This is a genomic window from Actinoplanes campanulatus (genome assembly GCF_014647795.1).
Classification (GTDB): Bacteria; Actinomycetota; Actinomycetes; order Mycobacteriales; family Micromonosporaceae; genus Actinoplanes; species Actinoplanes campanulatus.
The window spans coordinates 566,953-681,223 of record NZ_BMPW01000001.1 but is presented as its reverse complement, the minus strand read 5'-3'; the positions used below and the strand labels follow the sequence as shown (position 1 = coordinate 681,223).

102 protein-coding genes and 1 riboswitch (2 of these 103 running past the window's edge) are annotated in these 114,271 nt (G+C 71.4%); of the genes, 68 read left to right on the top strand and 34 right to left on the bottom strand.

Going from position 1 to position 114,271, the window contains the following annotated elements; genetic code table 11:
* The 3 genes from IEZ13_RS03005 to dapB all read left to right on the top strand — a co-directional run.
* Nucleotides 1-183, top strand: the final stretch of a protein-coding gene (locus IEZ13_RS03005) for a M16 family metallopeptidase (protein ID WP_183216387.1). The gene continues 1,152 nt to the left of window position 1, outside the view; only the last 183 of its 1,335 coding nucleotides appear in the window; its start codon lies off the left edge, out of view; the stop codon is at nt 181-183.
* Between the two features lie 102 nt (nt 184-285).
* Nucleotides 286-1,164, top strand: coding sequence for a phosphatase PAP2 family protein (locus IEZ13_RS03000; protein WP_183217198.1), 879 nt, complete (start codon nt 286-288; stop codon nt 1,162-1,164).
* 4 nt (nt 1,165-1,168) lie between these two features.
* Nucleotides 1,169-1,930, top strand: a complete 762-nt coding sequence (gene dapB, locus IEZ13_RS02995; protein WP_183216386.1) for a 4-hydroxy-tetrahydrodipicolinate reductase — start codon at nt 1,169-1,171, stop codon at nt 1,928-1,930.
* A 6-nt stretch (nt 1,931-1,936) separates the two neighbouring features.
* Here dapB and IEZ13_RS02990 read toward each other — a convergent pair whose 3' ends face one another.
* Nucleotides 1,937-2,500 (bottom strand): GNAT family N-acetyltransferase, encoded by a 564-nt coding sequence (locus IEZ13_RS02990; RefSeq protein ID WP_183216384.1) that lies wholly within the window; start codon nt 2,498-2,500, stop codon nt 1,937-1,939.
* 42 nt (nt 2,501-2,542) lie between these two features.
* Here IEZ13_RS02990 and IEZ13_RS02985 point away from each other — a divergent pair, with 42 nt between their 5' ends.
* The 5 genes from IEZ13_RS02985 to IEZ13_RS02965 all read left to right on the top strand — a co-directional run bounded on the left by IEZ13_RS02985 (nt 2,543) and on the right by IEZ13_RS02965 (nt 8,609).
* Nucleotides 2,543-3,772 (top strand): winged helix-turn-helix domain-containing protein, encoded by a 1,230-nt coding sequence (locus IEZ13_RS02985; protein WP_183216382.1) that lies wholly within the window; start codon nt 2,543-2,545, stop codon nt 3,770-3,772.
* Between the two features lie 5 nt (nt 3,773-3,777).
* Nucleotides 3,778-4,320, top strand: a complete 543-nt coding sequence (locus IEZ13_RS02980) for a DUF2752 domain-containing protein (RefSeq protein WP_183216380.1) — start codon at nt 3,778-3,780, stop codon at nt 4,318-4,320.
* A gap of 26 nt (nt 4,321-4,346) precedes the next feature.
* The gene (gene dapA / locus IEZ13_RS02975) at nt 4,347-5,240 is read left to right on the top strand and encodes a 4-hydroxy-tetrahydrodipicolinate synthase (protein ID WP_183216378.1); all 894 of its coding nucleotides are present in this window, start codon (nt 4,347-4,349) and stop codon (nt 5,238-5,240) included.
* Between the two features lie 13 nt (nt 5,241-5,253).
* Nucleotides 5,254-6,942 carry a ribonuclease J gene (locus IEZ13_RS02970; RefSeq protein ID WP_183216376.1) on the top strand — a complete coding sequence of 563 codons (1,689 nt, stop codon included), beginning with the start codon at nt 5,254-5,256 and terminating at the stop codon, nt 6,940-6,942.
* 116 nt (nt 6,943-7,058) lie between these two features.
* On the top strand, nt 7,059-8,609 hold the full coding sequence (locus tag IEZ13_RS02965) for a S1 family peptidase (protein ID WP_183216374.1): 1,551 nt from the start codon (nt 7,059-7,061) through the stop codon (nt 8,607-8,609).
* 112 nt (nt 8,610-8,721) lie between these two features.
* Here IEZ13_RS02965 and IEZ13_RS02960 read toward each other — a convergent pair whose 3' ends face one another.
* Complete coding sequence (locus tag IEZ13_RS02960; RefSeq protein WP_229794415.1) at nt 8,722-9,141, bottom strand: YbjN domain-containing protein; 420 nt, start codon at nt 9,139-9,141, stop codon at nt 8,722-8,724.
* Nucleotides 9,142-9,227: 86 nt separating this feature from the next.
* Between IEZ13_RS02960 and IEZ13_RS02955 the strand changes: the two genes are divergently transcribed.
* Nucleotides 9,228-11,744, top strand: a complete 2,517-nt coding sequence (locus tag IEZ13_RS02955) for a DNA translocase FtsK (protein WP_183216372.1) — start codon at nt 9,228-9,230, stop codon at nt 11,742-11,744.
* Here IEZ13_RS02955 and IEZ13_RS02950 read toward each other — a convergent pair.
* Both IEZ13_RS02950 and IEZ13_RS02945 read right to left on the bottom strand, forming a co-directional pair.
* The gene (locus IEZ13_RS02950; protein WP_183216370.1) at nt 11,689-12,174 is read right to left on the bottom strand and encodes a DUF3291 domain-containing protein; all 486 of its coding nucleotides are present in this window, start codon (nt 12,172-12,174) and stop codon (nt 11,689-11,691) included. The two genes, IEZ13_RS02955 and IEZ13_RS02950, sit on opposite strands and share 56 nt — an antisense overlap.
* A gap of 31 nt (nt 12,175-12,205) precedes the next feature.
* Complete coding sequence (locus tag IEZ13_RS02945) at nt 12,206-12,847, bottom strand: helix-turn-helix transcriptional regulator (protein WP_183216368.1); 642 nt, start codon at nt 12,845-12,847, stop codon at nt 12,206-12,208.
* Between the two features lie 88 nt (nt 12,848-12,935).
* On the opposite strand from IEZ13_RS02945, the gene rimO reads away from it, so the two are divergent.
* From rimO to pspM, 6 genes are all read left to right on the top strand, one after another.
* Nucleotides 12,936-14,393: a 30S ribosomal protein S12 methylthiotransferase RimO gene (rimO, locus tag IEZ13_RS02940; RefSeq protein ID WP_183216366.1), complete on the top strand. Its 1,458-nt coding sequence runs from the start codon at nt 12,936-12,938 to the stop codon at nt 14,391-14,393.
* On the top strand, nt 14,390-14,980 hold the full coding sequence (gene pgsA / locus IEZ13_RS02935) for a CDP-diacylglycerol--glycerol-3-phosphate 3-phosphatidyltransferase (RefSeq protein ID WP_183216364.1): 591 nt from the start codon (nt 14,390-14,392) through the stop codon (nt 14,978-14,980). Before rimO ends, pgsA begins: the two co-directional genes overlap by 4 nt.
* 16 nt (nt 14,981-14,996) lie before the next feature.
* Nucleotides 14,997-15,488 (top strand): CinA family protein, encoded by a 492-nt coding sequence (locus tag IEZ13_RS02930; protein WP_183216362.1) that lies wholly within the window; start codon nt 14,997-14,999, stop codon nt 15,486-15,488.
* A gap of 159 nt (nt 15,489-15,647) precedes the next feature.
* The gene (locus tag IEZ13_RS02925; protein ID WP_183216360.1) at nt 15,648-16,022 is read left to right on the top strand and encodes a helix-turn-helix domain-containing protein; all 375 of its coding nucleotides are present in this window, start codon (nt 15,648-15,650) and stop codon (nt 16,020-16,022) included.
* Nucleotides 16,023-16,259: 237 nt separating this feature from the next.
* Nucleotides 16,260-17,120 carry a PspA/IM30 family protein gene (locus IEZ13_RS02920; protein WP_183216358.1) on the top strand — a complete coding sequence of 287 codons (861 nt, stop codon included), beginning with the start codon at nt 16,260-16,262 and terminating at the stop codon, nt 17,118-17,120.
* A gap of 27 nt (nt 17,121-17,147) precedes the next feature.
* Nucleotides 17,148-17,918 (top strand): phage shock envelope stress response protein PspM, encoded by a 771-nt coding sequence (pspM, locus tag IEZ13_RS02915; RefSeq protein ID WP_183216356.1) that lies wholly within the window; start codon nt 17,148-17,150, stop codon nt 17,916-17,918.
* Nucleotides 17,919-17,922: 4 nt separating this feature from the next.
* On the opposite strand, the gene IEZ13_RS02910 is transcribed toward pspM, so the two are convergent.
* Nucleotides 17,923-18,711 carry an Fpg/Nei family DNA glycosylase gene (locus IEZ13_RS02910; protein ID WP_183216354.1) on the bottom strand — a complete coding sequence of 263 codons (789 nt, stop codon included), beginning with the start codon at nt 18,709-18,711 and terminating at the stop codon, nt 17,923-17,925.
* A gap of 60 nt (nt 18,712-18,771) precedes the next feature.
* On the opposite strand from IEZ13_RS02910, the gene IEZ13_RS02905 reads away from it, so the two are divergent.
* Nucleotides 18,772-19,509: an N-acetyltransferase gene (locus IEZ13_RS02905; RefSeq protein WP_183216352.1), complete on the top strand. Its 738-nt coding sequence runs from the start codon at nt 18,772-18,774 to the stop codon at nt 19,507-19,509.
* A 136-nt stretch (nt 19,510-19,645) separates the two neighbouring features.
* On the opposite strand, the gene IEZ13_RS02900 is transcribed toward IEZ13_RS02905, so the two are convergent.
* Nucleotides 19,646-20,434, bottom strand: a complete 789-nt coding sequence (locus IEZ13_RS02900; RefSeq protein ID WP_183216350.1) for an SAM hydrolase/SAM-dependent halogenase family protein — start codon at nt 20,432-20,434, stop codon at nt 19,646-19,648.
* A gap of 73 nt (nt 20,435-20,507) precedes the next feature.
* On the opposite strand from IEZ13_RS02900, the gene IEZ13_RS02895 reads away from it, so the two are divergent.
* Nucleotides 20,508-21,437, top strand: coding sequence for an LLM class F420-dependent oxidoreductase (locus IEZ13_RS02895; protein ID WP_183216348.1), 930 nt, complete (start codon nt 20,508-20,510; stop codon nt 21,435-21,437).
* A 184-nt stretch (nt 21,438-21,621) separates the two neighbouring features.
* Here IEZ13_RS02895 and IEZ13_RS02890 read toward each other — a convergent pair whose 3' ends face one another.
* Complete coding sequence (locus tag IEZ13_RS02890; protein ID WP_423243931.1) at nt 21,622-26,172, bottom strand: ATP-dependent helicase; 4,551 nt, start codon at nt 26,170-26,172, stop codon at nt 21,622-21,624.
* Between the two features lie 142 nt (nt 26,173-26,314).
* On the opposite strand from IEZ13_RS02890, the gene IEZ13_RS47820 reads away from it, so the two are divergent.
* Nucleotides 26,315-29,386, top strand: a complete 3,072-nt coding sequence (locus IEZ13_RS47820) for a serine/threonine-protein kinase (protein WP_372441806.1) — start codon at nt 26,315-26,317, stop codon at nt 29,384-29,386.
* Nucleotides 29,387-29,398: 12 nt separating this feature from the next.
* On the opposite strand, the gene leuE is transcribed toward IEZ13_RS47820, so the two are convergent.
* Together leuE and IEZ13_RS02875 are read right to left on the bottom strand one after the other, a co-directional pair.
* Nucleotides 29,399-30,052 carry a leucine efflux protein LeuE gene (gene leuE / locus IEZ13_RS02880; protein WP_183216346.1) on the bottom strand — a complete coding sequence of 218 codons (654 nt, stop codon included), beginning with the start codon at nt 30,050-30,052 and terminating at the stop codon, nt 29,399-29,401.
* Between the two features lie 47 nt (nt 30,053-30,099).
* Nucleotides 30,100-31,338, bottom strand: coding sequence for a bifunctional pyridoxamine 5'-phosphate oxidase family protein/GNAT family N-acetyltransferase (locus IEZ13_RS02875; RefSeq protein WP_183216344.1), 1,239 nt, complete (start codon nt 31,336-31,338; stop codon nt 30,100-30,102).
* Between the two features lie 59 nt (nt 31,339-31,397).
* Here IEZ13_RS02875 and IEZ13_RS02870 point away from each other — a divergent pair, with 59 nt between their 5' ends.
* The 6 genes from IEZ13_RS02870 (at nt 31,398) to rny (ending at nt 39,839) form a co-directional block, all read left to right on the top strand.
* Nucleotides 31,398-32,744, top strand: coding sequence for an aminotransferase class I/II-fold pyridoxal phosphate-dependent enzyme (locus IEZ13_RS02870; RefSeq protein ID WP_183216342.1), 1,347 nt, complete (start codon nt 31,398-31,400; stop codon nt 32,742-32,744).
* Between the two features lie 85 nt (nt 32,745-32,829).
* Entirely contained in the window at nt 32,830-33,492 is a 663-nt protein-coding gene (locus tag IEZ13_RS02865) for a UdgX family uracil-DNA binding protein (RefSeq protein WP_183216340.1), read from the top strand.
* 35 nt (nt 33,493-33,527) lie between these two features.
* Nucleotides 33,528-33,728, top strand: coding sequence for a DUF3046 domain-containing protein (locus IEZ13_RS02860; protein WP_183216339.1), 201 nt, complete (start codon nt 33,528-33,530; stop codon nt 33,726-33,728).
* Nucleotides 33,729-33,922: 194 nt separating this feature from the next.
* On the top strand, nt 33,923-34,972 hold the full coding sequence (gene recA, locus IEZ13_RS02855) for a recombinase RecA (protein ID WP_183216337.1): 1,050 nt from the start codon (nt 33,923-33,925) through the stop codon (nt 34,970-34,972).
* 14 nt (nt 34,973-34,986) lie between these two features.
* Nucleotides 34,987-35,715: a regulatory protein RecX gene (locus IEZ13_RS02850; RefSeq protein WP_183216335.1), complete on the top strand. Its 729-nt coding sequence runs from the start codon at nt 34,987-34,989 to the stop codon at nt 35,713-35,715.
* A 2,399-nt stretch (nt 35,716-38,114) separates the two neighbouring features.
* A complete protein-coding gene (gene rny / locus IEZ13_RS02845) occupies nt 38,115-39,839 on the top strand; it encodes a ribonuclease Y (RefSeq protein ID WP_183217192.1) in 1,725 nt (574 codons plus the stop codon).
* 576 nt (nt 39,840-40,415) lie between these two features.
* Here rny and IEZ13_RS02840 read toward each other — a convergent pair.
* The 4 genes from IEZ13_RS02840 to IEZ13_RS02825 are packed head-to-tail and all read right to left on the bottom strand — an operon-like array spanning nt 40,416 to nt 43,796.
* Nucleotides 40,416-41,375 (bottom strand): amino acid ABC transporter permease, encoded by a 960-nt coding sequence (locus IEZ13_RS02840; RefSeq protein ID WP_183216333.1) that lies wholly within the window; start codon nt 41,373-41,375, stop codon nt 40,416-40,418.
* Nucleotides 41,372-42,082, bottom strand: coding sequence for an amino acid ABC transporter permease (locus IEZ13_RS02835; RefSeq protein WP_183216331.1), 711 nt, complete (start codon nt 42,080-42,082; stop codon nt 41,372-41,374). The genes IEZ13_RS02840 and IEZ13_RS02835 overlap by 4 nt, the downstream gene beginning before the upstream one ends.
* Nucleotides 42,083-42,112: 30 nt before the next feature.
* Nucleotides 42,113-42,997: a glutamate ABC transporter substrate-binding protein gene (locus tag IEZ13_RS02830; RefSeq protein WP_183216329.1), complete on the bottom strand. Its 885-nt coding sequence runs from the start codon at nt 42,995-42,997 to the stop codon at nt 42,113-42,115.
* Between the two features lie 55 nt (nt 42,998-43,052).
* Nucleotides 43,053-43,796, bottom strand: a complete 744-nt coding sequence (locus IEZ13_RS02825) for an amino acid ABC transporter ATP-binding protein (protein ID WP_183216327.1) — start codon at nt 43,794-43,796, stop codon at nt 43,053-43,055.
* 129 nt (nt 43,797-43,925) lie between these two features.
* Here IEZ13_RS02825 and IEZ13_RS02820 point away from each other — a divergent pair, with 129 nt between their 5' ends.
* The 4 genes from IEZ13_RS02820 to IEZ13_RS02805 are packed head-to-tail and all read left to right on the top strand — an operon-like array spanning nt 43,926 to nt 48,234.
* Nucleotides 43,926-44,399: a hypothetical protein gene (locus tag IEZ13_RS02820; RefSeq protein ID WP_183216325.1), complete on the top strand. Its 474-nt coding sequence runs from the start codon at nt 43,926-43,928 to the stop codon at nt 44,397-44,399.
* Nucleotides 44,400-44,414: 15 nt separating this feature from the next.
* Nucleotides 44,415-45,908 (top strand): tRNA (N6-isopentenyl adenosine(37)-C2)-methylthiotransferase MiaB, encoded by a 1,494-nt coding sequence (miaB, locus tag IEZ13_RS02815; RefSeq protein WP_372441814.1) that lies wholly within the window; start codon nt 44,415-44,417, stop codon nt 45,906-45,908.
* Nucleotides 45,909-45,952: 44 nt separating this feature from the next.
* The gene (locus IEZ13_RS02810) at nt 45,953-47,740 is read left to right on the top strand and encodes an NAD-binding protein (protein WP_183216321.1); all 1,788 of its coding nucleotides are present in this window, start codon (nt 45,953-45,955) and stop codon (nt 47,738-47,740) included.
* 17 nt (nt 47,741-47,757) lie between these two features.
* On the top strand, nt 47,758-48,234 hold the full coding sequence (locus IEZ13_RS02805) for a hypothetical protein (protein WP_183216320.1): 477 nt from the start codon (nt 47,758-47,760) through the stop codon (nt 48,232-48,234).
* Here the strand turns inward: IEZ13_RS02805 and IEZ13_RS02800 are convergent.
* Nucleotides 48,215-49,156 (bottom strand): SCO2521 family protein, encoded by a 942-nt coding sequence (locus IEZ13_RS02800; RefSeq protein ID WP_183216318.1) that lies wholly within the window; start codon nt 49,154-49,156, stop codon nt 48,215-48,217. The genes IEZ13_RS02805 and IEZ13_RS02800 overlap by 20 nt on opposite strands.
* A 170-nt stretch (nt 49,157-49,326) precedes the next feature.
* Here IEZ13_RS02800 and IEZ13_RS02795 point away from each other — a divergent pair, with 170 nt between their 5' ends.
* Complete coding sequence (locus IEZ13_RS02795; RefSeq protein ID WP_183216316.1) at nt 49,327-50,292, top strand: FAD-dependent oxidoreductase; 966 nt, start codon at nt 49,327-49,329, stop codon at nt 50,290-50,292.
* A 20-nt stretch (nt 50,293-50,312) separates the two neighbouring features.
* A complete protein-coding gene (locus IEZ13_RS02790) occupies nt 50,313-54,503 on the top strand; it encodes a HEAT repeat domain-containing protein (RefSeq protein ID WP_183216314.1) in 4,191 nt (1,396 codons plus the stop codon).
* On the opposite strand, the gene IEZ13_RS02785 is transcribed toward IEZ13_RS02790, so the two are convergent.
* The 4 genes from IEZ13_RS02785 to IEZ13_RS02770 all read right to left on the bottom strand — a co-directional run bounded on the left by IEZ13_RS02785 (nt 54,472) and on the right by IEZ13_RS02770 (nt 59,680).
* Nucleotides 54,472-55,446 (bottom strand): SCO2522 family protein, encoded by a 975-nt coding sequence (locus tag IEZ13_RS02785; RefSeq protein WP_183216312.1) that lies wholly within the window; start codon nt 55,444-55,446, stop codon nt 54,472-54,474. The genes IEZ13_RS02790 and IEZ13_RS02785 overlap by 32 nt on opposite strands.
* A complete protein-coding gene (locus tag IEZ13_RS02780; RefSeq protein WP_183216310.1) occupies nt 55,443-56,360 on the bottom strand; it encodes an SCO2523 family variant P-loop protein in 918 nt (305 codons plus the stop codon). The genes IEZ13_RS02785 and IEZ13_RS02780 overlap by 4 nt, the downstream gene beginning before the upstream one ends.
* Nucleotides 56,360-58,261 (bottom strand): SCO2524 family protein, encoded by a 1,902-nt coding sequence (locus IEZ13_RS02775; RefSeq protein ID WP_183216308.1) that lies wholly within the window; start codon nt 58,259-58,261, stop codon nt 56,360-56,362. Before IEZ13_RS02775 ends, IEZ13_RS02780 begins: the two co-directional genes overlap by 1 nt.
* A gap of 210 nt (nt 58,262-58,471) precedes the next feature.
* A complete protein-coding gene (locus IEZ13_RS02770) occupies nt 58,472-59,680 on the bottom strand; it encodes a DUF349 domain-containing protein (protein ID WP_183216306.1) in 1,209 nt (402 codons plus the stop codon).
* A gap of 180 nt (nt 59,681-59,860) precedes the next feature.
* Here IEZ13_RS02770 and miaA point away from each other — a divergent pair, with 180 nt between their 5' ends.
* Genes miaA through IEZ13_RS02755 form a run of 3 tightly spaced genes read left to right on the top strand, consistent with a single transcriptional unit; the run spans nt 59,861 to nt 62,360 of the window.
* Nucleotides 59,861-60,766 carry a tRNA (adenosine(37)-N6)-dimethylallyltransferase MiaA gene (miaA, locus tag IEZ13_RS02765; protein WP_229794414.1) on the top strand — a complete coding sequence of 302 codons (906 nt, stop codon included), beginning with the start codon at nt 59,861-59,863 and terminating at the stop codon, nt 60,764-60,766.
* Nucleotides 60,767-60,774: 8 nt separating this feature from the next.
* On the top strand, nt 60,775-61,620 hold the full coding sequence (gene dapF / locus IEZ13_RS02760; protein WP_183216302.1) for a diaminopimelate epimerase: 846 nt from the start codon (nt 60,775-60,777) through the stop codon (nt 61,618-61,620).
* Nucleotides 61,620-62,360, top strand: a complete 741-nt coding sequence (locus tag IEZ13_RS02755; RefSeq protein WP_183216300.1) for a glycerophosphodiester phosphodiesterase — start codon at nt 61,620-61,622, stop codon at nt 62,358-62,360. Before dapF ends, IEZ13_RS02755 begins: the two co-directional genes overlap by 1 nt.
* Nucleotides 62,361-62,407: 47 nt before the next feature.
* On the opposite strand, the gene IEZ13_RS02750 is transcribed toward IEZ13_RS02755, so the two are convergent.
* Complete coding sequence (locus IEZ13_RS02750; protein WP_183216298.1) at nt 62,408-63,868, bottom strand: NAD-dependent malic enzyme; 1,461 nt, start codon at nt 63,866-63,868, stop codon at nt 62,408-62,410.
* A 153-nt stretch (nt 63,869-64,021) separates the two neighbouring features.
* On the opposite strand from IEZ13_RS02750, the gene hflX reads away from it, so the two are divergent.
* Nucleotides 64,022-65,434, top strand: a complete 1,413-nt coding sequence (gene hflX / locus IEZ13_RS02745) for a GTPase HflX (protein ID WP_372441808.1) — start codon at nt 64,022-64,024, stop codon at nt 65,432-65,434.
* A gap of 216 nt (nt 65,435-65,650) precedes the next feature.
* Nucleotides 65,651-67,369 (top strand): hypothetical protein, encoded by a 1,719-nt coding sequence (locus IEZ13_RS02740; RefSeq protein WP_183216294.1) that lies wholly within the window; start codon nt 65,651-65,653, stop codon nt 67,367-67,369.
* Between the two features lie 95 nt (nt 67,370-67,464).
* Here IEZ13_RS02740 and lexA read toward each other — a convergent pair whose 3' ends face one another.
* Nucleotides 67,465-68,238 carry a transcriptional repressor LexA gene (gene lexA, locus IEZ13_RS02735; RefSeq protein ID WP_183216292.1) on the bottom strand — a complete coding sequence of 258 codons (774 nt, stop codon included), beginning with the start codon at nt 68,236-68,238 and terminating at the stop codon, nt 67,465-67,467.
* Nucleotides 68,239-68,491: 253 nt separating this feature from the next.
* Here lexA and IEZ13_RS02730 point away from each other — a divergent pair, with 253 nt between their 5' ends.
* The 4 genes from IEZ13_RS02730 (at nt 68,492) to IEZ13_RS02715 (ending at nt 73,197) form a co-directional block, all read left to right on the top strand.
* The gene (locus IEZ13_RS02730; protein ID WP_183216290.1) at nt 68,492-68,629 is read left to right on the top strand and encodes a hypothetical protein; all 138 of its coding nucleotides are present in this window, start codon (nt 68,492-68,494) and stop codon (nt 68,627-68,629) included.
* Nucleotides 68,630-68,979: 350 nt separating this feature from the next.
* Nucleotides 68,980-69,498, top strand: coding sequence for a transcriptional regulator NrdR (gene nrdR / locus IEZ13_RS02725; RefSeq protein WP_183216288.1), 519 nt, complete (start codon nt 68,980-68,982; stop codon nt 69,496-69,498).
* 86 nt (nt 69,499-69,584) lie between these two features.
* Nucleotides 69,585-72,488: a vitamin B12-dependent ribonucleotide reductase gene (locus tag IEZ13_RS02720; protein ID WP_183216285.1), complete on the top strand. Its 2,904-nt coding sequence runs from the start codon at nt 69,585-69,587 to the stop codon at nt 72,486-72,488.
* Nucleotides 72,489-72,648: 160 nt separating this feature from the next.
* Nucleotides 72,649-73,197, top strand: coding sequence for a hypothetical protein (locus IEZ13_RS02715; protein WP_183216283.1), 549 nt, complete (start codon nt 72,649-72,651; stop codon nt 73,195-73,197).
* A gap of 19 nt (nt 73,198-73,216) precedes the next feature.
* Here the strand turns inward: IEZ13_RS02715 and IEZ13_RS02710 are convergent, their stop codons facing one another.
* Complete coding sequence (locus IEZ13_RS02710) at nt 73,217-74,116, bottom strand: alpha/beta fold hydrolase (RefSeq protein WP_183216282.1); 900 nt, start codon at nt 74,114-74,116, stop codon at nt 73,217-73,219.
* Nucleotides 74,113-74,571, bottom strand: a complete 459-nt coding sequence (locus IEZ13_RS02705) for a hypothetical protein (protein ID WP_183216280.1) — start codon at nt 74,569-74,571, stop codon at nt 74,113-74,115. Before IEZ13_RS02705 ends, IEZ13_RS02710 begins: the two co-directional genes overlap by 4 nt.
* Nucleotides 74,572-74,600: 29 nt before the next feature.
* Here IEZ13_RS02705 and IEZ13_RS02700 point away from each other — a divergent pair, with 29 nt between their 5' ends.
* On the top strand, nt 74,601-74,855 hold the full coding sequence (locus IEZ13_RS02700; RefSeq protein WP_373292950.1) for a DUF5522 domain-containing protein: 255 nt from the start codon (nt 74,601-74,603) through the stop codon (nt 74,853-74,855).
* A 72-nt stretch (nt 74,856-74,927) separates the two neighbouring features.
* The gene (locus IEZ13_RS02695; RefSeq protein WP_183216275.1) at nt 74,928-75,488 is read left to right on the top strand and encodes a hypothetical protein; all 561 of its coding nucleotides are present in this window, start codon (nt 74,928-74,930) and stop codon (nt 75,486-75,488) included.
* On the opposite strand, the gene IEZ13_RS02690 is transcribed toward IEZ13_RS02695, so the two are convergent.
* A complete protein-coding gene (locus tag IEZ13_RS02690; RefSeq protein ID WP_275408348.1) occupies nt 75,485-76,171 on the bottom strand; it encodes an iron-dependent transcriptional repressor DtxR in 687 nt (228 codons plus the stop codon). The genes IEZ13_RS02695 and IEZ13_RS02690 overlap by 4 nt on opposite strands.
* Nucleotides 76,172-76,322: 151 nt before the next feature.
* On the opposite strand from IEZ13_RS02690, the gene IEZ13_RS02685 reads away from it, so the two are divergent.
* Complete coding sequence (locus IEZ13_RS02685; protein WP_183216271.1) at nt 76,323-77,504, top strand: acetoin utilization protein AcuC; 1,182 nt, start codon at nt 76,323-76,325, stop codon at nt 77,502-77,504.
* A gap of 2 nt (nt 77,505-77,506) precedes the next feature.
* On the top strand, nt 77,507-80,053 hold the full coding sequence (locus IEZ13_RS02680; protein ID WP_183216269.1) for a bifunctional acetate--CoA ligase family protein/GNAT family N-acetyltransferase: 2,547 nt from the start codon (nt 77,507-77,509) through the stop codon (nt 80,051-80,053).
* A gap of 3 nt (nt 80,054-80,056) precedes the next feature.
* Here the strand turns inward: IEZ13_RS02680 and sigB are convergent, their stop codons facing one another.
* A complete protein-coding gene (sigB, locus tag IEZ13_RS02675; RefSeq protein WP_183217190.1) occupies nt 80,057-81,046 on the bottom strand; it encodes an RNA polymerase sigma factor SigB in 990 nt (329 codons plus the stop codon).
* 249 nt (nt 81,047-81,295) lie between these two features.
* Here sigB and IEZ13_RS02670 point away from each other — a divergent pair, with 249 nt between their 5' ends.
* Nucleotides 81,296-82,069 carry a sporulation protein gene (locus IEZ13_RS02670; RefSeq protein ID WP_221245045.1) on the top strand — a complete coding sequence of 258 codons (774 nt, stop codon included), beginning with the start codon at nt 81,296-81,298 and terminating at the stop codon, nt 82,067-82,069.
* On the opposite strand, the gene dtd is transcribed toward IEZ13_RS02670, so the two are convergent.
* Nucleotides 82,066-82,485, bottom strand: a complete 420-nt coding sequence (dtd, locus tag IEZ13_RS02665; RefSeq protein WP_183216265.1) for a D-aminoacyl-tRNA deacylase — start codon at nt 82,483-82,485, stop codon at nt 82,066-82,068. The genes IEZ13_RS02670 and dtd overlap by 4 nt on opposite strands.
* 34 nt (nt 82,486-82,519) lie before the next feature.
* Between dtd and IEZ13_RS02660 the strand changes: the two genes are divergently transcribed.
* On the top strand, nt 82,520-83,107 hold the full coding sequence (locus IEZ13_RS02660; RefSeq protein ID WP_183216263.1) for an HhH-GPD-type base excision DNA repair protein: 588 nt from the start codon (nt 82,520-82,522) through the stop codon (nt 83,105-83,107).
* A gap of 67 nt (nt 83,108-83,174) precedes the next feature.
* Entirely contained in the window at nt 83,175-83,555 is a 381-nt protein-coding gene (locus IEZ13_RS02655) for a DUF3099 domain-containing protein (RefSeq protein ID WP_183216261.1), read from the top strand.
* A gap of 148 nt (nt 83,556-83,703) precedes the next feature.
* Here IEZ13_RS02655 and IEZ13_RS02650 read toward each other — a convergent pair whose 3' ends face one another.
* The gene (locus IEZ13_RS02650) at nt 83,704-84,582 is read right to left on the bottom strand and encodes a carbohydrate kinase family protein (RefSeq protein WP_372441817.1); all 879 of its coding nucleotides are present in this window, start codon (nt 84,580-84,582) and stop codon (nt 83,704-83,706) included.
* A 5-nt stretch (nt 84,583-84,587) separates the two neighbouring features.
* The gene (locus tag IEZ13_RS02645; RefSeq protein WP_183216257.1) at nt 84,588-85,541 is read right to left on the bottom strand and encodes a pseudouridine-5'-phosphate glycosidase; all 954 of its coding nucleotides are present in this window, start codon (nt 85,539-85,541) and stop codon (nt 84,588-84,590) included.
* Between the two features lie 103 nt (nt 85,542-85,644).
* On the opposite strand from IEZ13_RS02645, the gene IEZ13_RS02640 reads away from it, so the two are divergent.
* The 5 genes from IEZ13_RS02640 to IEZ13_RS02620 all read left to right on the top strand — a co-directional run bounded on the left by IEZ13_RS02640 (nt 85,645) and on the right by IEZ13_RS02620 (nt 89,082).
* Entirely contained in the window at nt 85,645-85,869 is a 225-nt protein-coding gene (locus tag IEZ13_RS02640; protein WP_183217188.1) for a DUF3039 domain-containing protein, read from the top strand.
* A gap of 7 nt (nt 85,870-85,876) precedes the next feature.
* Nucleotides 85,877-86,491 carry a trimeric intracellular cation channel family protein gene (locus tag IEZ13_RS02635; protein WP_183216255.1) on the top strand — a complete coding sequence of 205 codons (615 nt, stop codon included), beginning with the start codon at nt 85,877-85,879 and terminating at the stop codon, nt 86,489-86,491.
* Between the two features lie 91 nt (nt 86,492-86,582).
* The gene (locus tag IEZ13_RS02630) at nt 86,583-88,313 is read left to right on the top strand and encodes a DEAD/DEAH box helicase (protein WP_183216253.1); all 1,731 of its coding nucleotides are present in this window, start codon (nt 86,583-86,585) and stop codon (nt 88,311-88,313) included.
* 47 nt (nt 88,314-88,360) lie between these two features.
* Nucleotides 88,361-88,858 (top strand): hypothetical protein, encoded by a 498-nt coding sequence (locus IEZ13_RS02625; RefSeq protein ID WP_183216251.1) that lies wholly within the window; start codon nt 88,361-88,363, stop codon nt 88,856-88,858.
* On the top strand, nt 88,858-89,082 hold the full coding sequence (locus IEZ13_RS02620) for a helix-turn-helix transcriptional regulator (RefSeq protein WP_183216249.1): 225 nt from the start codon (nt 88,858-88,860) through the stop codon (nt 89,080-89,082). Before IEZ13_RS02625 ends, IEZ13_RS02620 begins: the two co-directional genes overlap by 1 nt.
* A gap of 78 nt (nt 89,083-89,160) precedes the next feature.
* Here IEZ13_RS02620 and IEZ13_RS02615 read toward each other — a convergent pair whose 3' ends face one another.
* Nucleotides 89,161-89,403 (bottom strand): DUF7455 domain-containing protein, encoded by a 243-nt coding sequence (locus IEZ13_RS02615; RefSeq protein WP_183216247.1) that lies wholly within the window; start codon nt 89,401-89,403, stop codon nt 89,161-89,163.
* 246 nt (nt 89,404-89,649) lie between these two features.
* Entirely contained in the window at nt 89,650-91,215 is a 1,566-nt protein-coding gene (locus IEZ13_RS02610; protein WP_183216246.1) for an RNA polymerase sigma factor, read from the bottom strand.
* Nucleotides 91,216-91,468: 253 nt separating this feature from the next.
* On the opposite strand from IEZ13_RS02610, the gene IEZ13_RS02605 reads away from it, so the two are divergent.
* Nucleotides 91,469-92,290: an inositol monophosphatase family protein gene (locus tag IEZ13_RS02605; protein WP_183216244.1), complete on the top strand. Its 822-nt coding sequence runs from the start codon at nt 91,469-91,471 to the stop codon at nt 92,288-92,290.
* Nucleotides 92,291-92,294: 4 nt separating this feature from the next.
* Here IEZ13_RS02605 and IEZ13_RS02600 read toward each other — a convergent pair whose 3' ends face one another.
* Entirely contained in the window at nt 92,295-92,843 is a 549-nt protein-coding gene (locus tag IEZ13_RS02600) for a LytR C-terminal domain-containing protein (protein ID WP_183216242.1), read from the bottom strand.
* A gap of 335 nt (nt 92,844-93,178) precedes the next feature.
* On the opposite strand from IEZ13_RS02600, the gene IEZ13_RS02595 reads away from it, so the two are divergent.
* Both IEZ13_RS02595 and IEZ13_RS02590 read left to right on the top strand, forming a co-directional pair.
* The gene (locus IEZ13_RS02595; protein WP_014446959.1) at nt 93,179-93,475 is read left to right on the top strand and encodes a DUF4193 domain-containing protein; all 297 of its coding nucleotides are present in this window, start codon (nt 93,179-93,181) and stop codon (nt 93,473-93,475) included.
* 144 nt (nt 93,476-93,619) lie between these two features.
* On the top strand, nt 93,620-94,432 hold the full coding sequence (locus IEZ13_RS02590; protein WP_183216240.1) for a hypothetical protein: 813 nt from the start codon (nt 93,620-93,622) through the stop codon (nt 94,430-94,432).
* Here IEZ13_RS02590 and IEZ13_RS02585 read toward each other — a convergent pair.
* A complete protein-coding gene (locus IEZ13_RS02585) occupies nt 94,395-94,895 on the bottom strand; it encodes a DUF3093 domain-containing protein (RefSeq protein WP_183216238.1) in 501 nt (166 codons plus the stop codon). The two genes, IEZ13_RS02590 and IEZ13_RS02585, sit on opposite strands and share 38 nt — an antisense overlap.
* A 93-nt stretch (nt 94,896-94,988) precedes the next feature.
* Between IEZ13_RS02585 and dut the strand changes: the two genes are divergently transcribed.
* The 4 genes from dut (at nt 94,989) to IEZ13_RS02565 (ending at nt 97,426) form a co-directional block, all read left to right on the top strand.
* A complete protein-coding gene (dut, locus tag IEZ13_RS02580; RefSeq protein ID WP_183216236.1) occupies nt 94,989-95,441 on the top strand; it encodes a dUTP diphosphatase in 453 nt (150 codons plus the stop codon).
* 29 nt (nt 95,442-95,470) lie between these two features.
* Entirely contained in the window at nt 95,471-96,145 is a 675-nt protein-coding gene (locus tag IEZ13_RS02575) for a DUF3710 domain-containing protein (RefSeq protein ID WP_183216234.1), read from the top strand.
* 88 nt (nt 96,146-96,233) lie between these two features.
* Nucleotides 96,234-96,611 carry an OB-fold nucleic acid binding domain-containing protein gene (locus IEZ13_RS02570; protein ID WP_183216232.1) on the top strand — a complete coding sequence of 126 codons (378 nt, stop codon included), beginning with the start codon at nt 96,234-96,236 and terminating at the stop codon, nt 96,609-96,611.
* A 122-nt stretch (nt 96,612-96,733) separates the two neighbouring features.
* Nucleotides 96,734-97,426, top strand: coding sequence for a DUF3159 domain-containing protein (locus IEZ13_RS02565; protein WP_372441818.1), 693 nt, complete (start codon nt 96,734-96,736; stop codon nt 97,424-97,426).
* Here IEZ13_RS02565 and IEZ13_RS02560 read toward each other — a convergent pair.
* Both IEZ13_RS02560 and IEZ13_RS02555 read right to left on the bottom strand, forming a co-directional pair.
* On the bottom strand, nt 97,423-98,085 hold the full coding sequence (locus IEZ13_RS02560) for a potassium channel family protein (protein WP_183216229.1): 663 nt from the start codon (nt 98,083-98,085) through the stop codon (nt 97,423-97,425). The genes IEZ13_RS02565 and IEZ13_RS02560 overlap by 4 nt on opposite strands.
* A gap of 2 nt (nt 98,086-98,087) precedes the next feature.
* Entirely contained in the window at nt 98,088-98,753 is a 666-nt protein-coding gene (locus IEZ13_RS02555; protein WP_183216227.1) for a potassium channel family protein, read from the bottom strand.
* A 112-nt stretch (nt 98,754-98,865) separates the two neighbouring features.
* Between IEZ13_RS02555 and IEZ13_RS02550 the strand changes: the two genes are divergently transcribed.
* Nucleotides 98,866-100,887: an APC family permease gene (locus IEZ13_RS02550; protein ID WP_183216225.1), complete on the top strand. Its 2,022-nt coding sequence runs from the start codon at nt 98,866-98,868 to the stop codon at nt 100,885-100,887.
* The gene (locus tag IEZ13_RS02545; RefSeq protein WP_183216223.1) at nt 100,884-102,173 is read left to right on the top strand and encodes a class I SAM-dependent RNA methyltransferase; all 1,290 of its coding nucleotides are present in this window, start codon (nt 100,884-100,886) and stop codon (nt 102,171-102,173) included. The genes IEZ13_RS02550 and IEZ13_RS02545 overlap by 4 nt, the downstream gene beginning before the upstream one ends.
* Nucleotides 102,174-102,348: 175 nt before the next feature.
* Here the strand turns inward: IEZ13_RS02545 and IEZ13_RS02540 are convergent, their stop codons facing one another.
* On the bottom strand, nt 102,349-103,209 hold the full coding sequence (locus IEZ13_RS02540; protein WP_183216221.1) for a bifunctional 5,10-methylenetetrahydrofolate dehydrogenase/5,10-methenyltetrahydrofolate cyclohydrolase: 861 nt from the start codon (nt 103,207-103,209) through the stop codon (nt 102,349-102,351).
* Nucleotides 103,210-103,222: 13 nt separating this feature from the next.
* A riboswitch (ZMP/ZTP riboswitch) is annotated at nt 103,223-103,305 on the bottom strand.
* A gap of 143 nt (nt 103,306-103,448) precedes the next feature.
* On the opposite strand from IEZ13_RS02540, the gene dxs reads away from it, so the two are divergent.
* From dxs to IEZ13_RS02500, 8 genes are all read left to right on the top strand, one after another.
* Entirely contained in the window at nt 103,449-105,362 is a 1,914-nt protein-coding gene (gene dxs, locus IEZ13_RS02535) for a 1-deoxy-D-xylulose-5-phosphate synthase (protein ID WP_183216219.1), read from the top strand.
* Between the two features lie 16 nt (nt 105,363-105,378).
* Nucleotides 105,379-106,695, top strand: coding sequence for an outer membrane protein assembly factor BamB family protein (locus tag IEZ13_RS02530; protein ID WP_183216216.1), 1,317 nt, complete (start codon nt 105,379-105,381; stop codon nt 106,693-106,695).
* Nucleotides 106,696-106,711: 16 nt separating this feature from the next.
* On the top strand, nt 106,712-108,064 hold the full coding sequence (locus tag IEZ13_RS02525; RefSeq protein WP_183216214.1) for an outer membrane protein assembly factor BamB family protein: 1,353 nt from the start codon (nt 106,712-106,714) through the stop codon (nt 108,062-108,064).
* Between the two features lie 24 nt (nt 108,065-108,088).
* The gene (locus IEZ13_RS02520) at nt 108,089-109,393 is read left to right on the top strand and encodes a PQQ-binding-like beta-propeller repeat protein (protein WP_183216212.1); all 1,305 of its coding nucleotides are present in this window, start codon (nt 108,089-108,091) and stop codon (nt 109,391-109,393) included.
* Between the two features lie 60 nt (nt 109,394-109,453).
* Nucleotides 109,454-110,128: a response regulator transcription factor gene (locus IEZ13_RS02515; protein WP_183216210.1), complete on the top strand. Its 675-nt coding sequence runs from the start codon at nt 109,454-109,456 to the stop codon at nt 110,126-110,128.
* Nucleotides 110,125-111,327, top strand: coding sequence for a sensor histidine kinase (locus IEZ13_RS02510; RefSeq protein ID WP_372441809.1), 1,203 nt, complete (start codon nt 110,125-110,127; stop codon nt 111,325-111,327). Before IEZ13_RS02515 ends, IEZ13_RS02510 begins: the two co-directional genes overlap by 4 nt.
* Nucleotides 111,328-111,442: 115 nt before the next feature.
* Nucleotides 111,443-112,639 (top strand): thiolase family protein, encoded by a 1,197-nt coding sequence (locus tag IEZ13_RS02505; protein WP_183216208.1) that lies wholly within the window; start codon nt 111,443-111,445, stop codon nt 112,637-112,639.
* Nucleotides 112,636-114,271: the 5' portion of a 3-hydroxyacyl-CoA dehydrogenase NAD-binding domain-containing protein gene (locus tag IEZ13_RS02500; protein WP_183216207.1), read on the top strand. Its footprint extends 425 nt past the window's final position; 1,636 of the gene's 2,061 nt are visible here — the first part of the coding sequence; the start codon lies at nt 112,636-112,638; the stop codon falls past the right edge of the window. The genes IEZ13_RS02505 and IEZ13_RS02500 overlap by 4 nt, the downstream gene beginning before the upstream one ends.

Here is a 114,271-nt window from a genome sequence, read left to right as displayed (position 1 = left end):
ATGAGCCGGCTGGCCAAGTCGGAGCTGCTGCACGGCGACCTGATGGGCGTCGACGAGATGCTGGCCCGGGTGGACGGGGTCACCGTCGGCGAGGTCGGCGCGGTCGCCACCGACCTGCTCGCCCAGCCGTTGTCGCTGGCCGTCGTGGGTCCCTTCGATGAGGATGAATTACCCGGCTGGTAACCCTCCGTTCTACCCTTGGTCCCCGTGACGACGTTGGAGACCCCACCCGATACCCCCACCACCCCGCCGCCACCGGATCTCCGGAGGCGGCGGGCCCTGGGGATGCTGATCTGGGCGGTGGTGTTCTCCGTCGGGGTGTATTTCGTCGGTGTCCCGACCAGTGACCCGCTGATCGCGTTCGGCTGGCTGTGGCTGGCCACCATCGCCTGGCGCAACCACGAGCCGTGGCGCACCCACCTGCGGTTCCTGCGCGACTGGCTGCCGATCTGCCTGCTCCTGGTGATCTACAACGTGTCGCGGGGCTACGCCGACCGGCTGTTCGAGCCGCACGTGACCGAGCTGATCGGGTTCGACCGGTGGCTGTTCGGCGGTGTCGTGCCGACCGAGTGGCTCCAGGAGCACCTCTGGCAGCCGGGCGTGGTCCAGTGGTGGGAGGTGGCCGTCTCCCTGGTCTACTTCTCGCACTTCCTGGCCATGCCGACCATCGCCGTGGTGCTGTGGATGCGGTCCCGCCTCCAGTGGGCCCGGTTCATGCGCCGCTGGTTCCTGCTGTGCGTGTTCGGCCTGATCACCTATTTCCTCTACCCGGCCGCGCCGCCCTGGTGGGCCGCGCAGCCCGAGCACGGCGCGCTGATCGACGCGCAGCGGATCTCCACCCACGGGTGGGACGCCATCGGCCTGCACGGCGCCGGCAACACCCTCAACGCGTTGCAGGTGGAGGCGTCCAACCCGGTGGCCGCGATGCCGTCGCTGCACACCGCGTTCGCCTTCATGTCGGTGGTGTTCTTCCTGCCGATGGTGCGGCGGTACTGGTGGCCGCTGCTGCTCGCGTACCCGCTCTCGATGACCTTCACCCTGGTCTACACGGCCGAGCACTGGGTGATCGATGTGCTGGTCGGATGGGCGTACGTCGGGCTGGTGTTCCTCGTGGTGGGGCTCGGCGAGCGATGGTGGGACGCCCGGCGCCGTACGTTAGGTTGACGGGGTGACAGACGTTCCTGAAACCATCCGTGTCGGTGTCCTCGGCGCCCGGGGCCGGATGGGCCTCGAGGTGTGCAAGGCGGTCGACGCCGCCGAGGATCTCGCTCTGGTCTCCATGATCGACCAGGGTGAGGAGCTGTTCCAGGCATCCGACGCCGGCGCCCAGGTTCTCGTCGACTTCACCAACCCCGACGTGGTGATGGACAACCTGCGCTGGGCCGTCGACCAGGGCATCAGCGTGGTGGTGGGCACCTCCGGCTTCACCGAGGACCGTCTGGAGCAGGTGCGCGGCTGGCTGGCCGCCAAGCCCGGCGCCGGCGTGCTGATCGCGCCGAACTTCGGCATCGGCGCCATCCTGATGATGCAGTTCGCGGCCCGCGCGGCCCGCTACTTCGACTCCGTGGAGATCATCGAGCAGCACCACCCGCGCAAGCTGGACGCGCCCAGCGGCACGTCGATGCACACCGCCAAGGTGATCGCGGCGGCCCGTGCCGCCGCCGGCTGCCCCCCGATGCCGGACGCCACCAAGGAGGAGATGGCCGGCGCCCGCGGCACCGAGATCGACGGGGTCCGGGTCCACTCGATCCGGGCGGCCGGCCTGGTCGCCCACCAGGAGGTGCTGTTCGGCACCTCCGGCGAGACCCTGACCATCCGGCACGACTCGCTGGACCGGTCCTCGTTCATGCCGGGCGTGCTGCTCGCCGTCCGCCACGTGCTGCGGCGCCCGGGCCTCACCATCGGCCTGGACCCGCTGCTCGAGGACTAGGCGGGACTAGGCGTCCGAAACCGCCACGTGTAGCCGGATCTGGGGTACGAGCAGGTCGTCCACGTCGAGGGCGCGGCTCGCCCCGTCCGGCTCCCAGCCGGTCGAGCCGAGGAACTTCCGCATCACGCTGTCGGCGTCGTAGACCCAGGCCACCGCGGTCCGGAAGCCGTCGTCGCGCCAGTTGTCGACCGCGGCGGCCAGCAGCCGGCTGCCGTGGCCGCGCCGGCCCCAGCGCGGCTCGATCAGCAGGTCGGTGACGGCCGCGACGTCCTCCGGCAGGGGCTCCTCCTCCGGTGCCAGGGCCTGCTCGTCGGCCGGGCCGGAGGCGGCGAAGCCCACCACGTGCGCCGAGTTCTCAGCCTGCTCGACGGCGATCAGCACCCGGTGCCGCGCGGACGGCGTAGCGGTGATCGCCTCGGTCCACCCGCGGGCCAGGTAGTCCTCGTCCAGGCCGGCCAGCACGTGTGGCGGGAACATCCGCCGGTACGCGGAACGCCAGGTGGACAGCTGGATGCGCGCGATCTCTCCCGCGTCCTCGGGACGAGCGGGACGGACGAAGCCGAGTGCCATGGCGGCAACTCTGTCATACCCCGCGTCTAGTCTCTCTCCACGATGGCCGTGTCCGAATCACTCTCGCTCTCCCAGGCCCGCCGGATCACGCTGGCGGCCCAGGGCTTCGCCGACCCACGACCGGGTGGCGCCACCGACCTGCGCCACCTGCGCCGGGTGCTGCGCCGCCTGCACCTGATCCAGATGGACTCGGTGAACGTGTTGCAGCGCGCCCACTTCATGCCGCTCTACAGCCGCCTCGGGCCGTATTCGCCCGGCCTGCTGGAGCGGGCCGCCTACCGCGGGCCCCGCGAGCTGTTCGAGTTCTGGGGGCACGAGGCGTCGCTGATCCGCGCCGACCTGCAGCCGCTGTTCCGCTGGCGGATGGCGCGGGCGCACGAGTTCGCCTGGGGCAACATGCGGCGCATCGCCGTGGAGCAGCCCGATCTGGTCGCCTGGGTGCTCGACGAGGTGCGCGACCGCGGCCCGATCACGGCCGCCGAGATCGAGCACGACACACCCCGCGACAAGGAGCACTGGGGGTGGAACTGGTCGGTCGTCAAGCAGGCTCTCGAGTGGCTCTTCTACACCGGTCAGGTGACCGCCGCCGAGCGGACCACGTCCTTCGCCCGCCGCTACGACCTGCCCGAGCGGGTGCTGCCGGCCGAGGTGCTGGCCGCGCCCACCCCGGCGCCGGAGGAGGCGTTCCGGGCCCTGGTCGAGCTCTCCGCCCGGGCGCTCGGGGTGGCCGCCGAGGCCGAGCTGCGTGACTATTTCCGGCTTCCGGTGCAGCCGTGCCGGCAGGCGATCGCCGAGCTGGCCGAGGCCGGGGTGCTGCGCCCGGTCACCGTCCCGGGGTGGAGGTCGGCGTGGCTGCACCACGAGGCGAGACTGCCCCGCCGGGTCGGCGCCGCCACCCTGGTGAGCCCGTTCGATCCGCTGATCTGGGAGCGCGGCCGGACCGAGCGGCTGTTCGGCATGACCTACCGGATCGAGATCTACGTGCCTCGGCCCCAGCGGCTGTACGGCTACTACGTGCTGCCGTTCCTGATGGGCGAGCGGTTCGCGGCCCGGCTCGACCTGAAGGCCGACCGTAAGGCCGGTGAGTTGCGGATCCCGGCCGCCTGGCTGGAACCGGGGGCGGACCCGGAGGAGACCGCTCCCGCGCTCGCCGCCGAGCTGCGCCGCCTGGCCGGCTGGCTGGGCCTCACCACGGTGGCGGCGCCCGAGCGGGGCGATTTCGCGGGCCCGCTGGCGAGCGCTCTGCGGGCCGGCGTCACGGGTGTAGCGTGACGGCCATGAGTGCCGCCGCCCAGTCGCCTCCGTGGCTGGCCGATCAGCCGGTCCAGGGCCCTCCGGTGCCGCCCGAGTGGTTCGGCTACCGGCCTGTCCGAGAGGATCGGCTGACCCGCCTCGTCAACCGGGTCTCGGCCCGCTCGCCGATCTGGCTGGCCCCGCTCGCGATCCTCGCCTGCACCGGTGGCGCGGTCGGCTACACCCTGCTCACCGACCCGACCACGGCACAGGCCGGTGACCCGCCTTCCTGCCTGCTCAAATACCTGACCGGATTCGTCTGCCCGGGGTGCGGCGGCACCCGGGCGGCGTGGTTGCTGCTGCACGGCGACCTGCCCGCCGCGGCCCGGCACCACCTGGTGTTCGTCTTCGCGGTGCCGTTCCTGATCTATCTGTACGTGGCCTGGGCCGGCCGCCGGCTCTTCCGCCTGCGGCTGCCGGAGTTCTCGATCAGTCCGGCCGCCATGATCACATTCATGGTGGTCTGGGGTGTGTGGAGCATCTTGCGTAACCTCCCCTGGGCCCCGTTCACCGCTTTCTACGTGTGACCGGGGCGTCCGATAGGTTGTCAGGTATGACGCACGACCCGCGGCCCTTCGGACGGCTGCTGACCGCCATGGTGACCCCGTTCACCCCGGACGGTTCCCTGGACATCGAGGGTGCGGCGCGCCTCGCCGCGTACCTCGTCGACGAGCAGCGCAACGACGCGCTCGTCATCAGCGGCACCACCGGCGAGTCCCCCACCACCACCGACGCGGAGAAGGACGCGCTGCTCCGTGCCGTGATCGAGGCCGTCGGGGACCGGGCACGGGTGCTGGCGGGCGTCGGCACCAACAACACCGCCCACACCATCGAGCTGGCGCAGGCCGCGGAGAAGGCGGGGGCGCACGGCCTGCTGGTCGTCACCCCGTACTACAGCAAGCCGCCGCAGGCGGGCGTCGAGCGCCACTTCCGTGCCGTCGCCGACGCCACCGGCCTGCCGATCATGGTCTACGACATCCCGCACCGGGCCGGCACCGCGATCGCCACCGAGACCATGTGCCGCCTCGCCGGGCACGAGCGGATCGTCGCCGTCAAGGACGCCAAGGGAGACCTGGCCGCCAGCTCGCACGTGCTGGCCCGGACCGGCCTGGCCTACTACTCCGGCGACGACGCCGCCACCCTGCCGCTGCTCTCGATCGGCGGGGTCGGACTGGTCGGCACCTCGACCCACTTCACCGGCCGGCTGGCCAAGGACATGATCGAGGCCTGGGACCGGGGTGACACGGCCGCCGCGCTGGCCCTGCACCGCACGGCTCTGCCCCTGTTCACGGGCATCTTCCGTACGCAGGGGGTCATGCTGGTGAAGGCCGGGCTGAACGCTCTGGGCCGGCCCGCCGGGGTGGTCCGTTCGCCGCTGGTCGACGCGACCGATGAGGAATTGAACCAACTGCGCCAGGACGCCGCCGCGGCCGGCATCGTGCTCTGACAGGAAGAGGCGAATGAGTCAAGCTCACGTGGAGTTGGGTTCGCCGCCGCCGCTGCCGGAGGGCGCCCTGCGCGTCATCCCGCTCGGTGGGCTCGGCGCCATCGGCCGCAACATGACGGTGTTCGAGTTCGACGGGAAGATCCTGGTCGTCGACTGCGGGGTGCTCTTCCCGGATGTGGAGCAGCCGGGTGTCGACCTGATCCTCCCCGACTTCGCGCCCATTCTGGACCGTCTGGACGACATTCAGGCGATCGTGCTGACCCACGGGCACGAGGACCACATCGGCGCGGTTCCGTACCTGCTGGCCCACAAGCCGGACATCCCGCTGGTCGGCTCGGAGTTCACCCTGGCCCTGGTCGAGGCGAAACTGGCCGAGCGGCGGCTGGACCCGTACACGCTGACCGTCCGCGAGGGCGGAGTGGAGCGGCTCGGGCCGTTCGAGTGCGAGTTCTTCGCGGTCAACCACTCCATTCCGGACGCGCTGGCGGTCGCCGTCCGTACCCCGGCCGGTCTGATCCTGCACACCGGCGACTTCAAGATGGACCAGGTGCCGCTGGACGGGCGGATCACCGACCTGGCCGGGTTCGCCCGGCTCGGCGCCGAGGGCGTCGACCTGCTGCTCTCCGACTCGACCAACGCCGAGGTGCCCGGCTTCGTCACCCCGGAGCGCGACATCGGCCCGGTGCTCAGCTCGATCTTCGGCAAGGCCCGCGGCCGGATCATCGTGGCCAGCTTCGCCTCCCACGTGCACCGGGTGCAGCAGGTGATGGACGCAGCCTGGGAGTACGACCGCAAGGTCGCCCTGATCGGCCGGTCCATGGTGAGGAACATGGGCATCGCCCGCGACCTGGGCCTGCTGCGCATCCCGGACGGCCTGCTGGTCGGCCTGGACGAGGCCACCCACCTGCCGCCCGACGAGATCGTGTTCATGTCGACCGGGTCGCAGGGCGAGCCGATGAGCGCCCTCGGCCGGATGTCGACCGGTGACCACCGGCACATCACCATCGCCCCCGGCGACACGGTGGTGCTGGCCAGTTCGCTGGTGCCGGGCAACGAGACCTCGGTCTACCGGGTGATCAACCAGCTCTCCCGGGCCGGCGCCACGGTGATCCACAAGGAGACCGCGAAGGTGCACGTCTCCGGCCACGCCCCGGCCGGCGAGCTGCGCTACCTGCTCAACGTCACCCGGCCCAGCAACCTCATGCCGGTGCACGGCGAGTGGCGTCACCTGCGCGCCCACGCGCAGCTCGGCATCGAGACCGGGGTCGCCCCGGACCGGGTCGTGCTCTGCGAGGACGGCGACGTGGTCGACCTGGTCGAGGGCCATGCCCGGGTGGTCGGCCGGGTCCGCAGCCGGTATGTGTATGTCGACGGTCTGGCGGTCGGCGACGTCAGCGAATCGTTGCTCACCGAGCGCCGCATCCTCGGCGACGGCGGGTTCATCGCGGCCACCGTGGTGATCGACTCGGTCACCGGCAAGGTGGTCGGCGAACCGGTCATCTCGGCGAAGGGCTTCTCCGAGGACCCGGAGGCGTTCAGCCCGGTGGTCCCGCTGCTCACCGCGGCGCTGCACCGCTCCGCCGAGGACGGGATCACCGACACCCACCAGCTGCAACAGGTTGTCCGGCGGACCGTGGGCCGATGGGTGAACGACGCCTATCGGCGACGGCCGATGATCGTACCGACGGTCGTCGAAGTCTGAGAAGTCTGTGAATCCATAAGGATCACGCGGGACTTTTCAACCATCTTCGTACGGGCTGCGTACTCCCAGGCACCGGTGCCGCCCCCACGGCACCCGTGGCGGAGGGAGTCTTCCAGATGCAGCGCAGACCGATCGCCGTGGCAGCGGTGGTGGCGGTGGCGGGCGCGGCAGCAGTCGCGTTCACCCTGCCGTCGCTGGCCGGCACCGACGAGGACGGCCGGTCGACGGCCGCGACCGGAACTCCGGGGGGTCTCTCCCCGGAGTTGCTCGCGGCGATGAAACGCGACCTCGGCCTCGACGGCGAGCAGGCGGCCACGCGGTTGGCCCGTTCGGAATGGGCCGGAGGCGTCTCCGCGACGCTGGCCGCCCAGACCGGCGAGGACTTCGGCGGCGCCTGGCTCGCGTCCGACGGCACCACGCTCAAGGTCGCCGTGACCGACGCCGGGGCGGTGTCCGTGGTGAAGGCCGCCGGTGCCGTCCCGGTGCTGGTCAAGCGGAGTGAGGCCGAGCTGGACGCGGCGAAGACCAAGCTGGACGCGGCCGCCGCCGACACCGACGGCCTGACCGGCTGGTACGTCGACGTGACCACCAACAAGGTGGTCGTGGTCGCGCAGCCGGCCGCGAAGTCGGCGGCGCTCGCGGCCGCGAGGTCGGCCGGCGTCTCGTCCGACGCGGTGACCGTGAAGGTCAGCAAGGCTCAGCCGAAGCCGCTGTTCGACGTGCGTGGCGCCGACCCGTACTTCATCAACGTCGATGGCGGGCAGGCGCGCTGCTCGATCGGCTTCTCGGTGACGACCGGCTTCGTCACGGCCGGCCACTGTGGCGAGGAGGGCACCACCACCATCGGCTTCAACAACCAGGCCCAGGGCACCGTGGAGTTCTCGGTCTTCCCGGGCGATGCCGACATGGGCTTCGTCGCGGTGAACGACGACTGGACGCCGCGCCCGGTGGTCAACGACTTCCAGGGCAACGAGCTGCCGGTGGCCGGCAACACCGAGGCCCCGGTCGGCGCGGCGGTCTGCCGCTCCGGTTCCACCACCGGCACGTTCTGCGGCACGATCCTGGCCAAGAACCAGACCGTCCGCTACCCGGAGGGCGCCGTCACCGGCCTGACCCGGACCGACGTCTGCGCCGAGGGCGGCGACTCCGGCGGCCCGTGGCTCTCCGGCGACCAGGCCCAGGGCGTCACCTCGGGTGGTTCCGGCGACTGCACGGTGGGCGGCGAGACCTTCTTCCAGCCGGTCAACGAGATCCTGGCGGCGCAGAACCTGACCCTGGTCACCAGCGAGGGCGACGGTGGCGGGGCCGCTACGCCGACCACCGCCCCGCCCGCTGAGGAGGGTGGGGAGGCGTCCGCGTGTGACGCCCTCCCGGTGCAGCGGAGCGGCACGATCAACCGGACCGGTCAGGCCCAGGCACAGCCGAACGGCGGCGCCTACCGGGCCCGGGCCGGCACGCACACCGCCTGCCTGGACGCTCCGGACGGCGCCGACTTCGACCTGGTCCTGCAGCGGCTCAACAACCGTGGCGACTTCCGCACGGTGGCCCGGGCCACCGGTGACGGCGACAAGACCCTGAGCTTCACCGGCCGCTCCGGCACCTACCGGTACGTGGTCGTGGCGTCCGCCGGCACCGGCGGGTACAGCCTCGGGTTCAACGTGCAGTAGTCCTGACGACTCGGTGGGCCGGGCGTGGAAGCCGCCCGGCTCCGCCGCCGGGTCCGGTCACCTCAGCCCGGCCGGGAATCCGTGACCCGGCATCCGATCGGGGTCCTCGTGCTCAGCGCGGGGACCCCGATTTCAGTTCGCCCAGCGCCTCGCCGAGACGGCACCCGGTCGCGATGCCGCAGAGCAGCACCTGATCGAGTTGCTCGACGGTGGCGCCGTGTTCCCAGTCGCTGGTCACCTCGCCCACCACGATGGCCTGGCCGTCGTCGGTGACCTGCACGTACGCCTTCGGCCAGAGCTGGTCGCGGTTCCAGGTGTTGCAGAACTCGTACAGCTTCGGGACCTCACCGACCGGGAAGACGTGCTGCATCATGGCCCGCACCTGGAGGATCTCCTTCCGCTCACCGAGGCGGAAGAAGTAGATGAGGTTGTTCTGGAAGTTGCCGGCGATGTCACCGTCGGCATCGACGAAGTAGGAGAAGCCTCGTTTGTCCAACGCGGCTTTGATCATGTCGTTGCTGAGAGGTTGCACCTTGCGATGGTAAATGCCGGGAAAGTGAAAAGCAGTCACGGTGCGCCTTCTCGAAGGATCGCCCGGCCACCGCTACGGTGACATCCATGGCGGGCCGAACTCCTCCGGCGGGCCGGAGCCGCGCCGCGTCCACAACCCGGGGCGCGGCGGTCAACCGTGCCCGTCAGCCGGCGCGCAAAGCCACCGGCAAGACGACCGCGCGTAAGACTCCCACACGGCGCCCCGCGGTCCGGAAGCAACCACCGGCCGTCGGGCCCGGCCTGGCCCGTGGCCTCGGCGCCCTCTGGATGGGCCTGGCCGGCGGGGTGGGCTGGCTGGCCCGTGGCGCCGGACGGCAGGCCGCCACCGCCCGGAGCATCGCGCCCGAGCACCGCCGGGACGGCGCGGGCCTCTTCATGCTCGGCGCCGCCATCCTGATCGCGGTCGCGGTCTGGGCGGGCAGCGCCGGGCCGGTCGGGGTCTGGGTGGCCGACATGGTGCGGCTCTTCCTGGGCAGCCTGGCCGTGCTGCTGCCGCTGCTGCTCCTCTTCGGCGCGATCCGGCTGATGCGGGAGCCGGCCGACCCGGAGCATCGCGGCCGGACCCTGGTCGGCTGGACGGCGATCATTGTGGCCACCGCGGCGCTGCTGCACATCTCCGGACCCGAGGTCGAAAAACCCGAGGTGGGGCAGGCCGGCGGACTGCTCGGCTTCGGCATCGGCGGCCTGCTGGAGCGGGCCGTCACGGCGTGGGTGGCCGTCCCCCTGCTGTTGCTGCTCTTCGTCTTCGGCCTGCTGGTCATCACCGCGACGCCGATCGCCAAGGTCCCGGAGCGGGTGGTGCTCCTGCTCGACCTGGTCTCCGGGCGCTCCGGCAAGCACACGCCGCGCCCGTCGCTGGACCTGGACGACGACCCGGACGACGAGGAGGAGCCGCCCGCGAAGCCGCGCCGCCCCGCCCGGCGCCGCCAGGCCACGATGGCCGAGCCTCCGCCGCCCCTCGATCAGGAACCGCCGGACGACTTCGACGAGGAACTCATCCTGCACGACACGGTGGCCCTGCCGAAGCTGCCGAAGACCCGGAAGAAGCCGCCGCCCGAGCACTCGCCGGCGCCCACCCGGGCCGAGCAGTTGGAGATCTCGGCGGTCAAGGGCGACTACCGGCTGCCGCCGCCGAACCTGCTCGCCACCGGCGCCCCGCCGAAGGCCCGCAGCCGCGCCAACGACGAGATCATGGCCGCGCTGACCGGTGTCTTCGACCAGTTCAACGTGGACGCCGTGGTCACCGGCTTCACCCGCGGCCCGACCGTCACCCGGTACGAGGTGGAGATCGGCCCCGGCACCAAGGTCGAGCGGATCACCCAGCTCTCCCGCAACATCGCCTACGCCGTGAAGTCGCCGGACGTGCGGATCCTCAGCCCGATCCCGGGCAAGAGCGCGGTCGGCGTGGAGATCCCGAACACCGACCCGGAGAACGTCTCGCTCGGCGACGTGCTGCGCTCCCGGGCGGCCACCGGCGACCACCACCCGATGCTGGTGGCGCTCGGCAAGGACATCGAGGGCGGGTTCGTCACGGCGAACCTCGCCAAGATGCCGCACATCCTGATCGCGGGCGCCACCGGCGCCGGTAAGAGCTCCTGCCTCAACTCGCTGCTGGTCTCGCTCCTGACCCGGGCGACGCCGGACGAGGTCCGCCTGCTGCTGGTCGACCCCAAGCGGGTGGAGATGACCGCCTACGAGGGCATCCCGCACCTCGTCACGCCGATCATCACCAACCCGAAGAAGGCCGCGGACGCCCTGGAGTGGGTGGTCCGCGAGATGGACATGCGCTACGACGACCTCGCCGCGAACGGGGTCCGCCACATCGACGACTTCAACCGCAAGCTCCGCAGCGGCGAGATCAAGCCGCCGCCGGGCAGCGAGCGGGAGATGAAGCCCTACCCCTACCTCCTGGTGATCATCGACGAGCTGGCCGACCTGATGATGGTCGCCCCGCGCGACGTGGAGGACTCGGTCGTCCGGATCACCCAGCTGGCCCGGGCCGCCGGCATCCACCTGGTGCTGGCCACCCAGCGCCCGTCGGTCGATGTGGTCACCGGCCTGATCAAGGCGAACGTGCCGTCCCGCCTGGCCTTCGCCACCTCCTCGCTCGCCGACAGCCGGGTCATCCTGGACCAGCCCGGCGCCGAGAAGCTGCTCGGCCGCGGTGACGGCCTCTTCCTGCCGATGGGCGCCTCGAAGCCGGTCCGCATTCAGGGCGCCTGGGTCGACGAGAAGGAGATCGCGGCGGTCGTCGAGTTCTGCCGGAACCAGCGCGAGCCGGAGTTCCGTGAGGGCGTCACCGACGCGCCGCCCAGCAAGAAGAAGGAGATCGACGAGGAGATCGGCGACGACCTCCAGTTGCTGATCCAGGCGATCGAGCTGGTGGTGACCAGTCAGTTCGGCTCGACCTCGATGCTCCAGCGCAAGCTGCGCGTCGGTTTCGCCAAGGCGGGCCGGCTCATGGACCTGATGGAGACCCGCGGGATCGTCGGCCCCTCCGAGGGCTCGAAGGCACGCGATGTGCTGGTCAAGCCGGACGAGCTGGAAGAAGCTCTGGCCGCTCTGCGGGTGGGCGGGGACTGAACGTCTGCCGGAAGGTGAACGCCTCCGGCCCGGGCCCTTCCGTGGACAGCCGGTGGATGCGCTTCAGGCCCTCCTGGAGGCTCGGGATGTGGCCGGCCTCCACCCACCACAGCACCAGCGCCGAGCCGCCGGGCACGAACCAGTCGCGGCGCTGGCGCAGGTAGTCGAGGTGGGCCGACTGGTACACGTACGCCCGGAGATGCTCCAGCGACTCCCACACCGACATCGTGGCGATCACGGCGGGATCGCGTGGGCCCGGCAGGGTGGCCTCGTCGACGTCCTCCTCCTTGAGCCGCCAGACGAAGCCTGGCGAGCGGTCGGCCAGCTCGTTCATCAGATCGAGGCCGGCCACGAACTCGGCGACGGACGGGTCTTCCAGCGGGGCTCTCAAGCGGGCGACATTCATCTGGGCCAGGTGGAAGTCGGTCATGCGTCCACCTCACCAGTCCCACCATCTAATGTCAATCAGATTTGTTTTTACAGAGGGTCACGCAGCACCGGCCGGGCGCCGGGTCCATCCGCGCGGTCCACCCGGAGCCCGCCACCATGCCGTCGATGAGCGCCAGGTTCATCCCGCAGATCAGGGGTGGGAACTCCTCGGCGAGCCGGTGGAAGGGGCAGTTCCGCAGCTCGATCCGGTCCGGCCCGGCGACCGGGGAGTAGCCCCGCACGGCGAGGGCCGCGGCCGGGTCGCTCGCCGGCTCCCGCCGGCCCTGCTCCCGGGCCACCTCGTAGAGGGCCTGATCGGCGCCGCTGCGGTCCACCGCCTCGGCGAGCATCTCCGCGGCGTCGCGATAGGCGCGCGGCGGCACACTGACCGAGTGCTCCCAGGGCACCACCCGGTACAGCTTGGCGGGCCGCCCGGCGCCCGGCCCGCTGCGGCCGGTCCGGCGGGCGTAGGAGACCTCGAGCAGCCCGGCGTCGACCAGCTTGTCGAGATGGAAGGCGGCCAGGGTACGGCCCACGCCGAGCGTGTCGGCCACCTCGTCGCGGCCGACCGGCTCCGGCCCGCCGTCGGCCACCGCCTGGTACGCCGAGCGCCGCACCCCATCGCTCAGCGCCGTCACCGCGGCGAGATCGTCCCAGTTCTCCGAGGTCGTCACCGGGCAATCGTATTGTCAATCGCGTTTGGCGCTAGAAGCTGGACGAGCGGAGGAACGACCACGCCGGGCTGCCCGGTAACCTTGGCGGGTGTCTGGAACCTCTCCCACCCGCCGTGTCGCGCTACTGACGCTGGGCTGCGCCCGTAACGAGGTCGACTCGGAAGAGCTGGCCGCCCGCCTCGACGCCGGCGGCTGGGAGGTCGGCACCGACGCCGAGGGCGCGGACGTGGTCGTCGTCAACACCTGCGGTTTCGTCGAGAAGGCGAAGCAGGACTCGATCGACACGCTGCTCGCCGCGGCCGACACCGGCGCCAAGGTGGTCGCCGCCGGCTGCATGGCGGAGCGCTACGGCAAGGAGCTCGCCGACAACCTCCCCGAGGCGAACGCGGTGCTCGGCTTCGACGACTACACCGACATCACCGACCGGCTGGAGAGCGTGCTGCGCGGCGAGAGCCTGGACGCGCACACCCCCCGCGACCGCCGTGAGCTGCTCCCGATCACCCCGGTGAAGCGGCAGGCCGCCAAGGTGGTCGTCCCCGGTCACGCGACCGTCGACGAGCACACCCCGGCCCACCTGCGCAAGGTGCTGCGCCGCCGGCTCGACACCGGCCCGGTGGCCTCGCTGAAACTGGCCAGCGGCTGCGACCGGCGCTGCGCGTTCTGCGCGATCCCGGCGTTCCGCGGCGCCTTCGTCTCCCGCGACCCGCAGGAGCTGCTCGCCGAGGCCGAGTGGCTGGCCAAGACCGGCGTCCGCGAGCTGGTGCTGGTCAGTGAGAACAGCACGTCGTACGGGAAGGATCTGGGCGACCCGCGCCTGCTGGAGAAGCTGCTGCCCCAGCTGGCCGCGGTCGACGGCATCGTCCGGGTGCGGGCCAGCTACCTGCAACCCGCCGAGACCCGTCCCGGTCTGGTCGAGGCGATCGCCACCACGCCCGGCGTGGCCGCCTACTTCGACCTGTCGTTCCAGCACTCCAGCGAGCCGGTGCTGCGCCGGATGCGGCGGTTCGGGTCCACCGAGCGCTTCCTCGAGCTGCTCGACTCGGCGCGGAAGCTGGCGCCCGGGGCCGGCGCCCGGAGCAACTTCATCGTCGGCTTCCCCGGCGAGACCAGGCAGGACGTGGACGAGCTGGTCCGCTTCCTCACCGAGGCCCGGCTCGACGCCATCGGCGTCTTCGACTACAGCGACGAGGACGGCACCGAGGCCGCCGGCCTGGACCGCAAGGTGAGCGACGCCACCATCAAGCGGCGGTACGACCGGGTCGTCGCGCTCGCCGAGGAGCTGTGCGCCCAGCGCGCCGAGGACCGGATCGGCGACACCGTCGAGGTGCTGATCGACGCGATCGACGGCGACGAGATCGAGGGCCGCGCCGAGCACCAGGCGCCCGAGGTGGACGGCTCGACCAGCCTGGTCACCGGCGACGCCGGGGTGGACCTGTCGATGCTGCGCCCCGGCGACCTGGTCCGGGCGAGGGTCACCGGCACCGAGGGTGTGGACCTGATCGCCGTCCCTGTCGAGATGATCTCGGCCGCCCCGGTGACGCGGTGACCGACGAGCCGGTTCCGGCTCCGGCGGCGCGGGTGGTGTCGCTCTACAACGCCGCCAACGCGCTGACCGTCGTCCGGATCGTGCTCGTACCGGTCTTCCTGTTCCTGGTCGTCGTCTCCGAGATGACCCGGCCGGACTGGCGGATCGCGGCCTGCCTCGCCTTCTGCATCGCTTCGGCGACCGACTTCGCGGACGGCTGGATCGCCCGGCGCTGGTCGCTGGTCACCTCGTTCGGCAAGATCGCCGACCCGATCGCGGACAAGGCGCTCACCGGCACCGCCCTGGTCCTGCTCTCGTTCTACGGCGCACTGCCCTGGTGGGTGACGGTGGTCATCCTGGTCCGTGAGTGGGGCGTGACCGCGCTGCGGTTCTGGGTGATCCGGTACGGCGTTATCCCGGCCTCCCGGGGTGGCAAGCTCAAGACCGGGCTGCAGACCGTCGCCATCGCGTGGTATCTGTGGCCGGTGCCGGAGCCGTTCCACCTCGTCGGGGTGGTGCTGATGGGCGCCGCGCTGGTGGTCACCGTGGTGACCGGGGCCGACTACGTGGTCCAGGCGCTGCGGTTGCGGCGGGGCGCTGTCTCCTAGGGGTCGGGAGGACCGGATGGACATCTCGGTGGCGGCCGCAGCGGCCGTGCACGCGCTGGTGGAGCGGCGGCAGACGGTGGCGACCGCAGAGTCGCTCACCGGTGGTCTGGTGGCCGCGACGATCGTCGAGATCCCCGGGGTGAGCGCCGTCTACCGGGGCGGACTGGTGGTCTACGCGACCGAGCTCAAGGCGCGGCTCGCCGGCGTACCGGAAGGGTTGCTGGCGGAGCGGGGCCCGGTCGACGGTGACGTGGCCGCCGCGCTGGCCGAGGGCGCCCGGGAGCGTTGCGGCGCGGACTGGGGCCTGGCCACCACCGGCGTCGCGGGCCCGGAGCCGCAGGACGGCAAGCCGGTCGGGCTGGTGTTCGTGGCGGTCGCCGGCCCCTCGGAGACCCGGGTGCGTGAGCTGAAACTGGACGGGAACCGGGCGGCCGTCCGTACCGAAAGTGTGACGGCCGTCCTTCAATTGCTGACCGACTCTCTCCGTTCCGCGTCGACTGCGGCCTGAGCTGGGGTTACGCCCCCTACCGCACCTGTTGTCCCGGTTCTGCCGTGGGCCTAGGGGCCAGGGAATTCGGCGGGGTGGGATGTCGGGGCGGCTCGGGCCAGGTACGGTTGCGGGAAGCCTCCGGCGTATGCTGGCGGCGAGCTCGCAGGAGGAGGTGCCATGGTCCTGCTACGCCGCGTTATCGGCGACGCTCTTCGTGCGCGCCGGCAGGGGCAGCACCGCACGCTGCGCGAGGTGTCGACCGCCGCAAACGTCAGCCTGGGCTATCTGTCCGAGATCGAGCGTGGTCAGAAAGAGGCGTCCAGCGAGCTGCTCGCGGCCATCTGCGACGCGCTCGGCGCCCGCCTCTCCGAGTTGCTCAGCGAGGTCAGCAGCACGCTGTCCCTGGCGGAGAACATGGAGGGTGTGCTGGTTCCGGTCGACGGTCAGACGACCGAAGGGGACGTCTCCGTCTCCGTGCGCAAGGATTCCCCGCTGAAGACCACGCTGCACGCGACCCGCAAACCGAAGCGGGACATCGTCTACGCCGCCTGATCATCATGACGCGATCGGCCGGGCCGTCCCAGGGGACTGCCCGGCCTGTTTCGTGTGCGGGTTCGGCGCCTCGCTCTGGCCCCTCAGGGAGGCGTAGCCTCGATGCCAGGGGAGACCCTGAGATCCCCCGGAGGACCCGTGACGCCAGTGGCGTCCGGCTGTCACGATGGGTTTCGCGTCATCCTCGACACGAGGGCTGACGCGTCCGGCAGAGCGACATTGAGGGGACACCACGAGATGGCGAATCCGTTCGTCAAGGGCTGGCATTACATGATGGCGCTCTTCGGCGCGAAGATCGACGAGTACGCCGATCCGAAGGTCCAGATCCAGCAGGCCATCGAGGATGCTCAGCGCCAGCACCAGGCCCTCGTGCAGCAGGCCGCGGCCGTCATCGGCAATCAGCGGCAGCTCGAGATGAAGCTGTCCCGGCAGATGTCCGAGGTCGAGAAGCTGCAGGGCATGGCCCGTCAGGCGCTCGTCCTCGCCGACCGCGCCCGGGCCGCAGGTGACGAGGCCGAGGCCCAGAAGTACGAGTCGACCGCGCAGACCCTGGCCACCCAGCTGGTCTCCGGCGAGCAGTCGATGGAGGATCTCAAGACCCTCCACGACCAGGCGCTCGCCGCCGCCGGGCAGGCCCGCAAGGCGGTCGAGAACAACGCGATGGTCCTCCAGCAGCGCATCGCCGAGCGCTCCCGGCTGCTCAGCCAGCTCGAGCAGGCCAAGATGCAGGAGACCGTGGCCAAGTCGCTGGAGTCGATGTCGCAGCTCGCGGCGCCGGGCAACACCCCGTCGCTGGACCAGGTGCGCGACAAGATCGAGCAGCGGTATGCGAATGCCATGGGCCGTGCCGAGCTGGCCGCCAACTCGGTCGAGGGCCGCATGCTCGAGGTGCAAAAATCCAGCCTGGACCTGGCCGGCGCGTCCCGCCTGGAGCAGATCCGGGCCAGCATGGCGGGGGAGAAGCTGGGCGGCGCCGCCGATCGCCCGGCCGTCGAGCAGCCCGCCACCTCGGCCGCAGATCCGGCCGGTGTGGCCCGTCTCGACGAGATCCGGGCGAGCCTCAACCAGAAGCGGGGCGACACCACCGCTGCCGGCTGAGCGACGACGACGGGGAGGGGAGCGACGGTGGACGACCGGAGCAGGTATTTCCGGCGGCTCAAACGGCTGCGGGGTTCCGCACGCCGGTGGAGTGTGCTCGGTGGAGGCCTGACCGCGGCGGCCGCCGTCCTCACTCCGTATGCGGGGATAGGCGTCGCCGACGCGGTCTGGGCGGCGGCCGCCGGATCCTCGGTGATGCTCGCCTGGTGGCGCTGGAGCGACCACCGTGAGCTGGCCGCCCAGCCGGCGCCGGCGCCCAGCCTGCCGGAGACCCGGCTCGCCGCGGCGCTCGAGCGGTTCCCGGCCGGGCGGACGGTGGTGCAGGAGGTGCGCCGCCAGAAGAACCGGTTCGCGCTGCGCGGCTCGGTCATCGCCGACTCGTGGGACCGGCTGGAGCGCGCGTCACAGACGATGGCGGGGCTGGCCGGGCGGCTGACCGGCGAGGGCGAGGCCGCGGTGCGGGAGGCGGCCACCGCCGAGCGGTGGCTGCGTGACCTCGGCCAGCGGGCGGCCAGCGTCGAGCGGGCCATCCCGCTCGGGCAGGGCGGCCGGCGCGACGCGCTCGTGGAGTCGCACGCCGGGCTCGCCGAGCAGTTCAGCGAGGGCGTCGAGGCGTTCGAGGCGCTGGTCGCGGCCGCCGCCAGCTACGTCGCGGAGGACGGTCAACCGCTCGTCGACACCCGCCATCCGGCGTATTTCAGTCTGGTCGACGCGGCCGACCGGTTGCGCGGCATCGCCGAGGGGCTGGCCGAGTTGCGGACCAGCGAATTCCGCACCCCACCCGCGGCGGCCGGCTGACCCGTCACGGCTCCGGCTGGCAGCGCGGGCACCAGTAGGTGACGCGTTCGTCCTGTTCGGCCTTGCGGATCGCGGTGGCACAGCGGCGGCACGGCTGGGCGCGACGACCGTACACATAGTTGGTCTCGCCTTTGCGCAGCGATCCGGTGGTGGTCTGCGTCCAGCGGCCGCGGTTGGCGGCGACCAGCTTCTGCGCCAGCTCGACAGTGCCGGTCAGGTCGGTTACGCGTGCGACCGGGGTCCATGGCCACAGCCCGCGCAGGAACAGCGTCTCCGCCTTGTAGAGGTTGCCCACCCCGGCCAGATTCCGCTGGTCCAGCAGCGCCTCGGCGATCGTGGCCGAGGGCTTCGCGGCGATCCGGCGGACCGCCTCGGCCGGATCCCAGTCGGCGCCGAGCAGATCCGGCCCGAGATGCCCGACCAGACGGTCCTCCTCGGCGGTCGGGATCAGCGTCACCTCGTGCAGGTGGTACCCGACGGCCACCGAGCGGGCGGTGCGCAACACCACCCGGATCAGGTGCGCTGGGCGGCCGGTCCAGCGTTCCCGGGGCGCGTAGGCCCGCCAGGCGCCGTCCATCCGCAGGTGCGAGTGGAGCGTGTGCGGCGGCCGCCCGTCCCGGGTCAGGCGCAGCAGCAGGTGCTTGCCCCGGCTCGCGGACTCGGCGACGGTCCAGCCGGTGAGGTCGGTGGTCGCGAGCCGCGGCACCCGGAAGTCGGAGCCGGTCAGCACCTCGCCGGTGAGCGCCTTCTCCAGCACGCGGGCGGTGTTCCAGACGGTGTCCCCTTCCGGCATGCCCACCATTCTTGACGAAAATCGGGTGACCGGACCGGGGTGGGCTGGCATCCTGCCCGCATGCAACTCGACATCGCCCCGATCGGGGACCGGCTGGACCTCTACGACGAGCTCGCCGGAGGCTGGCCCGAGTTCATGACCAAGGATCCGACCGGTGGCCTCTACTACCGGTATTCCGACCAGTTCTGGCCCACGTTCTCGCTGCTCGCGGTGGACAAGGAGACCGGACGGGCGGTCGCGAAGGCGCATTCGGTGCCGTTCGCCTACGACGGGGATCCGGCCGAGGGGCTGCCCGAGGGCGGCTGGGACTGGGTGATCCGCCAGGCCCTCCACGACCACCTCAGCGGCACGAAACCCACCATGGTCTCGGCCCTGGAGATCAACATCCGGCCCGATCTGCGCGGGTCCGGCCTCTCCGGCCTGATGCTCGCGGCGATGCGTGACAACGCGGCCGAGCACGGCTTCACCGACCTGGTCGCGCCGGTCCGGCCCAGCGGCAAGCACGCTCAGATCAGACAACCCATCGATGTGTACGCCCACGCGACCCGTGACGACGGACTGCCCGTCGACCCGTGGCTGCGGGTGCATGTGCGCGCCGGGGCGAAGATCGTCAACGTGGCGCACTACAGCATGACCTACGCCGGGACGCTGGAGCAGTGGCGATCCTGGACCGGGCTGGCCTTCGACGCCACCGGGCCGGTCGAGGTGCCGGGCGCCCTGTCCCCGATCCACTGCGACGTGGAGCAGGATCACGCCGTCTACGTCGAGCCCAACGTCTGGGTCCACCACCGCATCTGACCAGCCCCGCCCGGACCACCGATCTCCGCCCGGTGGGGCCTCGCGGGCGGGACCCCGCGGGTGCTCGCGTAGTGCGGCGGGACTGGGCTTCTGCGGTTGGGGGCGGTTTGTCCCGTACCGGAAAGGGTCTGCCTTTTTATCGGGCGGCGATACGGACCATGTCGCCGGGGACCACCGAGAGAAGGACCACGGCGCGGCCGTTGTTGACCGCGATCGCGACCCGGTCCGCGGAGTCGGCGAAGACGAGCAGCTCACCCACGTTGACGTCGGCGAAGGTCGCGCCGCGCCGGGCCCGGACGCCGCCGTTGACCATGAGCTCGGTGCCGAGGCCGGAGAGCGCGGAGCCGTCGGCGGCCAGCTGGACGTTGCCGAACCGGTCGACCGTCAGGACCTCGGCCTCGATCCAGCCGTCGCCGATGGTGACCACCGGGTCCGGCAGGCGGGTCAGGCTGGACGGGTTCACCGCCGGGCCGGCCTCCGCGGGATCGGCGCCCGCCGCCAGCCGGGCCGCGACCGGGGCGAAGAGATCCCGGCCGTGGAAGGTGCGGGAGACGTCGCCGAGCATCCAGTCCTTGTTGTCCAGCTCGTAGGCCGCGGTGATGCCGCCGAGCGCCTCGGCGGCCCAGATGAGCAGACCGTTGTCCGGGCCGACGAGCAGGCCGTTCGGCGTGGCGAGGACCACGCCGCGGCGGGCCGTGCCGACGCCCGGGTCGACGACCGCGAGATGCACCGAGGGCGGCAGGTAGGGCGCGGTCTGCGCCAGGACCGCGGCGCCCCGGGTGACATCGGCCGGCGGCACGTGATGAGTGACGTCGATCACCCTGGTGTCGGGAGAGACGCGGGCGATCGATCCATGGCAGGCGGCTACGAAGCCGTCAAAAGTGCCGTAATCGGTCGTGAAGCTGATCCATCCATAACCGCCCATGGTGGTCAACGTTACTGCCTGTCGTTGTCCGGAGCGGGGTGGGCGCGCCGGAGTGTCGTGGCAGTGTGGATCTATGCGTCTCGTGATCTTCACCGAACCCCAGCAGGGCGCCACCCACGACGATCTCCTGCGGGTCGCCAAAGCCGCCGAGGACGGCGGATACGACGGATTCTTCCGCTCCGACCACTATCTCAAGATGGGCGATGTGTCCGGTCTGCCCGGTCCCACCGACGCGTGGATCACGCTCGCCGCCCTGGCCGTGCAAACCTCCCGGATCCGGCTCGGCACGCTGGTCAGCTCGGCCACCTTCCGCCTGCCCGGCCCACTGGCGATCGCGGTCGCCCAGGTGGACGCGATGAGCGGCGGCCGGGTCGAGTTCGGCCTCGGTGGAGGCTGGTTCGAGGCGGAACACCGGGCGTACGGCATCCCCTTCCCCACGATCGGCGAACGCTTCGACCGGCTCGAGGAACAACTCGAGATCATCACCGGGCTGTGGGAGACGCCGGCCGGCGCCACCTACGACTTCGACGGCAAGCATTACCAGATCAGCGGCTCTCCGGCGCTGCCCAAGCCGGTGCAGTCACCACGGGTGCCGGTCATCGTCGGTGGCCACGGCAAGAAGCGCACCCCGTACCTGGCGGCGCGGTACGCCACCGAGTTCAACGTCCCGTTCTCCAAGATCTCGGACATCCCGGCCCAGTACTCGCGGGTTCGCGCCGCCGCCGAGGCCCTCGGCCGGACCGAACCGCTCACCTACTCGGCCGCCGCGGTCCTCTGCGTCGGGCGTGACGACGCCGAGATCCGCCGCCGGGCCGCCGCGATCGGCCGCGACGTCGAGGAGATGCGCGAGAACGGCGGCATCGTCGGCACCCCCGCCGAGGCGGTCGAGACCATCGGCCGGTACGCGGAGGCGGGCGCCTCGCGTCTGTTCCTGCAGGTGCTGGACCTGTCCGACCTCGATCACATCGACCTGGTGGCGTCCGAGGTCGCTGCGCGGCTCTGACCCGGTCGTGTTCTCGCCCCTCGCGGCGTGCGGCTCTGGCCTGGTCGTGCTGTTGCCCCTTGCGGCGTGCGGCTCTGACCCGGTCGTGTTCCCGCCCCTTGCGGCGTGCGGCTCTGACCCGGTCGTGTTCCCGCCCCTTGCGGCGTGCGGTTCTGGCCTGGTCGTGCTGTTGCCCCTCGCGGCGTCAGGCGCGTAGGCGCAGGCCGCGAGGGGTTACACGGAAACCGGCCGTGGTCAGAGCCTCCCGCAGCGGGGAGGCGTGGACCGACTCGCCGTCGGCGCGTTCCACCGACAGCGCGCCCAGGGCACCGGAGCGCACCGCGCCGGCCAGGCCCTGGGCGGCCCTGGTCAGCGTCTCCGTGTCGTCGGTGAAGGACAGCAGGGTCCGGCCGCCGCGTTCGACATAGAGGATCAGGTCTCCGCCGACCGTGACGACCAGGGCGCCCGCCTTCCGGCCGGCGCGGTGGCCGGCCTTGGCGACCGGGTTGCCGTCGCCGCTGTCGACGACCCGCTCCGGCCAGGGCAGCGCCGCCCCGAACGGATTGGCGGGATCGGTGGCCGCCAGCACCACGGCGGACACGACGGCCCGGCGGTCCTGCTCGGCCGGCTCACTCAGCGCCCGCAGCCGGTCCACCGCGCCGGGCACCGCGAACTGGGCCGCCCCCAGACCCTCGACGAAATAGCCCCGCCGGGCCGCCCCGCGCTCCTCCAGCGCCGCCAGCACCGGGTAGACCGCCGCGAAACCGCCGCTCACCCCCTCGGCCACGGCCGCGCCCCGGGTCACCACGCCGTGCCGCTCCAGCAGCAGATCGGCGACGGCCGCCGCACGCCGGGTCGGGTCGAGATCCCGCTCCGGCAGCCGGGACCAGCGACCCGCCATGTTCGGCGGCCCACCCCGGGCGGGCAGGCGTGGCCGGCCGGGCCGCCCATACCTCGTCCGGGCGGGCGTCGCCTTCGCCCGATGGGCTCCGCTGCCACCGAGCAGCCCCCGCAGCGGGGCGAACGTGTCGTTGGTCAGATGACCGGCCCACACCAGATCCCACACCGCCGCCGAGAGCTCGGTGTCGTCGGCCGAGCCGACCCGGTCGGCGAGGGACCGGAAGAACATCGCCTGCCCGTCACCGAGAGCATCGAGCACCGCCTGATGCAGCGGGGTCGCCGCGAACTCCTCGTCGGGTGGTGGCAGCAGCAGCGGGGCACTCTCCGCATAGGCCAGCGTGACCCAGCCGTCGCCCCCGGCGATCGAACCGGACCCGGCCCACACCACCTCACCGGCCCCGCACAACTCGTCCAGCAGCGGCGGTGCGTAATCGGACACCCGGGCCGGCAGCACCAGACGCTCCCATGCGGACGCCGGCACCGCGACGCCCTGCACCTGCTCGATGGCGGCGGCCAGCGCGTCCACGCCACGGCCCGACCCACCCACCTGCTGCCACCTCGGCAGGAAGGAGGCGAGCACCCGCGGCGGGACCGGCTCGATCTCCCGGCGCAGCGCCGCCAGCGAGCGTCGCCGCAGCATCCGGAGCACCTCGGCGTCGCACCACTCGCTGCCCGCGCCGCCCGGCGAGAACTCGCCCGAGGTGACCCGGCCGGCCGCACTGAGCCGCTTGAGCGCCTGCTCCACGACGAAGACCCCGAGACCGAACCGGGCCGCGCAGGTGGCCGCCGCGAACGGCCCGTGCGTCCGCGCGAACCGTGCCACCAGGTCGCCGAGCGGGTCGGCCACGGGTTCCAGGAACGCCTCGGGAACACCGACCGGCAGCGCCACACCCAGCGCGTCCCGGTAGCGGCCGGCGTCGTCGATGCCGATCCAGCGCTCCTCGCCGGCCACCCGCACCCGGATCGCCCGCCGGGCCGCGGCCAGTTGCTCCAGCCACTCCTCCGGAACACCGCGCACCGCCAGCTCCGACGGCGCCAGGTCACCGAGGAGCCGCAGCAGCTCGGCCGCGTCCTCGGCGTCACGCGGGGTGCGCTGGGCGGTCAGCCACTGCAACTGGGCCTCGGTCTCCGCGACCACCTCCGGGTCCAGCAGCTCCCGCAGGTCGACCCGGCCGAGCAACTCGCCCAGCAGGGTCGAGTCGAGGGTGAGCGCGGCGGCACGGCGCTCGGCCAGTGGGGCGTCCCCCTCGTACAGGAAGGCGCCGACATAGCCGAAGAGCAGCGACCGGGCGAACGGCGACGGCCGTGCCGTCTCCGCCTCGACGAGCCGGACCTTACGCCCGGAGATCTCCCGCATCAGGCCGACCAGGCCCGGCACGTCGAACACGTCCTGGAGGCACTCGCGGGCCGCCTCCAGGGTCACCGGGAAGTCAGCGAACTCGCGGGCCACGTCGAGCAGCTGCGCGGAACGCTGCCGCTGCTGCCATAGCGGCTGCCGGCGGCGTGGATCGCGGCGGGGCAGCAGCAGCGACCGGGCCGCGCACTCCCGGAACCGGGACGCGAACAGCGCCGACGTGCCGACCGACTCCTCGACGATCTGCGCGATCTCCTCCGGATCGAAGGCGACCAGGTCGATGCCGGGCGGCTCCTCGGCGGTGTCCGGCAGGCGCACCACGATGCCGTCGTCGGAGGGCATCACCTGACCGTCCACCCCGAACCGCTCGCTGAGCCGGCGCCCGATCGCCAGTGCCCACGGCGCGTTGACCCGGGCGCCCAGCACACAGTGCACGGTCATCCGCCAGTCACCCAGCTCGTCGCGGAACCGCTCCACCACCACGGTCCGGTCGTCCGGCAGATGGCGGGTCGCCTCCCGTTGCTCGCGCAGGTACGCGATCAGGTTGCCGGCCGCCCACTCGTCCAGACCCGAGTCGTGCAGCTCGGTGGTGGCCCTGTCGTCGCCGGCCCGGGTCAGCGCGCGCAGCCGGGCACCGATGGCCCGGCCCAGCTCGACCGGCCGGCCGGGGGAGTCACCCTTCCAGAACGGCATCCGGGCGGGCGCTCCGGGCGCAGGCGAGACGAGCACCCGGTCCGGTGTGATGTCCTCGATCCGCCAGGACGTCGAGCCGAGCAGGAAGACGTCGCCGACGCGAGACTCGTACACCATCTCCTCGTCCAGCTCACCGACCCGGGAAGCGCGCTCCGAACCGGCCAGGAAGACCCCGAAGGCGCCCCGGTCGGGGATCGTGCCGCCGCTGGTCACGGCCAGGCGCTGGGCGCCGGGACGCCCGGTGAGCTGATCGGTGGTGCGATCCCACACCAGGCGGGGGCGCAGCTCGGCGAAGGCGGTCGACGGGTATCGCCCGGAGAGCATGTCGAGCACCGCGTGCAGCGCCGACGACGGCAGCTCGGCGAACGGCGCGGCCCGCCGCACCAGCGTGGCGAGGTCGTCGACCTGCCACTCGTCCAGCGCGACCATGGCCACGATCTGCTGGGCGAGCACGTCGAGCGGGTTGCGCGGGCAGCGCAGCTCCTCGATCGCGCCGGCGCCCATCCGCTCCGCGACCACGGCACAGGACAACAGGTCGCCGCGATGCTTCGGGAAGACCACACCGCGGGAGACCGCGCCCACCTGGTGGCCGGCACGGCCGATGCGCTGCAGGCCGGCCGCGACCGACGGGGGCGCCTCGATCTGCACCACCAGATCCACCGCGCCCATGTCGATGCCGAGCTCCAGGCTGGATGTCGCGACCACGGCCGGGAGATGCCCGGACTTGAGTGCCTCCTCGATCTGTTTGCGCTCCTCGCGGGAGACGCTGCCGTGATGGGCACGGGCGACGACCGGTGGCGCGCCACGTGTGCCGCCGGCCTGAGCCATGATCTCCGCGGGCATCCGCGAGCCGGCGGGGACCTGCGCCGCCGCCGGATCGGCGCGCTCGGCGGCCAGCTCGTTGAGCCGGGCGCAGAGCCGCTCCGAGCCGCGCCGCGAGTTGGTGAACACGATCGTCGACCGGTGCGCCTCGATCAGGTCGAGGACCCGCTCCTCGACGGCCGGCCAGATCGACGGCGTGCGCCGGCCGCCGCCCGGCTCGTCCGGATCCGGATCGGGCAGCTCGTCGAGACGGGTCATGTCCTCCACCGGGACCTCGACCAGCACCTCGATCGTCTTGGCGCTGCGCGGCTGGACGACCTCCACATCCTGGGCGCCGCCGAGGAACCGGGCCGTCTCGTCGATCGGGCGCACGGTGGCGGACAGGCCGATCCGCTGGGCCGGGCGGTCGAGAAGCGCGTCCAGCCGCTCCAGGGAGAGGGCCAGATGCGCGCCGCGCTTGGTGGCGGCGACCGCGTGCACCTCGTCGATGATCACCGTCTGGACGCCGCGCAACGACTCCCGCGCGGCCGAGGTGAGCAGCAGGAACAGTGACTCGGGCGTGGTGATCAGAATGTCCGGCGGGGTCCGTGTGAAGCCACGCCGCTCCTCGGCCGGAGTGTCGCCCGTCCGCATCCCGACGGTGATCTCCGGAGGCGGCAGCCCCAGCCGCCCGGCCGCCTGCCGGATCCCGGTGAGCGGGGCGCGCAGGTTGCGCTCGACATCGACGGCCAGCGCCTTCAGCGGGCTCACATAGAGCACCCGGCATCGCTGCCGGGGCTGCTCGGGGACCGGCTCACGGGCCAGCCGGTCGAGCGACCAGAGGAAGGCGGCCAGCGTCTTGCCGGACCCGGTCGGCGCGACCACCAGGGCGTTACGCCCCGCGCCGACCGCCCGCCACGCCCCGGCCTGAGCGGCGGTGGGCGCGGCGAAGGCGGCCGTGAACCACTCCCGGGTGGCCGGACCGAACCTCTCTAGCACCTCTCGCACGCCTCACATCCTGCCCTGGGGGTACGACAGAAAACCGCCCTCCCGGTCCAGCGGGAAACCGCACGCGGGGGGCGGGTGATCGTCGTTCCTTGGGCGGTCTGTGGCTGATTATCCTGATACCCGACTTGATGGGTGGGTGCCGATGGCGGTCAGGCAGATGCTTGTCGCCGGCCGGTACCGTCTCCTGGAGCCGGTCGGCGCCGGTGGCATGGGGCGGGTCTGGCTGGCCCGGGACGAGATGCTCCACCGCGAGGTAGCCGTCAAGGAGATCGTTCCGCCGGACTGGATGACCGGTGCTGAAAAGGATCGTCTGCGTTCCCGGACCCTTCGCGAGGCGCGGAGCGCGGCCCGTCTCAACCACCCCCACGTGGTCCGGATCTACGACGTCGTACACGCCGAGGGGCTGTCCTGGATCGTCATGGAGTACGTGCAGTCCCGGTCGCTCCAACAGGTGCTTCACGAGGAGGGGCCGTACGAGCCGGCGGTGGCCGCGCGGATCGGCCTGGCCGTCCTGGACGCCCTCGCCGCGGCGCACCGGGCCGGGGTCCTGCACCGCGACGTGAAGCCGCACAACGTGCTCATCGGGACCGACGGGCGGGTGGTGCTGACCGATTTCGGTCTCGCGACGTTCGTCGACGACGGGTCGGTGACCGCCCCCGGCCTGATCGTCGGTTCGCCCCAGTACGTGTCGCCGGAGCGGGCCCGCGACGGCGCCTCCACCGTCGAATCGGATCTGTGGTCACTGGGAGCGACCCTGTACGCGGCCGTCGAAGGGCGGTCGCCCTACGCCCGTGAGACGGCGATGGCGACCCTTGCGGCACTCGCCACGGAACCTCCGGACCCGCCGGTCCGTGCCGGCCCGCTGGCATCGGTGCTCGACGGCCTCCTCCGATACGAACCGGCCACCCGCCTGACGGTTCCGGAGGTCGAGCGGCGGCTGCGCATGATCGTGTTCGAGGACCCGCGGGAAAAGATCCCGTTCCTGCCCGGCCAGCGAGACGGCCGGCGGCCGCGCGGGACGACCGGGCCGGGACCCGTACCGGAGGCCGGGCCGGGATCCCCGCACGCGGCCGGGTCTCCGGCGCGGCCGCACCGGGGGACGGCCCCGGTGGCCGGACGGTCGTCTCCACATGCGTCTCCGGCGGCCGCCGCGCCGGAGACGGGAACGCACATCGGGCGGCCGCGGTCCTCGCCCGATCCGGTTCGGAGAGCCACGGGCGCCGCCCCGGTCCCGCCCTCCGACGGTGCCCCGTCGCCGGGCGCCGCCCTGGTCCCGCCCTCCGACGGTGCGCCGTCGCCGGGCGACGCGCGGATGCCGCCGTCGGGGCCGCCGCCGAACGTCGCGGCGCCCTCGTCCGGCCTGTCCCCGAACGTCGCGGCGCCCTCGTTCGGCTCGTCGCCGAACGTCGTCACCAGGGTGGCGTCGTCCGGGCCGTCGCCGGATGCTGCGGGTGAGCGGTCGTCCCAGGCGTCTTCGCCGGGCTCGCCCACCGCGGTTCCGCAAACGCCCGGTGGCTTCGCCGCCGGGCGTCCGGGCCCATCCGCCTCCGACAAGGCAGGGCCGGTGCCGGATCCCTCCGCGGCCGGAGGACATCCACCCTCTTCGGCGGAGGGTGTTCGAAGCGTGCCGAGCACTCCCGGCACCGGCACCCATCGAGGCGACGCGCCGGGTCCTGCGGCATCGATTCCAGCGGTACCAGACGCCAAGCTCCCCCGGATCGACCCGTCGGCCGAGGGCCGGGCCGACGCCGCCGCGTCAGGTGGCCGGCCCGATCTCATCCTGGGCAACCCTTCCGGATCGCCGGGCCGCGCGCCTGTTCCGAGTGATCCGTCCCGCTCGCGCGGCGAGAAGCCTTCGGCGCCGGTTCAGGCGTCGTCCCTTTCGCGCGGCGAGGTGTCCCCGGCGCCGGTTCAGGCGTCGTCCCCCGCGACGGCCCGCAAGCCGGACTCGTCCGGCCCACCCCCGGGGTTGGATCCTCCCGCGGCAGCCGCGGGCAGGCCGGGAACGGCCGCGCGCGATCCGGAGGCGGACCGGGACGACGTCTCCGAATCCGCCATGGCAGGCACGAGACTGGAGCTTTGGCAGTCAACAGCGCCGTCCGGCGCGCCAGCCGCCGGAGCGCGCTTGCCGGATGGGCGTCCCGCCGGTGAACCGGCCGGCCGTCAGGCCACGGATCCGCTGCCCTCCGATCCGGCGAAGCCGAAGACCTCCCGCCTCCCGCCCGCAGCGGGCACGGCCGTCGTCCGCGCGGCCTCGGGCGGCACGACGAGCGGGCCGTCAAACCCACACCCCACCCGATCGGTACGGGCGACGCAGGCCCGGATCACCGTCACCGCGCTGGTCATGCTGGCGCTCGGCGGCAGTCTGTTCGCAGGCTATGTGGCCGACCGTAACGAGCCCCGCGCTCAGGTCTTCCTCCCTTCCCCGTCGACCGTGACGGAGTCGCTGGTGACGAGCACGCCATCACCCACCGTCCCGGGACCGCCCGCCGAAGCCCCGGTTCCCCAGACCGCCCCGGCATCCCGGAGCTCCCCGGCTTCCCAGGTCTCCCCGGCGGAGCCAGCCGGCTCGCCGGCACTCTCGAAACCGGCCACGGCGGTCCCCTCCACCGTGGTCCCCTCCGCGGCGGTGAGTTCGCCGCAGCGGGGAGCCTTCGCATCCGCCCTCTGCGACACGTCACCGCCGAGGGGTCTCCCGGCGACCCCGCGGAAGGGCGCGACCCGGGGCGTCAACGGGTGGACCCTGCCCCCCGGCTGGTCCTACTTCACCGACGGATCCGGCTTTCACATCGCCATCCCCGACGACTGGACCTATCAGCGAATCGGTACGACCTACTGCTTTCGGAACTCCCGGAACTCCCGGGTGCTGAGCCTCGACGCCGGCCAGGATCCCGTCGCCGACCCGGTCCAGGCGTTGCAGGCCGAGGAAGGCCGCCTAGCTGGACCGGGTGGACTGCCCGGCTACACGAGAGTGGGGCTCGAAGCGGTGGCCCTGCTGCACCGGGCTGCCGACTGGGAGTACCGCTACCGAACCCGGGACGGCACCGCCCGGCACGCCATCGTCCGATGGTTCGTGGTCGACGGCCGGGCCTTCGTGCTGAGCTGGACCACCGCGGAGAAGACGTGGACCACGGATCTCGGCAAGCTCCAGATGGTCCGCGGCACCTTCTACGCGGTGGGCGCCACCCGTCACCCGGCTCCGAACCCTTCCTGATCGTGGCGCGTCTCAGCCCACGCTGGCCGTGGCGAGCTTGATCCCGAATCCCACGAACAGCGTGCCCACCGCGGTGGTCGCTCCGGTGGCCAGCCGCCGTCGTTCTCGGAACTGCCCGGCGAGGTAGCGGCCCCCGAAGATCAGCGCGGACAGGTAGAGCGCGCTGAAGAACTGCACGACCGTGCCGAGGACCAGGAACGACAGCTCCGGATGCGGATAGCCGGGCTGAACGAACTGGATGAAGAACGACACGAAGAACAGGATCGCCTTGGGGTTGAGCAGGCTGATCACGGCGGCCCGCCGGAAGGGGCGCTGCATCCCCGCGGGTGGCTCGCCGGTCGGTGCGGGGGCCGGCACGGCGCGGTCGCGCCACCGCCGCCAAGCGCTGCGGATGATGTTGACGCCGACCCAGGAGAGGTACGCCGCCCCCGCGTACTTCAGCACGAGGAAGAGAGCCGGGTAGGCGGCGATCAGCGAGGCGACGCCGGTCGCCGAGAGGATCATGAGCACCGTGTCGCCCAGGAACACGCCACCCGCGGCCTGGTAGCCGGCGCGGACGCCACGCTGGGCACCCACCGAGAGCACGAAGATCGAGTTCGGGCCGGGCAGGAGGATGATGGCCACCACGCCCAGCACGTACGTCCAGAAATCAGTGATGCCGAGCATTGGTCAACCTTTCTCGCCGGAGCGCCCCGGAGTATCGCTGATGGGACTCACCCCGTGGCCAGCCGGTCCCTGAGGCGCTGGGCCGCGGCCGGCCACTCGTCCACCGTCATGGCGAACAGCACGGTGTCCCGCCAGCTGCCGTCGGGCCGCTTGCGCTGACGGCGGATCATCCCGTCACGGCTGGCACCCAGCCGTGCGATCGCCTGCTGGGAACGCTCGTTGCGAACGTCCGTATACCAGAACACGCGTTCGGCGCGGAGCACGTCGAACGCCCGCTCCAGCAGCAGCAGCTTCGCCTCGGTGTTGACCCCGGTCCGCCACCACTTCCGCCCGAGCATGGTGTGACCGATGCCGAGGGCCCGCTGGTTCGTGTCGATGTCGTGGTAGGTCGTCATGCCCATCACCGCGCCGGTGACCGGGTCGATCTGTGCCCAGCCGGAACGCTGGCCCAGCCACTGACCGCGCAGCACACCCGCGACATCCTCGGCCAGGTCCTCCGCCGTGCGCGGCCGGGGGAAGGGGATGTGCCGCCAGACCTCCTCGTCGTCCAGTGCCTCGAACAGGCGCTCGACATGGCCGGGCGTGAGGGGCTCGAGCCGGACGTGCCGGCCCTCCAGCACGACCGGGGTCTGCCACTCCGACGGGGCGCCCGGAAGATATGCCGGCGGGGCGGCCGCGACGCCCGGCTCCGTCACCGGGGGCCCGGCCACCGTCCGCAGCGGCAGGACCCCGGCCCAGTGCGGCAGATCCAGGTCCTCCGGGTCGTCCACGGCGCCGGCGGCCCGGATCCGCACCGACACCTCGACGAGCGGAAGCGCCAGGACTGTCGTCTGAGCGAGCTCCTGGCGGGTGGGTGGCCGGCTGTCCCGGGAGCGGCCGTCACCGACCTTGTCGGCCAGGGCGGACAGCACACGCAGCTTCTCGGCGTCGTCGGTGACCGGCCGCGCGGTCCCGAGAGCGACCACGGAACGATAGTTGGCACTGTGGTTGAACTGCGACCGCGCGTAGACCAGCGCGTCCAGCAGGGTCACGGTCACGCACACCGGGACGCCGTCGCCACGGGCCGCCAGGCCGAGCCGCGCGCCGGTGGAGCCGTGCAGGTAGAGGGTGTCGCCGAGGCGGACGTGCAGGTTGGGCAGCACCCTGGGCTCACCGTCGACCACGAAACCGACCGCGCAGTCGAACGCCTCGTCGAGAATGGCGTGGGCCGTGTCGCGCTCGTAGTGCATCCGCTTCCGGGTGCGTGTGGCCGTCGTACGAGAAGTGGGGGTGTAGAGGTCGGTCATGGTGGCCTCCCCGGCTGTTCCGCTTGCGAATGACCTTGTGCTAGTACAGACTGTTCTCTGTGTCAGCACAGTATCAGGTCAGCGGTGACAGTGCCGCCGAGATTTCGGCCAGCATCGAGGCGGGCATCGTCCGGGGAGACTGGATCGCCGGGGCGGCGTTGCCGCCGGTCCGCGTCCTCGCGGGCTCTCTGCACGTCAGCCCGGCCACCGTGGCCAAGGCCTATCAGGAGCTACGCCAGCGCGGCGTGATCGAGACCGAGGGCCGGCGCGGCACCCGTGTCCGCTCCCGTCCGGCCGTCGCGGTGACGCGGGCGGCTCTGCGCACGCCGGCTCCGCCGGGCCTGCGCGATCTCTCCACCGGAGAGCCGGATCCGCATCTGCTGCCCCCCTTGGCTCCGGCGATCGCCGCGCTCGCGGCGCAAAGCGGCCCGCCGCAGGGGTATGCGTCCGCGGTCACCATGCCGGAGCTGGCCGACGCCGCCCGGCCCCGGCTGCTGGGCGAGGGAATCCCCGTCTCCGGTGCGGTGATCGTGGTCACCTCGGGCGCTCTCGACTCGATCGAGCGGGTCCTCACCGCCCACCTTCGACCAGGCGACGGCGTCGCGATCGAGGATCCCGGGTGGGCCGCCCTGATCGACCTGGTGGCCGCCCTGGGCCTGCGCGCGGTGCCGTTCGCCGTCGATGCCGAGGGGCCCGACCCGGAAGCGCTGGCCGCGGCGTTGCGAGCCGGCGCCCGGGCCGTCGTGATCACCGTCCGCGCGCAGAATCCGACCGGCGCCGCGGTCGGCGCCGAGCGGGCCGTCCGCCTCCGGGAACTGCTGGCCGGCCATCCGGGCGTCGTCGTCATCGAGGATGACCACGCGGCCGAGCTGGCCGAGCATGAGCCGAACTGCATCGGGCCGGTGACCGGCTCCTGGGCGTTCGTCCGGTCCGCCTCCAAGCCCTTCGGACCGGATCTGCGCATCGCCGTGCTCGCGGGTGACGAGACGACCGCGGCCAGGGTGGCCGGGCGGATGCGGATCGGCATGGGCTGGGTGTCGACCGTCCTGCAGCGGCTGCTGCTCCGGCTCTGGCGGGACGAGGCGGCCACCGAGCTGGTCGCGCACGCCGCGAGGACGTACGGGGAACGCCGCCGGGCGCTCCAGGCGGCGCTCCGGGCGGAGGGCGTCGAAGCCTTCGGCGAGACCGGTATCAACGTCTGGGTTCCGGTGCCCGACGAGACTCGGGCGGTCGCGGCGCTTCGCGATCGGGGGTACGCGGTGGCGCCCGGCACCCTCTTCCGGATGGGCTCCCCACCGGGGATCCGCATCACGATCAGCACGCTCGAGCCTGCCGAGGCGACGGAACTGGCCGGGGCGGTGGCGGCCGCGGTCAACCCGGCCGGCGTGGCTCCGCCGATGAGGTGAGGTCTCCGCGGGAAGGATGGAGTGCCGTCATCCGGAAGGGTTGGGCGGTGGGAATTTTGTCGGTGGCTGCGGGTAGAACGGTGCAATGCCATGGACAGAGGCGCCGGTGGGCGCGCAGCGATGGGTGCCGCCGCACCCCCGGAGCATCGACGAGCTGAAGTCGGCCGCGGCGGACTGTCAGGGCTGCGAGCTCCACGAGAACGCGACCCAGACCGTGTTCGGGCGCGGGGCGCCGCACGCGAAGATCGTCTTCGTCGGCGAGCAGCCCGGCGACATCGAGGACCGGCAGGGGCTGCCGTTCGTGGGGCCGGCGGGCCGGCTGCTGCGGGAGGCGGTCGACGACGCCGGCATCGACCCGGCCGATCTCTACATCACGAATTCGGTGAAGCACTTCAGGTTCGAGCTTCGGGGCAACCGGCGGATCCACCAGAACCCGGGGCCCGCCCACATCACCGCCTGCCGTCCGTGGCTGGTCTCGGAGTTCGCGCTGCTCAAGCCGGAGCTCGTGGTCATTCTGGGCGCCACCGCGGGCAAGGCGCTGCTCGGCCCGTCGTTCCGGGTGACCCGGTCACGCGGGCAACTGATGCCATGGCCGGCGTCAGCCCAGCACCCCGAGGACTTCCCGGTGGCCGAGATCCAGGCGCTGGCCACGATCCACCCCTCGGCAGTGCTGCGCGCGGATGATCGCGAGATGGCGTACCGGGGGCTGGTCGACGACCTTCGGGTCGCGGGCGCGGCGGTCGCCTGACGGGCCGGCGACCCGTTCGTGGGTACCCTTTCACGGTGCGCCTGACAGATTTCTGGGAACGCCTGGAGCAGAGTTTCGGGTCCGCCTACGCCCGCAGCATCGCGGCGGATCACGCCTTCACGGAGCTGGGCGGCCGGACCATCGACACGGCCATCGCTCAGGGTGTCGAAACGGCTACCATCTGGCGCGCGGTGGTCGCCGCATACCCCGATCGGGTGCCCATGCGGCTACGCTGAGCTGCTTTAGAACGTCTGTTCGGCGATTCTCTCGATCCTCGTACAGGTGTTCGGCTATTGTCCACAGCGGCTCGGTCATCCACAGCACACGACAGGGCGGAGGATTTTTGTCATACCCACCGCCTACCGTGTCGACCGTGGTGAACAAAAGCTCGTCAGCGAAGAACGCGAAGTCGAATACAGGGGTGGCGGTAATGGCGGCAGGAACACCTGATCGTGAGAAAGCGCTCGAACTGGCGCTGGCGCAGATCGACAAGCAGTTCGGCAAGGGCTCGGTGATGAGGCTCGGGGAGCGGCCGGTCGTGCAGACCGCCGTCATCCCGACCAGCTCCATCGCGCTGGATGTGGCGCTGGGTGTCGGTGGCCTGCCGCGTGGCCGGGTCATCGAGATCTACGGGCCGGAGTCGAGCGGTAAGACCACGGTCGCCCTGCACGCGGTGGCGAATGCGCAGAAGGCCGGCGGTATCGCGGCGTTCATCGACGCCGAGCACGCTCTCGACCCGGAGTATGCACGGGCCCTCGGCGTCGACACCGACGCCCTTCTCGTCTCCCAGCCGGACACCGGTGAGCAGGCCCTCGAGATCGCGGACATGCTGATCCGTTCGGGTGCTCTCGACATCATCGTCATCGACTCGGTGGCCGCCCTCGTGCCGCGTGCCGAGATCGAGGGTGAGATGGGTGACAGCCACGTCGGTCTGCAGGCCCGTCTCATGAGCCAGGCCCTTCGGAAGATCACCGGTATTCTCAACAACTCGGGCACCACCGCGATCTTCATCAACCAGCTGCGCGAGAAGATCGGCGTCATGTTCGGCTCGCCCGAGACGACGACCGGTGGCCGGGCCCTCAAGTTCTACGCCTCGGTCCGGCTCGACGTCCGGCGCATCGAGAGCCTGAAGGACGGCACCGACGTCGTCGGTAACCGCACCCGGGTCAAGGTCGTCAAGAACAAGGTGGCCGCGCCGTTCAAGCAGGCCGAGTTCGACATCATGTATGGGAAGGGCATCTCCCGGGAGGGCTCGCTCATCGACGTCGGTGTCGAGCAGAGCATCATCCGGAAGTCGGGCGCCTGGTACACGTATGACGGCGACCAGCTCGGTCAGGGCAAGGAGAAGGCGCGGGAGTTCCTGAGGGAGAACCCCGACGTCGCCGCCGAGATCGAGAAGAAGATCCTGGAGAAGCTCGGCGTCGGCCAGGCCGGTGCCGATGCCGCCGGTGGCCCCGAGCTGCCGCCGGTCGACTTCTGATCCGGTAACCGGCGATGGCTGGACGGCGCGGTGCACGGTCCGGGCGAGGGTGGGATGCCATCCCGCCCCGGGCCGCCTCCGGCATGCCGGAGGACGGGGAGGCGGGTGCGGCCCGCCGTGCCGGTGGCCGTGGCGCCAGCCGGCGCCCGGCCGGGTCCGACGTGCCGGATGACCACGCGGGTGGAGACGGGCGTGAGCGGCCGGAGCCGCCGCGTAGCGAGTCCGAAATCGCCCGGGAGGTCTGTCTTCGCCAGCTCGCGGTTCGACCACGAACCCGAGCCGAGTTGGCGAAGGCGCTGGTCCGCAAGGAGATCTCCGAAGAGGTGATCGCCGAGGTCCTCGACCGGTACGACGAGGTCGGCATCATTGACGACGCGGCCTTCGCCCGGGCGTGGGTCTCCAGTCGTCATCACGGCAGAGGGCTGGCGCGACGGGCGCTGGCCAATGAGCTGCGCCAGCGCGGGGTCGACGCCGAGGTGGCCTCCGAAGCGCTGGAGGCGGTCGACGAAGAGGCGGAGGCGGCCGCCGCCCGGGCGCTGGTCGATCGCAAGCTCCGGTCGGCGACGGGTGCCCCGGAGGCGGTCTTCCGGCGGCTGGTCGCGATGCTCGCCCGCAAGGGGTATCCGGCCGGCATCGCCATCCGCGCCGTCAAGGACGCGCTGGCCGCCCGTGACGCGGAGGCCGCCGAGTTCGCCGACGCGATCGACGCGGATGCGCTCGAGGACGGGGCCACCGGCCTCTGAGGACGGGCCGCCACGCGCCCAGTCGCCGCATGGCGAGGCTGGCTCGCACGCCTTCTATCCGTGCGGCGAGGCGGCTCGCGCACCTTCTATCCGTGCGGCGAGGTGGGCTCGCGCGCTTGCCGCCTATGTGGCGAGGCGGCTCGCGCACCTTCTACCTGTGTGGCGAGGTGGGCTCGCGCGCTTGCCGCCTATGTGGTGAGGTGCCGCGGGGTACGGCCGCGGTAGAGCCGCGTGGATTACGGCCGCGCCTGGGCGCCTCATGGCCGTGCGGCGCGGATTCGGTGAGGTTCGTGCGCCCGGCGTCGCTGTGGCGCTGTCGTTCGTTGTGACGGGGGTTCGGGGCAGACCCGTGGGCAGCGTCACCAACCTCGAATGGCCGGTGCCGGATTTCCGTCAGCCGCTGCGGCAATGGCCGAAACTTTCGCGGATTGAGTCCGGTGCCCGAGACCGGGTGTTGGCGCCAGGACCAGGGATTTCGCCGATATAGTCCTGATGTGAGGAATGCTCCGCTGGCGTCCATTCGGTGCGATATCACGCAACGGCCTCGAGGCCGGGGCGGCTGATACGCTCCGTTACCACGCGTCACTGTCACGCTCCGTGTCGCATGATGAGAGCGCTGGCGGCGGTGGTGATAATGGTTGAAGTCTGGAGTGGCTCATTATCACGGTGGCGTGATCGCACGGTACGCCGGGAATGTCCCGTGGGTTCGTGAGCTGGGCGTAAGCAGGTCTGTGCCGTACGTCCCATCCGCTGCCAAATCATGAGTCCTTGACCGAAGCGGTGCTCGCGACCTAGCCTCGCGTTACACAAGGTTTGTTCGACCATCCATGCAACAGGCACAACATAGATCGCATTACATTACGGCATCACTTGGACGGTCCGACGTCCGTGAGATGCCTTCATCGGCCGCTGACCGCGCGGCTGATGGCGCGACATACCGGCGGTCAACCCCACAACTCCACACACTCTGATTCGAGCGGCTGACGGGCGGCTCGCCGACAGGGGGCACCTGAGCCGGCCGGAGGATCATCAGATGGGGTCTCGGGCGAGGAAGATCGCTCGAGACATTGTCGTATCCCACGGACGGTAACGATGTTCCCGGTTGGCGGGGCGACCACGGTGGCGAGGCTACGCAGGGAAACGCTGGCCGGATGTCCTCATGGTCATCATCGGGCAGCGGTTCTTCGGCCGAGGAGCTCGAGCGCCCTCCGTGAGGGTGGGCGGCAGGGACGGATTCCGGCACATCGTCTCCGGCTCAGGCCGGCGGATGTTCCGACTCTGAACCGGTCGTCCTGCTTGAGCGGAGCGACTGGTCCGAAGACCGGTCGCTGACCGGGTCCGGACGGTTCGGCTGATACAGCCGTCTCGACCGGCTCCAAGCGACCGGGCCGCTTGGGTAGGCGAAGCGACGGAATCGAGGCGACCAGGCGGCGGCAGCCGCCAGGTTGAAGCGATTCAGGAGGCTTCGGAACCCACGGCGGCCGGGCCGGCCGAGTAGGCGGCGGCGGATTTCGGACGCGACTGGGTTGAAGGACCTGGTCGCCACGGATTCCGAGGTCGCCGAGACGTTCGAGACTCGGGCCGGCCGGCCGGCCGGGGCAGCGGCCGGATCGCCTCCGCGGCGACCACGATGCCGCGGCTCCCAAGGCGATCCGCGTTCGCGACCGGAAGGGCTACGGGCACCAGCAGGCCACGGGCGCCAGCAGGCCACGGGCGCCAGGAGCCTTCGGGTAACCGAAGGCTCAAGTGACCGAGGGCTCCGGGAGGACCACGGGCAACCGAGGTTCCGGGTAACCCAGGGCTCCGGTGATCCGTAGGGCAGCCGGGCGCATTGGGCCAACCGGAAGGCGCCGGGTGACCGGGGCTCAGGCAACGGGCGGTTCGGTGCGCCGGAAGGCTTCGGGCGGCTGAAAGCTCCGAGCAGCCGGAAGGCCTCCAGGCACCTGAAAGCCTCGGGTGGCCGGAAGGTCTCGGGTGGCTGAAGGCCTCGGGTGGCCGGAAGGTCTCGGGTGACTGAAAGGCTGCAGGTAGCCGGAAGGCTCTAGGTGGCTCGGAAGGCTCCGAGCGGCCGAAAGCCCCCGGGTAACCCGGGCGGCTCCGGGTAACCGGAGAAGCGACCGGAACCCCGACCGCAGCCCAGGCCCGCGACCGAGGCCCGGAGCAGAGCCACCCGACCCGGTGATCCGGCGAGGGCGGCCCGGCCCCGGTGCAGTGAGCCGCACCCGGTGCCCGGCGGAATGCCAGCGCCGGACGGAGACTGGAAGCCGGGGTAGCCGAACGGCGGAGCGCGTGTACCCGGGGGCCGGTGCCGCCCGCGATCTGCTGCCTTGGTCGGGCATCCCGCAGAGAGGCCCGCGCGTGTGCACCGCGCCGGCGGCGAAGGGAGACGCGGCGAGATGATGACCCCGCTGGACTGGGTGCTGGTGGTTGCCATCATCGTGATCGCCGTAGCGGTGATAGCGGGGCTGGTCCTCGGGACACGGGCGCTGCGCCAGCTGCGCGCCGACCGCCAGGACGCCCAGGAGCGGCAGGAGCAGGCGGTCGGTGACGCCCGGGCGAAGGTGGATGACGCCAACGCCAAGGCCGCGTCGGTTCGCGCCGAGGCCGCCGCCGCGAAGGCCGAGGCGAGTGCCGCCCGGGCCGAGGCCCGCCGGGTTCTGGAGACCGCGCACAGCGAGGCCGACACCATCCTGGAGCACGCCCACCGTCAGGCCGAGGCCGACGCGGAGCAGTTGCGCGCCGCCGCCCGCCGGTCCGGGGAGCGTGAGATCGCGCTGCTCAACGCCACGGTGAAGGAGCAGGCGGCGGAGGTGGAGCGCCGGGCCGCGCGGATCGACGAGCGGGAGCGGCTGCACGGCGAGGAGGTGGAGCGCCTCGTCGAACGGGAGCGCCGCCTGGCCACGCTGGAGACGGATCTGTCGGCGCGGGAGGCGGCCCTCGCCACGCGGGAGGCCGACCTGACGAAGGCCGAGGAGGTCAGGCGCCGGGAGATGGAGCGGATCGCCGGGCTGACCGCCGAGGCGGCCCGGACCGAGCTGATCGAGGCGATCGAGGGGCAGGCGAAGCGCGAGGCGGCGATCCTGATCCGGGACATCGAGACCGAGGCGAAGAACACCGCGGACACCCGGGCCCGGCACATCGTGGTCGACGCGATCCAGCGGATCGCCAGCGAGCAGACCGCGGAGAGCGTGGTCAGCGTGCTGCATCTGCCGAGCGACGAGATGAAGGGCCGGATCATCGGCCGTGAGGGCCGCAACATCCGGGCGTTCGAGTCGACCACCGGCGTCAACCTGATCATCGATGACACCCCGGAGGCGGTCCTTCTCTCCTGTTTCGATCCGGTACGCCGTGAGGTGGGCCGCCTCACGCTGGAGAAGCTGGTCCTGGACGGCCGGATCCACCCGCACCGGATCGAGGAGGTCTTCGACAGCGCGAAGAACGAGGTGGAGCGGCTCTGCGACCGGGCGGCCGAGGAGGCCCTGGTCGATGTCGGGATCACGAACATCCACCCGGAGCTGGCAAAGCTGCTGGGCCGGCTGCGGTACCGGACGAGCTACGGCCAGAACGTGCTGAAGCACCTGGTGGAGACGGCGCACATCGCCGGGATCATGGCAGCCGAGATGGGCCTGGACGTGCCGACCATGAAGCGGGCGGCCTTCCTGCACGACATCGGCAAGGCGCTGACCCACGAGGTGGAGGGCAGCCACGCCCTGATCGGCGCCGACCTGGCCCGCAAGTACGGCGAGCACGAGGACATCGTCCACGCCATCGAGGCGCACCACAACGAGGTGCCGCCGCAGACCATCGAGGCGGTGCTGACGCAGGCCGCGGACGCCTGTTCGGGCGGCCGGCCGGGGGCCCGGCGGGAGAGCCTGGAGGCGTACGTCAAGCGCCTGGAGCGGATCGAGGAGATCGCGGGCGGGAAGCTCGGGGTGGAGAAGGTCTTCGCGATGCAGGCCGGCCGCGAGATCCGGGTGATGGTGCGGCCGGACGACATCGACGACATCGGCGCCGCCGTGCTGGCCCGTGACGTGGCGAAGCAGATCGAGGAGGAGCTGACCTACCCGGGCCAGATCCGGGTCACCGTGGTCCGCGAGTCCCGGGTGACCGAACTGGCTAGATAGAGGCCGTGGTCCTTGAACTAAAGGCTGCCATGTATTAGTTTCTGTCTATATGGGGATGTTTTTCAGATTTTTGGTGACAGGCTCGGCGATCGCTCTGGGATTGTCCATGGGTTCTGGTCCGGCTAGTGCGGATCCCTTGGGTGGGAATGTTTATCAGAACACTTCCTTCGCCGCGAAGATTGCCAAGTTTGAGAGTGGGGCAGCCTCGAGCTGTAACGTCTGGAACGAGCAGGGTAATGCGACGATAGACCCGGTGACCTGGCGCTGCACGACGCGAGGGCTTCCCGCGCGGGTAAATTCGGGAGACTATTGGTACGACACCGACGGATTTACATTCACCAACGTTTCGACGGGTGGATACTATGTCCGATTTAACGTCAGTCCGTCGTCGTCCTGGCGTTGGGTGGCCAATAACAAATGGACCAAGATCCCCGGCGGAAAGTATGCCAGTTGCACGTGGCAGTCGGGTGAGGAGCGGTACGACGTCTATTGCAATGTCGCGTGATGTGACCCGGTCTGAAGAGTGACCGATTCGGCTCGGCCGGCCAGGTCCGGCCGGCCGAGCCGAATCGTGGGTCACATGGCCGCGATGCCGCTTTCGGCCTGTGCGGTGAGGGCTGCGGGTGGCGCCTGGGCTGCCGGGCCGGCGGTCTTGCGGCCCTGCGAGAGCCGGCGCTGGACGTACTGGGCGAGCTTGGACAGCGAATAGTTGACCAGGATGAAGAGCACCGCGATCACGAAGTAGACCTGGATCGGGTTGCTCAGCACGCCGATGATCTGCTTGCCGATGTTCAGGGTCTCCTCGTAGCTGATGATGAAGCCGAGCGAGGTGTCCTTGAGTACCACGACGAGCTGGCTGATAAGCGCCGGCAGCATGATCCGGAAGGACTGCGGCAGCAGGATCAGCGTGGTGGTCTGGAACGGGGAGAGACCGATCGCGACCGCTGCCTCCCGCTGGCCGAACGGCAGGCCCTCCATGCCGGAGCGCAGGATCTCGGCGATGACCACACCGTTGTAGATGGTCAGGCCGATCACCAGGTACCACAGCGTTCCGAGGGTGACGCCGAATTCGGGGAACCCCCGCGCCACGAAGAAGATCGTGATGACTACGGGCAGACCGCGGAACACCTCGACGCAGACCCGGGTGAGTACGGCCAGGCCGTTGCCGAGCCCGCGCAGCAGGTAAGCGACCGGGGCGGACAGCCCGGCGTACCGGTTGCCGGCGAGGCTCTTGAGCTGCAGGCGCAGCACGGCCAGCAGGGTGCCGATGATCAGTGATGCGACGATGGCCAGAACGGCCGCGGTCAGCGTGTTCTTGATGCCGACCCAGATCCGTTCCCAGACCAGGAAGAAGTTCTCGTTCGAGGGGTCGATCAGCGGCCCCCAGAGCTCCATCGAGAACTGCCCCTTCTCGTCCAAAGGCAGGTAGATCAGGTAATACGCGCCGGCCAGCACCAGGATGGTGGCCGCGATACTGAGGATCAAGGTGAGGCGCCGCTGGCGCGGGCCTGGGACGTCGTAGAGGACACTGCTCATCGGGCCGCCACCGCCTGCCGGCGCTCGATCCGGTCCAGGAGGGCCCCGAGAGGCACGGTCATGATCAGGTATCCGATCGAGATGCCGATGGCGACGGGGATGAAGGCGTAGCCCTCAGCCGAGGTGAGCTGGTCGGCACTCTGCGAGAGGTCGCCGACGACGCCGAAGAAGCCGATCAGCGCCGAGTTCTTGATCATCGCGATGATCACCGAGCCGAGCGGGACGATCGAGGCCTTCCACGACTGCGGCAGCACCACGTACCGCAGGTTTTGCCCGAAGGTCAGCCCGAGCGAGCGGGCTGCCTCGGCCTGGCCGGGTGGCACCGCGTTGATCCCGGACCGCAGCGCCTCGCAGACGAACGCGGCGGTGTAGAGGGTCAGTGCGATCAAGGCGAAGCGGAAGTACGGCAGATCGGTGCCGAGCCGGGTGAAGACCACCTCGAGGCCCGGGATCCGCAGGAAGTCCGCGTTGGAGCCGAGGGCCGGCAGCGCGAACGCGGCGAAGAACATGACCACCGTCAGCGGCATGTTGCGGAAGACCGTGACGTACGCGGTGCCGACCGCCCGCAGCGGCGGCACCGGCGAGATGCGGAGCACCGCCACGACGGCGCCCAGGATGAGGGCGCCGATCGCGGCGAGCACGCAGATCTGGAGAGTCAACCAGAACCCGCCCGCGAAGACGTCGAACTTGTCTATGAGCACATTCACGGACGGAAACTCCCGGATCAGCGGATGAGATCAGTAACGGTTGACGGCGGGGGCGGTGCCCAGCTCGGCGCCGAACTTGCCGGCGGTGTCGTCCCAGGCCTTCTTCCAGCTGCCGTCGGCGTAGGCCTTCTCGAGGGTGTCGTTGATGAAGGTCCGGAAGTCCTTGTCGTCGAGCTTCACGCCGATGCCGTACGGCTCCTTGGTGAAGTTGTCGCCGGCCAGCTTGTACTTGCCCTCGTTCTTGGCGATGTAGCCGAGCAGGATGACGTTGTCGGTGGTCACGGCGTTGACCTGGCCACCGTCGAGAGCGCTGATGCACTTGTCGTAGGTGTCGAAGAGCACCACCTGGGCGGCGACGTCCTTGACGTACGTCTTGATGTTCTCGGCCGGGGTGGAGCCGGTGACCGAGCAGACCTTCTTGTCGCCGGCCTTGAATGCGTCCGGGCCGGTGATGGTCGTGTCGTCCGCCTTGACCAGGATGTTCTGGCCGGCCTCGTAGTAGGGCCCGGCGAACGCGACGCGCTCCTTGCGCTTGTCGTTGATCGTGTACGTCGCGACGATGAAGTCGACGTTGTTGTTCACGATGGCGTCCTCACGGACCTTCGAGGTCGTCTCGACAAACTCGATCTTGTCCGTGGGGATCCCGAGCTCCTTGACGATGATCTTCGCGACCTCGACGTCGAAGCCCTCGGGCTTGCCGGACAGGCCCTTGAGGCCGAAGCCCGGCTGGTCGAACTTCGTGCCGACCTTGACCGACTGGGCCTTGTTGAGCCGCTCCATCGTGCTGCCGGCCGCGAAGGACTTGGCAGCGCCGCCGGTGTCACCGCTGGACCCGGCGTCCTCGCCGGCGCACGCGGTCAGGGCGAAGGTGAGAGCCGCGGCGGTGGCCGCAGCGGCTACGCGAGTGAAACGCATACTTCATCTCCTTTTCGATCAGGATCGCCGTCGTGTGGCGACCCTGAGGGGCACATCAGTGCGTGAGGATCTTGGAAAGGAAGTCCTTGGCGCGGTCGCTGCGCGGGTTCGCGAAGAACTCCTCCGGCGCAGCCTGCTCGACGAGCTGACCATCTGCCATGAACACGACGCGGTCGGCCGCGTGGCGGGCGAAGCCCATCTCGTGGGTGACGACCACCATGGTCATGCCCTCGCGTGCCAGCGATGTCATCACGTCCAGCACCTCGCCGACCATCTCCGGGTCGAGCGCGCTGGTGGGCTCGTCGAAGAGCAGCGCCTTCGGCTGCATGGCGAGCGCCCGCGCGATCGCGACGCGCTGCTGCTGGCCGCCGGAGAGCTGAGCCGGGTACTTCTCCGCCTGGTTGGCGATGCCCACACGCTCCAGCAGCGCCATGGCCCGGTCGCGGACGACCGCGGTCTGCTCCCGGCGCACCTTGACCGGCCCCAGCATCACGTTCTGCAGGGTCGTCTTGTGTGCGAAGAGGTTGAACGACTGGAACACCATGCCGACTTCGCTGCGCAGCCGGGCCAGCGCCCGGCCCTCCGCGGGAAGGGGGCGCCCGTCGAACGTGATCGTGCCGGAGTCGATCGGCTCCAGCCGGTTGATGGCGCGGCACAGCGTGGACTTGCCGGACCCGGAGGGTCCGATCACGACCACGACCTCGCCGCGTGCGACGGACAGGTCCACGTCCTGCAGCACGTGCAAGGGGCCGAACCACTTGTTGACGTTCTCAAGGACGATGAGAGCCTCGTCTGTCACCCCAGGTCCATCCACTCGTTCTCGGTTCACTCGATTGGACACACCCTATGGGGCGCTCCGTATCGGATTGTGTCGAGAATGGTCACGGAGCGGTAACACAGCCATTGCGCTGAGAGAGGGGCCGAGAGCATGGAGTACATGGCGGACGGCCCGTGGAACTGGTGCGTCGCCGGTCGCTGGGAGCCCGACCGGGTCATGGGCGCGCTCGCCGGGGCGCTCGAGCGCCCGGTGCACGGCATGATCCCCGGCGCTGACCTGCTCTGCGACGTCTACCACGCCGGAGGCGACTTCCCGACCCTGGTCGATGTCTACGTGACGCCCGCCGGTGTCGCCGAGGAGACCATCGCGAGCGCCGTCGCGGTCCGGCTGGGCGCCGCGGTCCTGCTTCCCGACGACACCCTCAACCCGTCCCGGTACGTGCTGGCGGAGCCGGACGGATCGTTACGGGCGGTGCACGTCGACGAGGTGGAGACCGACGACGGGCCGGAGCGCCGCAACGTCCGGCCCTGCACCGGCGCCGACCCGGCCTGTGCCGCCCCGGCCGGCTGTGACCGATCGCGGTGGAAACCCGGCCCGACGCCGGAGCGGCCCGCCGCGGCTTAACGGGTAGCCTGGTCAATTGCCATGACTACCGAGATGACCGGCAGCGCGCGCACCTATGATGTGCGCACCTACGGCTGCCAGATGAACGTGCACGACAGCGAGCGGATCTCCGGCCTGATGGAGGACGCGGGTTATGTGCGCGCCGCGGACGCGGACGCGGCGGACGTCGTGGTCTTCAACACCTGCGCGGTCCGGGAGAACGCCGACAACCGCCTCTACGGCAACCTCGGCCACCTGCGCCCCACCAAGCTCAAGAATCCGGGCATGCAGATCGCGGTCGGCGGCTGTCTGGCGCAGAAGGATCAGGGCGACATCGTCAAGAAGGCGCCCTGGGTCGACGTGGTCTTCGGCACCCACAACATCGGGTCGCTGCCGGCCCTGCTGGAGCGCGCCCGGCACAACGAGGAGGCGCAGGTCGAGATCCTCGAGTCGCTCGAGGTCTTCCCCTCCACCCTGCCGACCAAGCGCGAGTCGACCTACTCCGGCTGGGTCTCCATCTCGGTGGGCTGCAACAACACCTGTACGTTCTGCATCGTCCCGAGCCTGCGTGGCAAGGAGAAGGACCGCCGCCCCGGCGAGATCCTCGCCGAGGTGGAGGCTCTCACCAAGGAGGGCGTCCTCGAGGTCACCCTGCTGGGGCAGAACGTGAACTCCTACGGCGCCGAGTTCGGCGACCGGCTCGCCTTCGGCAAGCTGCTGCGCGCCACCGGGGACGTCGAAGGGCTGGAGCGGGTCCGGTTCACCAGCCCGCACCCGAAGGACTTCACCGACGACGTGATCGCCGCGATGGCCGAGACGCCGAATGTGTGCCACTCGCTGCACATGCCGCTCCAGTCCGGCTCCGACCGGGTGCTGAAGGCGATGCGCCGCAGCTACCGCCAGGAGAAGTACCTGGGGATCATCGAGAAGGTCCGGGCCGCCATGCCGGACGCCGCGATCACCACCGACATCATCGTCGGCTTCCCCGGCGAGACCGAGGAGGACTTCGAGCAGACCCTCGAGGTGGTCCGGCAGGCCCGGTTCTCCAGCGCCTTCACCTTCCAGTACTCCAAGCGGCCCGGCACGCCCGCCGCCACCATGGAGGAGCAGGTGCCGAAGGCGGTCGTCCAGGACCGTTACAACCGGCTCATCGCCACCCTCGAAGAGATCACCTGGGCGGAGAACAAGCGGCTCGTCGGGAAGAAGGTCGAGGTGCTGGTCGCGGTCGGCGAGGGCCGTAAGGACGAGCGGACCGGCCGGCTCAGCGGCCGGGCCCGGGACGGCCGGCTCGTGCACTTCGCGACCGGGGACACCGTGCCGCGTCCCGGCGACATCGTCGAGACCGTGGTGACCTACGCGGCGCCGCACCACCTGAACGCCGACGGGAACCCGCTCAGCCACCGCCGTACCCGGGCCGGAGACGCGTACGAGTCCGGTCGTACCCCGAAGTTGAAGGGTGTGTCGCTCGGCCTGCCGGGCGTCGGTGTGCCGGCCCCGCTGCCGCCCGCGTCCGAAGGATGCGCCCTCTGACCGCTGCGTAGCCGCACGGCGGCGGGGTGTGACAATGTGGATCGATGGCCACCTTTCCCCGCACCCCGCTGTCTCTCGCCGACGACCAGGGGCAGCCCGCCGTCACCGTGACGCGGGCCGTGTTCGCCCTGGCCGGGGTGCTGGCGCTGGTTCTCGGTTTCATCGGCCTGGATCAGTATCTTGCTTCGCAGGGTGTCGCCGACCGTGACCCGCTGAACCTGCTGTACGGCACGTTGCAGCTGTTCGTCCTGGGCTCCGATCCACTGGAGGGCGGCACCGACTTCCCGCCGGCCCTCCAGGTGGCCCGGTTCGTGGCCCCGATCGTCACGCTGTACGCCTTCGCCGAGGCCGCCCGGGTCCTGCTGGCCAGCGAGATGCGCCGCCTCCGGGCCCGCCGCTCCCGCCGGCACGTGGTGGTCTGCGGCGACTCCTCGGTCGCCCGGACGCTGGCGCACCGCCTGCACCTGAGCGGCCATCGCGTCGTGGTGGTCCGCACTCAGCCGATCGGCCCGCTGGAGTTGCGCCGGCGCGGGCTGCTCGGGGTCAACGGCGACGCCCGCGACCCGGACGTGCTGCGTGGCGCCGGCGTCCCCCGGGCCGCGACGCTGTACGCCTGCGCCGAGACGAGCGCCGCCAACCTGGAGATCGCCGCGGCCGCCGCCCGGATGGCCGCCCCGCGCAACGATCTCGCCGTCTACGCCCAGATCCACGAGGCGGACTGGGCGCTCACCCTCCAGGCCCGGCGGCTCGGCGTGCCGCACACGCCCGGCCAGCGGCTGGACTTCTTCCACCTGGACCAGTTGGCGGTGCACGTCCTACTGGACCAGCGGCCGCTGCCGAATCGCCCGGACCGGGTGCCCCGGCTGCTGGTGGCCGGCGACTCCTCGCTGGTCCGTGCGCTGATCGTGGAGATCGCCCGGCACTGGCGGCTGCGCCGGTCGAGCCCGGCGCAGCGGGTCGTGGTGGACCTGGTGGCGCCGGACGCGATCCGGGTGCGGGACCGGTTCGCCGAGCGGGGCGGGGTGGTCCAGGACGGGTGCCGGGTGACGGCGTACGAGACCGACGTGTCCGCCCTGCTCGACGACCCCGGCCGGGCCGGCTACGACCGGGTCTTCCTCTGCTTCGCCGACGACCGTGAGGGGCTGGAGCTGGCGCTGCGCGAGCACCGCCTGTGGCGCCGGGTCTCCGGCGACATCATCGTGGTGGTGGACGCGCTGGCCGCGATCACCGAGGCGTTCAGCCGGGACCAGCGGGAGGAGCCGCTGCTCGACCCGATCGACGGCCGGGTCCGGCTCTTCTCGGCGGTGGCGGCCGGCTGCGATCCGGCGCTGATCGCCGAGGACCTGTCCGAGCGGCTGGGCCGGCTCATCCACGAGCGGTTCGTCGAGGCCAGCCTGCTGCGGGGTGAGCGGCTGGGCGGCGGTCCGGCGCTGTGCCCCTGGTCCGAGCTGGACGAGGAGCTGCGCCGGTCGAACCGGCAGCAGGCCGGCGACTTCGGGATCAAGCTGCACATGGTCGGGTGCGCGGTGGTGCCGGCCGACGGCGGTGACGACGACTTCTGCTTCACCGAGGCCGAGGTCGAGCTGCTGGCCCGCCGGGAGCAGCAGCGCTGGGCGGAGGCCGCCCGCGGCAACGGCTGGGTGCGCGGGGCGCGGCGGGACGGCGCACTGCGGCAGACGCCCGATCTGGTCGACTGGGAGGAGCTCGGCCCGGAGGGACGTGCCAAATGTCGCGCCGCGGTGCTGGAGATTCCGCAGATCCTGGCGGACGCCGGGTTCCGGGTGGTCCGGCTGACGGACACTGGAGTGAGCCGGGCGCTGAACCCGGCGTGATCCCCACGGGAGCGGGCATGACGACGATCGGCGTCACCGGGCACATCCGGTTGCGGCCGGCCACCCACCGGCTCATCCTCCGGGAGCTGGTCCAGCTGCTGTCCGGCTATCCACGGGTGCACGGGGTCACCTGCCTGGCCGAGGGCTCCGACCAGATCTTCGCCCGGGCCGTCCAGGCCTGCCGGGGCACCTTCGACGTGGTGCTGCCGGTGCCCGCCGCGGCGGCGCCACCGGCCGCGCCACCGCCGCACCTGCTGCGCCAGGCCCGCCGGGTGACCCGGCTCGAGGTGGCCGGCCCGCCCGAGGCGGCCTACGAGGCGGCCAGCCGCGAGGTGGTGGAGCGCAGCGACATCCTGGTCGCGGTCTGGGACGGCGATCCGGCCGGCGGTCGCGGCGGCACGGCCGAGACGGTGGAGTGGGCCAAGGCGATGGGCCGCCGGGTCGTCCAGGTCTGGCCGGCCGGAGCAGAACGCCTCACCGTGCCGGTTTCGTAGAGGCGCCCTGCAACAGATCCAGCGCGCCGATCGTGATCTGGTCCCGGACCCGGGCCATCGCCCCGTCCCACTGCCGGGTGAAACCCGGCCGCTGATCCAGCGCCGACCAGATCGGCAGCAACTCCTCGGGCACGTGCGCGCCCGGCATCCACAGATGTGGCAGGTGCTCCAGCAGCGGCTGCAACCGGCTCACCCGCTCGGCGCGGCTGTGGTCGTGGGCCAGTGTCGCGTCCAGGACCGACAGCACCGTGGTGAGCAGCCAGTCGTGCACGGCCAGGTCCTCGCAGAGGGCGACCACGGCGCCCAGGTCGGTGGTCGGCACCCGCAACTGGAGCGAGCGGACGTCCTCGGAGACCAGCGTGAACGTGCCGCCCGGCCGTTCCACGGACCGGTCCAGGAGCGCGGTCCAGCGCAGCCGGACCCGCGGGGTACGCAGTGGCGGGGCGTGGTCGATCACCCGGGACCGCTGGACCGTGTCGAGCATCCGGGCCGCGATCGCGCTCAGCTCCAGCGTCTCGGTGGTCCGCGCGCCGGTGAGCACACCCTGCTCCAGGTCGGACCGGTCCAGCTTGCCGATCGCCTCCAGATGACCGGGACTGGCCAGGTAGTGCGACCACGGCAGCCGGATCGTGGTGCGGGCGGGCGCCACGCGGGCGTACGCCGAACCCTGCGCGACGTGGCCGGCCACCACGACGGCGCGCGACACGACCGTACCGATGGCTCTGGTCTGACGTCCGGAAGTGGTCGGTAGGCGGCAGTCCACGCCCTCGAGCCGGTCCGGTGAGATCGACCGGGCGATGGGCCGCTCGACCGAGCGGACCCGCTCGTCGGCCTCGTTGCTGAGCAGGTGCTCGGTGGCGCGCCGGGGGAGGGCGACGGAGTTCTGCAGGAGGCCGGTCTGGACCTCTCCGAAAGCCAACATGAGTCCTCCGCGGCCGTTTCCTGATTCCATCGTGGCGTTCCGTGGCGAGACCCGGCAATCACCCCGCGCCGGAAGGATAAGGGCTCGTCAGCCGAGGTCGGCTCAGGTGCGGCCGGGTGCCGAAATTTCAGCCCGTGCGACGCCGCCGAGTAAGCCGTTAGTGTCGGGGGGTGACCGTTACCAACATCGATGCCATTGTGGTCGGTGCGGGCGTCTGCGGTTTGACCAGCGCACTGTGCCTGGCCCGGCGGGGTCTCGTGGTGAGTGTCGTGGCGCGGCGGCTGCCGCCCGCCACGGATTCCTGCGCCGCCGGCGCCATGTGGGGGCCGTTCCTGGTCGATCACCCGGAGGCCGAGCGCTGGGCCGGGGAGGGCCTGACCGCCTTCCGTGAGCTGGCCGCTGCGCGCACCGCCGGAGTCACCATGGTGCGTGGCGTCGAGGTCGCCCGGGGAGTCGCCGATCCGCATCCCTGGCTGCACCTCACCGGGGACCTGGAGCGATGCGACGAGTGGGCCTGGCCGGAGTACCGAAGCGCCTGGCGGTACACCACGGCGGTGGTCGACATGCCGGTCTACTCCGAATACCTGATGGCCGAGCTGCGGGCCGAGGGCGTCCGGGTGGAGCAGCGCGAGCTGCGGTCGCTGCGCGAGCTGTCCGGCCGGGCTCCGGTGATCGTGAACTGCAGCGGCAGCGGCGCCCGCCGGCTGGCCGGCGATCCCGGCCTGGTCCCGGTGCGCGGCCTCGTGGTGGTGGTCCGCAATCCCGGCATCGACACGTTCTTCGCCGAGGACGGCGAGGGCCCGGAGCTCACCTACTACATCCCGCACGGCGACACGGTCGTGCTCGGCAGCACCATCGAAGCGCCTGGCGGGGTGGCGCTGCCGGAGGCCGTCGCGGTCGAGCGGATCCGCCGCCGGTGCGCCGACATCGAGCCGCTGCTGCGGGACGCGCCGGTGATCGGCGTCCGCTCCGGGCGCCGGCCGGTCCGCGACCGGATCCGGCTGGAGACCACCACCCTGGACGGGCAGGTGGTGATCCACAACTACGGCCACGGGGGTGGCGGCGTGACCGTCTCGTGGGGCTGTGGACGAGATGTCGCGTCCATGGTGGAGGCTTGCCTCACGCGACTATATTGACGCGGCGAGGGGAGATTCGCTTGAGCGAGGCCTACATCTCCGCGACCTTCGAGGATCTGAAGGAGTGTCGCGAGGCCGTCCGCCACGCGCTCGGCCTCATCGGCCTGCGGTTCAAAACCATGGAGGAGTACGTGGCGGGCGCCACCGCCCCGCTCGCGCGCTGTCTCGACGACGTCGAGTCCTGCGACATCTACATCGGCATCTTCGCCTGGCGGTACGGCTACACCCCGCCCAAGCAGTCCAAGTCGATCACCCATCTGGAGTACGAGCACGCCGTCGCCAGCGGCAAGGACTGCCTCATCTTCCTGCTCAGCGAGCATGCCGCCTGGCCGGTGCGCTTCGTCGACCGTGGCCCGAAGGCGGCCCAGGTCGACGCGTTGCGTGACGTGCTCCAGCGTGAGCACCTGTGTAGCTTCTTCGACGCGCCGGCCGACCTCGGGCTGCTCGTCTACGCCGCCGTCCACAAACTGCTGGAGCAGCGGTCCCGGGGCGTCACCGCGGCGCCGGCCGTCCCGGTGGCCCCGGGCCTGAGCGCCGCGGTGACCGCCCACTACTTCGAGCGCCTCCGCCAGCAGTACGGCGGGCTCGACCTGCTGAACCTGGCCCAGCAGTCGTCGCCGTACCTGGGGACGCAGTTGTTCGACGTCTTCGTCGAGCCGTTCGCCCGCGCCGACCATCCGCCGCAGCTGACCCGGGCGCCGTGGGGGGAGGGCGCCGGCGAGGCCGAGCGGCTGGACCGGGACGCGCTCCCGCTGTCCTGGCCCGGGCAGCCGGTCTTCGACGTGCTCTGCGAGCGGGCACAGCGCCGGTTCGTGCTGGTCGGCGATCCCGGGGCGGGCAAGTCGGCGGTGGTCCGCTACCTGACCCTGGCACTGGCCCGGGCGCACGCCGACGAACGCCTGGCGCCACTGGCCGGGCATCTGCCCGTACTCGTGGAATTGCGCTCCTATGCCGCGGCCGTGGCCGCCGGGCAGTGCCGCAACCTCCGGGAATTCCTCGCGCACCGCGCCGCCACCGACGGCTACCAGGAGGAGCCCGAGGGCCTGTTCCTGCACCTGGCCCGCGGCGACCCGGCCGTGGTCGTCTTCGACGGCCTGGACGAGATCCTGGAACGGCGGATCCGTGAGGAGACCGCCGGGCAGATCGCCACGTTCGCGGAGACGTTCCCGGAGGCGCGGGTGGTGGTCACCACCCGGCCCGCGGAGTACAACAGGCGTGCCCTGGCCGCCGCCGGCTTCGCCCACCACACCCTGCAACGGTTCGTGCCGGAGCAGACCGCCGAGTTCCTGCGCCGCTGGTTCGAGGCGCTGCCGGAGGCGCCGGGCGCCGACGCGACGGTCCGACGGGAGGTGGTGATCGGCACCATCCGGCGCTCGCCGGAGCTCACCGAGCTGGCCGGCAACCCGATGCTGCTCAGCATCCTCGCCGTGATCGGCCGGCACCGGATGCTGCCGAAACAACGCTGGCGGCTGTACGAGCAGGTCGCCGTCACCCTGGTGGACAGCTGGGACGACAGCCGGATGGTGGACGCGCCGGCCGGCTCGCAGCGCCTGGACGCCGAGGTCAAACACGAGCTGCTGCGCGGCCTCGCCTTCGACATGATGTCCGGGCGCCTGGGGCACCGCGACCATGTCGGCGGCGACCAGCTGCGGCGGATCTTCACCCAGCACCTGGAGCGGCACGGCCTCGGCTGGGCGGAGGCCGGCGAGTTCGCCCGCCAGGCCATCGACCAGCTCCGCCGCCGCAGCTACGTGCTGGGCCGGTACGGCCGGGCCGACTACCGTTTCGTGCACCGCACCTTCCAGGAGTTCTACTGCGCCTGGGCGATCATCGAACGGTTCAGCCCCGGCGGGTCCCGGTTCGACGAGATCCGGGCGGTGTTCCGGGAGAACTGGGCCGACCCGGCCTGGCGGGAGACCCTGCGCCTGGTCGCCGGCCAGCTGTCGGCGGGGTTCGCGGCGGAGCTGGTCGAGCTGCTGATCACCGAGGTCAACCCGGAGTGGTGGGAGTACCCCGGCCCGTCCGGCCGGGCGCCCCGCCCCGAGCCGCCGTGGAACGTCGCCCTGGCCGTGCAGTGCCTGGCCGGGGTCCGCCAGATCGCCGACGCCCGGCACGCCGCCGAGCTGGCGCTGCGCGAGGTGGTCCGGATCATCGAGTACTGCGCCGCCACCCCGGACCGGGACCTGCCCGGCCCCGACTACGCGGACCTGCTGGTCGACGAGTTCATCCCGGCGATCGAGGCGATCGGGCCGAACTGGCCGGACCGCGAGGCCTACCTCGACTGGTACCGCACCGCCGGGGTGGAGATCGTCGGCAACCCGGCGGCCGCCTCCGCCGCCCGGATCGCGGCCGTCCTGGCCCGGCCCGACGACCACTTCGACGAGATCTTCAAGGCCCGGATCGGCGAGGCCGACGACGTACGGGTGGTCTGCGCCGCGGTCGCCGGCCTCGGCGAGATGGCCCACCAGGCGGTCCGGCAGGAGCGCGCCGACGAGGGCCGGCTCGCGCTGGACCCGCTGGTCCGCGCCGCCGACGACGCGCGCGCCGTGGTCCGGCTCGCGTCCGTGCAGGCGCTCGCGCCGCTGGCCGCCGTCTATCCGGAGGCCCGCGCCGTGCTGGTCCGGGCGGTCTCACCGGACCCACAACGGCGGGACGGCTTCTCCACGGTCCGGCTCTCCGCCGTGCAGATCCTCGGTGAGCGGCTGCGGGCCGAGCCCGGGATCGAGGAGATCCTGCTGGAGTGCCGCCGCAGCGACCCGCACCCGGCCGTCCGGGCGGGCGCGCTGCGTGTCCTGGCCCGCCCCCGGCAGCTGTCCGTCGCGGTGGCGCAGGACCTGGTGGACGCCTGCCGGGACGACACGGCGCCCGAGGTGGTGGAGGCGGCGGCCGGGATCCTGCTGCCCCGGGCCGGCAGCGACGGGCCGGTTCGTGAGCTGCTGCTGGGGCGGATGCGGACCGACCCGGCAGCCGGGGTCCGCCGGGCGGCGGTGCGCCTGCTGGCCCGCAGCGGCCCGGAGGCGCGGCTGCTCGAACGGATCGAGACCGATCCGGACGGCGCGGTCGTCCGCGCGGCGGCCGTGGCGCTGGCCGGGCGCGGGAACCGGCCGGGGGAGCGGTCCTGGCAGGCTCTGGTGGCCCGGCTGGCCGCCGAACCGGACGAGGTGCTCCGGGTGGCTCTCGTCCGGGTGCTCGGGGCCACCTACCGGGCCTATCCGCGGACCGAGGAGATCCTCACCGGGGCGGCGACCTCGGACACCGAGCCGGCCGTGCGGCTGGCCGCCGTGAGCGGGCTGGCCGCGCTCCCGGCCGCCCCGTCCCGTGCGGCCGTGCTGGCCCGGGTCGCCGGGCAGGATCCGACACCGTCGGTCCGGCGGGCCGCGGTCGAGTCGCTGGCCGGCGACCGGGGCCCCACCGCGACCCGGGCGCTGATCACCGCGTCCGTGCACGACGCCGACACCGAGACGCGGACCGCGGCGCTGCGTGGTCTGTGCGGCCGGATCCTGGAGCCGGCCGACGCCCGCCGGCTGCTGGAGCTGACCGGCCACGGCCATCCGGAGATCCGGCTCGAGGCGCTGCGGGTGCTGATCGCCGACTGCCCGCCCGACATCGACCTGCCGGCTCTGCTGCTGGACCGGACCAGCAACGACAGCGTGGGTGAGGTTTTCGCGGCCGCCGCCCGGGCCGCGGTGCTGGACCGCGCCGACGCCGGCCATCTCTGGACCGTGATCGCCGAGCGCGCCGGAGCCGACCCGAATCCGGAGATCCGCGCGGCGGCCGTGGAGATCCTGGGTTCCGGTGGCGACGCCAAGGCGGCCGGCGAGGTGCTGCGCGACCGGGTCCGGGTGGACACCGACCCGGCGGTGGTCGCCGCGGCCGCCCGTGCCGCCGCGGCGCTGCGCGAGGACGGGACCCGGACCGACCTGCTGGCCCGTCTCACCGGCGCCGACCCGGTGATCCGCCCGGTCCTGATCCGGGCGCTGGCGCACTGGATCACCGACGACGACGTCCGCCGGGTGCTGCTGAGCCACGCCCGCACCGCCGAGGCGCACGAGGCCCGGCGCGCGGCCGTGGAGATGCTGGCGCCGATCGCCCACCTCGACGAGGTCCGCGACATCCTGATCGACTGTGCCGAGGACGAGGACTTCGCCGTCCGCAACACGGCCGACGCGCTGCTGCGGCTCAGCGACCGCTGGCCGGGGTCCAGTCGTTGATGAAGGCGTAGTCGATCCGGTCCAGGATGGTCGGCGGCAGCTCGATGCTCTCCGGCGCGGCCCGGGCCTCCAGGTCCTCCATGATCAGGGGATCGACCCGGACCTGGTGCAGGACGGTGCGCGCCGCCATCTCGATCTCCATGAACCGGGTCGGCAGGATCGAGAAGCTCCGGTACGCGCAGAACGAGTTCTTCGTGCCGGTCAGCTTGATCACCGGCGGCAGGTCGGACCAGTCGCTCGGATAGTCGCCATTGACCCGGACCGGCTTGGTGAGCTGCTTCTCCTCCGGCCGGAGCAGGCCGAGCCGGAGCAGCTGCCACACCGACGCCAGGAACGAGCAGGACCACAGCTCGTCGTCGCGGATCTCCACGTCCATGAAGACGGAGTGCCGGTTCGCCGCCGTCTGCTCCGGGCTCTGCCACGGCTCGGCGGCCATCGCCGGGGCGGCCGCGGTGTTGGGGGAGCGCCGTCCGTTCGACAGCCAGCCGCTGTCCTTGACGGTGGGGCGGCCACCGTTGGCGCCCCGCAGCGGCTCCGGGACGATCTGGTCGAACACCAGTTGGGCCAGCCGGGTGTCGCCGAACTCGGCACAGCTCGACTCACGGGCGATGTAGTCGATGGACAGTCCGCTCTTGGCGGCCGCGTCGACGACCTTCTTGATGATGACGCCCGGCTCGTCGAGGCGGCTGAAGTAGTCGTCGATCAGAAAGCAGGTGCTGATCCGTGGCGAGGTGGTGCCCCAGCGGCCCATCGACTCGATGGCCTTGACCCAGGGGTACACACTTACGAAGTAGTCCGCCAGCCTGCTCTCACCCTCCCGGGCCTGCAGGTCCTCCATGTAGAGGTGGCCGAGCTCCAGCGAGACGTGCGACAGGCCGACGGAGGGGGCGACATACTCCGTCGCCTGCTCCCGGTAATCCATGCGGTGCAGCGCGACCGTCATAGGGTCTCCCAAGAGGAGTCGTCGACGAGGCGCCTCGCCAGCAAGTCGAACGCGTTCCGGGTCTCCTGGTTCGCGACGCCGCTCACCACGTCTTTGTCAGTGATCAACTGTTCTTGCCATTGGAGCATGGGATCGAGTGGTACGGACCCTAGTAATAGATTTTTGCCGACTTGGTGCTCTCCAGCCAATCGAGTGAGCCGTCTATTGCACTCATCGAGCCAAATGCCCTGTTTCGCGGTGAGGCCGCTCTGGGTCGACGGCGCCGGATCGATCACCGCGGTACGCACGTACCGCAGGTTGTTGGCGAACTGCTGCCGGTCGTGCCCGGACTTCTCGGCGATCGTGAGCAGCCCGCGTGGACCGTTCACCAGCCCGCCCGCCGCCACCACGTGCTGCCGGGTCCACCGGTGGAACACCAGCCAGCGACTGGTGATCTTCTGCATCTCCGGCATGGCGGTCACCTTGAGCACCATCTCGACGGCCAGGTTGCGGCCGGCGCTCAGGTCCACCATGCAGAGACTGAACTCCTCGTTGAGCCGCAGGAACAGCTCGAGGCACCGGCCCACCAGGTCGGCGCGGTCCGGGAAGTCGCCGCCGCCCACGTCGCCGGGCAGCAGGACCAGACGGCCGGTGTTGGCCTGCCCGTCCCGGATCCCGCGCCGGTCGGTGGCGGTCCAGACGTCGATCCGCTCCGGTTGGTAGACCTCCTGGAGCAGGAACCGGTGCATGCCGGAACCGCTGGTGGTGCCGTTCTCCGCGCGCTCGATGCCGAAGATGGCGCCGGCCGTCGGCGAGCCGAAGTCGAAGTCGAGGTAACAGACGTCGTTCCCCTGGAGGGCGCTGCGGTACAGCAGGTTGCTGCTGGTCACCGAACGACCGGTGCCGCCTTTGTCGGACGCGGCGAAAACGAACATCAGATCGCCGTGCTCTCGCTGTGCCGGACCGCCTCGAGGCCGTCGAGTTCCATCAGGACCCAGTTCACCAGCGCGGAGGCGGCGCCCGGCCGGGTACGGGCGATCGCACGGGCCCGCTCGAGTTTGGCCCGGATCTCGGTCAAGACGTCCATCACCTCGAGGCTGGCATCGGCGGAGCCCCGCATGAGCTCCATGTCGTACAGGTGCTCGGCTTCGTAGAGCAGGTCGAAGGCGCGGACCACGAGCCGATCGTTGACGAGCGGCTCCTCGCTCAGCAGGTTCGCCGCGCTCACCAGGCCGGCGACCACCCGTTCGGTGTAGTACCAGGAGGGGCTTTCGTACTCCGGCAGATCGTCGAAGACCAGCGCCGGCTGGTCCCACAACTTCCGGTGGGCGGTCTCCGTGAGGCGGCGGCGGGCGAGATGGTCCCACACCCGGTCGGCGAGGCGCAGCAGCACGGCCCGCTCCTCGACGTCGCTCAGCAGGCCGGCGATCGCGATGCACCGCTGGAGCAGCAGCGAGGCGAACTCGCCGACGAACCAGACCGCGTTGGCCTTCTCGTCTGGGGAGTCCTCGAGGCTGCCCTCCAGGGAGACCCGGAGGCCGGGGGAGTGCAGCTTGACCCCGGAGTCGCCGGGCCGGTGCTTGCGGGTCACCCGGGCCTCGTTGGCCAGGTCGGACAGGACCGAGCCGATCCGGGCCAGGCGGGCGTCCGAGCCGCGCTTACGGACCAGGTCCTTGACGACGATCGAGGTCACCAGGAGGGTGTAGTACTCGCTGCGCAGCCCGTCGGTGGTCTGCCAGGGTGGGTCCTCCAGCGGCCACACCGGGCCTCCGCCGAAGGTGGCGACCGTGGCCCAGTAGGTGAGGGTCAGATCCCAGCGCAGCTGGAGGGCACGGGAGAGACGCTGCTGTTCCTCGTTGAGCAGGCCCAGCACGCGGGTCCGTTCGGAGAAGAGGTCCTCGATGGCGTCGACCGCCACCACGGTGAAGTAGAGATACGGCTTGTTCTCCGCCACCCCGTCGGGCTGCGGGCCGATCTCCTCCGCCGGTTCGTCCGGGGCGCCGGCGGCGGTGCTCTCCTTCTCCCGGCCGGACGATTTGTACTCCAGCGGGACGGCCGGGGCGTCCTTGACGATGCCCCAGGACCAGCCGCACTCGAACAGGGCGTTGGCGCTCTCCAGGTCCTCGGTCTGGCCCGACCCGATCAGCACCTCGTTGAACGACGCGATGGTCTCCTGGAGCACCGAGCGGAACTGGTTGACCACCGTCTTGGACGGCAGGCCCGCCTTGTTGACGGTCTGCAACAGGATCTGCCCCGGGTCGTCGTCGGCCTCGAAGACGTGTGTGGAGAAGCTGCGCAGCAGGCCGACCATCGCCGCGGTGAGCCGGGTGCTGGCCAGCCGCTCCAGCTGCCGCAGCTCGCGGCGCAGCCCCATCCGGGTGACCGACTGCCGGAAGATCCGGACGAAACCGATGGTGGCCAGGGAGAGGGTGACCGAGATGGCGAACGAGTCCACGATGTCGCGGGCCTGCTGGACCTCGGTCAGCTTGGCGCCGTCGTCGGGCTTGTAGTAGCTGCCACCGGAGAAGATCGGCCGGTCGTTGTCCACATACCGGGTGAAATACTCCGTGGCGATCCGCACCAGGTTCAGCGGGATGGTCTTCTCGTCGCCGAGCGGGCGGAGCGCCTCCAGCATGGCGTCGGCCGTGGCGTTCGGCCGGTCCAGCCCGAACGGGCCCACCTGGGTCGCCGGCAGAAGGATGCAGAGCAACTGCTCGGCATCACTGATCGAATTCGATCCGTCCCGGCCACCCCAGCGCCAGGCGCCGTCGCGCCAGGAGCTCTGGATGGTCGCTTTCCACGTCTCCAGCAGGTGCTGTCGCGGTTCGATCCTCACTGGTGCACACCACCATCTCTGCGGACCTCGCCGACCGCACCGAGAAGGCACGCGGCGGTGCCGGCTCCCTCATGATGTCGCACTCGTCAAGGTACCAACCTCGACGACGCTCCAAAGTAGCGCAACGGGCCGGAAAAATCGCGCGACCCTCCACACGAGAAACGGGGGCGACGGACCAGTGGTCCGTCGCCCCCGTCACCGAGCGTGAAATCAGTTCGCCTGCTCGGCCAGAGCGAGGAACTGCTTCTTCGAGGCGAGCGCCTGCTCGGCCTCCTTGATCCGCCGGTTGTCGCCGGCGGAACGGGCGCGGGCCAGCTTCTCCTCGGCCTCGGCGACCTGCTCGCGCATCTGCCGCAGCAGCGGGTTGTCCTGCGGGCTGGTCTTGCGCCACGCCGAGTCCATCGCCACCCGGATCCGGTCCTCGGCGGCCCGCCAACGGCGGTCCAGCGAGGCGGCGGCCTCCCGGGGCACCCGGCCGGCTTCGTGCCAGGCGGCCAGCGCGTCCCGCATGCGGTTCTGCGCGCCGCGCGGGTCGGCGTCGACGTCGATGGCCTCGACCTCGGCCAGGATCGCCTGCTTCTTCTCCAGGTTGCCCTGGTACTCCGCGTCACGGGCGGAGAAGACCTCGCTGCGCCGGGTGAAGAAGGCGTCCTGAGCGGCCCGGAAGCGCTCCCAGAGGCGCTGTTCGGCCTCCTTCGCGGCGCGCGGCGCCGACTTCCACTCGGTCATCAGCTCCTTGAGCCGGTTGGCGGTGTTCGACCACTCGGTCGACTCGGCCAGGCTCTCCGCCTCGGTGACCAGCTCCTCCTTGGCGGTCTGCGCCTGCTTGCGCTGGCCGTCGAGGGTGGCGAAGTGGGCGCCCCGGCGGCGGGTGAAGCCGTCCCGGGCGGCGGCGAACCGCTTCCACAGCTCGCCGTCGGTCTTCTTGTCGACGCCGCGGATCGTCTTCCACTCGTCGAGGATCTCCTTGAGCCGATCCCCCGCCGACTTCCACCCGGTGGCGTCGGCGGCGATCTTCTCCGCCTCCTCGACCAGGGCGGTCTTGCGGGCCACCGCCTCGGTGCGGGCCACCTCGCGGGCCGCGCGAGCCTCACCGGCCTTCTCCTCGGCGAGGGTGGCGAGCCGGTCCAGGCGGGCCGCCAGACCGTCGATGTCACCCACCACGTGGGCCTCGTCGAGCTGGGTCCGCAGCCGCTTCACGCTGGTGAGCGAGTGGGCCGCGTCCGCCGCGCCGGACTTGAGGCGAGCCTCGACGAGGTCGACCTCGGTGACCAGGTCGGCGAATCGCCGGGCGAAGTGCGCGAGCCCCTCCTCGGGGGTGCCCGCCTGCCAGGAGCCGACCACACGGTCGCCCTCGGCGGTCTTCACGTACACGGTGCCGTCGGCATCCACGCGCCCGAAGGCCGTCCAGTCGTTCATGAGCTCATCCTCGTTCTCCCGGCGCCGCAGGTCCAACCGGAGCCTCGGCCACCGCCATAGCGCAGTCTCGAATGCCAACTTCCCAACGGCATTCTTTCTCGCGCATTGTCACAGGTCCAACCCGGTTAGGGGAAAGCTCCCGCCGACGACCGTGACACAACGGTGTCCTACGGTTGGCCGGTGCGGTTCCGGACAGGTCAGCGGGTGGTCACCGTCGTCGGGCCGACGGCGGCCGGCAAATCCGCGCTGAGCATCGCTCTCGCCCACGAACTCGACGGCGAGGTGATCAACGCCGACTCGATGCAGCTCTACCGCGGGATGGACATCGGCACGGCCAAACTCACCCCGGCCGAGCGCGAGGGCGTGCCGCACCATCTGCTCGACATCTGGGACGTGACCGAGCCCGCCGCGGTCGCCGAGTACCAGCGGCTGGCCCGCGCCGCGATCGACGGGGTGCTCGCCCGCGGCCGGGTGCCGCTGCTGGTCGGTGGCTCCGGCCTGTACGTCCGGGCGGTCCTGGAGGACTTCGAGTTCCCGGGCACCGACCCGGCGATCCGGGCCCGGCTCGAACAGGAGCTGACCGCGGCCGGCCCGGCGGCGCTGCACGCCCGGCTCGCCGGGCTCGACCCGGCGGCCGCCGTCAAGATCCTGCCGAGCAACGGCCGCCGGATCGTCCGCGCCCTGGAGGTGATCGAGCTGACCGGGCTGCCGTTCACCGCGAGCCTGCCCGATCCGCGGCCGGTCTACGAGTCGGTGCAGATCGGCGTCGACCGGGACACCGCCGCGCTGGACGAGCGGATCGCGCTGCGGGTCGACCTGATGTGGGCGGCCGGGCTGATCGGCGAGGTGCGGGGCCTGACCGGGATCCGGGAGGGCCGGACCGCCTCCCGTGCGCTCGGGTACCAGCAGGCGCTCGCCCAGATCGACGGCACGCTGACCGAGGAGCAGGCGAAGGCGGACACCGTCCAGGGCACCCGGCGGTTCGTCCGCCGACAGCGGTCCTGGTTCCGCCGTGACCCCTCGATCACCTGGCTGGACGGTGCGGATCCGAAGCTCGTGGCGGACGCGATCGCGCTTGCGGGATGATGGTCGGCGTGCGTTTCACCAAAGGCCACGGGACCGGCAACGACTTCGTCATCATCCCCGACCCGTTCGGGGAGCTCGACCTGACCGCGGAGCTCGTCGCGGCGCTCTGCGACCGCCACCGGGGGATCGGCGGCGACGGTGTGCTCCGGGTGGTCCGCAGCGCCAAACACCCCGAGGCCGCCGGGTTCGCCGCCGAGGCCGAGTGGTTCATGGACTACCGCAACAGCGACGGCTCGATCGCCGAGATGTGCGGCAACGGCCTGCGCGTCTTCGTGCGCTACCTGCTGGACCGCGGCCTCGCCACGCCCGGCCCGGAGGGCCTTCCGGTGGCCACCCGGGCCGGCGTCCTGGTCACCCTGATCGGTGACGGCACGGTCCGTGCGCGGATGACGACCCCCAGGGTGTACGCGGGAAGCACGGCGACCGTCGGCGCGCTCACCGTGCCCGGCGTCGCCGTGGACACCGGTAACCCACACCTGGTCTGCGGTCTGCACGACGGCACGGAGCTGGCCGCCCTCGACCTGACCCACCCGCCGCTGCACGACCCGGCCGTCTTCCCGCACGGGGTGAACGTCGAGTTCGTCGAGCCCGCCGAGCCGGTCGAGGGGACCGACGGCCACGTCCGGATGCGGGTCCACGAGCGCGGCTCCGGCGAGACCCAGTCCTGCGGCACGGGCGCGCTCGCGGTCGGCGCGGTGGCGTTGCGCGACGCCGGCCTGGCCACCGGCTCGATCGCGGTGGACCTGCCCGGCGGCCGCCTGGTCGTGACCCATGACGCCGACGGCGGGTGGTGGCTGGAGGGCCCGGCCGTGCTGGTCGCCGACGGCGAGGTCGACCCGGCGGCCGTGCTCTGATGCCGGCCCGCGCCGCAGTGCACCGAGTCGCGCACCGGGGCTACTCGACCGTCGCCCCGGAGAACACGCTGCCCGCCTTCGCCGCCGCGCTGCGGGCCGGGGCCACCTTCGTCGAGTTCGACGTCCGGGTGACCCGGGACGCCGTGCCCGTGGTGATCCACGACCGGACGGTCGACCGGACCACGAACGGCTCCGGCCGGGTCTGGGACCTGACCTACGACGAGATCGCCGAGCTGGACGCCGGTTCCTGGTTCGGCGCCGGGTTCACCGGGCTGCGGGTGCCCACGCTGGCCGAGACTCTGGACCTGCTCGCCCCGGGGCCGGCCGAGATCCTCGTTGAGATCAAACCGCCGGCCACCCTCGACGAGGTGAAGTCGATCGTGGCCCAGTTGGCCGAGCGCGACCTGCTGGGCCGTTCGGTGTTGCAGAGCTTCGACGCCGACGTGGTCCGCAAGGTCCGTGACGTGGCGCCCGAGGTGCGGCGCGGGCTGTTGCTGTTCCGGTTCGACGCGGAGACCGTCGAGCTGTCCCGGGAGCTGGGCGTGACCTGCACCAACCCGTCGGTGGAGGACGTCCTGCACGGTCCGGAGACGATGGCCGGGCTGGCCGCCGCCGGGATCGGCGTGATGCCGTGGACCCCCAACGACATGGCCCAGTGGCGTCCCCTGGTGGACGCGGGTGTGTCCGGCCTGATCACCGACCTGGTCGGCGAGCTCACCGGCTGGGCGGGCGCGGAGTAGCACCTTCACCGGGTACGGGGCACGCGTCCCCGTACCCGGCAAAAGGTTTAAAAGGTCGTCTCCGGGGCCTTGTCGAGCTCCGACTCCGGAATGGCCGCGGAATTGGACGGGGCGTGCCCGCCCCGGACCACCGCGCGGATCGCCGCCGCCACCGCCGGGGTGACCCGCGGGTCGAAGACGCTCGGGATGATCACCGTGGGGTTGAGCTTGTCCTCGCCCACCACGTCGGCGATGGCCCGGGCCGCGGCCAGCGCCATCTCCTCGGTGAACCCCTCGGCGCCGGCGTCCAGCAGGCCGCGGAAGACGCCCGGGAAGGCCAGCACGTTGTTGATCTGGTTGGGCTGGTCGGAACGGCCGGTCGCGACGATCGCGGCGTGCTTGCGGGCCTCCCGCGGGTCGACCTCCGGGTCCGGGTTGGCCATCGCGAACACGATCGCCCGGTCCGCCATCCGGGCGATGTCGTCGCCGGTGAGCAGGTTCGGCGCGGAGACGCCGATGAAGACGTCCGCCCCGGCGATCGCGCCGGGCAGGTCGCCGGAGTAGTTCTCCCGGTTGGTGTGGTCGGCCAGCCACTGCATCGACTCGTTCAGGCCGGGCATGCCGCGGTGCAGGGCGCCCAGCCGGTCGTAGGCGATGATGTCGCCCACCCCCTGCCGCATCAGCAGCTTCATGATCGCGGTGCCGGCCGCGCCGGCGCCGGACACCACCACCTTCACGTCCTCCATCCGCTTGCCCACCACCCGCATCGCGTTGGTGAGCGCGGCCAGCACGCAGATCGCCGTGCCGTGCTGGTCGTCGTGGAAGACCGGGATGTCCAGCAACTCGCGCAGCCGCGCCTCGATCTCGAAGCACCGCGGCGCCGCGATGTCCTCCAGGTTGATGCCGCCGTAGGCCGGGGCGATCGCCTTCACGATGGCCACGATCTCGTCGGTGTCCTGCGTGTCCAGCACCACCGGCCAGGCGTCCACGCCGCCGAACCGCTTGAACAGCGCGGCCTTGCCCTCCATCACCGGCATCGCCGCGGCCGGCCCGATGTTGCCCAGGCCGAGCACGGCCGAGCCGTCGCTGACCACGGCGACCGTGTTGCGCTTGATGGTGAGGCGGCGGGCGTCCGCCGGGTTCTCCGCGATCGCCATGCAGACCCGGGCCACCCCCGGGGTGTACGCGCGGGACAGCTCGTCCCGGTTGCGCAGCGCGACCTTCGACGACACCTCGATCTTGCCGCCCAGGTGCAGCAGGAACGTGCGGTCGGAGACCTTGCGGACGTCCACCCCGTCCTGCTCCTCGAGCTGCTTGACGACCTGGTCGGCGTGCGCGGCGTCGGCGGTGTCACAGGTGAGGTCGACCAGCACGTGGGTGGGGTCGGAGTCCACCACGTCCAGCGCCGTCACGATCGCCCCGGCCTCACCCACGCAGGTGGTGAGCCGGCCGATGGACGAGGCGTCCGCGGTTACCGCGATACGAATCGTGATCGAGAATCCTGCGCTCGGCAGGCGGGTGGTCACCACGGGTTTCCCTCCGACGTTGGTGGGGCGAGCAGATGGAATTGTCGCTCGCGCGGAATGTTCGATCCCTTCGCGGTGGTTACCCGTGAGTTAGCCCCTGTTATCTGGATGCATGCGCCCGCACGACGTGCCACGATCGTGCGGAGGAGGTCACTTTTGCGAAACACGTACCAGACACCCGTCCTTGACGAGCTGGATCCCACCACCGGGGACCTGGAGCTCGAGGAGCGGCACTCGCTCAGGCGGGTGGCCGGTCTCTCCACCGAGCTGACCGACGTCACCGAGGTCGAGTACCGCCAGTTGCGACTCGAGAGGGTCGTCCTGGTCGGGGTGTGGACCGAGGGCAGCGTCGAGGACGCCGACAATTCACTGACCGAGCTGGCCGCTCTCGCCGAGACCGCCGGCTCCCAGGTCCTCGAGGGCCTGATCCAGCGACGGAAACAGCCGGACGCGGCCACCTTCATCGGCCGCGGCAAGGTCGACGAGCTCCGCGACGTGGTCGTCATGACCGGCGCGGACACGGTCATCTGCGACGGCGAGCTGTCCCCGTCCCAGCTGCGCAACCTGGAGCAGCAGGTCAAGGTCAAGGTGGTCGACCGGACCGCCCTGATCCTCGACATCTTCGCCCAGCACGCCAAGAGCCGGGAGGGCAAGGCCCAGGTCGAGCTCGCCCAGCTGCAATACCTCCTGCCGCGTCTGCGCGGTTGGGGTGAGGCGATGTCCCGGCAGGGTGGTGGCGCCGGCGGCGGCTCGGGTGGCGGCGGTGTCGGCACCCGTGGCCCCGGTGAGACGAAGCTGGAGACCGACCGGCGGCGGATCAACACGCGGATCGCGAAACTCCGGCGTGAGATCAAATCCATGAAGACGGTCCGGGAGACCAAGCGCTCCCGCCGTGCCGCCAGCGGGGTGCCGGCCGTGGCGATCGCCGGTTACACCAACGCCGGCAAGTCCAGCCTGCTGAACCGCCTGACCCAGGCCGGGGTCCTGGTGGAGGACGCGCTGTTCGCCACCCTGGACCCGACCACCCGGCGGACCGCCGCGGAGGACGGGCGTGTCTTCACGCTCTCCGACACGGTCGGCTTCGTCCGGCACCTGCCGCACCAGATCGTCGAGGCGTTCCGCTCGACGCTGGAGGAGGTGGCCCAGGCCGACCTGCTGGTGCACGTCGTCGACGGCGCCCACCCGGATCCTGAGGGCCAGGTCAGCGCGGTCCGCGAGGTGCTCGGTGAGGTCGGCGCCGACCGGCTGCCCGAGCTCCTGGTGATCAACAAGTTGGACGCGGCCGACGAGGAGACCGTGCTGCGCCTCAAGCGGGCGTGGCCGGATGCGATCTTCGTCTCCGCGCGGTCCGGCGCCGGCATCCCGGAGCTGCACAAGGCGATCGCCGACCGGCTGCCCCGGCCGGCCGTCGAGCTGCGGCTCCTGGTGCCGTACGACCGGGGAGACCTGGTGGCCCGGGTGCACCGGTCCGGTCAGGTGCTCCAGTCCCGACACCTGGACGACGGAACCGAACTGCTCGTACGAGTCGACGAGCGGCTCGCGGCCGATTTGGCGGAGTTTCGTTCCTGATCCCGTGGTTTCGCCATTCGCGACGACGGGATGAACGTGAACAAAATTTCGATCGCGACGAGGAGGCCGCATCCGATCCCGGTCGGGACGGGTGCGGTCAATCCGGTCATGTCGATCACCGAGTGTGAAGGCGTGATATCACAGGAGTGCCCGACTCGTCCCACCTTTGATCCACACGTAATACCGGCACGTGAGCCCGCATGCGACACTGTGCGAATGCGGCGTCTCGTGTTCTCGACCATCGTGGCTTTCGGTCTCGTGATGGTCGGCTCCTCCGGTGCGTCCGCCGACGACCCGACGCCGGCCCCCACGGTCAGCGCGAAGGCGACGCCGGGCAAGAAGCTCTGCAAGATCGGCGATTCCGACCTGTCCGAGATCTCCGGCCTGGTGGCGACCAAATCGGGTTACGTCGCCGTCAACGACGGCGCCGAGGACGGCGGCGACAGCCGGGAGCAGGTCTTCTTCCTCAACAACCAGTGCAAGGTCGTCGAAAAGGTCTCGTTCAGCGGCGCCGGCCCGGCCGACACCGAGGACATCGTGCTCTCGGCCGACGGCGAGACCCTGTGGATCGCGGACACCGGCGACAACGGCGTCCGCGACTCGCCGCCCGACCCGCGGCCCACCGTCGGCCTGTGGAGCATGAAGGCGGACGGTTCGGACAAGCCGAAACTCCACCGCCTCAGCTACCCGAGCGGGGACGCGCACGACGCCGAGGCGCTGCTCCTCAACGGCGACGGCACCCCGCTCATCGTGACCAAGGAGATCGGCAAGCCGGCCGGCATCTACCAGCCGACGGCGGCGCTCAAGGTCAACAACTCCGCCGGCGTGCCGATGAAGCGGGTCGGTGAGATCACCCTCTCGGCCACCGAGACCGCCGGCAACCGGGTCGCCCGGATCGGCAACAGGACCGTCACCGGCGGCGCGATCGCCCCGAGCGGGGACAGGGTCGTCCTGCGGACCTACACCGACGCCCTCGAATGGGACGTGACCAACGGTGACGTGCTGGCCGCCCTGAAGAAGGTGCCGCGCACCACCGGTCTGCCCAACGAGCAGTTCGGTGAGGCGATCTCGTATTCGGCGGACGGCAAGACCTTCCTCACCATCTCCGACATGAGTGGCGACACTGCCACCGCCAACCACATCCGGCAGTACACGCCGGCCACCGAGATCGCCAAGAAGTCGGACAAGCAGGGAAGCGACACCACGGGCACGCCGTGGTACTACTCGCCGGACAACCTGATGTACGCGGTGGGCGGTGTCGGTCTACTCGGCCTGCTCCTGGTCGGCGCCGGCGTCTTCGGCATCGTCCGGTTCCGCAAGTCGCCGCAGGCGACCGGCCCGCTCGACGACGATCTGCCCGGCGGCTTCAACAAGGACGACCCGGAGACCGAGTTGATCGGGGTCGGCGGGGCGCCTCAGCGGGGCGCGGCCTACGGCTCCGGCCGTCCCGGTGGCGGCGGCCCGGTCTACGGCGCCGGGTCCGGCCCGGCGTCCGGCGGCCCTCAGTACGGCCGCCCCGCCGGTCAGCCGCCCGCCCGCGGCCCGCAGCAGCAACAGCCGCGTGGCCCGCAGCAGCAGCCGCCACGTGGCCCGCAGCCGCCGCGCGGTCCCCAGCAGCAGCCGCCCCGCGGTCCCCAGCAGCAGCCGCCGCGTGGCCCCCAGCAGGCGCCTCGCGGCCCGCAGGAGCAGCCGCCTCGCGGTCCTCAGCAGGCGCCCGGCCGTGGTCAGCAGCCGCCGCCCGGCCGTGGCCCGGGCCAGGTGCCGCCGCGCAACCCGCAGCAGCCCCCACGTGGCCCGCAGCAGCAGCCCGGCCGTGCTCCGCAGCCGCCCGGTGGCGGTGGCGGCTACGGCGGCCAGCAGCAACCCCGTGGCCCCCAGCAAGGCTCGGGCATGTATGGCGGCGGTGGCCGCCCACCAGGCCCCGACAACCGCTAGTCCCCTTGACCCAACGAAGGCCGGCCCTCGCGATGCGGGGCCGGCCTTCGGCGCTTTACGCCTGCCGGGATCGAGGGCCCGGAGGGGCGGGTGGGTCAGACGCGGCGCAGGACGGCCACCACGCGGCCCATGATGGTCGCGTCGTCGCCCGGGATCGGATCGAAGGCCGGGTTGGCAGGCATCAGCCAGACGTGCCCGTCCCGCTGGCGGTAGCTCTTCACCGTCGCCTCGCCGTCGATCATCGCGGCCACGATGTCGCCCGCCTCTGCGTTGGGCTGCTGGCGGACCACCACCCAGTCGCCGTTGCAGATCGCCGCGTCGATCATCGAGTCGCCCTTGACCTCCAGCATGAAGACATCGCCCTCGCCGACCAGCTCACGTGGCAGCGGGAAGAAGTCCTCCACGGCCTGCTCGGCCAGGATCGGGCCACCGGCGGCGATCCGGCCGACCAGAGGCACATAGGCCGGCTGCGGCCGGGCGGCCCGCAGGGCCTCGTCGTCGACCAGCTCGCCGGGCGCCCGCACGTCGACGGCGCGGGGCCGGTTGGGGTCGCGCCGGAGGTATCCCTTGCTCTCCAGAGCCTTCAACTGGTACGCCACGCTGGACGGGGAGACCAGGCCGACCGCCTCGCCGATCTCGCGGACGCTGGGCGGGTAGCCGTACTTCTCCACCCAGTCACGGATGAACTCCAGGATGCGGCGCTGCCGGGCGGTGAGGTCGGAGGCCACCACCTCGGGCAGGTGGCTGACCGGCGTGACCGCGCGTAACTGGGGCGCCTCGGGACCGCGGGAACGGCTCGTCGTCCGGCGGCGGGCGGTCTCGGTCTTCCTGGTCTGCTGCTGTCGGCTCGTGCGGTCGTCGGTCGACACGTCCGCCCTCCCTGTCGGCCAGTGCCTCGTCGGCACGTGGTGCGTCGCGGAGCCGGGGGCAACGCCGTGGGGATGGCGTTTGTCCGGCTGACCCCTCTTGACGGAAAACCTAATGGGCAGGTGCGACATATTCAAACATCTGTACGAGATTTCCCCGGCGTGTCGCTCCCCGGTGCTCGACTTCCGTACCCCTGTTCTGATAGACCGTCGTACGGACGTTCTATCGAACGGGTGTCCTAGAGGAGGGATCGCCATGACCGTCAGTGGTGCGCGACACGTCGGGCCGCCGTTGCGGCTCACGCGGCGTGGCCGGGTCGTGCTGCTCGGTGTCTTCTTCGCCATGGTGGCCCTGGCGAGTGTCGTGCTCTTCACTACGGCTTCCCAGGCCTGAGCTGGCCGTCCCGGGCGTCCCGGGTTGATCTCCGTCGGGTGTCCCGCCCGATTTTCCGGCGCGTCGTGTGGCCCGTTCCGGGCGCTGGGAGTGATCGTGACATCACCGGTGGTGGTGAGGTGCAAAATACGGCGCGTCGGCACGTTGCTGAGCTTGCATCGGCGTCCGCCGGGGCCTAGCGTCTACCCCAACATCTAGTGGTTACACTGATGCAAGTTGTCCACAGGTTGGGTTTCTTTCTCCCTGGTTATCCACATGCCATCCACAGCGTTACCGGTCGTGCCGACATCGGTTCCGCTGTGTTTCGGCGTGCCCGGAGTCCGTCGAGAAGGGGCCGAAGGGAGATCGCGGTGCGCTGCCCGTACTGTCGCCATGCCGATTCGCGTGTGGTCGACTCGCGTGAGGCCGACGACGGTCAGTTGATCCGTCGCCGGCGGGCGTGCCCCGAGTGCGGCAAGCGCTTCACGACCGTCGAGGAGGCGGTCCTCGCGGTCGTCAAGCGCAGCGGCGTCACCGAGCCCTTCAGCCGGACGAAGATCATGAGCGGGGTGCGCAAGGCCTGTCAGGGCCGGCCCGTCGACGAGGACTCCATCGCTCTGCTCGCGCAGAGGGTGGAGGAGACCGTCCGGGCGCGTGGCGCCGCCGAGATCCCCAGCCACGAGGTGGGCCTGGCGATCCTCACGCCGTTGCGTGAGCTGGATCAGGTGGCCTATCTCCGGTTCGCCAGCGTGTACAAGTCCTTCGACTCTCTCGACGAATTCGAGAAGGAGATCGCCGCGCTGCGCGACGCCGTTCCCGTCCGGGAAGCCGGGACGCGACATGCTGTCGCGCCACGGTCCGGGGGACGCGCACCCAAGCTCAACGGCTGAGACTCCGCGGCAGCGGCCGACCTCAGTCTGACTCACTTTCTTACCGACACACCTGTAGCGGTACCTACGAGGGGGAGCACATCCATATGGCCGGAGACGGCATCACTGCAGGTCGTCAGCGCAGCCGGGCGAACGGCGGCGGGGGCGCGGCGGCCGGGGGGCTGCGAGTGGAGCGGGTCTGGACGACCGAGGGCGTTCACCCGTACGACGAGGTCGAGTGGGAACGCCGCGACGTCGTCATGACGAACTGGCGCGACGGCTCGATCAACTTCGAGCAGCGCAGCGTGGAGTACCCCGCGTTCTGGAGTGTGAACGCGGCGAACATCGTCACGACCAAGTACTTCCGTGGCGCGGTGGGCACCCCGGAGCGGGAGTGGTCGCTGAAGCAGTTGATCGACCGCGTCGTCCAGACCTACCGCAAGGCGGGCGAGGAGCACGGCTACTTCGCCACCGCGGCCGACGCCGAGCTGTTCGACCACGAGCTGACGTGGATGCTGCTGCACCAGGTGTTCAGCTTCAACTCGCCGGTCTGGTTCAACGTCGGCACCAAGTCGCCGCAGCAGGTCAGCGCCTGCTTCATCCTCTCGGTGGACGACTCGATGGACTCGATCCTCGAGTGGTACAAGGAGGAGGGCCTGATCTTCAAGGGCGGCTCCGGCTCGGGTGTGAACCTCTCCCGGATCCGGTCCTCCCGTGAGCTGCTCTCGTCCGGCGGCACGGCCAGCGGCCCGGTCAGCTTCATGCGTGGCGCCGACGCCAGCGCCGGCACGATCAAGTCCGGTGGCGCCACCCGCCGCGCGGCCAAGATGGTCATCATCGACGTCGACCACCCCGACGTGGAGGAGTTCGTCTGGACCAAGGCGCGCGAGGAGAACAAGATCCGCGCGCTGCGGGACGCCGGCTTCGACATGGATCTGGGCGGCGCCGACATCGTCAGCGTGCAGTACCAGAACGCCAACAACTCGGTGCGGGTCAGCGACGAGTTCATGCGGGCGGTCGAGGAGGGCGGCAAGTTCGCGCTCCGTGGCCGGCTGAACGGCGAGGTGATCGAGGAGATCGACGCCAAGAAGCTGTTCCGCGACATCGCCCAGGCCGCCTGGGAGTGCGCCGACCCCGGCCTCCAGTACGACGACACCATCAACGACTGGCACACCAACCCCGAGACCGGCCGCATCACCGCGTCCAACCCGTGCTCGGAGTACATGTCGCTGGACGACTCGTCCTGCAACCTGGCCTCGCTCAACCTGATGAAGTTCCTCAAGGCCGACGGTGGCTTCGAGGTGGAGAAGTTCGTCAAGAGCGTCGAGTTCATCATCACCGCGATGGACATCTCGATCTGCTTCGCCGACTTCCCGACCGAGAAGATCGGGATCACCACTCGCGCCTACCGTCAGCTCGGCATCGGGTACGCGAACCTCGGCGCCCTGCTCATGGCGTCCGGCCTGCCCTACGACTCGGAGGGCGGTCGCAGCGTCGCCGCGGCGATCACCTCGCTGATGACCGGGACCGCGTACCGCCGCTCCGCCGAGCTGGCCGGTGTCGTCGGCGCGTACGACGGCTACGCCCGTAACGCCGAGGCGCACCAGCGCGTCATGCGCAAGCACGCCGCCGCGAACGACGAGATCCGCCCGCAGGGCGCCGTGGCCGGAGAGATCGTCCGCGAGTCGACCCGCCAGTGGCAGACCGGCAACAAGATCGGCGCGAAGAACGGCTGGCGCAACGCCCAGGCGTCGGTGCTCGCCCCGACCGGCACCATCGGCCTGATGATGGACTGCGACACCACCGGCATCGAGCCCGACCTGGCCCTGGTCAAGTTCAAGAAGCTGGTCGGCGGCGGCTCCATGCAGATCGTCAACCAGACCGTCCCGCGGGCCCTGCGCAGCATCGGCTACCCCGAGGAGCAGGTCGAGGCGATTGTCGAGCACATCGCCGAGCACGGCAACGTCGTCGACGCGCCCGGTCTCAAGCCGGAGCACTACGCGATCTTCGACTGCGCCATGGGTGACCGGGTGATCGCCCCGATCGGTCACGTCCGGATGATGGCCGCGGTGCAGCCGTTCATCTCCGGCGCCATCTCCAAGACGGTCAACATGCCGGAGTCGGCGACCGTCGAGGAGATCGAGGACATCCACTTCCAGGGCTGGAAGCTGGGCCTCAAGGCGCTCGCGATCTACCGTGACAACTGCAAAGTTGGGCAGCCGCTCTCCGCCGCGAAGAGGAAGACCGACGCCGCCCCGGCTGAGGTCGAGAAGGCGGTAGCACAGGTCGAGAAGGTCGTCGAGAAGGTCATCGAGTACCGCCCGGTCCGCAAGCGGCTGCCGAAGAAGCGCCCGTCGGAGACGGTGTCCTTCTCGGTCGGGGGCGCCAAGGGCTACCTCACCGCGTCGTCCTACCCGGACGACGGCCTCGGCGAGGTCTTCCTGAAGATGTCGAAGCAGGGCTCCACCCTGGCCGGGGTGATGGACGCTTTCTCGGTCGCCATCTCGATAGGCCTTCAGTACGGCGTGCCGCTGGAGACGTACGTCGGGAAGTTCACCAACATGCGCTTCGAGCCGGCCGGCATGACCGACGACTCGGACGTCCGCATGGCCTCCTCGGTGATGGACTACATCTTCCGTCGCCTGGCACTGGACTTCCTGCCCTACGAGACCCGCGCTGAGCTGGGTATCTTCACGGCGAAGGAGCGCACCGCGCAGGCCGCTGCCGAGGCCGCCGCGGAAGCGGCCGCCGACGAGATCGCCGCGATGGCCACCTCGGCGCCGGTCGTCACCCCGTCGAGCTCCGCCAAGGTGACGGTGGCCGAGGTCAAGGCCGCGTCGGCTCCGGAGAAGGAGACCCCGGTCTCCGCCGGATCCTCCACCGAGCTGCTGGAGATCGTCACCGGCCACGCCGCCGACGCGCCGCTCTGTTTCACCTGCGGCACGAAGATGCGCCGCGCCGGAAGCTGCTACGTCTGTGAGGGCTGCGGCTCCACCTCCGGTTGCAGCTGACCCTCCGGTCACGACGATGATGCCTCCCACCCGCACCGGGTGGGAGGCATCACCGCTTTCAGGGGGCTCGCCACGCCCCGAACCCACTCACCGATCGGCCACATCCGACAATGTCCGTCTACGGGGGTCATGAAGGCATCCGGATGGGAAGGGGAGCGGGATGGGCCGGCCCGAGGACCTGCAGGCGGAGGCGCGTTCGGTGCTCGCGCTGCTGGAGCCCCTGGGGCCGCTGCTGCCGACCGGCAGCTACGTCTCAGGGCTCATGGTGTGGCGCGACCTCGATGTGATGCTGGCCGGGGGCCCGGAGTTCGCCCCGGGTGACGTCGTCGCCCTGCTCGGGCGGGTGGTCGCCATCCCCGGGCTGACCGGTTTCACCTACACCGACGAGCGGGGCGACCGGTCACCGACCGGGAAGCCGCGGGACGAGCGCTACCACGTCACCCTGACCGTGGGCGAGTGGCGTGTCGACCTGTCGATCTGGCTGCACGACGACCACGCCGACGGCGCCGAGTGGCACCGTGAGCTGGCCGGGCGGCTCAGCGACGAGGAGCGGCAGGCCATCCTCGCGATCAAGAACGTGTGGCATCAGCGCCCGGAGTACCCGGACGAGGTGAGCGGCTTCGACATCTACACGGCGGTGCTGGAGCACGGGGTGCGTACCGCGGTGGAGTTCGGCGTCTGGTTACGAACCGAGCGCAACACCCGCTGAGAGTCGACGACTCAGGACGCTAGTGGGAGCCGAGGAAGTCGGTGATCACCCCGGCCAGCGCGGTCGGCTGCTCGATCACCATGGCGTGCGAGGCGTCGGCCAGTGACAGGTGGCGCAGATGCGGCACGGCCCGCGCCTGCTCCACCAGGAACCGGCGGTGGGCTTCGTACAGCTCGGCGAAGGGCTCCTGCTCGGGCAGGTTGCGGGTGGGCAGCACGACCAGCTCGGGGCAGGTGGTCGCCGCATACACCGGGGTCAGGTCCAGCTCGTTCATCGCGGTCCGCAGCTGGGCGGTGAGCTCGGCCGACGGGCGGATCGAGGTGTCGCCGTGCTGGTGGACCAGGTTGCGCCGGAAGCCCTCGACCCACACCTTCTCGTTGGCGCCCATGTCACGGGCCGCCATCTGCTGCCGCTCCACCAGGTCGGGCAGCTGGTCGGCCGGGATCACCTGGCCGGCGGCGGCCTGCATGGCGTCGAAGACCGCGTGCAGCCGGGCCAGCTCGGCCGCCGCCTTCTCCGGGTCGAGGCCGGGCAGGTGCTCGGGGCTGGTCGGCGGCGGGTTGCCGTCGAGGCTCACGATGCCGGGGGACTCCGGGTGGCGCTGACCCCACAGCGCGGCCAGCATGCCGCCGAGCGAGTGGCCGACCACCGCGGGCCGCTCCAGCTCCAGCTGGACGCAGACGGCGGCCAGGTCGCCGAGCGCGGCCTCCCACGTCCATGAGCCGTCGGCGGAGCGGCCGTGCCCTCGCAGGTCGAGGGTGACCACCCGGTGGTGCGGGCGCAGCGCCCGGGCCAGCGTGGTCATGTGTGCCAGATTGCCCCCGGCGCCGTGCAGGAGCAGGAGCGGCGGCTGGTCGCCGCCGAAGTCGCGGACGGCCAGCTGAACCTCGCCGGCGTCGATCAGGCGGTCGTTGATCATGAGGACTCCTCGGTGGGAGGGTTGTCGCGAAGTCGGTCGCGGATGGCGGCGACGGGCACACCGCCGTCCGGGTGGCGGGGCAGGCGGCCCCGGCGCACCAGGTCGTGCACACCCTGTCGGCTGATGCCCAGCATCGCGCCGGCGGTGGACAGGGACACCGTGGTCGCGAACGGGTGACCGACCCGGCGGACCACGACGCGGCCGAGCGGGGTGCGCCACCAGTCGGCCGGTGGATGGAAGGCGTGATCGTCGGGATAGAGCGTGCCGATCAGCCGGGCGATCACGTGGACGGCCGCCGCGTCGTCGTCACCCTCCAGCACTCGGGTCCACTCGATCACCCGGTGCCGCAGGAGCGGACGGACCGCATCGCCCGGCCGGGCGTCCTCCAGGAGGATCTCCAGCGGGTCGAGCAGGCGGTTGTCGAGCAGGCGGAACAGCTGCCCGGCGAGGTCCATGAAGCCATCCTGTCCCTACTTGACAGCGGGTGTCAAGCGATAGGGTTCCGGATGTGGAGCCGGCGCCGCGTCCGTTGACCGAACCTCATCCCAGCCGGCTGGCGCCGGACCATCCGCGCCGCCCGGAGATCCTGGCCGCCCACGCCGCGGCCCTGGCCGGCGGTCAGCCCGGCTACCTGGATCCGGATTCCGGCCTGTTCGTCCTGACCGCCGGATTCCTGGCGAAGCGCGGCACCTGCTGCACCCGCGGCTGCCGGCACTGCCCCTATGTGGCCGACACGTGATCGCACGCTCTTCCGCTGCCACCGGGCCGCCCAGTACGGTGTGTCCGCTCGTTCCCCCGGAAGGATCGCTTGGTGCGTACGCGTTTGGCTCTGCTCGGCACCGTGGTGCTGTTCGCCGCCGCGGGCTGCGAGGCCGGTGAGGGCGCCGCCGTGGTCACCCCGTCGGCCCCGGCCGAGGAGATCGTGGAGGAGCCCGCGGCGGCGGCCGGCGGCGCCTGCATCCTGTGGGACTACAAGCTGATCGAGCAGACCACCGGCGTGCGTTTCGCGGTGGCCGCCTCGGACCAGGTGCAGGACACGTCGAGCTGTGTGGTGCAGACGCTGGAGGCCGCCTGGCCGGATCTGACGCTCTCGGTGGTGGAGACCACGAAGGCGAACGCCGACATCTTCCTGAGCGAGCGGATGCCGGCGAAGGCGACGAAGCTGAGCGGCCTGGGGCGTGCCGGTTACCGGCTCACCACGAAGGCCGCCGCGGGCCACGGACCGGCCGTGGAGATCGGCTGGCTCAGCGAGGCCAAGCAGCTCCAGACGTTGCGTTTCACTTTCGCCAAGGACGCGCCGGCGGCCGAGGTGAAGGACATGAACGCGAAGCTGCTCGAACTCGCCAAGGCCCTGAGCACGACCAACGGCTAGCCGGCGGCGACGAACACCCGCGACGCCACCTCACGCGGCAGCCGGATTTTGTCGCCGGAGCGGTCGATGGTCACCCCGTCGCGCTCCTGCGCCACGGTCACCGTCGTGCCCGGGTTGATGCCGGCGGCGTGCAGCTGGCGCAGCACGTCGGAGTTGGTCTGCACGCTCTCGCAGATGCGGCGGATCTCGACGCTGCCGCTCAGCCCGGGGAAGGCGAGGTTGCGCTCGCCCCGGGTGAGGGCCTCGGCGGCGTCGTCCACGGCGCCGAGCTGTTCGAGGCCGGGGATCGGGTTACCGTACGGCGAGCGGGTCGGCTTGTTGAGCAGCTCGTAGACCCGCTTCTCGACGGAGTCGCTCATCACGTGCTCCCACCGGCAGGCCTCCTCGTGGGCCTCCTCGTAGGGCATGCCGATGACGTTGACGAGCAGCAGCTCGGCGAGGCGGTGCTTGCGCATCACCGCGACGGCGCTGGCGCGGCCCAGCTCGGTCAGGACGAGATGGCGGTCGCCCTCGACGGTGAGCAGGCCGTCCCGTTCCATCCGGGCGACGGTCTGGCTGACCGTGGGACCGCTCTGATGCAGGCGCTCGGCGATGCGGGCGCGAAGTGCGGGCACACCCTCTTCCTCGAGCTCGAGGATGGTGCGAAGGTACATCTCGGTGGTATCGACGAGATCGTTCACGATGCGGTCCTCCCAGCAGCGATAATAACGCGTTGCGGGGGGTTGACCTCCGCCCCGGACAGGTGCTGTCCGACCCTACCCGACGCCGGAACACCTGTGCTAAGGGCACGTCGTGCCCGTCCGGGGGACCATGTCACATGGCAGCATGACGGTCATGGCGGATGACGTGGCGGCGGTGGTCTGGGACAGTGCCCTGCTGGACTATGACATGGGCGACCATCCGCTCAATCCGGTGCGGGTGGAACTCACCATGGCACTCGCCCGCGAACTGGGCGTTCTGGACCGCCCCGGAGTTCAGATGATCACTCCCGGACAGGCCAGTGACCTCGATCTCACCCGGGTGCACCGTGCGGACTATCTGGACGCCGTCCGTCTCGCCCCGATAGATCCCTTCTTCACGGGCTGGGGACTGAACACACCGGACAACCCCGTCTTCGACGACATGCACCAGGCCTCCGCCCGGATCTGCGGCGCCACCCTCGCCGCCGCGCAGGCCGTCTGGCACGGGACGGCCCGCCGCGCGGTCAACGTGGCCGGTGGGCTGCACCACGCCATGCCGGCCCGGGCCGCCGGCTTCTGCGTCTACAACGACCCGGCGGTGGCGATCGCCTGGCTGCTGGAGAACGGGGCGCAGCGGGTGGCGTACATCGACGTCGACGTGCACCACGGCGACGGTGTGCAGGCGGTCTTCTACGACGACCCGCGGGTGCTGACGGTGAGCCTGCACGAGACCCCGCTGGCGCTCTTCCCCGGCACCGGGTTCGCCGACGAGATCGGCGGGCCGAAGGCCGAGGGCACCGCGGTCAACGTGCCGCTGCCACCGTCCACCGGCGACGCCGGCTGGCTGCGGGCCTTCCACGCGATCGTCCCGTCGGTGGTCCGCGCCTTCGCCCCGGAGATCATCGTCAGCCAGTGCGGCGCCGACGCCCACCGGCTCGACCCGCTCGCCGACCTACGGCTGTCGGTGGACGGCCAGCGCGCGGCGTACGTCGCCATGCGGGCCCTGGCCGACGAGCTCTGCGACGGCCGCTGGGTGGCCACCGGCGGCGGGGGCTACGCGCTGGTCGAGGTGGTGCCCCGGGCCTGGGCACACCTGCTCGCGGTGGTCACCGGCGACCCGCTGCCCCCGGAGACCCGGATTCCGCAGCCGTGGCGCAAGCTGGCCGGGTCGCGGAGGCCGGGGACCACCGTCCCGGAGACGATGACCGACGGGACCGAGCCGGTGGTCGAGCCGTGGCCGGGGACCAGTGAGGATGCCGTGGACCGCGCCGTCCTCGCCACCCGGACGGCGGTCTTCCCGCTGTACGGCCTCGACCCGCACGATCCCCGGGACTGACGGTGGAACGCAGCGCGGACGTCCTTCTCTCCGACGGCACCACGGCACACCTGCGCCGGATCCGGCCGGAGGACGCGCCGGCCATCGTGGACTTCCACTCCCGGATGAGCGACCGGACCCGCTACCTCCGCTACTTCTCGCCGTACCCCCGGATCCCGGAGCGCGATCTGCAGCGGTTCGTGAACGTCGACCACCGCGACCGGGAGGCGTTCGTCACCGTCGCCGACGGCCGGATCACCGCGGTCGGCCGGTACGAACGGCTCGGCCCGGACTCGCCGGAGGCCGAGGTCGCCTTCGTGGTGGAGGACGCACTCCAGGGCCGGGGCATCGGCTCGGTGCTGCTGGAGCATCTCGCCGACGCCGCCCGCGAGCACGGCATCACCCGGTTCGTGGCCGAGGTGCTGCCGGAGAACAGCGGCATGCTGCGGGTCTTCGGCGACACCGGCTACCAGGTGCAGCGCCGCTACGCCGACGGGGTGGTGCACCTGAGCTTCCCGATCGAGCCGACCGAGAAGTCCCGTGAGGTGCAGGAGTCCCGCGAGCACGTCACCGAGGCCCGGTCGATCGCCCGGCTGCTGGCGCCCCGGGGGATCGCCGTCTACGGCGCCAGCGCCACCGGCCACGGGATCGGCGCGCACATCCTGGGCAACCTGCGTGACGGCGGCTACACCGGCGGGATCGTCCCGGTGCATCCGTCCGCCGAGCGGGTGGCCGGGCTCACCGCGTACCGGAGCGCCTCGGAAGCCGGTGTCCCGATCGACCTGGCCCTGATCGCCGTGCCCGCGGGCCGGGTCGCCGAGGCCGGGCGTGACGCGGCCCGCGCCGGAGCGGGCGGCGCGGTGGTGGTCTCGGCCGGCTTCGCCGAGACCGGCACGGAGGGCGCCACCCAGCAGCGCGGCCTGATCGAGGCCGCGCGGGCCGCGGGGTTGCGCGTGGTGGGCCCGAGCAGCTTCGGGATCGCCAACACCGACCCCGCGATCCGCCTGAACGCCACCCTGTCCCCGCGCCTGCCGATCGCCGGCCGGGTCGGCTTCTTCAGCCAGAGCGGCGCGCTCGGCGTGGCGCTGCTGGCCGAGGCCGACCGCCGGGGTCTGGGCCTGTCCAGCTTCGTGTCGGCCGGCAACCGCGCCGACGTCTCCGGCAACGACCTGCTCCAGTACTGGCAGGACGACCCCGGCACCGACGTGGTGCTGCTCTACCTGGAGACCTTCGGCAACCCGCGCAAGTTCGCCCGCCTGGCCCGCCGGATGAGCCGGATCAAGCCGGTGGTGGCGGTGGCCTCGGCGACCCGCCCGCCCGGTCTGGCCGGTGACACGCCCGGCCCGGACGCGCACGCGGTGACCGCCCTGTTCGCCCGCTCCGGCGTCATCCGGGTCGACACCGTGCAGGAGCTCTTCGACGTCGGCATGATCCTGGCCCATCAGCCGCTGCCGGCCGGCCGCCGGGTCGCCGTGGTCGGCAACTCGTCGGCGCTCGCCGAGCTGGCCGTGGTCGCCTGCCGGTCGGCCGGTCTTCTGGTGGCCGACGGCTACCCGCGGGACACCGGCCCGGACGCCGGCGCCCACGATCTCGCCGACGCGCTGGCCGACGCGGCCGTCGACGACCGAGTGGACGCGCTGCTGGTGGTCTTCGCCCCGCCGGTGCCCGGCCGGCACGCCGACGAGGACGCCGACTTCGCGGCGGCCCTGGCGAGCGTGGCGCTGGCCGGGGAGAAGCCGACCGTCGCGACGATGGTCTTCGGGCAGGCCCCGCCGCGGGTGCCCGGCTATCCGTCGGTGGAGGAGGCGGTCCGCGCGCTGTCCCGGGTGGCCGACTACGCCGACTGGCTGCGACGCCCGCCGGGCGTGCTGCCCGAGCTGTCCGGCGTGGACTCGGTGGCCGCCGAGACGGCGGAGGACCCGGCCGGGTTGCTCGCCGCCTACGGCATCCCGGTGGTGCCGGCGGTGCAGGCCGGCGACGAGGACGCGGCGGTCGCCGCGGCGGTCGAGGTGGGCTATCCGGTCGCCCTCAAGGCGGCGGGCGGTGCGCTGCGCCATCGGATCGACCTCGGCGCGGTGCGCCTCGCCCTCTCCGGAGAGGAGGGGGTACGCGCGGCGTACCGCGAACTGGCCGGGGCGTTCGGTCCGGACGTGCTGGTGCAGACCATGGTGCCGCCGGGCGTCGCCTGTGTCGTCGAGATGGTCGAGGACCCGGCGTTCGGCCCGGTGATCGGCTTCGGGCTCGGCGGTGTGGCGAGTGAGCTGCTCGGCGACCTGGCCTGGCGGGCCGCGCCGCTCACCGACCGCGCGGCGGAGGCGCTGGTCGACGAGCCCCGGGCGGCCCCGCTGCTGCACGGTTACCGTGGCTCCATGCCGGTGGACCGGGCCGCCCTGATCGACCTGCTGCTGCGGGTGGGCCGGCTGGCCGACGAGCACCCACGGGTCCGGTCGCTGACCCTGAACCCGGTGCTGGCCCGCCCGGACGGCTGGACCGTCCTGCACGCGGCCGTCGAGTTCGGTGACCCGGGGGCCCGGCCGGACACCGGCCCCCGGAGGTTGCGGAGGGTCTGAGGGTCAGCTCGCGTAGGCCTCGAGGCGGGACGCCCGCTCCGGGTCACGCAGCTTCAGCATGGTGACCTTCTCGATCTGGCGGATCCGCTCGCGGCTCAGGCCGAACTCGCGGCCCACCTCGTCCAGGGTGCGCTGGCGGCCGTCGTCCAGGCCGAAGCGCAGCCGGATCACCGCGGACTCCCGCTCGGAGAGGGTGCTGAGCACGATCTCCACCTCGCTGCGCAGCTCGCCCTGGGTGTGGCCCTCGCCGGGCACGTTCGGGTCGACGGCGGCCACGAAGTCACCGAGGGCGCTCTCGCCGTCCTCGCCGACCGCCTGGTCCAGGCTCACCGGCTCCCGGTCGTAGGAGATCAGCTCGATGACCTGGAACTCGGGCACGTCCATGGCCTTGGCGATCTCGGCGATGCTCGGCTCGCGGCCGATCGTGGCGGCCAGGTCGCGGCGGCAGCGGACCATGCGGTTGACCTGCTCGACCATGTGCACCGGGATGCGGATGGTGCGGGCCTGGTCGGCCATGGCGCGGGTGATGGCCTGCCGGATCCACCAGGTGGCGTACGTGGAGAACTTGTAGCCCTTGGTGTAGTCGAACTTCTCGACGGCGCGGATCAGGCCGAGGTTGCCCTCCTGGATCAGGTCGAGGAACGCCATGCCCCGTCCCGTGTACCGCTTCGCGATGCTGACCACCAGGCGCAGGTTCGCCTCCAACAGGTGGTTCTTCGCGGCCTTGCCCTCGGCGACGATGACCCGCAGCATGGGCGCCAGGTCGGCGGGAGCCGACGGCAGCTTCTCCTCGGCGTACAGGCCGGCCTCGATGCGCTTGGAGAGCGTCACCTCCTCGACGGCGGTGAGCAGCCGAGTCCGGCCGATGCCGTTGAGGTAGGCGCGGACCAGGTCGGCCGAGACACCCCGCTCGTCGGTCGCGTCCAGGTCGGCCAGCGTCTCGACTTCGTCGGCCACGATGTCCTCGACGACCGTGGACTCCGACGCCTTCATCTCCAGGACCACTTTGAGTCCCCTCCCCGCGATAACGTCTCGTGCGAACCAGCCGCTGCGTGCCGGTGTGAGCGATAGCTTCGTCCGAGGCGCGTTAAGCGGAGGTGAGGCCAGCGTCCAGGTGGCATGAATCGGGGAGAACCCTGTGGTCGTCAAGCCGACAACCCGGGCGTTCGAGGCACCGGGACACTTGCCGCAGGCCGATAATGTGCTTGGCCCTAGGAGGGGATCTGCGTGGTCTTCAAGAAGATGTTGAAAGCTCTCGGCGTCGGTGGGCCGTCGGTCGACACCGTGCTGACCAACCCCAACACCTATCCGGGCGGCTTCCTCGAGGGGCACGTCCACGTGGTCGGCGGTGACCACGCGGTGGACATCGAGTACGTGGCCGTCGCCCTGACCACCCGGGTCGAGGTGGAGAGCGGCGACAGTGAGTACCAGTCGAACCAGGAGTTCCAGCGGCAGCGGCTGACCGGTTCGTTCAAGCTGGAGCCGGGCGTCCGTCACGACGTGCCGTTCCGGTTCGAGGTGCCGTGGCAGACCCCGATCACCGAGGTGTACGGGCAGCATCTGCACGGCATGACGATGGGTCTGGCCACCGAGCTGGAGGTGGCCCGCGCCGTCGACAAGTCGGATCTCGACACGGTCGCCGTGCACCCGCTGCCGGCCCAGGAGCGCATCCTCAACGCGCTGCTCCAGATCGGTTTCCGGTTCAGCAAGGCCGACGTGGAGCAGGGCCGGGTCTACGGGGTGGAGCAGCACCTGCCGTTCTACCAGGAGATCGAGTTCTACCCGCCGCCGCAGTACGCGAGCGGCATCAACCAGCTGGAGCTGACCTTCCTGCCCACCCCGCAGAAGCTCCAGGTGGTGCTGGAGCTGGACAAGCGCGGCGGCGTCTTCACCGAGGGGCACGACGCGTTCGGCAGCTTCGACGTCGACTACGCCACCGCCGACCAGGTGGACTGGGTGTCGCGTCTGGACCAGTGGCTGCGCCAGTCGGCGTCCCGCCGGGGGCTGTTCTTCTAGAGCTCCAGCAGGACCGTGCAGGGTCCCACGTTCACGCTTTCCACCAGCATGTGCGCCCGGAAGCGGCCGGTCTCGACCGTCGCTCCCCGGGCGCGCAGCGTTTTCACGTACTCCTCGACGAGCGGCTCGGCGATCTCGGCCGGCGCGGCCGCGCTCCAGCTCGGGCGGCGCCCCTTGCGGGCGTCGCCGTAGAGGGTGAACTGGCTGACCACCAGGATCGGCGCGTCGTGGTCGGCGGCCGACCGGTCGTCCAGCACCCGCAGCTCCCAGGTCTTGCGGGCCAGCTCGGCGGCCTTGGCCGGGGTGTCGTCGTGGGTGACCCCGACCAGGACCAGCAGACCGTCCGCGATCCTGCCGACCACCTCGTCGCCGACCGTCACACTCGCCCGGCTCACGGTCTGTACCACTGCGCGCATGATCGTGGACGGTACCGGAGCCCGACCTGCCATCATGATTGGCGTGACGTTCTCCCTGCCGGTGCCGGCCGAAGCCAACGACCTCCTCAACCGCGACCCGCTCGCCGTGACCCTGGGCATCGTGCTGGACCAGCAGATCACCCTGGAGAAGGCGTTCACCTCGCCGTGGGTGCTGGCGCAGCGGCTCGGGCACGAGCCGACCGCCACCGAGATCGCCGACTTCGACGCCGAGCGGCTGATCGCGATCTTCGCCGAGCCGCCGGCCCTGCACCGCTTCCCCAAGGCGATGGCGGTGCGGGCACAGGAGGTGTGCCGGATCATCGCCGACCAATACGACGGCGAGCCCGCGAACCTGTGGCGCGACGCGAAGACCGGCGCCGAGCTGTACCGCCGGATCCTCGCCCTGCCCGGCTTCGGCAAGCAGAAGGCGCAGATCTTCGTGGCGCTGCTCGGCAAGCTCTACGACGTGCGGCCGGAGGGCTGGCGGGAGGCGGCCGGCGGCTACGGCGAGGAGGGGTCGTACCGGTCGGTGGCCGACATCGTCGACGCCGACTCGCTGGCCCGGGTGCGCGCCTACAAGAAGCAGGCCAAGGCGGAGGCAAAAGCGGCCAAGGAGGCCTGAGGTCCCGACCCGGTGGGCGGGACGGCCCGTCCGGTGCGAGGATTGCGGGGTCGATCGGAGACCTCGCGTGAAGAGACACCCGGAGCGTCCGGTGTTGATCACCGACGCCGCCACCAGCCAGGAGGCCCAGCTCCGCAGCCGGCAGATCCGCTACGTCACGATGATGTCGGTGCGTGCCGGATGCCTGATCCTCGGCGCGATCCTGATCAGCGCGCGGGTCCCGTTGCTCCCGCTGTGGCTGGCCCTCTGCGCGCTCGGCATGGTCCTCCTGCCCTGGATGGCGGTGCTGATCGCGAACGACCGGCCGCCCAAGACCAAGGCCGAGCGGGCCGCCGACGCGGCCGCCCGGGAGGACACCCGGCGCGCCCTGACCCAGCCGGCCCCCGAGCCGGACCACATCACCATCGACGCCGAGGTGGTCGAGGAGACGCGAGGCCGCACCGACTGATCTCAGCGGCGCGCCGTCCGCTCCGCGTCTCTTCCCGACCCCTCATCGGTACGCCGTACGCGCGGCCCGATCCTCGAAAGAGGCAGGCCGGCCGGCAGGGTGAGTCCTGTCCGGTTCCGCCCGCCGACCGTCGCCGGCCGCGCGGTTCTCAGCGGGACGCCGGGCGCCCGCCGACGGTCGAGACCGCGGTGGCCCCGAGCGCGTTGCCGGCCCGCAGCGCCGCCTCCGGATCAGCCCCGGAGCACCACACCGCGAGCAGCCCGGCCGCGAAGGCGTCACCCGCCCCGGTCGGGTCCTTCACCGGCACCGACTCCGCCGCCACCGCCGCGACCCCGTCCGGGCCGTGCCAGAGGGCGCCGCCCGCGCCCTGTTTCACCACCACGTTGCGGACCCGTCCGGCGAGCCGTGCCGCCTGCTCGGCGGGCGTGCCCGGTCCGGCCAGCACTCCGGCCTCGTCGGCGTTGCACAGGAGCAGGTCGGCTCCCCGTACCCATTCCAGGAAGACCTCGGCCCCGACGGCGCGCAACGGGGCCGCCGAGGCCGCGTCGACGCTCACCGTGAGGCCTCTCGAGGCCGCGGCCGCCAGTGCCGCGAGGCCCGCCGGGCGCGACCCGGCGTGCAGCAGGGGATAGCCGGAGAGATGCAGGTGCCCGCCGGCCGGCGCGGCCGAGACCGCCGCGGTGACGTGGTCCGGGTCGAGCAGCAGCGACGCGCCGCGATCGGTGATCATGGTGCGTTCCGCGGCGCCGGTGAGCACCACCACGCTGCCGGTCGCGGCGTCCGCGATCCGCACCGCGCACCGCACCCCGCCCGCCTCAAGCTCGGCGACCCGGTCTCGGCCGGCCGGGTCGTCGCCGACCGCCGCGACCAGGGTGACCGCCCGGCCGGCGTGGGCCAGCCAGGCGGCCGTGTTCGCGCCCTGGCCGCCACCGGCGACCCGGATCGCCGCCTCCGTGTCCGAGCCGGGCTGGATCGGCCCGTGGTGCTCGACCAGGACGTCGGTGACCAGGTCGCCGACGACGAGGATCACGGTCACGCCGGGACGGCGAATCCGACCGGCGCGGACGACCCGCTGCTGGTGGCCACCGCGATCTTCGCGGCCAGCGCGGCGTTGCGCAGGATGATCCGGATGTTGACCGCCAGGCTCTTCCCCTCGGTGCTGGAGTGGAAGTGGCCGAGCAGGAACGGCGTGACCGCCTTGCCGGTGATGTTCTGCTGGGCGAGCAGGTTCAGCCCGGTCGCCAGGGTCCGGTCGTGCAGCGCCGGGTCCAGCTGCTCGTCGGTGGGCAGCGGGTTGGCCAGCACCAGCGCCCCCTCGGAGACGCCCTGCGCGGCCCGGGCCCGGATGAAGTCGGCCACCTGCTCCGGCGAGTCCAGCTGCCAGTCCAGGTCGAAGCCGCCGTCGGTGATGAAGAAACCGGGGAAGCGCCGGGTCCGGAAACCGGCCACCGACACGCCCAGCGTCTCCAGCCGCTCCAGGGTGGCGCCGACGTCGAGGATCGACTTGACCCCGGCGCAGACCACCACGATCGGGGTCCGCGCCAGCGCCGTGAGGTCGGCGGACTCGTCGTACGTGACGTTCGCCTCCCGGTGCACCCCGCCGAGGCCGCCGGTGGCGAACACCCCGATGCCCGCGGCCGCGGCGATCGCGCTGGTGGCCGCCACCGTGGTCGCCCCGTCGGCGCGCCGGGCCGCCGCGACGGCCAGGTCCCGCACCGAGAGCTTGGCCACCGACTCGGCCGACGCGAGCCGCTCGACCTGGTCGTCCTCCAGCCCGACGATCACCTCGCCGCCGATCATGCCGATGGTGGCCGGGACCGCGCCGTTGTCCCGGACGGCCTGCTCGATCTCCCGGGCCACCCGGATGTTGTCGGGGTGCGGCAGGCCGTGCGAGATGATCGTGCTCTCGAGCGCCACCACCGGCCGGCCGTCCCGGCGGGCACGGGTCACATGCTCGCCGTATCGAATCGCGAAGTCAGTCGTCACGCTGGTTACCGTACGGGCCGGACCCCCTGCGTTGTCGTTGGACCGACCAGGCGTGAGGTGTCAGACTTGGCCGCTGAGGCTTTGCTGATTTCCCGAAGGGCAGATAACCGTGAGCACCCAGATCCTGGAGCGTCCGGAGACCCGTGACGCCGACACCGGGCCGGAGATGTTCCATTACGTCCGCAAAGAGAAGATCGCTGAGAGTGCCGTCATGGGCACCTACGTGATCGCTCTCTGCGGCGAGACCTTCCCGGTGACCAAGTCGCCGAAGCCGGGGTCGCCCGTCTGCCCCCAGTGCAAGGAGATCTACGAAGCCATGAAGGCCTGATCCGGGCGTGACGGGCGGAAACGCGCTGCTCGTCGCGGACCTGATCGGTGTGGCGGTGTTCGCCGCCTCGGGCGCCTCGGCCGGCGTCGCGAAACGACTCGACCTGTTCGGTGTCGCGTTCGTCGGCTTCGCGGCCGCACTCGGTGGTGGCATTCTGCGCGACCTGGTGATCGGTGCGGCGCCCCCGCTGGCGTTCGCCGACTGGCGCTACGCGGTGACCGCGGTGGCCGTCTCGGTCGCGGTCTTCTGGTTGCATCCCACGCTGCACCGGGTGCGGCGCAGTGTGCTGGCGCTGGACGCCGCCGGCCTGGGCCTGTTCACCGTGACCGGCACGCTCAAGGCGCTCGACGCCGGCGTTCCGGAGGTCGGCGCCTGTCTCGTGGGGATGCTCACAGCGATCGGCGGAGGCCTGACCCGCGACCTGCTCACCGGGCAGATCCCGGCGGTCCTGCAACGAGAGATCTATGCGGTGGTCGCACTCGGCGGCGCCGTGCTGGTGGCCGTCCTGCACCGGTTCCAGCTCACCGGTCTGCTGCCGCTGGCCGCCTCGGCGGCCCTGATGACGGTGGTCCGGCTGCTCGCCCTCCACCGCCGCTGGTCGGCTCCGGTGGCGGTGCCGTAGACCCGCTCCGCAACCTCACGTGGCTATGCTGAAGCCCGCCTCCGCGCCTTTCATCGCGGGGGTTTTTCCGTGGAGAAGGGATCACCGCAGCTTGAGCCCGCCTGTGCCGAACCTGGAGATCTTTCCGCCGCTGCGGGACTGGCAGCGCAAGGCGATGGTGACGTACCTGCGTCGCCGTTCCGAGGACTTCATGGCCGTGGCGACGCCCGGCGCCGGCAAGACCACGTTCGCCCTGCGGATCGCGGCCGAGATGCTCGTCGACGGCACCTGTGACGCGGTCACCGTGGTGTGTCCCACCGAGCACCTCAAGACGCAGTGGGCGCACGCCGCGGCCCGGGTCGGCATCCAGCTGGACCCGCACTTCCGTAACTCGGACGTGCACTCGTCGCGGGACTTCCACGGCGCCGTCCTGACCTACGCGCAGGTCGGCATGGCGCCGGCCGTGCACAAGCGGCGCACCATCACCCGGCGCACGTTCGTGATCCTGGACGAGATCCACCACGCCGGTGACTCGCGGACCTGGGGAGACGGGGTCAAAGACGCCTTCGAGCCCGCTGTACGGCGTCTCCTGCTCACCGGCACCCCGTTCCGGTCCGACGAGAACCCGATCCCCTTCGTGTCGTACGAGCGGGGTTCTGACGGCGTCCAGCGGTCCCACGCCGACTCGGTGTACGGATACGCCGACGCCCTCCGGGACGAGGTCGTCCGCCCGGTGCTGTTCATGGCGTACTCGGGGGAGACCCGCTGGCGCACCAACGCCGGTGACGAACTGGCCGCCCGGCTGGGTGAGCCGATGACCAAGGACCTGGTGGCGCAGGCCTGGCGTACCGCCCTGGACCACCGGGGCGACTGGATGCCGCAGGTCATGCGGGCCGCCGACGCCCGGCTCACGAAGATCCGCGAGCACGGCATGCCGGACGCGGGCGGCCTGGTCATCGCGAGCGACCAGCAGTCGGCCCGGGCGTACGCGAAGCTTCTCCACGACCTCACCGGCGAGTCGGCCGTCGTGGTGCTCTCCGACGACGAGGGCGCCTCCGGTCGGATCGCCGAGTTCGCCGCGTCCGAGAAGCGCTGGATGGTCGCGGTCCGGATGGTGTCGGAGGGCGTCGACATCCCCCGCCTGGCCGTGGGGGTGTACGCGACGAGCGCCTCCACCCCGCTCTACTTCGCCCAGGCGATCGGCCGGTTCGTCCGGTCCCGGCGCCCCGGCGAGACCGCCACCGTCTTCCTGCCCAGCGTGCCGCACCTGCTCGGGCTGGCCAGCGAGATGGAGGCGCAGCGCAACCACGTGCTGGGCGCGCCGAAGGACCCCGACGGCCTGGACGACGGGCTGATCGAGCGGGCGCAGAAGTCCGAGGACGCTCTGGGTGACCTGGACAAGAAGTTCGAGGCGCTGTCCGCCACGGCCGAGCTGGATCAGGTCATCTACGACGGCACCTCGTTCGGCATGGCGGCCCGGACCGGCACCCCCGAGGAGGCCGACTATCTGGGGCTGCCCGGCCTGCTCACCCCGGACCAGGTGACCACGCTGCTGAACAAGCGGCAGCAGGAGCAGATGGCGGCCGCGTCGAGGCGGCAGGCGGAAGAGGCGAGGAACCAGGAGCCCGCGGTCCGGGAGCCGGTCGTGCCGATGAGCGCGGGCGAGCGCCGCAACAGCCTGCGCCGCCAGCTCAACACCCTGGTGGCGGCACATCACCACCGGACCAACCTGCCGCACGGGAAGATCCACGCGGAGCTTCGCCGGATCTGCGGCGGGCCGCCCAGCGCGCAGGCCACGATAGAGCAGCTCGAGGAGCGGATCGCGACGATCCAAACGTTCTGATGTAAAGAGGACTTGACGTCAAGTCGACTTAACATCATCATTGATGCATGACCACGACGCTGATGGATCGATTCGTTCGCTGGAACCTCGACTTCGACGGCGACCTCTACGGCCGCGACGAGCGCGAGCGCCTGCGGTGGTACGAGGCCGTCACCGTCTCCTTCCAGCTCCAGGCCATCGTCGTCCCGTGGGCGGCCACCGCCCTGGTCTGGACCGTCGGTGAGCCGGCCGCCTGGCCGCTGCTCATCCTGCTGGCCGTGTTCCTGGTCCCGATCGGGTTCTCCTCGATCTACGTGCAGAGCCGCCGGGTCGACACCACGCCGCGGGTTTGGAGCCGCAAGCGCCTGCTCATCTCGACCCTGCTGGGCGCCCCCTACGTGGCCTTCGGGATCGGTTTCCTCTACCACGCCTACCCGGAGTCGGACGTCTGGCGTTCGGCCCTCGTCGGCTCGCTCATCGGCCTCGCCGCCGGTGCGGTGATCCAGGCCGTGCAGACCCGCCGCGTGCGCCGCCGGGACGCGCAGCTCGTCGGGGACGACGACTGATGGCCCCGGTGCGGGCCGCCGAGCCCGACGGCACGACCGGCGCCCGGATCCGGGACGCCCGCAAGGCGGCCAAGCTGACCCAGCAGGGCATGGCCGCCGAGATCCAGGTGAGCCGGCAGACCGTCATCGCGATGGAGACCGGCGACTACGCGCCCTCGGTCTACCTGGCCATCAAGGTGGCCCGGGCGCTGGGTGTCACCGTCGAGGACCTCTGGGGCAACTGAGCCGGGCAGGGCAGAGAGGGCGCTCCCTGCAGGGGGAGCGCCCTCTCTTCGTCACATGTATCGGTTGGGGGACCGCTGCTAGTTGCTTGAGTTCGACATCATGTCCGCGCCGCGCCAGGTGAACTCGGGATCGGCCGCGTACTGCACCGCGATCTTCACCAGGTCCTCGGCGTACCGGTTGGCGTGGTGGCCGCAGAACACCAGCTCTCCACCACCCGCCAGGGTCAAACGGAGCTTCCCGGCTGCATTGCAGCGGTCGCACCGTTCATCGGCTGCGGGGCCGGCCAGACTTCCGGCCGGCGGCGTGAGGGTCGGGGTCATCGCCTTCCTCCTCTGTTCGTCACCGATGAACATGTTCCTCGGCTACTGCTCACACATCGTGCAACACCCTGCACCGTTGCAGCCTTCCCAAGGTGCCCCGGGGGGACCAGGGTCACACGTTGGTTCCAGCTAGTGTGCCGTGATCCAAGGGTGCCACGTCAACGATCACTTCTGCACAACGGTCTGATCACCACCCGTTGATGTACGGGTGGTGACCAATTGGACACGCAATGTTGACCAAAGGTCCTAGTCGAGGTAGTCGCGCAGAACCTGCGACCGGGACGGGTGACGCAACTTCGACATCGTCTTCGACTCGATCTGCCGGATCCGCTCCCGGGTCACCCCGTAGACCTGGCCGATCTCGTCCAGCGTGCGCGGCTGGCCGTCGGTCAGGCCGAAGCGCAGCCGGACCACGCCCGCCTCCCGCTCGGAGAGCGTCTGCAGCACCTGCTGGAGCTGATCCTGCAGCAGCGAGAAGGAGACCGCGTCGACCGCGACGACCGCCTCCGAGTCCTCGATGAAGTCACCGAGCTGGCTGTCGCCCTCGTCGCCGATCGTCTGGTCCAGCGAGATGGGCTCACGCGCGTACTGCTGGATCTCCAGCACCTTCTCCGGCGTGATGTCCATCTCCTTGGCCAGCTCCTCCGGGGTGGGCTCGCGGCCCAGGTCCTGGAGCAGCTCGCGCTGGATCCGGCCGAGCTTGTTGATCACCTCGACCATGTGCACCGGGATGCGGATGGTGCGGGCCTGGTCGGCCATGGCGCGGGTGATGGCCTGCCGGATCCACCAGGTGGCGTACGTGGAGAACTTGTAGCCCTTGGTGTAGTCGAACTTCTCGACGGCGCGGATCAGGCCGAGGTTGCCCTCCTGGATCAGGTCGAGGAATGCCATGCCGCGCCCCGTGTACCGCTTCGCGAGCGACACGACGAGCCGCAGGTTGGCCTCGAGCAGGTGATTCTTCGCCCGCTCGCCGTCCCGGTTGATCCACTTGAGGTCGCGCTCGAAGTTGCGCTCGAGCGCCTCCTCGCCCTCCTCGGCGGCCCGCAGGCGCTCGGCGGCGTAGAGGCCGGCCTCGATCCGCTTGGCGAGCTCGACCTCCTGCTCCGCGTTGAGCAGCGGAACCTTGCCGATCTGCTTGAGGTAGGCGCGGACCGAGTCGGCGGAGGCGGTGAGCTCCGCGTCCCGGCGGGCCTGCTTGAGCGCCTCGGACTCCTCGTCGTCCCACTCGAAGTCGCCGTCGGTGGCCGAGCTGGCGGCGTCGGTGGCGGCGGCGGCGACCATGGCGGCCGGCTCCTCGATCACCACGTCCTCGACCGCGGCGGCGAGCTCCTCGGGATCGATCTCCTCGCCCTCGGGGCCCTCACCGGGCTTGGCGGCCTTGGCCGGGCTTGCCTTGGCGGCGGTCGCCTTGCGGGCCGGAGCGGCCTTCGCGGCCGCGGCGGTGGCCTTGCGGACCGGAGCGGCCTTGCGTGCGGCGTCGCCCTCGGCGGCCGGAGCGGCCTGCTTGGGCGCGGGCGCCGCCTTCTTGGCCGGCGCGGTCTTGGCGGTGGTGGCCCGCGAGGCCGGGGTGGTGGCGCGAGCAGCCGCCACCTTCGGCCGGCGGGTGCTGGCCGATCCGTCGACCACGACGGTGATGCCGGCGTCCACCAGCGCCCGCAGGATCTTCTTGGCCTGCGCCGGGTTGACCGCGGCGGACTCGAGCGTGTGCGCGACCTGTGCCGAGGTGAGTTGCCCGCCAGCACCCTGAGCATGGGTGATCAAGGCCTCGGTGAGAGAGCGAACGTCGGCACCGTTCTGGTGGGCTTCTGTCACGAATGACCTTCCGGAGGCGATGAGATTGGGCACGGCCAGGTCCAGCGCAGCACGCGGGGGCGAGTGTCGCCGGAGTCGGTTTGGGGAGCCCCGGGTCACGGAACGTCCCGGTGGTCGGTGTCCGTGAAGCGGGTGCAGGGGTGAATTGTAGCGCCGCTTACCGAGATCCTCCGCCCACAGCACGCCGCCGGGGCCCGGCGACCTCGTCAGAGGCGCCTGACGCGAGAATGGTATCGGCGGAAAGGACCCATACGTGAGCGAGATTCCGGTGGCATCGGCACCCGATGAGTTGTTGGCCCTGGCGGTTCGAGTGGCCCGGGAGGCGGCCGCCACGGCCCGGCGGATGCGCGCCGCGGCGATCGGCGACGTCGAGACCAAGAGCACCGACACCGACGTCGTCACGGCGGCGGACAAGGCGGTCGAGCGGCAGGTCGTGGAGGCGCTGCTGGCCGAGCGGCCCGGCGACGGCGTGCTGGGCGAGGAGTACGGCGACTCCGCCGAGGTGGCGCCCGGCGCCGTCCGGTGGATCCTCGACCCGATCGACGGCACGGTGAACTACCTGTACGGACTGCCCCAGTACGCGGTCTCGCTGGCGGCCGAGCGGGACGGCGAGGTGGTCGCCGGGGTGGTCGTCAACGCGGCCACCGGCGACGAGTGGACGGCCACCCGGGGCGGCGGGGCGTGGCGGGCCGGGCGACGGCTCAGCGGCTCGGTGCGGACGACGCTGGACCAGTCTCTGGTCGGCACCGGGTTCGGCTACGACGCGCGGCGACGGGCCCATCAGGGCGCCGTACTGGCCGGTCTGATCACCCGTGTGCGTGACATCCGGCGATTCGGTGCGGCGGCGCTGGACCTCTGCATGGTCGCCGAGGGTCAGCTCGACGCGTACTTCGAGAAGGGTCTCAACGTGTGGGACCACGCGGCGGGCGGGCTGATCGCGACCGAGGCCGGTCTCACCGTGGCCGGACTGGCCGGCGCGCCGGCCGGCCGGACGATGCTGGTGGCCGCGCCGCCGGCGATCTTCCCGGCCCTGCACGACGCTCTGGTGGAGCTGGACGCGGCGGGTGGCCCGTGAAGGCCTATTCCGGGTCCTTGGTCGCCTCGACCGGCTTGACGCAGGCGCCCGGTGGGAGAGTGGGCTCGCCCACCTCGACCAGCGACTGGTTGACCTCGGTCGTGGTGGCCAGCTGCTGGAACTGGTCGCCGATGACGATGTCGATGACGTCGCCCTTGCGCTTGGCGTTGTAGACCATCTTGGACTGGGCCAGGAAGTACGCCCTGATCAGCTGGGCCTTGCCGGCCGCGTCCGGGCCGAACCGGACCTCGGCGACCCCGGCGAACTTGGTCTTGCTCTTGCCCGGGTCCTGGACGGTGAAGCGCCGGTTCTTGAACTCGGTGGTCACCTGGTCGGCCAGGCCGGCCCGGTTCGTCCCGTTGAACACCTTGACGGTGATCTCGGCCGGATCGTCCGGGAGCCGCATGTCGGCCAGCGGGGCCCCGGCCGGGCAGTCGCTGCCGTTCGCGGTGTTCCGCTGCGTGTCCCGGAAGAGGGCGACGACGACGAACACTATTGCGGCCACGGCGAGCACGCCGACGACGACCAGCGCTCGGACGCGGGCAAAGCTCATGGGGCAGGCTCCAGGATCGAACGGCGGGCCCGGGTGAGGCGCCCGGACCTGTCGAGAGGTTAGCGTCTGTCCGCCAGGGGCGCGGAAACAGGGAATGCTTCCGGCGCGTTGACGATGATCCAGAGGCTGGTGCCCCTACTTTGATGTCGCCTCAGTCACATCGGGAACAATGTGCCGCCAGAGCGCGTACAAGCCTGCCGCGACAGGGGTAAGGTTCCGCGCCCGGCAGGCCGGTTTCTGGTGTCAGAAATCGTCCACCGAAACAGGGAACCGAAACCTTGTCATCGGCGTTACAAACGCCAAAGTGACACATCGATACAGGAGAGTGAAAACCGATGGCCACCGACTACGACGCCCCGCGTCGCGATGAGGTCGACCTCGGCGAGGACAGCCTCGAGGAGCTCAAGGCCCGTCGCGCCGACTCACAGTCGGGCGCAGTGGATGTCGACGAGGTCGAGGTGGCGGAGAGCTTCGAGCTGCCCGGCGCCGACCTCGCCGACGAGGAACTCACCGTGAAGGTCCTGCCGATGCAGACCGATGAGTTCCGCTGCTCCCGCTGCTTCCTCGTGCACCACCGGAGCCAGCTGGCTACGGAGCGCAACGGGGAGCTGATCTGCCGCGAGTGCGCCTGACGCACTCGCGCGCAGGTCGCGTCACCACCCGGTCGCGGTTTCCGCGGTCGGGCCCACGGCGTTCTCGCCGATGTTTGACACGGGGTTTGACCCTGGGGCGGAACCGGGCACTGACAGCCGGTGACGACCACGGGAAGGACGACGATGAGCCATCCGGATCGCGCGACCGAACCCGGCGCCGAGATCGAGCCCGTCGCGCCCCGTGCGCCGGAGGAGGTGGGCCGCACCGTCGCGGCCCTCACCGCCGACGACCTGGAACAGGGCGGCCGGAGCCGGTTGCTCGGCCGGCTGGCCGGTCAACTGCGCGGGCGGGGGATCGGCCGGGTGTTCCGGCCCAAGGCGGCGCTGCGCTGGGTCGCCGACACCGTCGCCGAGCTGGCCCCGCACGTGCCGGTCCGGGATCGGGAGACGCTACGCCGGCATTTCCCCGGCATGGACGACGGGGAGCTGGCCGAGCGCCTGATCCGCAACGCCGCCCGGGCCACCGCCGGGGTGGGCGCTGCCGGGGGCGGCATCGCCTCGGTCGAGTGGGTCGCCGCCCCGACCCTGCTCTCCGTGCCGGTGCTGCTGGCCACCGAGACGGTCGCCGTGGTGGCGATCGAGATCAAGCTGATCGGGGAGCTCCACGAGCTGTACGGCCGGCCGATCACCGGCGACGTCGGCGAGCGCGCTCTGCGCCTGATCGAGGCGTGGTCGGGGCAGCGCGGTGTCAACCCCATGGTGCCCGGCGTCGGGGTCGCCACCGTGCTCAGCACGGCGTCCCGCAGCGAGCTGCAGAAGTCGTTGATGAAGCGGTTCGGCCGCAACCTGACCACGCTGGGGCCGATGCTCACCGGCGCGGTCGTCGCGAGTTACCTGAACCGGCGGGCCACCCGGGTGGTCGGTGACAAGGTGCACGACGACCTGCGGAGGAAGGCCCTCAGGACGCCGCCCGCTCGGCCCGCGCTCGGCCGCTGACCTCGAGCAGGGCGGTGGCCAGCTCGACCGGGCACCGGGTGCTGACCACCCAGAAGGGGGTCGGGTCGGCCGGGTCGTCGAGCAGCACCTGCACCGCCGGGCCGATCCAGGCGCGCTGCACCACGAAGGCCAGCGGGTGCGAGCCGACGCCCAGCGCCTCCCGCTTGCCGGCGGCGTCCAGCGCCACCACGCCGGAGATGAACTCGACCGGGAGCCGGGCGTCGTCGACCCGGAACTCCTCCGGTGTCACCTCGACGCGCAGCCGGTTCAGCGGGAGCAGCAGCAGGACACCGAGCGGGAGCAACACCGCGAACGGCAGCCAGACCGGCAGATCGGGCACGCCCAGGACCAGCTCGACGGCGAGGATCGTGGCGGCGGCGAGACCGGCGGGCCAGGCCCACCACGGCAGGCCGAGGCGTTCCTGATGGGCCGCCACCGTGCGGATCGGGGACTCGGGTGTCACCCTCGAAGGGTACGGCGCGCCTCCGTGGCGGGGCGCGGCAGGATGGCAGGGTAAGTGCCGCCCGCAGTGCCCGTGCCAGTGAGGAACCCCGACGTGCCCGACGTGAACATCCAGGTCCTCCGGATCGACCCGGACCTGCCCGTACCGGCCTACGCCCACCCTGGGGACGCCGGCGCGGACCTGTTCGCGGCCGAGGAGGTCGAGCTCGTCCCGGGTGCCCGGGCGAAGGTGCGCACCGGGATCGCGATCGCCCTGCCGGACGGCTTCGTCGGCCTGGTGCACCCACGCTCCGGGCTCGCCGCGCGCCTGGGCGTGACGGTCCTCAACGCGCCCGGTACGGTCGACGCCGGCTACCGCGGCGAGATCCTGGTGAACCTGATCAACCATGATCGGCAGAACACCGTCAAGATCTCCCGGGGCGACCGGATCGCCCAGCTCGTCGTTCAGCGGGTGGAGCGGGCGGTGTTCCACCAGGTGGACACGCTCGACGACACGGCGCGGGGCGCGGGCGGACACGGTTCGACCGGCGGCCACCAGGCCCTCTGAGCCCCGAAGAGAAGGAAAGGCTGGCAGTGATGTTCTCCCGTAAGCGTGGTGCCGCGAAACACGTCCGGGCGGCCGACGCGCCGCCCTCGAAGGCACTCGCCGACAGCCTCGCCTCCGACGGTGCGGCGCCGGCGCCCGAGTTCGGGCCGTGGGACGCCCAGCACGCCCCGGCCGGGGTGCGGCGGCTCGATCTGGGCAGCCTCCAGATCCCCGCGCTCGACGGCGTCGAGGTCCGGGTGCAGGCGAACCCGGACGGCAGCGTGGAGCAGATCGTCCTGGTCGACGGCGAGAGCGCCCTGCAACTCGGGGTGTTCGCCGCGCCGCGTACCGAGGGTATCTGGGTCGAGGTGCGCGAGGAGATCGCCCAGGCGATGGCCGCGGACGGGGTCACCCCGCGCGAGGTCCAGGGACGGTACGGCGTGGAGCTGCTGGCCCGGGTGAACACCCCGGACGGCCCGGCGGACGTGCGGTTCGTCGGTGTGGACGGGCCCCGCTGGATGGTCCGGGCGCTGTTCCAGGGCGCGGCCGCCGCCGCGCCGGGGAGCGAGGGCGTGCTCGGCGAGGTGCTCTCCGGTCTGGTCGTGGTCCGGGACAACGAGCCCCGCCCGGTGCGCGAGCCGCTGCCGCTGCGCCTGCCGAAGGAGATGGCCGAGCAGGGCCAGGCCGCGGCCCAGCAGGGGGCGAACGGCAGCCAGCCGGAGTGACCTAGATCACCGGGGTGCTCCGGGCGTAGCGTGGACGTCCGACACACGCGCACACTGCGTCGCGTCGACGAAGGGTGACGGCGAAGTCATGACGACCGAAGAGCGCACCGGACTGCGCCGGTTCCTGGACCGGCTGACGGCGACCGATTCCGAGCTGGACGCGAGGGAGCTGCAACGGGACAGCGCCAAGTGCGGCGCCGTCCCGGTGGGCGGCTGCCAGCGCGGACAGGTCGTCTCGGTGTCGGGACGACTGCGGACGGTGGCGTACACTCCTCGCACCAACCTGCCGACGCTCGAGGCCGACCTCTACGACGGCAGTGACGTGGTCACGCTGGTCTTCCTGGGGCGCCGGTCCATCTCCGGCATCGAACCGGGGCGTCAGCTCACCGCGCGAGGCCGGATGGCGATCCGGGACGACCGCAAGGTGATCTACAACCCCTACTACGAGCTGGAGGCGCCCCGGTGACATCCGGAAGCGAGCCGCGCCACGCCGCGCACGAGTCGGTCGAGGAGCGGCTCTCCGAGATGCTCTCCTCCGCCGAGGAGAAGATCGCCGAGGAGATCATCGCGGATCATGACCTCCACGAGATGAGGCCGGCCGGGAAGCCCGGTGACGACGAGGAGCCACTCCCGTCGATGAGTGAGCAGATCGCCGAGCAGCTCGGCGGTGTTCGCGGCCTGATCGAGTCGAGCGTTCCAGTGCTCGCCTTCGTCCTGCTCAACGTGCTGCTCGGCGAGTCCGTGGCGGGGCTGGAGAAACGTACCGCCCTGCTGTGGGCGATCATCGGCTCGGTCGGTTCGGCGCTGGCCATCGGCGCGGTGCGGCTGGCCCGCCGGCAGCCGGTCCGGCACGCGATCAACGGTCTCTTCGGCATCGCGCTCGGCGCCTGGCTGGCCTGGCGCAGCGGCGACGCCAAGGACTTCTACCTGCCCGGCATCCTGCTGACCTTCGGTCAGGCGGCGGTGCTGCTGGTCTCGGTGGCGGTCCGCAAACCCCTGATCGGGTACGCCTGGGGCATCATGGCCAACAAGGGCAAGCAGGACTGGTTCGACAACGGCCGGCTCTTCCGTACCTTCCAGTGGCTGACCGTGCTCTGGGCCGTCTCGCTCAGCACGCGCGCCGGCATCCAGGCGGTCCTCTACGCGATGGACAAGGCGAACGCGCTCGGCATCGTGCGCATCCTGGTGAGCTGGCCGATCTACGCCGCCACGTTCGCCTTCACCATCTGGGCCATCCACCGGGTGACGTCAGCCCAGCGCCGGGACACCGCCGTCGCCTAGGAGGAGCCGAGGACCACGGCGCGGACCTGGTCCTCCACCTCGGCGGTGCACACGAAGATCAGCTCGTCGCCGGCCTCCAGCGGATCGTCGGGGGTCGGCACCACCACCCGCTTGCCACGCAGGATGGCGACCAGGGCGGCGTCCCGCGGCATCGGCACCGAGCGGACCGGCTGACCCTCGTAGGGCGCGTTCTTCGGCAGGGTGATCTCCACCAGGTTGGCCTCGCCCTGCCGGAAGGTCATCAGCCGGACCAGGTCGCCGACCGTCACCGCCTCCTCGACCAGGGCCGCCATCAGGCGGGGCTTGCTCACCGAGACGTCGACGCCCCACTGCTCGGTGAAGAGCCACTCGTTCTCCGCCCGGTTCACCCGGGCCACCACCCGGGGCACCGCGAACTCGGTCTTGGCCAGCAGCGACACCACCAGGTTGGCCTTGTCGTCGCCGGTGGCCGCGACCACCACGTCACAACCGGCCAGGTCGGCGTCCTCCAGGCTGCTCAGCTCGCAGGCGTCGGCGAGCACCCAGCGGGCCTCCGGCACCCGCTCCGGGCACAACTGCCGGGGCTGCCGCTCGATCAGCATGACCTCGTGACCGTTGCCGATCAGCTCCTGGGCGATGGACCGGCCCACGTTGCCGGCGCCGGCGATGGCGATCCGCACGATCAGTTCCCTTCCTTGTCGGCGCCCTGGGCGATGTCCAGCACCTGCTCCACGGTCTCGTCGGTGACGATCATGTAGACCTGGTCGCCGTCCTGGAGGATGGTGGACGGCACGGCGAGGGTGCCCACCCCGAAGCGGACCAGGTAGGCCACCCGGGCGCCGGTCCGGTCCTCCAGCGTCTTGACCGGGCGGCCGACCCAGTCCCGGTGCAGCGGCGTCTCCACGATGCTGACCACGCTGGTCGGGTCGCGGAACACCTCGACCCGGTCCGAGGGCACCAGGAACCGGTACATCCGGTCGGCGGCCCAGCGGATCGTCGCGATCGTCGGGATGCCCAGCCGCTCGTAGACCTGCGCGCGGCGGGAGTCGTAGATCCGGGCCACCACCCGGGAGACGCCGAACGTCTCGCGGGCCAGGCGGGCCGAGATGATGTTCGAGTTGTCACCGCTGGAGACCGCCGCGAAGGCGTCCGCCCGCTCGATGCCGGCGGCGCGCAGCACGTCCCGGTCGAAGCCGATGCCGTTGACCGTGACGCCGCCGAAGTTGTCCCCGAGACGCCGGAACGCGTCGGCGTCCCGGTCGATCACCGCGACCTGGTGACCCTGAGCGTCGAGCTTCTGGGCCAGCGTCGAACCGAGCCGGCCACACCCCATGATCACCACGTGCACGGTCCGTGCCCTCCCGATTCAGTACGTACACCGTGAGCCTGCCATGCCCCTGTCGCGGGCGCTGTCCGGGGCGGACCACACGCCGAAAGGTCCGCCCGTACGCTTGGCACTCGTGGCAAGTACCACCTCTCTAGCCAAACGGCTGCTCCTGGGCCGGCCGTTCCGCTCGGACAAGCTGCAGCACACGCTGCTGCCCAAGCGGATCGCCCTGCCGGTCTTCGCGAGCGACGCGCTGTCCAGCGTGGCGTACGCGCCCGACGAGATCCTGCTGACGCTGTCCATCGCCGGCGCCGCGGCGTACGCCTTCTCGCCCTGGGTGACGCTGGCCGTCGCGGTGGTGATGGTGACGGTGGTCGCCAGCTACCGGCAGAACGTGCACGCCTACCCGTCCGGCGGCGGCGACTACGAGGTGGCCACGGTCAACCTCGGGCCGAAGGCCGGGCTCGGCGTCGCCAGCGCACTGCTGGTCGACTACATCCTCACGGTCGCGGTGTCGATCTCCTCCGGGGTGAGCAACCTGGGCTCGGTGGTCCCCTGGGTCGCCACCCACAAGGTGCCCATCGCCATCCTCGCGATCGTCGTGCTCAGCGCGCTCAACCTGCGTGGCCTGCGGGAGTCCGGCGCGGCCTTCGCGGTCCCCACCTACCTGTTCATCGTGGTCATCGTCGGCATGATCGTCATCGGGGTGTTCCGGGTCTTCGTGCTCGGCGACGACCTGCGGGCGCCCAGCGCGGACCTGACGATCGACGCCGAGGAACACCATCTGACCCAGATCGGGTTCGCCTTCCTGCTGCTCCGGACGTTCTCCTCGGGTTGCGCCGCGCTCACCGGCGTGGAGGCGATCTCCAACGGGGTGCCCGCCTTCAAGAAGCCGAAGAGCAAGAACGCGGCGACCACCCTGATGCTGCTCGGCGGGCTCGCGATCGTCATGCTCTCCGGCATCATCCTGCTGGCCCAGCGCACGAAGTTGCAGTATGTGGAGGATCCGCTCCTCCAGATCGTGCCGAACGCCGCGTCCGAGGGCTACGTCCAGAAGACGGTCACCACGCAGCTCGCCGAGACCGTCTTCGGATCCGGTTCGTTCCTGCTGTACGTGGTCGGCGCGGTCACCGCCCTGATCCTCTTCCTGGCCGCGAACACCGCCTTCAACGGCTTCCCGGTGCTCGGCTCGATCCTCGCCCAGGACCGTTACCTGCCCCGCCAGCTGCACACCCGCGGCGACCGGCTGGCCTTCAGCAACGGCATCCTCTTCCTGGCGGGCGCCGCCATGGTGCTGATCGTGGCCTTCGAGGCCGAGGTCACCAGGCTGATCCAGCTGTACATCGTGGGCGTGTTCGTGTCGTTCACGCTGTCCCAGGCCGGCATGATCCGGCACTGGAACCGGCATCTGCGGACCCAGCGCGACCCGCTCCGGCGCCGGCAGATGATCCGGTCCCGGGGGATCAACACGTTCGGCATGATCCTCACCGGCGCCGTGCTCATCGTCGTCCTGATCACCAAGTTCCTGCTCGGGGCGTGGATCGCGATCGCCGCCATGATCGTGATCTACGGGCTGATGGTGGCCATCCATCGGCACTACACCCGGGTCGCCGAGGAGCTCAAACCCACCGACGAGCGGCCCGTGCTGCCGTCCCGCAACCACGCCATCGTGCTGGTCAGCAAGGTGCACCAGCCGACCCTGCGTGCGCTCGCCTACGCGCAGGCCACCCGGCCGGACACGCTCACCGCGGTCACCGTCAACGTCGACGACAACGACACCCGCGCCATCCAGGCCGAGTGGGAACGGCGGCAGCTGCCGGTCGCGCTCACGGTGGTCGACTCGCCGTACCGGGAGATCACCCGGCCGATCATCGACTTCGTGAAGAACACCCGGCGGGCGTCACCGCGCGACGTGGTCACCGTCTTCGTCCCGGAGTACGTGGTGGGCCGCTGGTGGGAGAACCTGCTGCACAACCAGAGCGCGCTGCGGATCAAGGGCCGGCTGCTGTTCGAACCCGGCGTGATGGTCACCAGCGTGCCCTGGCAGTTGCGCTCCAGCCAGGACCGCGACCTCGACCGGATGGACCGGGGGCTCACCCGGGCGCCGGCCCGTGGGCCGCGTATCCACGACGAGGAAGACGAGGCGCCACGATGACCGGTGCGATCATCGACGACCTGGTCGAGGGGGACCGGGTCGAGGTCACCGTGGGCGCGCCCGCGCACGGCGGGCACTGCGTCGCCCGGCTCGGCGGCCCGCACGGACGGGTGATCTTCGTCCGGCACGCCCTGCCCGGCGAGCGGGTCACCGCCGAGATCACCGAGCTGCACCGCGGCTACCTGCGGGCCGACGCCGTGGAGATCCACGAGCCGTCCCCGGACCGGGTCACCCCGCCGTGCCCCTACGCCCATCCGGGCGGGTGCGGCGGCTGCGACCTCCAGCACGCCTCCGGCGAGGCCCAGTTGCGGTGGAAGGCCGACGTGGTCCGGGAACAGCTGGTCCGTCTGGCCGGCCTCGACCCCGAGGGCATATTCGTACGGGTGGAGCCGCTGCCCGCCAAGGATCCGCTGCTCGGATGGCGGACCCGGGTGCGGTACGCGATCGACGCGGCCGGGCGTCCCGGGCTGTTGCAGCACCGGTCGCACCAGGTGGTGCCGATCGACCGCTGCCGGATCGCCCATCCGGCCATCCAGGACCTGGACGTGCTCGACGAGGACTGGCCCGGCGTGGACGCGGTGCAGGCCGTCGCCTCCACCGGCGGGGACGTCGCGGTGCTGGGCCGCCCGTCCGGCACGGCCGGCCCAGCACACGGCGACGACCTCGGGGAGGCGCCGGAGGGCGGCTCGCTGATCCGGCTCGCCGGACCGGCCGAGGTCACCGAGCAGGCGGCCGGGCGGGCCTGGCGGATCCCGCCGCAGGGCTTCTGGCAGGTCCACCCGCAGGCCGCGGACACCCTGGTCACGGCGGTCCTGGAGATGCTGCGGCCGGCCGCCGGGGAGACCACCTGGGATCTGTACGGGGGCGCCGGCCTGTTCGCCGCCGCGATCGCCGGGCGGACCGGTGCCCGGGTGACCGTCGTCGAGTCGTCCGCGGCCGGGGTGGCCGCCGCCCGCGCCAACCTGGCCGACCTGCCCCACCTGGACATCGTCGAGGCCCGCGTGGAGGTGGCGCTGTCCCGGCGCCGTGTCACCGGCCCGGTCGACCTGGTCGTCCTCGACCCGCCCCGGGCCGGCGCCGGCGCCCGGGTGGTCCGGGCCGTCGCGGCGGCCCGTCCGCGGGCCGTCGCCTACGTGGCCTGCGACCCGGCCGCCCTGGCCCGTGACCTGAAGACGTTCCGTGCCGAGGGCTGGCGCGTCGAGACTGTGCGGGCCTTCGACTGCTTCCCGATGACCCAGCACGTCGAGTGCGTCGCCCACCTGACCCCACCCTCCGGCGCCCGATGACGGGCCAGCCGGACCCGGTGGGGTGGCCCGTGCGGCGCTAGCCGCCCGGTCAGGCTTGACCACCGATCTAAGCCCGGCGGGGGCGGCACAGGCGTGCCCCGGCAGTGAGATCGCCGGAGCCGGCGGGACGGGGTGGATTCGGCGGGTGCGGGCCGGCCCGTACCGATGAAGGGATTTAAGGGTTGGCTCGTTCTGCGGCCGTGACCGCGTTGCGGAAGAGCATGGCGACCGTGGTCGGGCCGACGCCGCCGACGCGGGGGGTGATGGCGCCGGCCACCTCGGCGCAGGATTCGTCGACGTCCGGGAGGAGGCGGCGGCCCTCGTAGCGGACGCCGGCGCCGATGACGACCGAGCCGGGCTTGACGTGCTCGGGCCTGACGATGCCGGGGACGCCGGCCGCGGCGATCAGGACGTCGGCCCGCTGGGTGTAGCGGGGCCAGTCCTTGACGCCGGTGTGCACCACGGTGACGGCGGCGTTGGCGGTCGGGCGCTTCTGCGCCAGCAGCATGGCGAGCGGGCGGCCCAGGGTGGCGCCGCGGCCCAGGATGACCACCTCGCGACCGGCGATCTCGATGCCGTGGAAGGCGAGCAGCGCCTCGATGCCGGCCGGGGTGCAGGGGAGCGGGCCGGGCAGGCCGACGGCGAGCCGGCCCATGTTGAGCGGGTGCATGCCGTCGACGTCCTTGTCCGGGTCGAGGGTCTGCAAGGCCGCGTCGTAGTCCAGGTGGGCCGGGATCGGGTACTGGATGAGGACGCCGTGCACGTTCTTGTCGTCGTTGAACCCGGCGATCACCTCGAGCAGGTCGGCCTGGGTGACGTCGCCGCTCAGGTGCTGGTGCGGGGAGGAGAAGCCGAGCTCGGCGGCCTGCTTCTGCTTGATCCGGATGTAGCCGGCGCTGGCGTCGTCGTCACCGACCAGGATGGTGGCGAGGCTGGGCTGGATGCCGCGGTCCTGGAGACGTGCGACACGCTCGCGGACGTCGTTGAGGACCGATTCGGCGACCGGGGCGCCGGGCAGCAGACGTGCGGTGGACATGTGGACTCCTCGTGCGGGGAGCCCAGGCGGTCGACTCCTCGTGACGAGCTCCCCGATGGTTGGACCATCCCCGTGCCGCCAGTCGCTGTGTGCCTTCCAGGATGCCCGAAGGTCGCGCCGGAGAACCAGCCGGGGGTCCGGTTCGCGCCGGTCGGGGGAGGTTCCAATTGTGTGGAGGATTGGTGACGGTCCGTTCGCTCAAGTCGCGTCGCGGCGGGGCACCGATAGACTCTGCCCTCATGAGTGACTCCCCCTCGACCCCGGCCGGCCTGCTGAGCAGCATCACCGAACCCGGTGATCTCAAGCGACTGACCGCGGAGCAGTTGATCCTGCTCGCGGCCGAGATTCGTGACTTCCTGGTGGCCAAGGTCTCGCGGACCGGCGGTCATCTGGGTCCGAACCTGGGCGTGGTCGAGATGACCCTGGCGATGCACCGCGTCTTCGACTCCCCGCGCGACAAGATCCTCTTCGACACCGGCCACCAGGCGTATGTTCACAAGATCGTTACCGGCCGGCAGGACGGCTTCGACCTGCTCCGCCAGCGCGGTGGCCTGACCGGCTACCCGAGCCAGGCGGAGAGCGAGCACGACCTGATCGAGAACTCGCACGCCTCCACCGCCCTGTCGTACGCGGACGGACTCGCCAAGGCGTTCACGCTGCGTGGCGAGGACCGGCACGTGGTGGCGGTCGTCGGTGACGGCGCGCTGACCGGCGGCATGTGCTGGGAGGCGCTGAACAACATCGCGGCCACCCGCAACCGCCTGGTGATCGTGGTCAACGACAACGGCCGCTCCTACGCGCCGACCATCGGCGGGCTCGCCGACCACCTGTCCACGCTGCGCCTCAACCCGGGCTACGAGAAGGTGCTCGACCTGGTCAAGGACGCGCTGGGCCAGACCCCGGTGGTGGGCAAGCCGGTCTTCGAGGTGCTGCACGCGGTCAAGAAGGGCATCAAGGACGCGATCAGCCCGCAGCCGATGTTCGAGGACCTGGGCCTGAAGTACATCGGCCCGGTCGACGGCCACGACCAGCAGGCCATGGAGTCGGCGCTGCGCCGGGCCAAGGGCTTCAACGCCCCGGTCATCGTGCACGCGGTCACCAGGAAGGGCTACGGCTACCGCCCCGCCGAGCAGGACGAGGCGGACTGCCTGCACGGCCCGGGCAGCGCTTTCGACGTGGAGACCGGCAAGCTGCTGGCCGCGCCGACGCTCAAGTGGACCAAGGTGTTCTCCGAGGAGCTGGTCCGGATCGCCGACGAGCGCCCGGACATCGTGGGCATCACCGCGGCGATGGCCGAGCCGACCGGCATCGCGGCGCTGGCGAAGAAGTACCCGGAGCGGACGTACGACGTGGGCATCGCCGAGCAGCACGCGGCCACCTCCGCGGCCGGCCTGGCGATGGGCGGCCTGCACCCGGTGGTGGCGGTCTACGCGACGTTCCTGAACCGGGCCTTCGACCAGGTCCTGCTGGACGTGGCGATGCACCGGCTGCCGGTGACCTTCGTGCTGGACCGGGCCGGCATCACCGGGCCGGACGGGCCGAGCCACTACGGCATGTGGGACATGAGCGTCTTCGGCGTGGTCCCGGGGCTGCGGATCGCCGCCCCGCGGGACGCCGCCACCCTGCGCGAGGAGCTGCGCGAGGCGGTCGCGGTCGACGACGGGCCGACCATCGTGCGGTTCCCGACCGGCTCGGTCGCCCCGGACACCCCGGCGCTGCGCCGGGTGGGCCAGGTCGACGTGCTGCGCGAGGGCGACCGCGAGGACATCCTGCTCGTCGCCGTCGGCTCCTTCGTCGGGCTGGCGCTGGACACCGCGGAGCGGCTCACCGAGCAGGGGTACGGAGTGACCGTCGTCGACCCGCGCTGGGTCCGCCCGGTGCCGATCGAGCTGACCGGTCTGGCCGCCCAGCACCGGGCCGTGGTCACCCTGGAGGACGGCGTTCGCACCGGTGGTGTGGGCGACGCGGTGGCCAGCGCGCTGCGGGACGCCGGCGTGGCCACCCCGCTGCGGGACTTCGGTGTGCCGGCCGGGTTCCACCCGCACGGCAGCCGCGCCGAGATCCTCACCGCCCTGGGCCTGACCGCGCAGGACATCGCGCGGGACGTGACCGAGTGGGCGTCGAGCCTTGAGGCGAGCATTCCCGTTACATAATTGTTACCTTTGGTGGATGAGCGCTGACACCGCTTCCAGAAAACCGGTCGTCATCGACCTGGGGCTGGAGCGGGGTGAGCCGGAGACGTACCACCGGCCGGAGCGGCGGACCACGCCGCTCTGGCTCGGTCCGGCCCTCCTCGCCGTCCTGTTGCTCTTCTCCGTCGCGGCCGCGGCGCCGCCGCCCGGCCCGCCGCTGTCCGAGCTGCTCCGGCTGGCGATCAGCCCCGGCGACCCGGACACCCTGACCAGCGACGGCCGCCTGGTCATCCAGCGGGCCGGCGAGCTGAGCTCCTACGACCTGGCGACCGGCGAGCAGCAGTGGCGGGTCGCGCAGGACATCCCGGTCTACCGGTTGCGCACCGGCGGCGGGCAGGTGCTGCTGCGCCCCTGGGCGCCGGGCCGGGGCGAACCCGGGACCACCGCGGTGTCCCTGCGGACCGGCGCCCGCACCTGGCACAACGAGCGCAACGTGATCACCTTCCCGGGCGACGACCTGATGCTCGCGGTCGAGGGCGTGCGCAGCCTGTCCGGCAGCGGCCGCCGGGTCGAGAAGTGGATCGAGATGCTCGATCCGGCCGGCGGGGGCGCGCGCTGGCGGCTCTGGGTGCCGTCCACCGCCGTGCTGGTCGCCGTGCCCGGCCCGCCCGGCGGACCCGGCCGGCTGCTGCTCGTCCGGGACGACCTGACGGCCCACCTGTACGAGGTGGCGACCGGCACCCCGTTGGCCGTGCACCGGATGCCGCCCGCCAACTACGACCCGGAGAACCCGGTGGTCGCCGGTGGCGTGGTGCTGCTGCGGCACCCCGGGCCGTCCGGGATCGAGATCTCCGCGTACGACCCGCTGACCCTGCGGCCGATGTGGACCCAGCCGGCCACCGGCACCCGGGAGGTCCGGGCGTGCGGGCCGCTGGCCTGCCTCATCGGGCTGGACGGGGTGCGGGCCATCGACCCGGCCACCGGCGACCAGCGCTGGCACCGGCCCGGCTGGCGATCCGTCGAGGACTCCGGCGCCGGCCTGATCGCGTACGCCGACGGCCCCGAGTACCCGGCCGGGGTGGTCGACGCCCGGACCGGGCGGATGCTGGTCGACCTGACCGGGTGGCGGCCGGTCGGCGGGGCGGCCGTCGGCGGGGAGCTGCTCGTGACCAGGGAGATCGGGCCGGGCCCGCGTACGATGGTCGCCGTCGCGGCCCCGGGCCTGCCCCACCCGCGCCTGCTCGCCGAGCTGCCCACCGGCACCGGGGAGTGTCAGACCGCCCCGGAGCGGCTGATCTGCCGGTCGGTGTACGGGGAGTTGGTCGTCTGGGCGTACCGGCCGCGGACGGCGTGAGCGAGGAGGACACGGCGTGACGTTGATCGAGCTGGACCGCGACGCCCCGCTCGATCCGGAACCGCCCCGCCGTACCCCGCCCCCATGGCGCTACCGGCACCTCGGCCTGATCCTGTCCGCCGCCCTCGCCATGACGCTGGGCGGCGCGGCCCTCCCGGGCGGCACGTTCTGGCGCTATCTGGGCCTGATCCCGGCCTCGGCCGGCACCGACGCGCCGATCCAGCTGGCCGGCGGGCGGCTCTTCACGATCGTCTCCTCCGGTCCGGAGCGGACGCTGACCGCCTGGGCGCCGAAGCCGGAGCCGTACCGGATGTGGAGCGCCGCGCTGCCGGTCAGCGCCGACCACGACCCGGCGAGCGGTATCTTCGGGCCGGTCTCGGTGCGGGCGGCCGGCGGGGTGCTGCTGGTCACCGACGGGCCGGGCCCGACCACGGCCCTGGACCCGGAGAACGGGCGGACCCTCTGGACCTCGGCGGGCCGGGTCACCACGGCCGGCGACACCGCGTTCACGGTGGACCGGATCTTCCGGCCCGGCACGCTCTACGACCAGGAGTCCGGCGACCCGGGCATGCTCTACTTCTCGGCCGACGGGCAGCCGCACACCGAGCCGCCGGAGCGCACCGAGGTGCGTGGCCTGGACCTGGGCACCGGGGAGACGCTGTGGACCTCGTCGTCGCCCGGCTCGGTCACCGCCGATCCGGTCGCGGGTTCGCCGCGGGCCGTCCTGGTCACCGCCTCCGAGCGGCTCACCCTGCTGGACGCGGCGACCGGCCGGGTGCTGCGCGAGAAGCCGCTGCCGCAGGTCGACGGCGCCGGGCCGAGCACCGCGTCGGTGCTCGGCGACCTGGCCCTGGTCGGCTACCAGGGTGTGAACGTGCAACTGGGCTACGACGCCCGCACGCTGGAGCGCCGGTGGAAACGGGAGATCGTCGACGACCCCGCCCCGGCCGACTGCGACGGACTGCTCTGCTCCCGCGTCAAGACCCAGACCGCCGTGCTGGACCCGGTCACCGGCGATCCGCAGTGGTACGTGCCGGCGAACATGCGCCTGATAGCACGGGCCGGCGGGGTGCTGTTCGCCGACGGGGAGACGGGCGCCCCTGCCCACCTGGTCGACCGGGGCACCGGAGCGCCGCGGGTCAACCTGCGGGGCTGGACCGAGGCGGTCGACGGCCCGCCCGAGCGGATGCTGCTGCTACGCCGCTACGAGAGTGGCGGCGGGAAGACGTTCGGCATCGTGCTGCCCGGTCAGTCCGAGGTCACGGTGCTCGGGACGACCGGCTTCCCGGGCAACGAGTGCGTCGGTGACGATCGATACGTAGTCTGTCGGGACACCGGGGGCCTGCGGGTCTGGGCGTACCGGGCTTGACCGTCTGCCGGACCAGGGGGCGACGTGCGGGACCGCGTGATCGACCTCGGCGAGGTGCCGGCCGGTGCGCCGGACGAGGCCGTGCTGCCGCGCGCCCCGCTGCCGTACCGGTGGATCCTGGGCCCGCTCGCGGTGTTCCTGCTGGTCGCGCTCGGTGGCGCGGTGCCGCCCGCGGTGCCCCCGCCGCCGCCCCAGGTCATCCCGCTCACGCTGCGCGACGCGATCCGGGTGGACGGTGACCGGCTCTACCTGATCGGGCCCGGCGAGCCGATCGGCGGCGAGGTGCGGACCCACACCATCCGCGCCTTCGCGCTGCCCGGAATGACCCTGTCCGGCACCTGGACGGCCCCGATCGCGGGGGACGTCCTCTCCCTCACCGACGCCGGCGACGGCCTCCTGCTCATCGCGTCCGCCACACCGTCCGGGGCGACAGGTCTGATCGGGGTGCGGGCCGGGTCGGCCGAGCCGCTCTGGCAACGGGCGGCCGGCATGTTCGGCCTCTCCGGCGACCGGAGCACGGCGCTGGTCTACGACGACACCACCGATCCCGGCCTGGCGCCCTTGCACGGGCTCGATCCGGCGACCGGGAAGCCCCGCTGGACGGTGTCGCCACCGCCACGGCCGGGCGGGTGGGCGCTGCGGACCGGCTACTTCTACACCGGGTTTCCGGGCCTCGTCTACACGTTGTGGCCGGACGGGCGGCTGGAGGCGCGGGAGACGCGTAGCGGCCGGATCACCGCGACCACCCGCACGTCGCTGCCGGTGGACCGGGACACCGTGCTCCGGGTGGCGGGCGGCCTCCTCATGATCACGCGTGGCGGCGACTCGATCGCCTACGACGACACCACCCTGGCCGAGCGCTGGCGGGGCGGGCCGCTGGTCGGCCCGGACGGGTACCTGCTCGACTGCCATCCGATGATCTGCGCCGTGGAGTTGGAGAACGGCCTTGCCGGCATCGACCCGGCCACCGGGCGCCAGGTGTGGCGGCAGGACGGCTGGGACCGCCACGAGCCGCTCGGCGACCACGTGCTGCTGGGCGCGGCGAGCCGGGGGGATGCGGAGCTGTCGGTGCTCGACTCGCGTACCGGCCGGATCACCGCCCGGGCGGGCGCCTGGATCAACGGTGGTCCCGGTCCGCGGCCCGGCACGGCCTACGTCCACCGCATCCTCTCGATCGACAACACCATGCGGTACGGGGTGCTCGATCTGACCACCGGAAAGGTCCGCCTGCTCGGTGCGGCGGCGTGGATCGCCGGTGACTGCCGGTTCAGTTCGGGCGTGCTGATCTGCCGCCGGCTGGACGCGTCGGCCGCGGTCTGGCGCCTCTGACGCCGCTGGCCGGGGCTGGGTAGCCTGCACGTACGGCCGGGGTGTTTCAGGAGGTCTGCGGTGCGTGTGCTGGTGGTGGAGGACGAGCGGGACATGGCCGACGCGATCGCGCGGGGCCTGCGCCGCAAGGGGATGGCGGTGGACGTCGCCTACGACGGACTCCAGGGTCACGAGATGGCCTACGTGACGCGGTATGACGTGGTCGTCCTCGACCGCGACCTGCCCGGCATGCACGGCGACGAGATCTGTGCGGCCCTGGTCGAGTCGGGCACGCTGACCCGGGTGCTGATGCTGACCGCCAGCTCGTCGGTGGACGACAAGGTGGAGGGCCTGGAGCTGGGCGCCGACGACTACCTGGCCAAGCCGTTCGACTTCAAGGAGCTGGTGGCCCGGGTGCAGGCGCTGGGCCGGCGGGCCACCCCGGTGGCGCCCCCGGTGCTCACCGCCGGCGATCTGGTGCTGGACCAGTCCCGCCGGGTGGCGGCCCGGAGCGGGGCGCCGCTGGAGCTCACCAACAAGGAGTTCTGCGTTCTCGAGGAGCTGCTCAAGGCCAAGGGCGGGGTGGTCTCCAGCGAGGAGCTGCTGGACCGGGTGTGGGATGCCAACACCGACCCCTTCACCACGACCGTCCGTGTGACGATCAACACCCTGCGGAAGAAGCTGGGTGATCCGCCGCTGGTCGAGACGGTGGTGGGCGCCGGTTACCGGATCGCCGTACCGGTCGTGGCCTCGTGACCGTCTACCCCGGTGACCGCGGCCGGATGCGCCCCACCCTGCGGCTGCGCCTCACCCTGCTGAACGGCATCCTGCTGGTCGGCGCCGGGGTGATCCTGGTGCTGCTGGCCTGGCTGATGGTCAGTGAGTCGCTGCACCCGGTCGATGAGCTGCGGACCGGTTCCACGGTGACCCTGCGCGACGGGCGCACCCAGGAGGCGATCGTCTGGCAGACCGAGATGGTCGCGCAGGCCTCCCGCGAGGTGCTGGTCAAGGGCTTCAGCGCGCTGATCGCGGTCGGCCTCATCGGCGTCGCCCTGGCGTACCTGATGGCCGGCCGGGCGCTGCGCCCCCTGCACTACGTGACCCAGACCGCGCAGCGGCTCGGCGAGGAGACCCTGGACCAGCGGATCCGCTACTCGGGCGCGGACGACGAGGTGGCCGAGCTGGCCCGGACCTTCGACGCCATGCTGGACAGGCTGACCGCCGCGTTCGAGTCGCAGAAGCGGTTCGTGGCGAACGCGTCGCACGAGCTACGCACCCCGCTCGCGGTGATGCGGACCGAGATCGACGTGACGCTCAGTGACGACGAGGCCGACGTGGCGGAGTACCGGCGGATGGCCAAGGTGGTCCGCAACGCCTCGGAGCGGGCCAACGGGCTGGTCGACGCGCTGCTGGTGCTGGCCCGGTCGGAGGCGCAATCCGGCCGCCGGCTGGTCCGCAAGGTGCCGGCCGACCTGGCGACCAGCGTCTACAACGCGCTGTCCGCGGTGAAGGCCGAGGCCGAGCGCCTCAAGCTCGACGTCAGCACGGAACTGGCGCCGGCCCCGGTGGTCGGCGACCCGAGCCTGCTGGACCGGCTGGCCGGGAACCTGATCGAGAACGCGATCCGCTACAACCACCTGCTCGGGCAGCTGTGGCTGCGGACCGAGTCGGTGGGCGGCCAAGCCCGGCTGGTGGTCGGCAACACCGGCTACGAGGTGGAACCGGGCGATGTGCCGGGCCTGTTCGAGCCGTTCCAGCGGGGCGGCTGGGAACGCACCGGCTCCCGCGGCTCGGGCCTGGGTCTCTCCATCGTGCGGGCGGTCTGCGACGCGCACGGCGGCACCGTGTCGGCGGTGGCCCTGGAGGGCGGCGGGCTGGAGGTCACGGTCGCCCTGCCGGCCGCCGACACCACCCCGGTGGTGTCGGCCACCGCGAGCGTCCCCCGCGCCGGCTGAGACGTCGCCCGGCAAGCCCGGGTTGTGACCTTTTCCCGATGGGCCTGGCCGCCACTAGTTACTGGCGAGTAGCATTGCCGACACATTTGGGTTCACGCCCGCAAGGAGGCTTGCTGTGCCCCGTGAAGTACGCGAGGTCGTCTTCGTCGACGGCGTCCGCACCCCGTTCGGCAAGGCGGGCGGCATGTATGCCGAGACCCGCGCCGACGACCTGGTGATCCGCTGCATGCGAGAGCTGCTGAAGCGAAACCCCAACCTCCCGCCGGAGAAGGTGGAGGAGGTCGCGATCGCGGCCACCACCCAGATCGGCGACCAGGGCCTGACGCTCGGCCGGACCGCCGCGCTGCTCTCCGGTCTGCCGAAGACCACCCCCGGCTACTCCGTCGACCGGATGTGCGCGGGCGCCATGACCGCGGTGACCAACGTCGCCGGCGGGATCGCGATGGGCGCGTACGACATCGCCATCGCCGGCGGCGTCGAGCACATGGGCCGCCACCCGATGGGCGAGGGCGTCGACCCCAACCCGCGGATCCTGGCCGAGAAGCTGGTCGACCCGTCCGCCCTGGTGATGGGCTCGACGGCGGAGAACCTGCACGACCGGCTGCCGCACATCACGAAGGAGCGGGCCGACGCGTACGGCCTGAACTCCCAGATCAAGACCGCCAAGGCGTACGCCGACGGCAAGATCCAGCCGGACCTGGTGCCGGTCGCCATCCGCTCCGCCGAGCTGGGCTGGGGCCTGGCCACCGTCGACGAGGCCCCGCGCCAGACGTCGCTGGAGAAGCTGGCCACCCTGAAGACCCCGTTCCGCCCGCACGGCCGGGTCACCGCCGGTAACGCGGCCGGTCTCAACGACGGCGCGACCGCGGCGATCCTGGCCGACGAGGCGACCGCCCGTGAGCTGGGCCTGCCGGTCGCCATGCGGATGGTGTCCTACGCGTTCGTCGGCGTCGAGCCGGAGATCATGGGCTACGGCCCGGTTCCGGCGACCGAGAAGGCCCTGAAGAAGGCCGGCCTGACGATCGACGACATCGGCCTGTTCGAGCTGAACGAGGCGTTCGCCGTGCAGGTGCTCGCCTTCCTCGACCACTACGGCATCGCCGACGACGACCCGCGGGTCAACCCGTGGGGCGGCGCGATCGCCATCGGCCACCCGCTGGCGTCCTCGGCCATCCGCCTGATGACCCAGCTCGCCCGGCAGTTCGCCGAGCGCCCCGACGTCCGCTACGGGATCAACGCGATGTGCATCGGCATCGGCATGGGCGGCACCGTTATCTGGGAGAACCCGTACTGGGAAGGCGCGGCCAAGTGATCGAGAACCCGAACGAGGTAGTCACCAAGGCGATCCTCCGTCTGGTCCCGGTACCGGGGCTGGAGAAGCCCGCGGCCCTGATCACGCTGGACAACGGCTTCGACTACAAGAAGCCGAACAGCTTCGGTCCGGGCGGCCTGCGGTCGCTGGACGAGGCGATCACCGCGGCCACCGAGGCGGACCCGTCGTTCATCGCGCTGACCGGGAAGCCGTTCATCTTCTGCGTCGGCGCCGACATCACCGGCATGCCGCTGATCAACTCGCGCGAGCAGGCCCTCGCGCTGGGTGAGCTGGGCCACAAGGTCTTCGCCCGGCTCAAGAACAGCCAGATCCCGACGTTCGCGTTCGTGAACGGCGCGGCCATGGGCGGCGGCCTCGAGGTGGCGCTGCACTGCCACTACCGGACCGTCTCCACCGGCGCGGCGGCGCTCGCCCTGCCCGAGGTCGCGATCGGCCTGATCCCCGGCTGGGGCGGCTCGCAGATCCTGCCGAACCTGATCGGCATCATCAACGCGGCCACGGTCATCCTCCAGAACCCGCTGACGCAGAAGGTGCTGCGCCCGAAGCAGGCCAAGGAGATGGGTGTCGCGGACGCCCTGTTCGAGGCGGCCGACTTCCTGGAGGACTCGCTGGCCTGGGCGGCCGGCGTGGTCAAGGGCGAGGTCACCGTCGAGCGCCCGGAGATCGAGCGCAAGGACTGGGACGGCGTCCTGGAGTTCGTCAAGGCGATGCTGGACGAGAAGCTGCACGGCGCCGTCCCGTCCGCCAACAAGGCCGTCGAGCTGCTGGCCCTGGCCAAGGACGCGTCCTTCGAGGACGGCACCGCGGCCGAGACCGAGGCCCTCGCCGACCTGATCATGGGCGACGAGGCGCGTGCCAGCCTGTACTCGTTCGACCTGGTCCAGCGCCGGGCCAAGCGCCCGGTCGGGGTGCCGGACAAGTCGCTGGCCCGCAAGGTCACCAAGGTCGGCATCATCGGCGCCGGCCTGATGGCCTCGCAGCTGGCCCTGCTGTTCCTGCGCCGCCTCCAGGTCCCGGTGGTCCTCACCGACCTGGACCAGGAGCGGGTCGACAAGGGCGTCGCCTACGTGACCGGCGAGATCGACAAGCTGGTCGCCAAGAAGCGGATGGACGAGGGCACCGCGGCCAAGCTGCGCCTGCTGATCAGCGGCTCGGTGGACAAGTCCGTCTTCGCCGACGCCGACTTCGTGATCGAGGCGGTCTTCGAGAACCTCGACCTGAAGAAGCAGATCTGGGCCGAGCTGGAGAAGATCGTCAAGCCCGAGGCGATCCTCGCGACAAACACCAGCTCGCTCTCGATCACCGAGATGGCGGCCGACCTCGAGCACCCGGAGCGGGTCGTCGGCTTCCACTTCTTCAACCCGGTCGCCGTTCTGCCGCTGCTGGAGATCATCCGCGGCGAGAGGACCGACGACGCCACGCTGTCCACCGCCTTCGAGGTCGGCAAGCAGCTGAAGAAGTCCTCGGTGCTGGTCAAGGACGCCCCGGCGTTCGTGGTCAACCGCCTGCTCACCCGGGTGACCAGCGAGATCTTCCAGGCCGTCGACGCCGGCACCCCGCTGGACGTGGTGAACGTGGCGATGGACCCGCTGGGCCTGCCGATGCGCCCGA

Excerpts from the sequence above, each read along its gene's own strand:
- IEZ13_RS03000 (WP_183217198.1), top strand. The coding sequence starts at position 286 with ATGCTGATCTGGGCGGTGGTGTTCTCCGTCGGGGTGTATTTCGTCGGT.
- IEZ13_RS02990 (WP_183216384.1), bottom strand. The coding sequence starts at position 2,500 with ATGGCACTCGGCTTCGTCCGTCCCGCTCGTCCCGAGGACGCGGGAGAG.
- IEZ13_RS02985 (WP_183216382.1), top strand. The coding sequence starts at position 2,543 with ATGGCCGTGTCCGAATCACTCTCGCTCTCCCAGGCCCGCCGGATCACG.
- IEZ13_RS02980 (WP_183216380.1), top strand. The coding sequence starts at position 3,778 with ATGAGTGCCGCCGCCCAGTCGCCTCCGTGGCTGGCCGATCAGCCGGTC.
- dapA (WP_183216378.1), top strand. The coding sequence starts at position 4,347 with ATGACGCACGACCCGCGGCCCTTCGGACGGCTGCTGACCGCCATGGTG.
- IEZ13_RS02970 (WP_183216376.1), top strand. The coding sequence starts at position 5,254 with ATGAGTCAAGCTCACGTGGAGTTGGGTTCGCCGCCGCCGCTGCCGGAG.
- IEZ13_RS02965 (WP_183216374.1), top strand. The coding sequence starts at position 7,059 with ATGCAGCGCAGACCGATCGCCGTGGCAGCGGTGGTGGCGGTGGCGGGC.
- IEZ13_RS02955 (WP_183216372.1), top strand. The coding sequence starts at position 9,228 with ATGGCGGGCCGAACTCCTCCGGCGGGCCGGAGCCGCGCCGCGTCCACA.
- IEZ13_RS02950 (WP_183216370.1), bottom strand. The coding sequence starts at position 12,174 with ATGACCGACTTCCACCTGGCCCAGATGAATGTCGCCCGCTTGAGAGCC.
- IEZ13_RS02930 (WP_183216362.1), top strand. The coding sequence starts at position 14,997 with ATGGACATCTCGGTGGCGGCCGCAGCGGCCGTGCACGCGCTGGTGGAG.
- IEZ13_RS02925 (WP_183216360.1), top strand. The coding sequence starts at position 15,648 with ATGGTCCTGCTACGCCGCGTTATCGGCGACGCTCTTCGTGCGCGCCGG.
- IEZ13_RS02920 (WP_183216358.1), top strand. The coding sequence starts at position 16,260 with ATGGCGAATCCGTTCGTCAAGGGCTGGCATTACATGATGGCGCTCTTC.
- IEZ13_RS02910 (WP_183216354.1), bottom strand. The coding sequence starts at position 18,711 with ATGCCGGAAGGGGACACCGTCTGGAACACCGCCCGCGTGCTGGAGAAG.
- IEZ13_RS02905 (WP_183216352.1), top strand. The coding sequence starts at position 18,772 with ATGCAACTCGACATCGCCCCGATCGGGGACCGGCTGGACCTCTACGAC.
- IEZ13_RS02900 (WP_183216350.1), bottom strand. The coding sequence starts at position 20,434 with ATGGGCGGTTATGGATGGATCAGCTTCACGACCGATTACGGCACTTTT.
- IEZ13_RS02895 (WP_183216348.1), top strand. The coding sequence starts at position 20,508 with ATGCGTCTCGTGATCTTCACCGAACCCCAGCAGGGCGCCACCCACGAC.
- IEZ13_RS47820 (WP_372441806.1), top strand. The coding sequence starts at position 26,315 with ATGGCGGTCAGGCAGATGCTTGTCGCCGGCCGGTACCGTCTCCTGGAG.
- leuE (WP_183216346.1), bottom strand. The coding sequence starts at position 30,052 with ATGCTCGGCATCACTGATTTCTGGACGTACGTGCTGGGCGTGGTGGCC.
- IEZ13_RS02875 (WP_183216344.1), bottom strand. The coding sequence starts at position 31,338 with ATGACCGACCTCTACACCCCCACTTCTCGTACGACGGCCACACGCACC.
- IEZ13_RS02865 (WP_183216340.1), top strand. The coding sequence starts at position 32,830 with ATGCCATGGACAGAGGCGCCGGTGGGCGCGCAGCGATGGGTGCCGCCG.
- recA (WP_183216337.1), top strand. The coding sequence starts at position 33,923 with ATGGCGGCAGGAACACCTGATCGTGAGAAAGCGCTCGAACTGGCGCTG.
- IEZ13_RS02850 (WP_183216335.1), top strand. The coding sequence starts at position 34,987 with ATGGCTGGACGGCGCGGTGCACGGTCCGGGCGAGGGTGGGATGCCATC.
- rny (WP_183217192.1), top strand. The coding sequence starts at position 38,115 with ATGACCCCGCTGGACTGGGTGCTGGTGGTTGCCATCATCGTGATCGCC.
- IEZ13_RS02840 (WP_183216333.1), bottom strand. The coding sequence starts at position 41,375 with ATGAGCAGTGTCCTCTACGACGTCCCAGGCCCGCGCCAGCGGCGCCTC.
- IEZ13_RS02830 (WP_183216329.1), bottom strand. The coding sequence starts at position 42,997 with ATGCGTTTCACTCGCGTAGCCGCTGCGGCCACCGCCGCGGCTCTCACC.
- IEZ13_RS02820 (WP_183216325.1), top strand. The coding sequence starts at position 43,926 with ATGGAGTACATGGCGGACGGCCCGTGGAACTGGTGCGTCGCCGGTCGC.
- IEZ13_RS02810 (WP_183216321.1), top strand. The coding sequence starts at position 45,953 with ATGGCCACCTTTCCCCGCACCCCGCTGTCTCTCGCCGACGACCAGGGG.
- IEZ13_RS02805 (WP_183216320.1), top strand. The coding sequence starts at position 47,758 with ATGACGACGATCGGCGTCACCGGGCACATCCGGTTGCGGCCGGCCACC.
- IEZ13_RS02800 (WP_183216318.1), bottom strand. The coding sequence starts at position 49,156 with ATGTTGGCTTTCGGAGAGGTCCAGACCGGCCTCCTGCAGAACTCCGTC.
- IEZ13_RS02785 (WP_183216312.1), bottom strand. The coding sequence starts at position 55,446 with ATGACGGTCGCGCTGCACCGCATGGATTACCGGGAGCAGGCGACGGAG.
- IEZ13_RS02780 (WP_183216310.1), bottom strand. The coding sequence starts at position 56,360 with ATGTTCGTTTTCGCCGCGTCCGACAAAGGCGGCACCGGTCGTTCGGTG.
- IEZ13_RS02770 (WP_183216306.1), bottom strand. The coding sequence starts at position 59,680 with ATGAACGACTGGACGGCCTTCGGGCGCGTGGATGCCGACGGCACCGTG.
- IEZ13_RS02755 (WP_183216300.1), top strand. The coding sequence starts at position 61,620 with ATGCCGGCCCGCGCCGCAGTGCACCGAGTCGCGCACCGGGGCTACTCG.
- IEZ13_RS02740 (WP_183216294.1), top strand. The coding sequence starts at position 65,651 with ATGCGGCGTCTCGTGTTCTCGACCATCGTGGCTTTCGGTCTCGTGATG.
- IEZ13_RS02730 (WP_183216290.1), top strand. The coding sequence starts at position 68,492 with ATGACCGTCAGTGGTGCGCGACACGTCGGGCCGCCGTTGCGGCTCACG.
- IEZ13_RS02720 (WP_183216285.1), top strand. The coding sequence starts at position 69,585 with ATGGCCGGAGACGGCATCACTGCAGGTCGTCAGCGCAGCCGGGCGAAC.
- IEZ13_RS02715 (WP_183216283.1), top strand. The coding sequence starts at position 72,649 with ATGGGCCGGCCCGAGGACCTGCAGGCGGAGGCGCGTTCGGTGCTCGCG.
- IEZ13_RS02710 (WP_183216282.1), bottom strand. The coding sequence starts at position 74,116 with ATGATCAACGACCGCCTGATCGACGCCGGCGAGGTTCAGCTGGCCGTC.
- IEZ13_RS02705 (WP_183216280.1), bottom strand. The coding sequence starts at position 74,571 with ATGGACCTCGCCGGGCAGCTGTTCCGCCTGCTCGACAACCGCCTGCTC.
- IEZ13_RS02685 (WP_183216271.1), top strand. The coding sequence starts at position 76,323 with ATGGCGGATGACGTGGCGGCGGTGGTCTGGGACAGTGCCCTGCTGGAC.
- sigB (WP_183217190.1), bottom strand. The coding sequence starts at position 81,046 with ATGAAGGCGTCGGAGTCCACGGTCGTCGAGGACATCGTGGCCGACGAA.
- IEZ13_RS02670 (WP_221245045.1), top strand. The coding sequence starts at position 81,296 with ATGTTGAAAGCTCTCGGCGTCGGTGGGCCGTCGGTCGACACCGTGCTG.
- dtd (WP_183216265.1), bottom strand. The coding sequence starts at position 82,485 with ATGCGCGCAGTGGTACAGACCGTGAGCCGGGCGAGTGTGACGGTCGGC.
- IEZ13_RS02660 (WP_183216263.1), top strand. The coding sequence starts at position 82,520 with ATGATTGGCGTGACGTTCTCCCTGCCGGTGCCGGCCGAAGCCAACGAC.
- IEZ13_RS02625 (WP_183216251.1), top strand. The coding sequence starts at position 88,361 with ATGACCACGACGCTGATGGATCGATTCGTTCGCTGGAACCTCGACTTC.
- IEZ13_RS02620 (WP_183216249.1), top strand. The coding sequence starts at position 88,858 with ATGGCCCCGGTGCGGGCCGCCGAGCCCGACGGCACGACCGGCGCCCGG.
- IEZ13_RS02615 (WP_183216247.1), bottom strand. The coding sequence starts at position 89,403 with ATGACCCCGACCCTCACGCCGCCGGCCGGAAGTCTGGCCGGCCCCGCA.
- IEZ13_RS02600 (WP_183216242.1), bottom strand. The coding sequence starts at position 92,843 with ATGAGCTTTGCCCGCGTCCGAGCGCTGGTCGTCGTCGGCGTGCTCGCC.
- IEZ13_RS02595 (WP_014446959.1), top strand. The coding sequence starts at position 93,179 with ATGGCCACCGACTACGACGCCCCGCGTCGCGATGAGGTCGACCTCGGC.
- IEZ13_RS02590 (WP_183216240.1), top strand. The coding sequence starts at position 93,620 with ATGAGCCATCCGGATCGCGCGACCGAACCCGGCGCCGAGATCGAGCCC.
- IEZ13_RS02575 (WP_183216234.1), top strand. The coding sequence starts at position 95,471 with ATGTTCTCCCGTAAGCGTGGTGCCGCGAAACACGTCCGGGCGGCCGAC.
- IEZ13_RS02570 (WP_183216232.1), top strand. The coding sequence starts at position 96,234 with ATGACGACCGAAGAGCGCACCGGACTGCGCCGGTTCCTGGACCGGCTG.
- IEZ13_RS02565 (WP_372441818.1), top strand. The coding sequence starts at position 96,734 with ATGAGGCCGGCCGGGAAGCCCGGTGACGACGAGGAGCCACTCCCGTCG.
- IEZ13_RS02545 (WP_183216223.1), top strand. The coding sequence starts at position 100,884 with ATGACCGGTGCGATCATCGACGACCTGGTCGAGGGGGACCGGGTCGAG.
- IEZ13_RS02540 (WP_183216221.1), bottom strand. The coding sequence starts at position 103,209 with ATGTCCACCGCACGTCTGCTGCCCGGCGCCCCGGTCGCCGAATCGGTC.
- dxs (WP_183216219.1), top strand. The coding sequence starts at position 103,449 with ATGAGTGACTCCCCCTCGACCCCGGCCGGCCTGCTGAGCAGCATCACC.
- IEZ13_RS02530 (WP_183216216.1), top strand. The coding sequence starts at position 105,379 with ATGAGCGCTGACACCGCTTCCAGAAAACCGGTCGTCATCGACCTGGGG.